This window comes from Streptomyces sp. NPDC004721, assembly GCF_053601495.1.
Genome location: NZ_JBSGBZ010000012.1, coordinates 56,555 through 169,807 on the forward strand (window position 1 = coordinate 56,555; position 113,253 = coordinate 169,807).

Sequence of the window (113,253 nt, forward strand, 5' to 3'; positions counted from 1 at the left end):
GCGGGTGGAGGCGGCGACGAGGAGGGCCTGGAGCAGTACGACGCCGGCGGTGATCACCCAGGCGTTCTGCGTGGTGCCGGCGTAGCGGAACAGTTCCGGAAGGATGGTGGAGGCGATCGTGTAGTCGACGGCGACCAGGACCACGCCCAGGAAGGCGAACGAGATCCATCCCATGATCCAGCCCCATACCGGGCCCACGATCCGTGACACCCACTGGTACGAGTAGCCGCTGATCGGGATGCGTGCGGCGAGGGCGCCGAAGACCAGGGCGATGGAGAGCTGGCCGATCACGGAGATCGGCCAGGCCCAGATGCCCCGCGGGCCGGAGGTCGCGAGCACCGAGCCGTAGGTGGTGAAGATGCCGGTGGCGATGGAGACGAACCCGAAGGCCACGGAGAACGAGGCGTACCAGCCGAGCTCCCGCGCCATCCGCGGCTTGGGCTCACCCTCGCCGGGGGCGCCTGTTCCTGATCTGTGGGGACCTGATTCTGCGTGTGCCATGACTCTTTTCCCTGCTTCAGAGTGCCCCGCCGTGGAGTGCGAGAGCCAGTGAACGTGAGCAACCGAACCCGGTCGGCTGTGCGGGCACGCCCCGCGCGGGGTCTGCCGGGGCCCGTCCGCCTGAGGAGCGGTGGGGCCCGTGATGGTGCACAGGTCCGTGGCCGAAGCGGTCTCGGCAACCCACGGGATGACTGTTTCTGTGGACGGTTGACCGCGCGTTACCGGAAGTGTGGACCTTTGCCCGTCGCCCGTCAAGGTTCGTTCACTGTGCGCGGCGACCGAGGGGGCCTACACGAAGACGAGGACGCCTGGCCCGGCACGGCAGCGGCCGACCGTAGAATGCAGTCACAGATCCACAGAAACGGTCACTCGCCCCAGGAGGTGGGATGTGCTCGCCGCCGAGCGCCACCGCAGAATCGTCGCCGAGATCGCCCGGCTGAAGTTCGTCACCACCGACGACCTGACCACGCTGCTCGGCGTCTCCCACGAAACGGTCCGCAGGGACCTCGCCCTGCTCGAGCGGCGCGGCGAGCTCTCCCGGGTGCACGGCGGCGCCACCAGCGCCCAGGCACCGGTCGGGGAGGAGGCGCCCTTCAGTGAACGCAGCGGCAGCCTCGCGGCGGAGAAGGAGACCATCGGCCGGGCGGCGGCGGCACTCATCGAGCCGAACCAGACCATCGTCATCGACGTCGGCACCACGGCTCTGGAGGTGGCCCGCGCACTGCCCGCCGACCACGCCGGGGTCATCGCCACCCCGTCCCTGCTCGTGGCCGCGGAGGTCAGCACACGCCCCCGGGTGGAGGTCCTGGTCAGCGGCGGACGGCTCAGGGCGGGCGACCTCGCCTGCTCCAACGCCCAGGCGGTGGAGTTCTTCGGCAACCTGCGCGCGGACGCCGTCTTCCTCGGGTCGGGCGGGATAGCCCCCTACGGCCTCACCGATTTCCACCTCGACGAGGTCGCCACCAAGCGGGCCATGCTCGCCAACGCCTCCCACCGCTATGTGCTGGCCGACTCGAGCAAGTTCGGCCGCACGGCCGCCCACCGCGTATGCGAGCTGGACGGCTTCGACACCCTCGTCACGGACCGGCCCTGCCCGGCCGATCTGCGCACCGCCCTCACCCGGGCCGGAGCGACGGTCGTCGTGGGGTGAGCCGCCCGGACTCCGGCCGGCCCGCGCGGCAGGGGCCGGCGAGCCCGGGCCGCCGCCACGGGCGCCAGGGGTGGGGCGCCCGGAGCGGAAGGCGGGGCCGGACTACTTGCAGAGTTCCAGGCCGCGGCTGATGACCGCGTCGAGGGAGATGTTCTTGCCGGGGTTGTTGGGGTCGCCGGCCCAGATGGGGTCGGGGCCGGGGTGCTTCTGCCGGGCGCGGCTGTTGAGGCCGTAGGTACCTTCGGCGGTGATGAAGGTGACGGCCTCGCCGGCGCAGGCAAGGTTGCCGGAGGCGACGGTGAACGGCCAGGGGGTGATGGTCCGTTCGGTGACGTAGCCCGTCGAGTCGCCGTCGCCCTGGGTGGTGGCGGGCTCGGCGTTTTCGGTGGTGTTGCGGTCGGCGGTGCCGGTGCCGCCGGTGCAACCGGTCAGGGCGAGACAACCGAAGACCGCGGCCGCAACGGCGGTGACACGGATGCGCATGATCCCCCTTGGACATGTCGTGGGGCTGAAAACAACATCATCTGGCTGGTTAACAACAACGGTGGAGGTGATGTCGGCTCTGTGATGGGATCGTGACGGTCAGTTGGGGCGGCGGCCTCGGACAAGGGTTCCGCGGTCCGGCCGGGCCGGGGGCAGCGGTCCCGCCGGACGGCGGAGACGGCGCAGGACGATTGGCGGCCAGGGACGCTCGGTGGCTCATCTTTTGCGGTGCCGCACGCACAAATACCCACGGGTTCGGCCCGTGACGACCCGCCCCGGCCCGCATCAGGCCGTTTCAGCCCGCCGTCGTGTTCCCGCGGGAACACCGCGTGGGAACCGCGAACGCGTAGTGCCCTGACCTGCTCGTACACGCTCGCGGGCTCCACGAGCCCGCGTCGGCCGCCGTGTTGACCGAAAGCTGTCGCGTACCCGCCTCACTCGTTTCCGGGTGGACGCAGCTGCGGCCCCGACCACGACCGGGCCCGCTGCCGCGTCCTGCGCCCCCGCTGGCTGATCTGCGACGAGGTGACCGCGATGCTCGATGCCTCCACAACGGCCGCCCTGGTAGCGGTCGTCGAGGACTACCGCGCCACCACAGGCGTGGGCCTCGCCGTCGGCCACGACCGCACCCTGCTGCACCGCTGGTGCGACCGCACCGTCCATGGGGACACCCTGACGGGTGGCGACCGGGCGCACTGATCGGAGACCGAGTTCACCGTGCCACACGCTGACGCTGGTTGAGTCGGCCCCGTTCGCCGGGCGGCGGTGCTCCGGACCACCACCGCCTGGTCCGGAGCCGGCGTAACTGACGCCGCTCAGAGGGACGACGCTGGCGCCGTCAGGCCGCTGCACTCACCGGTTCGGCTCCCTCGGCATCGTGCAGAGCCTGCATCAGTGAAGAGCGAGCCCGGGCCACGCGTGAACGGACAGTACCAATCGGGCAGTCGCTGAGCTCGGCCGCTTCGGCGTAGGGCAGGCCGAGGAGTTGCGTGAGGACGAATGCCTGTCGGCGCTCGTCGGGCAACGTGTCCAGCAGTTCGGTAAGAGCGATGCCGTCGTCGAAACCCGGCAGACCGCGTGGCTGGGCGCACTCGGCGACGGTCTGCCAGTCGTCAGTGTCGGACAGGCGGGGCCGGGCCGCGCTATGCCGGTAGCTGTCGATCACCGCCCGGCGGGCGATGGACAGCAGCCAGGTGCGGGCGGAGGAACGGCCCTCGAAACGGTGCAAGCTGCCGAGGGCCCGCAGGAAGGTGTCCTGGGCCAGGTCGTCGGCGGCCTGGGGGTCGGCGCTCAGGTAGGTGACGTAGTTCCGGACGTCTCTGTGCAGGGCGCGGACGAAGTTCTCGACGGCGTCGGGGTCACCGCCGCGGGCGGCGAGCGCCCAGGCCGTTATCGACTCGTCGGCAGCCGTCTTCTGGTCATGCGCCCTCGTCTTGGACGGCGTCTTGTCGCATGCGGCGGGCAGGGCAGGACTGATCACCTGATGTCCTTCTCGGGAATCCGGTATCCGAATCGGGCCGGTGCTGGGCACGGCGGATCCGGTGTCGGTGTGGGAGTGTGGCGGGCGTACGCGCGTATGGCTGCGTACGCCCGTTGCCCGGGCCGTCCGGGCGTGGCGCACACGGACGGCCCGCGGAACCGGCTGTCTCAGACGACAGCGGTCCCCACGGGCGGACCCCGAGAAGTGATCGCGTGAGCAACGAGCAGCCTGCGCGGCGTACGGGCGCGGCGGCTGCGGCGGGCGCGGATGTTCGGTCGCTGTGGTGGCGCGGGCAGGGCGATGGGCAGCCGCAGGGGTGCGGCCAGCCATCCGGCCACGGCGCGCAGAATGCGAAAGGCGGCGCGTTCGCCGAAGGCGAGCCACAGGCCGCACATCAACGCGGCCAGCAGGTGGGCGGCGAGCATTCCGGTGGTGGACATCCCGCCCATGACGTGACCTGTTCCCGTCATGGAAAGCTGGGCGCTCAACGACTCCGTGGAGGAGTCCACCTGGGTCATGTGGTCCATCGCGTGGCCCATATGAGCCATCGAGACCATGTAGTCCTTGAAGGGAGTGCCGTCACCCATGCCGTCCATAGCCATGGTGTCCATGGGCATCGACGGCATCGGGGGCATGGACGGTGTCGACAGTTCCTGCGCGTACGAGAACCACACATGCAGTGCCGCCTGGACAGTCACCGCGACGGAGAGGACGAGGAGGAGTCCGCGCTCCCGGCCGGCCAGGCACAACGCCGTACCGCTGGTCACCACCGCCGCGGCGGCAAGAGCCCACCAGGGCACTGCGGTGTCCGACATCAGGACGTGCCCCAAGGTGGCGAGCAGCACGCAGACGGCCGCGAACACCGCGGCCCGTATCGTGCGCGAACACCACCCGACCGCCATGGCGGCTCATCCTCGCATTCCTGCTGTGCCGTCACGGAGGAGTACGAGAACTCCCCCTGTCCCACGTTCAACACTCTCCCCGTAATACACGTCACAGTAAACGGCGGGAACTCGAGAAGAGTTGGGTTCGACTGCTGTCCCGGGAGGTGCGTCTGTGGCGACGGAACAGGCGGGACGGGCAGGACAGAGTGGGACCCAGCGGGCGGCAGGGGTGGCGGGGGCACGGGGACCAGGTGCCCTGACCGCGCTGCTGACGTCTGCCATGGCCTTTTCGATGATGCAGCTGTTCCTGCTCGGGGCGCTCGGCCCCCGGCTCGTGGCCGAGTTGGACGTCTCACCGGCCGCCCTGGGGCTGACGACCACCGTGGGGTTCAGTACGGCAGCCGTACTCTCCCCAGTCGGAGGGCGGGTAGTGGACCGGGTGGGACCGCGGCGTTGTCTGGTGGCCCTGCTGGCGGTGGCGGCGGTGGCACTGGCGCTGATCGGGTCGGCGCCGGGTGCCGGGTTCCTGCTGGCGGCCGTCGCGCTCGGCGGGCTGCCGCAGGCGCTGGCCAACCCCGCCACGAACAAGGCGATTCTCGCCGCGGTACCGCCCGCACGGCGCGGTTCGGTGACCGGAATGAAGCAGTCGGGGGTGCAACTCGGTGCGTTCGCGGCCGGGCTGCCGCTCGCGGCGCTGGCCGGATTCACCGGATGGCGGGGTGCCGTGTGGACGGCGGCAGGCGCCGCGGTAGTGGCGGCGGTGTGGGCGGCGCGGGCGTTGCCCCCTGATCCGCCGGCGAAGTCCACGCCGGCGGTCTGGATGCCGCGCGGCATGATCGCGTGGCTGTCGTGGTTCTCTCTGCTGCTCGGCTGCGGCATCGCGTCGGTGAACACCTACTTGTCGTTGTACGGCACCGAGCGGCTCGGCCTCGGTCCCACTGCGGGGGGTGCACTGGTCGCCGTGCTGGGTGTGGCCGGGATCGCGGGCCGGGTGGGCTGGTCGAAGGTCGCGGGGCGGCCAGATCGGGCGCCCTGGCTGCCGGGTTCTCTGGCCGTGGGCGCGGTGGTGGCGGCCCTGCTGCTGGCCTGTTCGTCGTCGTTCCGTCCGCTGGCGTGGGTGGCGGCCGTGGCGGTGGGCGTCTTCGCCGTGGCGGCGAACGCGGTGTCGATGGTCCTGGTGATGCAGCGAGCCGCGCCCGGCCGGGCGGGCCAGGACTCGGCGCTGGTCGCGGCGGGCTTCTTCGCCGGATTCGCGGTCGGACCGCCGCTGTTCGGGGTGCTGGCGGAGGCCGGGCGGTACGGGGGCGGGTGGCTCCTCGTGGCCGTCGAGTTCGCGGGAGCCGGGACGGTGGCGCTGCTGTGGGCCGTTCGGGAACGTCGGGCGGGCCTAGGGTCATGAGGGCACGCAGGGATGAGAGCACGCCCCCGCCGGAGGACCAGCAGGCGCCCCCCGGCCCGCGAACCGCCCCGGTCTGGGCCGCCCCGGCCCTCGCCTCCATCCTGGCCCGGGTCGCCGTCACCTGTGCCGAAGTCGGCGACCGGTTCCCGCTGTACGCGGACCCGGACACCAGCACGTGGCGGACGACCGCGCGCGGCTCCTGGACCGGTGGTTTCTGGGCGGGACTGCTGTGGCTGCGTGCCCGGTACACCGGCGCCGCCACCGACCGTGCGGCCGCGCGGGCCTGCACCGCCCGCCTGACCGACTGGACCGAGGCGGACACCGCCACCCGCGGACTCATCTTCTGGTATGGCACCGCCCTCGCGGACGACGACCTTGGCCTGCGGGACCGGGCCGCCCGGGCCTGCCTGGACGCCTTCACCCCGGAACAGGGTCTCGTGCCGTGGGGTTCGGCGTTCGGCGGGCCGCGGCTGATGGCCCGTGTGGACGGCGTGCCCGGCATGGTGCCGTTGCTGGCGACGGCGGACGCGGAGGCGGCTCACTCCCATCTGCGGCGTCATGTCGATCTGTGCCTCGGTGCACGACCGCCCCGCTGGTCGTGGCGGCACGACCCGGGTGCGGGCTGGACCGCGTGCGCCGATCCGCCCTCGGGCTGGAGTCGAGGGCCGGCGTGGCTGCTGCTCGCCCTCGCCGAGGCCACCCACCTGACAGGCGGCGACGAATTCTCCGACCACGTCGACACGTTGCTGACGAAACACCTCGTCCCGCCCGCCGACTCCACTCACCCCGGTGGCCCCCGCGACACCTCTGCCGCCGCCATCACCGCACTGGCACTGCTCGGCCTCGGCCACCGGGATCGTGCCGTCGCCGTGCTCGAGGCCCTGGTCGACAGCCACCTGACCGCCGACGGCCGCCTCCTGCACGGCTGTTACGACCTGGCCACCGGAACAGCCGTGCGGCATGAGCTGATCTGGGGCAACTTCTTCCTGGCGTACTCCCTCGCCGCGCTCACCGGCCTCACGGCCGTGGGCCCCGTGGCCGGCCCCCAGTAGTGCTGCGAACGGATCCGTCACAGCACTAGGCGGGATCCGTCCGCAGCACCCGCCGCGCCACCGACGTGATGTGCAGTTCGTCCGGGCCGTCGAGGAGGCGGGCCGCGCGGCCGGTTCGGAAGAGCGCGGGGAGCGCGGTGTCCGGGCCGAGCCCCGCCGCGCCGTGGACCTGGATGGCCGCGTCGGCCACCAGGTGCAGCGTGCGCGCTGCGGCGACCTTGGCCAGCCCCACCTCCACGTGGGCATCGCGACCCGCATCCAGCCGGGACACGGCCTCATGGACCAGAGGCCGTGTCGTCCGCAGGGCGAGCAAGGACTCGAAGACGTGGCGCTGGACGAGTTGCAGGTCACCGAGCGGGCCACGGGAGCGGGTGCGGGTGACGGCTCGTTCTCGCATGAGCTCGAAGGCACGGCCGGCCTGACCGATCCAGCGCAGGCTGCGTAGGGTGCGGCCGAGTTGGAGCCGTTCGGCGGCGACGGCGAGAGCCTTGCCACGTTCGCCGATCAGGTGGTCACCGTCCACTGCGACGTCGTCGAGTTCGATCTCCGCCTGTCCGGTCGCGCCGAGTACGGGCAGCTCGCGCACCACCCGGAAGCCGGGGGAAGCGGCGGGGATCATCAGCAGGGTCAGGCCTTCCCGGTCGGGGGCTCGGCCATCCGTGCGGGCGAGGACCGTGACGAGGTCGGCGTCGGAGGCCCCGCTGACGAACCATTTGCGTCCGGTCACGCGCCAGCCGCCGCCCTCACTCCCGTCGGCTCGGGTGGTGGTGAGGAAGGGGTCGGTGCCGGGGACGTCCGGCTCGGTCATCGCGTAGCAGGCCTTCAGGTCCCCGGCGACCAGCGAGGAGAGATAGCGCTCACGGACGCGTCGGCTGCTGTGCCGCCACAGCATGAGCGCGTCCAGCAGCGAGGCCGATCCGAGTGCCGCCGGGCCATGGTCACTTGCGCCCTCGGCCTCCGCGACATGGGCGTACGACCGCAACGGCAGCCCTTGGCCGCCCAGTTCCGTCGGGAGAGACAGCGCCCACAGGCCGTCGGCCTTGGCCTCCTTGCGCAGCTGGCGCAACGCGGCCGCCGCGGCGGGGCCGCCGCCGTCCAGGATCGGCTCGCAGGGCACGACCCGCGTGCGGACGAAGTCCGCTACTCGATCCCTCAACTCCATGATTTCCGGCGGACATTGCGGGTCGCCGAGCGTGACGTCCAGCACGTCTCCCCCACCCCTTCGGGAACTCTGGCCCCTGCCGGGCCGACCACCTCTTCATGGAACTGGTCGGGGGCGGCCGCTCCCGGGTTCCCGCGCGTCAGGAAAGGAGAGGCATGACATCACCAGCCACAACGGCCACCGCGCACTCGACGGCCCGGCCGCTCGACGGGCTGAGCCTGAGCGCCTCGGGTCCGCCGGGACCGGCGGACGGACTCGTCGCCGAGCACCTGCGGCTGCTCGGGGCGGAGGGGGACGGACACACTGGCGGCCGGATCAGGCTTTCCGGACCAGGGTTCAGCGGGATCACCGCCCACGCGAGGTGGGGCCACGGAGTCGTCGACGAGGCAACCGTGCAGGCGGCCACCGGCATCATGGCCGTACACGGCCGGCGCGACGGCACCCCGCGCAGCCTGGCCGTCGACTATGCCGCCACCGCCACTGGCGTCCTCACTGTGCAGGCTCTGCTGGCCGGGCTCCTCGCCCAGACTCGCGGCGGACAGGTCACGGGTGCGGAGGTCACCGCCGAACGGGCCGGGTTGCTCGCCGTCTCGCAGTACCTGGCCGCGGCAGGCGCGGAGGAGGGTGAGGCCGCCGAAGTCGCCCCGGGTGGGCCGCCGTTCACCTCCGCCGACGGGATCGTCTTCGAACTGGAGACGCTCGACCCGGGCACGTGGGCCGCCTTCTGGCGTGCCCTGGATGCTCCCGGGGACGCGGTACGACGCGGCTGGCGGCCCTTCCAGTTCCGGTACGCCACGGCCTGCGCGACCCTTCCTCAGCCACTGCACGACGCCGCCCGGGCCGCTGCCTGGAAGCTGATCCGGGAGGCGGCCCGTTCCTCCGGTGCCGAGGTGTGCCCGCTGCGTTCGCTCGCCGAGCGGGCCGCCGAGTACGACGGGGCCCCGCCGTGGGAACTGACCCCGCACGACGCGTCGTACTCCGGCCGGGCGGCGGGAGGGCCCGACGCTCCTCTGGCAGGCCTGACCGTCCTGGAGGCCGGCCGCCGGATCCAGGCACCGCTCACCGCGCATCTGCTGGGCCTGCTCGGCGCGGAGGTAGTGCGGATCGAGCCGCCCGGCGGGGATCCGCTGCGCGGCATGCCGCCCGCCTGCTCGGGGATCTCGGCACGCTGGCTCGCGCTCAACCGTGGCAAGAAGGCCGTCGAGGTGGACATCAAGTCACCGTCGGACCAGGAGCGGCTGCGCACGATGGCGGCGGAGGCCGATGTCTTCCTGCACAACTGGGCGCCGGGGAAGGCTGCCGAGCTCGGCCTGGACCACGAGCACCTGTCCGCCGCCAATCCCACGCTCGTCTACGCCTACACCAGCGGCTGGGCCGGCCGGCTGCCGGACGCCCCCATGGGCACCGACTTCATGGTGCAAGCCCGAACCGGGGTCGGCGAGGCCGCACGACCCGCCGACGAGCCGCCCGCGCCCTCCCTGATGACCCTGCTCGACGTGCTCGGCGGGCTCATCGGTGCCGAGGCCGTCCTCGCTGGGCTGCTGCTGCGGCAGCGCACGGGAGCCGGTGTGCGGGTGGACTCGTCCCTGCTGGGGGCCGCCGACGTACTCACCTCAGCCGCTCGGGCGCGTGCCGCGCAGGGTCTCGATCCGCGTCGGCCGGCGGGGTTCCGTCGGCCTCTGCCCACGGCCGACGGCTGGATCGCCCTGCCGGACCGCTCCGCGATCCCCTGCGACGTCCACGACCTGTCCACGGCGGCGGCGCTGAAGCGGCTGCGCGGGTGTGGTCTGTCCGCCGTCCCGGTCGTCACCGACCTCGCCGGCCTGCTCTCCTCCGGCTCGATCAGCCTCGACGCACACGGCGCCCCCGCCGTTCCCGCCCCCTGGAGGTTCGCATGACCGTCGCCCTGCACGACCTGCTGCCCGCCGAACTGCGCCGTACCTGGGCCGTGGACGGAACCTGCCCCGACCTGGACCTCTACAGCCTCTACCGCGCCCACCAGATCTCCGATCCGCACCGCACGGCCATCCTCGACGCCAAAGGCAAACTCTGTTACACCGCGCTGGACCGCAAGGTCCGATGTCTCGCCGCCGGGCTCGCCGGCCTCGGTATACGCACCGGCGATGTCGTCGGCGTCCAGCTTCCCAACGGACGCAACGCAGTCATCGTCGACTTGGCGCTGGCCGCCTTGGGCGCGGTCGCGCTGCCCTTCCCCGTCGGGCGTGGCGGGCGCGAGGGGGCCTCACTGCTGCGTAGATCGGAGGCGGTCGCGGTGATCGCGGTGGCCGAGTACCGGGGCAACCACCACGCGGCCGACCTGCTGGCGGTGGCCGATGAGTTGCCCGCGCTGCGGACGGTGATCGCCGCGGGGGCCGCCCCCGAAGGGACCACCGCACTCTCGGAGTTGCTGCGCACCGACCCGAAGACTTTGGTCCCGGCGCGCCCCGACCCCGACTCCGCCGCACGCATCCTGGTGTCATCCGGTTCCGAGGCCGAGCCGAAGATGGTGGCCTACTCGCACAACGCGCTGGCCGGCGGGCGCGGCAACTTCCTCGGCTCCCTCATTCCGGACGGGCGCCCACCACGGTGCTTGTTCCTCGTACCCCTGGCCTCCGCCTTCGGCAGCAACGGCACCGCCGTCACCCTCGCCCGGCACGGCGGAACCCTGGTCCTGCTCGACCAATTCACCCCCGAGGCGGCGCTGGAGGCCCTCGCCGAGCACGAGCCGACCCATGTCCTGGGCGTGCCGACCATGATCCGGATGATGCTGGACCGCATGGCGGAAGGCAGCCACCAGAAGTTCACCCCACCCACGGCCGTGATCGTCGGAGGCTCACCGCTGGACGAAGCCACGGCGGCGGAGGCACGCAAGGCCTTCGGCTGCCCGGTCGTGAACCTCTACGGCTCGGCGGACGGCGTCAACTGCCATACGGGGCTGTCGGACGACTCCCGCCACGATAGCGGGCAACCGGGCATTGCCGCAGGGCACCCCGATCCACGGGTAGCCGACATACGCATCGCTCTCCCCGGCACCCCCGAACTGCAGGAGGTGCCCCACAGCACGGTCGGCGAGATCGTCGCCCGCGGTCCGATGACCCCGCTGTGCTACGTCGCCGCGCCCGACCTCGACTCCCGCTACCGCACGGCGGACGGCTGGGTGCGAACCGGGGACCTGGGGCTCATCGACGAGGACGGGACGCTCAGGATCGTCGGGCGACTGAAGGACGTGGTGATCCGGGGCGGAGCCAATATCAGCCCTGCGGAAGTGGAGATCGAGCTCGGCACGCATCCTGGTGTTCGGGACGTGGTGTGCGTAGGGGTGCGCGACCCGCTCATGGGCGAGCGGCTCGCGGCCTGCGTCGTCCCCCGGGACGGCGAGCCACCCACGCTGGAAGAGCTGTGCGCCCACCTCGACACCCGTGGCCTGGAGCTGCGCAAGCACCCCGAACGACTCCTGGTCCTTGACGAGTTGCCGCTGACGCCGGCGGGCAAGCCGGACCGGGCAGCGCTGCGGGAACGGTGCACGGCACAGGCAGAGGAGCAGCAGCCTCTGGCATCGGCAGGCTGACCGACTGGACAGCGGAAGGGCCGCCCAGGAACACCCCGGGCGACCCTTCCCACGCGTGCTTGCCACTCCTACAGCTTCAGGAGGCGGCCATCGCCTTCTCCACCTCCGTCGCCGCGTTCTTGTACACGGCGAGCAGATCCAGGTCCCTGGCCGGATAGTTGACGATCTCCACCTGGCGCGCACCCGAGTCGGGAAGAACCTTGCCGGTCGTCATGTGCACGTTGTCCAGGACCAGTTGCGGCTTCTTCTTCGAGAGGTCGGACAGTTGCTTGGCCGTCACCGCCTCAGGACCGTACATACCGACCAGGTCCGCGCCCGCCATCTTCGCCGACCACGTCGCGAACACCTGGGCGACGGCGGTCGGCGCCTTGCCGTCCGGCCAGGCGGCCTTCAGGTCGTTCTGCAACGTGGCGTACTCGGTGTCGAAAGACTTGATCCACTTGTCGGCGGCGTCCTGGGTGCCGAACATCTTGCCCAGTCGGGTCACCTCGGCCTTGACCTTGTCGGCGTCGTTGTCGAGGTTGACCTCGACCAGCTTGGCGTCGGATCCGGCAGCCTCCTTGAACTTCGCGGCGTACGGCTCGAAGGGCGCGTACAGCACGAAGTCGGCGCCCGCCACGGCCGCCAGGTCGGACGGCTTCGGGTCGTAGTCCGGCGCGTGCTGCACCGACTCGGGCACGATGACCTTGACGTCCTTCGCTCCCGCGGCCTTGGCGAAGGCGCCCTCCCAGCTGGTGGTGGCGACGACGACCGGGGCGTCCTCGTTCTTTCCCACGGGCTTCGCACCGGACGAGGAGGGCGAGGAGGTGTTCTCGCTGCCGCAACCGGTGGCCGTAAGTGTGAGCGCCGTGCTCAAGGTCAGTGCGAGGACGGTAGTGATGCGGTCGCGGGTGCGCGCCATGAGCTGATTCTCCGTTCGGGGACGAGATGCACGGCGAGGACGACCACGCCGGCGGTGAGGACGAGGACGGGACCGGGCGGCCAGTCGAAGCGGAGCGCGACGAGGAACCCGGTCAGGTTCACGACGACACCGATACCGACCGCCCAGACGGTGATGGACAACAAGGAACGGCCCAACCGCCGTGCGGCCAGCGCCGGCAGAAGGGTGAGCGCGTCGACGAGCAGGGCGCCGGTGAGCTTGATGGCCCCGGCGACCGACACCGCGACCAGGACCAGCAGCAGGAGCGTGAGCCGCTCGACGCGTACGCCCGAGGACAAGGCGAGCTCACGGTCGTACAGGAGAAGCGCGATGTCCCTCCTGCGCCACCAGAACAGGCCCGGCACGACAACAGCCAGGGCGGCCAGCAGCCACAGGTCCGCGGTGCCGACCGAAAGGATGGACCCCCACAGCAGCGCGAAGGCGCCCGCCGCGTTGACGCCCGAGACGGCGAGCACGAGCAGCGCGGCCGCGATCGCCAGGCTCATCAGCAGGCCCATCGCGCCGGACAATCCGTCCGGGGTGCGGGCCAGCGGCGCGACCCCGGCCCCGGCGAGCGCGCACGCCACCAGCGCGCACAGCATCGGATCGAGTCCGGTCAGCAGACCGACCGCGATACCCAGCAGCGCTACATGCATCATCGCGAACCGCACCGGCATGATGTCGAGACCCACGATGACGACCCCGATCACAGGCAGCCCGAGTGCCGCCACCAGCAGGGCGACGCCCGCCCGCTGGACGGGCACGAGCTGAAGCAGCTGACCGACGTCGGCCGCGGCCAGCGTGCTCACCGGACCTCCCGCAAGCTGCCCGCGGCCATCTCCAGCACCCGGTCGCAGCGGTCGGCGAGGGCCCGGTCGTGCGTGACGACCACGACGGTCACCGGCAGGGACAGCAGGACGTCGGCCGCCTCCTCCTGGCCGGAGAAGTCGAGCGCGGCGGTGGGCTCGTCGGCGAGCAGCACCCCCGCGCCCGCGGCGACGCAACCCACCGCCCGCGCCAGGTACATGCGCTGGAGCTGGCCTCCGGACAGCGTGTGCAGCGGCCGGTCGGCGAGATGCCCGACGCCGAGCTTGTCCGCCGCCTCGGCCGCCTCGGCGCCAGAAGCGCTGCTCGCCAGCAGTTCCCGGCCCAGCAGCGGAAACCGGCCGGTCGCCGGCTTCTGCGGGATCCACGCGCACGCCCGGCGCCGCCACGCCCACTCGGCCGCGCTCCTGGTGTCCCGCCCGCCCACCAGGATCCGACCCGCGAAGTTCCGGTGCAGGCCAAGAACCGCACGCAGCAGCGTCGTCTTGCCCGACCCGTTGGTACCGGTCAGCGCCACCCGCTGCCCCACCGCGACGTCGAGGTACACCTCGCGCACCGCCTCAACCCGGCCGTGCCGGCACACGACGTCGGACATCCGGACGTCCAGACCCTCCATGCCACCTCCCTGCTTCCTCGTCACAGCAGTCGGATGGAGGGGCCGGTGGGTTCCCCGGGGATCCGCCAAGCAGTCCAGGAACGACGGCAGCAGTCTGGTCTCACGCTCTATCGTCCCGCGCCGCGAGGCCCATAGGCGGACGTCGCTAGCACGCGGAAGCTGTCTCGGTCGTGCGGCGTCTCGTCGACGAACACCAGCCCTTCCCCGCTCGGGTGGTGGGTGAGTCGTGGCGTGATGTTCTGCTCCCGGCTGTAGCCCGTGATGTACGGCAAGATCCCGGGCGGAGCGGGCGGCAGCATCGGGAAAGGGTCCCTGGTCTCGGGCAGCGCCCCGCGTACCCGTAGGCGGTCAGGCACGGTCGTCACGCGCTCCCCACCTCCGCCCACACTTGCTTGCCCCAGTTCAACGGGATGCCCCCCACCGGGTCGACATGGCGTCGACCAGCCGCAGGCCCCGCCCTGACTCCGCGAGCGGCTCCCCCTCCCGGAGCTGGGGAAGGTCCCTGCTCTTGTCCGTGACCGCCACACGCACCCGACTCCGAGCCCGTCCGCGTCACGGTGAGCCGGACGACCGCCCCAGGGGCGTGCCGAGCAGCGTTGGCCGCCAGCTCCGTCGCCACCAGGGTGGCGTCCTCCCGGAGCCGGTCGAGGTGCCAGACGACGAGCACCATGCCCACCATGGCCCGCGCGTCCCGCGCGGCCAGGTCGTCACGCTGCAACACCCCGCTGTGCTCCGGATCACCAGTTGCGGAAGCGACTGCCCGCCAGGTCGGCCGGAGCCGCGTCTCTGTTGCGCCTCCGTGGCCAGTGGCGACGGTCCATTGGGACGGCGCTGGACCGTACCCGGGTTCCGCGACCGCGCCGGGAGACAGGAGCAGCACAGGACGATTCGCGGCTCGGGGTACACGAAGGGGCATCTTTTGCGGTACCGGGCGGCGCCATACGGGATAAAAGTGTGTGATTTGGTGTCGTGTCAGGCCATGACCGACCATGGGGTCCGTCCCGGCAATCCCGGGCATCAGTTCGAAGAGAGGCGCACCACCCCATGCACGTCACCGGAACCGTCCCGTCGGCTCCGGCACCGCGGGAGACCCCCGCGGACCACACTCCCGCCGAAGACCCCACCGAAAACTCCGGCCGGCACGCCCGGCGCTTCGGGCTGCCCGTCGCCACCGCCCTGGTCATGGGCAACATCATCGGCGGCGGAATCTTCCTGCTCCCGGCCTCCGTAGCCCCGTACGGCACGGTCAGCCTGGTCGCCTTCGGTGTCCTGACCCTCGGCGCCATCGCCCTGGCGCTGGTCTTCGGCCGCCTCGCGGAGCGGAACCCGCGCACCGGCGGACCCTACGTCTACGCCCGCGAGGCCTTCGGCGACTTCGCCGGCTTCCTCGCCGCGTGGGCGTACTGGATCACCACCTGGGTGTCGAACGCGGCACTCGCCGTCGCCGCCGTCGGCTACCTCGACGTGCTGGTCCCGGTGGGCGGCCACCGCTGGACGGCGTGTCTGGCCGCGCTCGCCCTCCAGTGGCTGCCCGCGCTCGCCAACTTCGCGGGCACCCGGTACGTGGGCGCCGTACAGTTCGTCGCCACCGTGCTGAAGTTCGTGCCGCTACTGCTCGTCGCCGTCGGCGGGCTGTTCTTCTTCGACCCGCGCAACCTCGGACCGTTCCACGAGGGCGGCGGCAGCACGATCGGCGCGGTGTCCGCCGCCGCCGCGATCCTGCTCTTCTCCTACCTCGGCGTGGAGTCCGCGGCCGTCAGCGCGGGCGAGGTCAAGGACGCCCGGCGCAACGTGGGACGGGCCACCGTCATCGGCACCACGGGCGCGGCGCTCGTCTATCTGCTGGGCACGCTCTCGGTGTTCGGCACGGTGGCGCACGATCGCCTGGTGAAGTCCACCGCGCCCTTCTCGGACGCCGTGAACGCCATGTTCGGCGGCTCCTGGGGCGGATGGGCCGTCGCGCTCGCCGCGCTGGTGTCGATGACCGGCTGCCTCAACGGCTGGACCCTGCTGAGCGCGCAGACCCCGTACGCCGCGGCCCGGGACGGCCTGTTCCCCGCCGCGTTCGCGCGCCGGCGGCGCGGCGTCCCGACCTTCGGCGTCGCCGTCACCGTCGTCCTCGCCTCGCTGCTCACCGTCTACAACTACACTTCGGGTTCGGCCGAGGTCTTCGAGGTCCTGGTCCTCGTCACCACGTTCACCGCGACCGTGCCGTACCTGCTGGCCGCCGCCGCGCAGATCTTCCACCTCGTCTCGGGGCGGCGCGAACGGGTCAACCGGGCACGGCTGGTGCGCGACGCCGTGGTCGCGGGCGGCGCGGCCGCCTTCTCACTGTGGCTCGTCGCGGGCGCCGGGTACGCGGCGGTCTACCAGGGCGTGCTGTTCCTGTTCGCGGGCGTCCTCGTCTACGCGGTCATGGCCGCCCGCCGGAACAGGGCCGCAGAGGGCCCCTCGCATGCGTCCTGACCGGCGGTTTCCCTCCGACCTGCGCAAACTTCCACGCTTCAACCCGCATCAGCCCGTCCCGGCCCGCCTCAGGCCGCCACCGTGTTCCCGCGGGAACACCGCGTGGAAACCGCGACGCGTAGGGCCCTGACCAGCCCGTACCCGCTCCCCGGCTCCACGAGCCCGCGTCGGCCGCCAGGATGCCCGAAAGCGCGGCCGCGGCCTCGTCGAGGGTGACCTTGTCGTGGAGCAGTGCGGAGATCACTCCGGCGATCGGCATCTCGACGTCATGGGCGCGGGCGAGGGCGAGGATTGCCTCGGCGCTCTTGACGCCCTCGGTGGTCTGCCGCGTGGCAGCGGCGGCCTCGTCGACGGTCATGCCTTGTCCGAGGTGGGCGCCGAAGGTGCGGTTCCGGGAGAGCGGGGAGGTGCAGGTGGCCCACCATGTCCCCCACGCCGGACAGACCGGCGAGGGTGGCCGGGTGGGCGCCGATGGCGGCTGGCGGTCAGCCGGCCAGGATCGCCTCGCCCAACTCGGTCAGGCTGACCGGCGGGCTCCGGGGCGACGTCCTCGGCCGGGGCCTGGTCCTCGTCGATGTCCATGCCGTTGCCGGCGCGGCCTGGCACCGGCGGGCGGGGTGCCGGGCCGCTGTGGGCCGGGCGACCGTAGCAGCGGGGCGATCGGGGGCGCGCGGGCTGGCGGCGTTTTGTCGGGTTGCTGCCGTTTCCGGTGCACATCTGGACCATCAGGGTGATGCTGAAAAGAGAACGTCCGATTCGATATCAACAGGAGATCCAATGGTGGACGCAGCAAAGGTTGAGCTGTACGCAATGGACCTGACTGATGTGCACTGGGTCAGGAGCAGCTACACCAACAGGTGGACAAAGACGTGTGTGGAGGTCGCAGACCTCGGCGACGGAGCGGTTGCGGTTCGCGATTCAAACAACAGGGAACTGCCGCCGCTGCGATTCACCGCAGAGGAGTGGGCGGCGTTCCAACGGGGCGTGCGTGACGGCGAATTCGGCTAGAGGCCGCGGCAGCAGGTAACGGCGTGCGCACAGTGCCGTCCGGACACGTTGCTCGGCTTCCTGGAGTAGCGGCGACGGGTTTCCGGCCCGGCGCATTTTGATCAAGCGTCGGTCAGGCTGCCGACGGCTGCCTCGTTGGGGTGCTTACCGCCGGGTTCGGCGTTTACCGACCGGGTTCGGGCCGCTACGTTCTGCGGTCCGTAGGTTCATCAGGGGGAGGCACTCACAACATGCGTACGCGTATCTGGCTGGCGGCGGTGGCCGCTGCTGCGGCTGTACTGACGGGCTGCACCAGCACCGGCACCAGCTCGGGGGGCAGTGGCGACACCAAGGCAGAGTCGAAGCCGGCCGCGGAGTCGAAGCCGGCCGGGGTGCACAAGCCCGAGGACGACGTCAAGATCACGAAGTGTTCGTCTACCGACAATCTCGCCGGCTTCCCGCAGGCCGAGCTGACCATCGAGAATCACGACTCGCGTAGCCGCTCATACATGGTGCGGGTCGAGTTCGTCGACGGCTCCGGCACGCGCTCCAGCGAGGGCGTGGCGATGGTGAACAACCTGGCGGCGGGCCAGGAGGCCAACGAGAAGGCTGGAGGTCTCACCAAGGCACCCGATGGGCTGAAGTGCCGTATCACCAAGGTCAGTCGGCACTGACCTGACATCGGGTTGTGCGGCGCGAGGCCCCCGCCGAGGAGTTCGGCCGGGGGCCTCGTCGTGTGTCTGCGTTGTCGTCGCTACCGCCGCGGTACCTCGATCAGATCCATCACCCGGGCCATGGCGGCGGCGAGGGTAGCGATGCCCCACAGCTCCGCGTACAGGCTGGCCACGCGGAGAGCGGCGACGCCTGCGAGTGAGACGCTGTCCAGCACCTTTCGGCTGATCTTGGTGGTGAAGCGGGCGAGGGCCGCGGCAACCAGCACCGGGCCGCGCACAAAGACGACGATCAGCGAAAAGACCCCGGCAGACGGACAAGCCCTGGGGAGCGTTGAGGACGTCGAGGATCAGCTACGCAATCCGCGCCCTGCCGTTCGACCACCCTAGCGCTGCGCGGCTTGCGGGCCGGCTTCTTCGCCGCGGTCTTCTTCCCTGCTGTCTTTTTGGCCGGCTGCTTCTTCGCGGCCTTCTTCTTCGGCGCGGGCATCTCGTGCACGTCGGTCTCGCCTTCCCCGCGAGGGGCCTTCGCCCTCTGCACAGACGCGTTCAGTGCAGCCATCAGATCGAGGACCTGGCCCGGCTCGGCCTCCGGCTCCGGCTCCGGCTCCGGCAGCTAGCCCTCGCAGCAGTTCGCGGTACACCTCCGACACACTTGGCAGCCCGAGGACGCGGCCCCGGGCCGCACCCCGGATCGCGCCGCCGACCGAATCGGCCTTCAACCAAGAGCGGTGCTGCGTGCGTTATTCCATCGCCGCGTCCAACTCCACGTTCCCGGAGCAGTCCATGAACCAGTGCGCGCGGAAGTCCACCGGCATCGGGATCGGGTGCTGCGGGTCGGTGAGGTGACGGAACAGGTAGTCCGTGGCCGTGCAGTCGAACCGATGCCCTGCCTCCGGTTCGGCTCCGGTGACGTAGACGGGCCACCGGTCGGGGTCGGGGCCCTCAGTGATCCAGTGGAACCACTGCTCGTGCTCGTTGCTCATCCAGGGCACCAGCCCGCCCGGGGCCGGGGACGGCGGATGCGGCTCCCAGGGCGCCTGGCCCAGCCTCGCCGCCGACTCGGCGCTCTTGATCAGGTCGTCCGGCATGAACACGCAGTGGAAGCCATCGAACATGCCATCGCCGAAGGCCTCGACGAGCGCCTTGTAGTCGCTCGGCAGGGGCGTTCCCAGCCGGAACTCGACTGCCGCCCAGTCGATCTGGCCCGCAGTCCTCGGCACCCAACCGGTCACGGCGACGAGCCTTTCCAGCCAGGAGGCCTCCGCGGGCAACTGCTCCGCGACCGGCGCGCTGCGCAGGGCGATCATCAGCGCGGGTCCGGCACCCTCGCCTTGACCGGTCCGGCCGAAGGCGACCCACCGGTTACTGAACGGCCAGGCATACCTCCAGTCGACCTGCCCCGACAAGGGCAGTGGCGGCAGTCTGTCGGCGCCGGCGGATGGCTCGCCATACCGGCCAGAAAGCGTCTCGACGAGGTTGCCCAGGTCGGCACGAGCGGAGACGGGAAGGCAGACATGACCTGGCGCATGCCCGTGCTCACGGCAGGCTAGGTCACGGAGATCCGGCCACAGGATCTCGGCCACGGCGGTCAGAAGCTGTTCGTCGTCCATACCCGCGAGTCAAGCACTGGCCGCCGACAGCAGAGCTCAGCGAGGCAGCGTCGTACTCTCCGGCCAGCCGTCCCGCCACGTGACCTGCTCAAGCTGAGGTTGGAAAAGGCTCAAGCAGACGTCGGTGCGGACAGAAATCGGCGGGTCGAGTGGGGTTCAGGCGTAGGCGTCCTCGATAGCGACTCGTCGCACTGTGCGCAGCGTCGACTGGAGACGGTCCAGATCGGTCGAGCCCAGAGCGAGGCGGAGCGCCTGTGGTGTGTGCATCGAGGTGGTGAAGGGCTCCGCCGTGGTCACCGAGATGTGCTGACGCGCGAGGGTGGCGGTCAGCCGATCGGCGCGTGCGTCGTCGGGCAACGGCAGCCATGTGAAGTAGGACGAGGGGTGGCTGATGAGTGGTAGGCCTGCCAGCTCCTGTCTGGCGAGTACTTGGCGAGCCTTGGCGTCGGCTCGTTTCTGCGCTTCCAAGTGGTTCACCGTGCCGTCCTCGAGCCAGCGGCAGGCGATCGCGGCGGTGAGGGCCGGGGTGTTCCAGGTAGTCGCCCGAATCGCGCGTTCGAGCGACGGCACCGTGGACGGCGGGGCGACGACGAAGCCGACCCGGAGGCCGGTGGCGACGCTCTTGGACAGTCCCGAGACGTAGACGGTGATGTCCGGCGCCGTTGCAGCCAGAGGCGGTGGAGGGTCCTCGACCAGGTAGGCGTATGAGGCGTCTTCGATGATGAGCGGACCGTGCTGCCGAGCGATCTCGATCAGGCGGGTGCGCTCGGTTGCCGGCATGACCCACCCCAGAGGGTTGTGCAAGGTTGGCATGGTGTAGATCGCGCGCACAGGGCGGGTCGCGCACAGCTTCTCGAAGGCATCGAGATCCGGCCCGTCGGTGGTTGTGGGTATGGGCTCCAGGTCTAGATGAAAGGCATGCGCGAGCACCTTGAAACCCGGGTAGGTGAGTGCGTCGACCGCGACGACGTCGCCGGCGTTGAGCGCGGCCATGACGGTGATGGCCAGGCCATGCTGAGCCCCGTTGACAATGAGGATCTGATCTGCGTCAGGGGTGATTCCTCGGCGCCTCAAGTGCCGTGCGATCGAAGCTCTGTCCTGGGGACGCCCTCGATGTGGTTGGTAGCACAGCAGCGAGTCGAGATCACCAGAGGTGGCCACCTCTCGCAAGGCCTGCCGCAGGAGACCGGCTTGGCCGGGCAGCGACGGGTAGTTGAAGTTGAGGTCGACCGCATCCGTGGCGACGACCTGCTGATCGATGCCGTGACCGGCGGGAACCGCGATGTCACGCACGAACGTGCCGCGGCCCTGTTCCCGGCTCACCAGGCCCATCGCTTCCAGCTCGGCGTACACCCGGGTCGCGGTCACCACGGCGATGCCCTCGCGAGCGGCGAGACCGCGGTGTGTCGGCAGCCGCACGCCTGCGGCGAGCCGCCCGGTCCGGATGTCGGATGCGAGCGCGTCGACCAGCGCTTTGTACCGCGGGGCTGCCATGCACCGAATTGTATCCATGACAATTCTTTGACTGTCCTGTTCGCGGGTCCTTACCGTCAAGACCCACGCATCCGGAAGGACAGCCGCCGTGCACATCGCCATCCTCACCTTCGAGGGCTACAACGAGCTCGACTCCCTGATCGCGCTCGGTGTGCTCAACCGCATCAAGACCGACGACTGGCGCGTCACCATCGCCTCCCCCAGCCCCAAGGTGACGTCGATGAACGGGGTGATCATCGAACAGAAATCCACTCTTGAGGAGGCGTGCGCCGCTGACGCCGTCATCGTCGGCAGTGGCATCGCTACCCGCGAGGTCGTCGAAGACCAGGCGATCATGAACATCCTGCGCGGCCTGGACCCCTCGCGCCAACTCATCGCGGCACAGTGCTCCGGCGCGCTCGTGTTGGCCAAGCTCGGCCTGCTCAACGACATCCCCGCCTGCACCGACCTGATCACCAAGCCCTGGGTCATCGCCGCCGGCGTCGAGGTGCTCAACCAGCCCTTCTACGCCAAGGACAACATCGCCACTGCCGGCGGCTGCCTGGCCTCGCACTACCTCGCCGCATGGATCATCGCCCGCCTCGAGGGCAACGATGCCGCCGAAAGCGCGCTGCACTATGTCGCCCCGGTCGGCGAGAAGGAGGAATACATCGAGCGCGCCTGGCGCAACATCACCCCCTACCTGCCCGCTCCCACACCGGCGCTCGTCTGAAACGACCAGTCGCATGCAGCGACCGGCCAGGAGGCCACGGTCTTCGAGGCCCTGGTCCTCGTCACCAGGTTCACCGCGACCGTGCCGTACCTGCTGGCCGCCGCCGCGCAGATCTTCCACCTCGTCTCGGGGCGGCGCGAACGGGTCGACCGGGCACGGCTGGTGCGCGACGCCGTGGTAGCGGGAGGCGCGGCCGCCTTCTCACTGTGGCTCGTCGCGGGCGCCGGGTACGCGGCGGTGTACCAGGGCGCGCTGTTCCTGTTCGCGGGCGTCCTCGTCTACGCGGTGATGGCGGCCCGCCGGAACAGGGCGGCGGCCTGATCCCGCGATGCGGGCCGCCCTGTGGGGTGGGCGGCCCGCACCAGTGGGGGGGGCGGGACGTCAGTTCGTCTTGGCCAGCTCCTTCAGGGCCTTCGCGAGGCCGTTGGCCCACAACTGGTTGACGCGGGCGCGCTCGTTGGCGTCCGGGTAGCGGTTGGTGCAGGACGTGCCGGGACCGCCGCCCGACATCAGCTCGCTGCACGGGCCGCTGTAGTGGTCCGGCAGGCCCAGCACATGGCCGGTCTCGTGGGCGGTGACGCGGATCGAGTCGTACTGCCGGTTCTGCGCGTAGTCGAGGAAGATGTAGCCCTTGCCGTGGCCGTTCGTGGAGGCGTAGGAGCCCCGCGAGTCGTTGCCCTCGTAGTACGCGAAGTCGGCGCTGCCCGAGGTCGCCTGGAGCTTGACGTTGGACACCGAACTGTTCCAGATGGAAGTCGAGTTGGATATCTGCGAGGCGAAGCTCGGTGCCTGGGACGCGTTGTAGTAGACGGTCACCGCCTGGAGGGTCGGATGGGCGGCCTGCTTCTCGGCGACCGACTTCAGCACGGCGTCGAAGAACGCCTTGTTGTTGGCGGCGCTCTCCGCCGAACCGGCGTACTGGGCGTACGCGGCGGCGGAGGCGGACGGCGCGGAGTCGTCGGTCCGGGCGCTCGCCGGGCTCGCGGTGCCCAGGGCGGCGGAGGCCAGACCGAGGCCGAGCGCGAGGGCCAGCAGCCTCCTGGAGGTCTTCGCGGACGTGGAGGTCGTGCGGGACGCCTTCATGTGGGGGGCTCCTACTCGTTCGTGTGGGGTGGTGAACGATCGGTCACGCAGGAGTTTTGGGCACACCAACGGGCCTGCGGATGATGGCAACCGGGGATAGCGCCGAGCTATCGGGGCCGACTCGTACGATTCCGCTGGTTCCGTTGGGATTTGAACGTCTGGTGCGGCGCCACACGCGCCCCTACGCTCCCTCCCATGGAGCTCGAGGTGAGGCACCTGCGTGTGCTGTGCGCCATCGCCGACCACGGCAGTCTGCACCAGGCCGCACGGCAACTCGGCATGGCGCAGCCTTCGTTGAGCACCCAGCTGCGCCGCATCGAGCACGCGCTCGGCGGCCAGCTCTTCCTGCGCACCCGTGCGGGCTGCCGGCCCACACCGCTGGGACACGCGGTACTGAGCCGGGCCAGACCCCTCGTCGCCGAACTCGCCGCCATCGTCACCGAGGCGCGGGCGGCCGCGGCCCGGGCCGCCGGCGGCACGCGGCTGCGTATCGGCGCCACCGCGAGCCGGGCGCTTCCGGGCTGGCTACGCCGGCTGCGCACCCGCGTGCCCCGGACCGAACCCACCCTCCAGATGGACGCCTCCGCGAACTGCCTGCTGCGCCTGGTCGCCGTGGGGCGGCTGGACATGGCCTTCGTGCACGAGGTCGAGGGCAGCCCGCTGCGCTTCCCGCCCGGGCTCTGTCTGCGCGTACTGGTCGAGCGCGAACCGCAGTTCGTCTCCCTCGCCGCCGACCATCCGGCCGCCGCGCTGCCCGAGGTTCGGCTCGCCGACCTCGCGGGCGACCGCTGGATGGTGGACTCCACGGTGGACGGGGAATGGGACGCCCTGTGCCGCGTGCTGCGCGAGGCGGGGCTCGACGCCGACATGCTGCACGGCGACTACCTCACCGCGTACTCCCTGGCCGCCACCGGCGAGGTGGTGACGGTCAGTCAGCCCACCGCGCGCCCGCGCGCCGACCTCGCCATCCGGCCGCTGGAGGGTGACCCGATAGGGGTACGGCTCCTGCTCGCAGCCCGCTCCGAGGCCGAACTCGACCATGTCTACGTCGAGTTGGAGGAGGCCTACTGGGAGGCGGCCCATCAGGCGCCGGCCTACCAGGAGTGGCTCGCCCGTTCCGGCACCACCGCTCACCCGCACGGCACGCCACGTCCGCCCGCGTCGCGCAGCCGCCCAACACGGACGCCCACACGGACACCCTCCGGCACAAACGACCGGTAACGGTCGGCCCGTAGAAGATCCCGGCACGACGAACGACCGACGCGGACCCGGGTACACGGTCCGGGCGCTTGGTCCGGGCACGCGGGGGCTCAGCCACCCGCGCGACGCCGACAAGGCGCCGGTCCGGACGCCCGGTACTCAGCCACCCAGCGCCGATCCAGGCACATGGCACTCAGCCACCCACGCCCGCCACCGCCCGGCTCCGTCGGTGGCCTTCCGCTCGGGCTCGGGGCGTGGGAACCGGACGGCGCACCACCGGTAGGGCCGGTGGTGCGCCGTACCACGCCTGCCGCGGCGGATCGGATCAGCCGACCTCGACGAGCAGGTCGCCGCCCTCCACCTGCTGGATGCGGTTGATGGCCAGCCTGGTCACCCGGCCCGCCCTGGGGGCCGTGATCGCGGCCTCCATCTTCATCGCCTCGATGGTGGCGACGGTCGCACCGGCCGCCACCTCGTCGCCCTCGGCGACCGCGAGGGTCACCACACCGGCGAACGGTGCCGCCACATGACCGGGGTTGGCCCGGTCGGCCTTCTCGGTCACGGGAATGTCGGAGGCCGCCGCGGCGTCGCGCACCTGGATCGGGCGCAGTTGGCCGTTCAGCGTGGACATCACGGTGCGCATACCGCGTTCGTCCGCCTCGCCGATGGCCTGGAGCTCGATGAGGAGCCGTACGCCGGGCTCGAGGTCGACGGCGTACTCGTCGGCGGGGCGCAACCCGTAGAAGAAGTCCTTGCTGTCCAGCACGCTGGTGTCGCCGTAGGCCTGGCGGTGGGCCTCGAAGTCCCGTGTCGGACCGGGGAAGAGCAGCCGGTTGAGCGTGGCGCGGCGGGACTTCTCCAGGCCGGCGTGGTCCTCGGCGGTGAGTTCGGTGACGGGCCTGGCGTCCGCGCGGCCGTTGAGCGCCTTGGTGCGGAACGGCTCCGGCCAGCCGCCGGGCGGGGTGCCCAGCTCACCGCGCAGGAAGCCGATCACGGAGTCGGGGATGTCGAACCGGTCCGGTGCCGCCTCGAAGTCCTCCGGCGCCACACCCGCGCCGACCAGGTGCAGGGCGAGGTCGCCGACCACCTTGGACGAGGGGGTGACCTTGACCAGGCGGCCCAGGATGCGGTCGGCGGCGGCGTACATCGCCTCGATGTCCTCGAAGCGGTCGCCGAGGCCCAGCGCGACCGCCTGGGTGCGCAGGTTGGACAGCTGGCCGCCGGGGATCTCGTGGTGGTAGACGCGTCCGGTCGGCGAGGCCAGTCCCGCCTCGAACGGGGCGTAGATCTTGCGGACGCTCTCCCAGTACGGCTCCAGGTCGCCGACCGCCTTCAGGTCCAGGCCGGTGGGCCGGTCGGAGTGGTCGGTGGCGGCGACGATCGCCGACAACGACGGCTGGGAGGTGGTGCCGGCCATGGAGGCGACCGCGCCGTCCACGGCGTCGGCGCCCGCCTGGACGGCGGCGAGGTAGGTGGCGAGCTGACCGCCGGCGGTGTCGTGGGTGTGCAGGTGGACCGGCAGGTCGAACTCGCGGCGCAGCGCCGAGACGAGCCTGGCCGCGGCGGGCGCCCGCAGCAGCCCGGCCATGTCCTTCACGGCCAGGACGTGCGCTCCGGCGGCCACGATCTGCTCGGCCAGGCGCAGGTAGTAGTCCAGGGTGTACAGGCGCTCGGAGGGGTCGGACAGGTCCCCCGTGTAGCACAGGGCGACCTCGGCGACCGCCGTCCCGGTCTCGCGTACGGCGTCGATGGCCGGCCGCATCTGGCCGACGTCGTTCAGGGCGTCGAAGACGCGGAAGATGTCGATGCCGGTGGCGGCGGCCTCCTGGACGAAGGCGTCGGTCACCTCGGTCGGGTACGGGGTGTAGCCCACAGTGTTGCGGCCGCGCAGCAGCATCTGGAGGCAGATGTTGGGCACCGCCTCGCGCAGGGCGGCCAGGCGCTCCCAGGGGTCCTCGGCGAGGAAGCGCAGGGCGACGTCGTAGGTGGCGCCGCCCCAGCACTCCAGGGACAGCAACTGGGGCAGGCTCCGCGCCACGACCGGGGCGGCGGCGAGGAGGTCCTTGGTGCGCACCCGGGTGGCGAGCAGCGACTGGTGCGCGTCACGGAAGGTGGTGTCGGTGACGCCGATGGTCGGCGACTCGCGCAGGAGGCGTGCGAAGCCGTCCGGGCCAAGTTCAACGAGCTTCTGCCGGGAGCCGGCGGGCGGCTCGCCCGCGGGCAGCGGCGGCAGCTTGGTGACGGGGTCGATCACCTCGGGCCGTTCGCCGTGGGGCTTGTTCACGGTGACGTCGGCGAGGTAGGTGAGCAGCTTGGTGCCGCGGTCGGCGGAGGAGCGCGCGGTCAGCAGGTGCGGGCGCTGTTCGATGAACGACGTCGTGACCCGCCCGGCCTGGAAGTCGGGGTCGTCCAGTACGGCCTGGAGGAACGGGATGTTCGTGGCGACCCCGCGGATGCGGAACTCGGCCACGGCGCGCCGGGCCCGGCCGATCGCGGCCTTGAAGTCCCGTCCGCGGCAGGTGAGTTTGACGAGCATCGAGTCGAAGTGCGCGCTGATCTCGGTACCCGCGTGGGTGGTTCCGCCGTCGAGGCGGATGCCGGAGCCGCCCGGGGAGCGGTAGGCGCTGATGCGGCCGGTGTCCGGGCGGAAGCCGTTGGCCGGGTCCTCGGTGGTGATCCGGCACTGCAGGGCGGCGCCGCGCAGGGTGATGGTGTCCTGGGAGAGCCCGAGGTCGGCCAGGGTCTCGCCGGCGGCTATACGGAGCTGGGCCTGGACCAGGTCGACGTCGGTGACCTCCTCGGTCACCGTGTGCTCGACCTGGATGCGCGGGTTCATCTCGATGAAGACGTGGTTGCCGTCGCGGTCGAGCAGGAACTCCACGGTGCCCGCGTTGCGGTAGCCGATCTCCCGGGCGAAGCGGACCGCGTCGGCGCAGATGCGCTCGCGCAGCGCGGGGTCCAGGTTCGGTGCGGGGGCGAGCTCGATGACCTTCTGGTGGCGGCGCTGGAGCGAGCAGTCGCGCTCGAACAGGTGGATGACGTCGCCCTGGCCGTCGGCGAGGATCTGCACCTCGATGTGGCGGGGGTCGACGACGGCCTTCTCCAGGAAGACGGTGGAGTCGCCGAACGCGGACGCCGCCTCCCGGGACGCCGCCTCGATGGACTCGCGCAGCGCGGCGGGGTCCTCCACCCGGCGCATGCCGCGCCCTCCCCCGCCCGCGACCGCCTTGACGAAGAGGGGGAAGCCGATGTCCTCGGCGGCGCGGACCAGTTCGTCGACGTCGGTGGAGGGCGCGGAGGAACCGAGCACCGGCACGCCGGCGGCGCGGGCGGCCGCCACCGCGCGGGCCTTGTTCCCCGTCAGTTCCAGCGTGCCGGCGTCCGGTCCGACGAAGGTGATGCCCGACTCCTGGCAGGCGCGGGCGAGTTCGGGATTCTCGGACAGGAACCCGTAGCCGGGGTAGACGGCGTCCGCGCCCGCCCGGCGTGCCGCGCGGACGATCTCCTCGACGGAGAGGTAGGCGCGGACCGGGTGCCCCGGCTGGCCGATCTGGTAGGCCTCGTCGGCTTTCAGCCGGTGCAGCGAATTGCGGTCCTCGTACGGGAAGACGGCCACGGTTCGCGCGCCCAGTTCGTAGCCGGCGCGGAACGCGCGGATCGCGATCTCGCCGCGGTTGGCGACCAGCACCTTGCGGAACATGCTCTATCCCTTCGGCCTGCCGGTGAAAGGACCATGGTGTCGGGCATGCCCTCGTCATGCCATGTGAGCCGGGCCACTCATCCCGATTGTCTCCCGCGCTCCCGCCGCTGTCGTGGTGCCGTCGTCAACCGCCGAGTGCCGCGTGGACGACGCGTTCGGCCTCCTCCTGGACCTGGGAGAGGTGGTCGGGGCCGCGGAACGACTCGGCGTAGATCTTGTAGACGTCCTCGGTGCCCGAGGGGCGGGCCGCGAACCAGGCGTTCTCGGTGGTCACCTTGATGCCGCCGATGGGCGCGCCGTTGCCGGGCGCTTCGGTGAGGACGGCGGTGACCGGCTCCCCGGCGAGGGTGTCGGCGGTGACCTGGGCCGGGGACAGCTTGGCCAGGCGGGCCTTCTCCTCGCGGGAGGCCGGCGCGTCGACGCGGGCGTAGGCGGGTTCGCCGAAGCGGGCGGTGAGTTCCGCGTAGTGCTGGGACGGCGTCCGGTCGGTGACGGCGGTGATCTCGGAGGCGAGCAGGGCCAGGACGATGCCGTCCTTGTCGGTGGTCCACACCGAGCCGTCCCGGCGCAGGAACGACGCTCCGGCGGACTCCTCGCCGCCGAAGCCGAGCGAGGAGTCGATCAGCCCGTCCACGAACCACTTGAAGCCCACGGGCACTTCGACCAGCTGGCGGCCGAGGTCGGCGGCGACCCGGTCGATCATGCCGGAGGAGACCAGTGTCTTGCCCACGCCCGCCTCGCCGGGCCACCGGGTGCGGTGGGCGTAGAGGTAGGAGATGGCCACGGCGAGGTAGTGGTTGGGGTTCATCAGCCCGGCGTCCGGGGTGACGATGCCGTGCCGGTCGGCGTCGGCGTCGTTGCCCGTGGCGATCCGGAAGCGGTCGCGCTGCCCGATGAGCGAGGCCATCGCGTACGGCGAGGAGCAGTCCATACGGATCTTGCCGTCCCAGTCCAGCGTCATGAAGCGCCAGGTGGGGTCGGTGAGCGGATTGACGACGGTCAGGTCGAGGCGGTGCTGCTCGGCGATGCGGCCCCAGTAGGCGACGGAGGCTCCGCCCAGCGGGTCGGCGCCGATCCGCACGCCGGCGTCCCGGATCGCGTCGAGGTCGAGCACGCTCGGCAGATCGGTGACGTAGGCGGCGAGGAAGTCATGACGGCCGGTGCCGGGCGCGGCCAGCGCGCGCGTGTACGGGACGCGCCGTACGTCCTTGAGGCCGCCCGCGACGATCTCGTTGGCCCGGTCCTGGATCCAGGAGGTCGCCTCCGAGCCCGCCGGGCCGCCGCTGGGCGGGTTGTACTTGAAGCCGCCGTCGCCGGGCGGGTTGTGCGACGGGGTCACGACGACACCGTCGGCGAGGCCGGTGGTGCGGGAGCGGTTGTGCGCCAGGATCGCGTGGGAGACGGCCGGGGTGGGGGTGTAGCCGTCCGCCGTGTCGATGAGGACGGTGACGTCGTTGGCGGCGAAGACCTCCAGCGCGGTGATCCGCGCGGGCTCGGAGAGGGCGTGGGTGTCCGCGCCCAGGAAGAGGGGGCCGTCGGTGCCCTGCCGTGCGCGGTACTCGCAGATGGCCTGGCTGGTGGCGGCGATGTGGTCCTCGTTGAACGCGGTCGCCAGTGACGATCCGCGGTGCCCGGAGGTTCCGAAGGCCACGCGCTGTCCCGCCTCGGCCGGGTCGGGGTGCAGCGTGTAGTACGCCGTCACCAGCCGGGCGACGTCGATCAGGTCCTCGGGTCCGGCCGGCTTGCCCGCTCGCTCGTGCTGCATGGCACCCACGCTCCTCCGCGTCGCTCGTGCGTCCGCTGTCCGCTCGCGATGTCATCTTCCCCCGTGCGCGGGGCGCGACTCGGGCTCGCGCCGGTCCCGGATCACGGGCCGATGGCCGCAAGCGTGAAGAACGCAGTTCGGGGCAGCCGCTCCAACACGCACCCGGAGCCGATTCTCCGCAGAATGCCAATACCTCGCACATACGCACAAAAGGGCAAGGTGACGTGGTGGTGAACGTGACACCCGGCGGGCAGGCCGGTTCCTCCGGCCCGCCCGGGCCGCGGGAGGCCGCCGCGCGGCTGCCGCGGCAGGTCCGCCAGGAGCTGACCCGCCGGCTGCGGCGCGCCAAGCGCGCGCTGCGCGAGGAGGACGTGCAGATCGTCGAGCCGCCACTGCTCAGGCGTGCGGTCGGCGCCTCCGCCCTGGGCAACTGCATGGAGTGGTTCGACTTCGGCGTCTACAGCTACCTCGCCGCCACCATCGGGAAGGTCTTCTTCCCCGGTGCCTCGCCGGGCGCCCAGGTGATCTCCTCCTTCGCGACCTTCGCCGCGGCGTTCGTGGTGCGACCGCTGGGCGGCCTGGTGTTCGGTCCGCTCGGGGACCGGATCGGCCGGCAGAAGGTGCTCGCCACCACGATGATCATGATGGCGGTGGGCACGTTCGCCATCGGCCTGATCCCCGGCTACGGAACCATCGGCATCGCCGCCCCGGTCCTCCTGCTGCTCGCCCGCATGGTCCAGGGCTTCTCCACCGGCGGCGAGTACGGCGGCGCCACCACCTTCGTCGCCGAGTACTCCCCCGACCGCCGCCGCGGTTTCCTCTCCAGCTGGCTCGACTTCGGCACCTTCGTCGGCTACGCGCTGGGCTCCGCCCTGGTCACCGCGCTGCACCTGCTCCTCACCGACGCCCAGATGATCTCCTGGGGCTGGCGGGTCCCGTTCCTGATCGCCGGTCCCCTCGGCGTGATCGGCCTGTACATGCGGCTCCGGCTGGAGGAGTCGCCCGCCTTCCAGCAGCAGTTGGACGAGCACGAGCGGAGCCTGGCCCAGAAGTCGGCGGGCAGCGAGCTGCGGGCCATCGTCAAGAACCACTGGGGCGCCCTGCTGATCTGCATGGGCCTGGTGCTGCTCTACAACGTCACCAACTACATGGTCACCGGCTACCTGCCCACCTACCAGACCGAGACCCTGCACCGCTCCAGCAGTTCCGCCGACCTGCTGGTGCTGCTGGGCATGGTGTGGATCGTGCTGCTGATCACCTTCATCGGCCGGCTCAGCGACCACGTCGGGCGCCGCCCGGTCTACGGGGTCGCGGCCGCCGCGATGATCGTCCTCGCCGTCCCCTCGTTCCTGCTGATCAAGGCGGAGGGGACCTGGGCGCCGGTCTGCGGCGTACTGATCCTGTCCACCCTGCTGGCCTGCTTCGCCGCGCCGAGCGCCGCCACCCTGCCCGCGCTCTTCCCGACCGCGGTGCGCTACGCGGCCATGGGCATCGGCTTCAACTTCGCCGTGGCCGCGTTCGGCGGCACCACCCCGCTCGTGACCGCGGCCCTGGTCGACGTCACCGGCAACGACATGATGCCCGCCTTCTACCTCATGCTGGCCGGCGTGATCGGCCTGGTGACCGTGAGGTTCCTGCCGGAGAGCGCGCAGGTGCCGCTCAGCGGCTCCCGGCCGATGGTGGGCTCCGCGCGGGAACGGCGCGAACTGCTCACCACCACGCAGGCCCTGTACCAAGCCGCCCGGAACACGTCCGGAGCCTAGGACCCTTCCGTGCGTCGGGCCTCGTGCTCACCCGGGTCGTCCACCATGGGAGAGTGGTCCCCTACACAGGGCATGGCGGGAGGAAGAGCAGTGCCGGAAGGTCGCCCGAAGCGTTCGAGCAAGTCGCGTCTCGCGGTGATCGCGCTGATCGTCGGTCTGGGCACCTGGCTGGGCTTTGTGTGCTATTCGATCGCGACGGAAGCCCCGCCCGGCGCGCCGAGCACGGCCGCGCTGGCCGACAGGGTCCAGAAGGCCGCCGCCGACCGGGACGCGGACGGCTTCCAGACCCTGTTCGACGAGGACACCGTCTCCGACGGCTACGCCGCCGACTACCTGGACCGGCTGGGAGAGCACGCCCCCCGGCTACAGGCCCGGGTGGAGCACCGCGACGGCCACGACTTCCTGCTGCTGCGCTCCGCGCAGGGCGACTTGGTGTGCACGGCCTGGCACATCACCGAGCGGGACGGCCGCCGGCTGCTCGACGGCGTGCCACCGGCCGAGAACGTGTGCGCACGCTGACCCGGAACCGGCGTTTCCGCAGGTGATCCCCCCTTCCGTTTGCGGATGCAGTCCCTGTCGCCGTCGGCCATCCTGAGAGGAACCACGGCGTTAAGGAGTATGCGATGAGCATGCTGGACAAGCTCAAAGGACTGCTGAAAGGTCACGAGGAGCAGGCCGGCAAGGGCATCGACAAAGCCGGTGACTACGTCGACGAGCGGACCCAGGGAAAGTACCGGAGCCAGGTCGACACCGGTCAGGACAAGCTCAAGGAGCAGCTCGGCCGGCCGGACCCGGGCCAGGACCAGCCGCCGCAGTGACGCTCCGGTGATCACGGCCGCCGGCCCGGTGGGCCGGCTCAACGAGTTCGGGCCGCCCCCGTGAGGAGGGCGGCCCGAGTCGGTTGGGCGCAGGCCCGGCGGGACGGATCCGTGGTCTCAGGGCCGCACGAGGGCCAGGGCCAGGACCGCGGCCCCGGCGAGCATCGCGAGGGCGGTGAGGACGAACGCGAAGCACCGTGTCCGCAACTGACGGTAGCGCTCCTCGTACTCGCCGCGCAGCGCCCGGCACCGCTCGGCGACCCGCTGGAGGTCCGCCCGGGCCCGCAGCAGGCAGTCCGAGACGTAGTGCTCCTCGATCTCCTCGCGCTGCGCCGTGGTCAGCCACTGCATGGGCTCGGTGAAGGAACGGGCCCGCTCCTCGGCCTCGGCGACGCGGACCTGCCACAGCAGATAGCCCTCGACCTGCTCGACCAGTCCGGCGGGCCCGTCCGGGCGTTTTGCCGCGTCGGTCATCCGGGCAGGCCCAGGTTCTCCCGCTTGTCCGTGACCGAGACCTCCGGGTGGTGCAGGTCGAAGGCCGGGGACTCGCTGCGGATCACGGGCAGGGTGACGAAGTTGTGCCGCGGAGGCGGGCAGGAGGTCGCCCACTCCAGGGAGCGGCCGTAGCCCCAGGGGTCGTCGGTCTCGACCTTCTGGCCGTACTTGGCCGTCTTCCAGACGTTGTAGAAGAACGGCAGCATCGACAGCCCCAGCAGGAACGACCCGATGCTGGAGACCTCGTTGAGTGTCGTGAAGCCATCGGCGGCGAGATAGTCGGCGTACCGGCGCGGCATGCCCTCCGCGCCCAGCCAGTGCTGCACCAGGAACGTGGTGTGGAAGCCGACGAACAACGTCCAGAAGGTCATCTTCCCCAAGCGCTCGTCGAGCATCTTGCCGGTCCACTTGGGCCACCAGAAGTGGAAGCCGGCGAACATCGCGAAGACCACCGTGCCGAAGACGACGTAGTGGAAGTGCGCCACCACGAAGTAGCTGTCGGAGACCTCGAAGTCCAGTGGCGGCGAGGCCAGGATGACACCGGTCAGACCACCGAAGAGGAAGGTGACCAGGAAGCCGGTCGACCACAGCATCGGCGTCTCGAACGACAGCGAACCGTTCCACATGGTGCCGATCCAGTTGAAGAACTTCACACCGGTCGGGACCGCGATCAGGAAGGTCATGAAGGCGAAGAACGGCAGCAGCACACCACCGGTGACGAACATGTGGTGCGCCCACACTGTCACCGACAGGCCCGCGATCGAGATCGTCGCGCCGACCAGGCCCATGTAGCCGAAGATCGGCTTGCGGGAGAAGACCGGGATGATCTCACTGACGATGCCGAAGAACGGCAGCGCGATGATGTATACCTCGGGATGCCCGAAGAACCAGAACAGGTGCTGCCACAGCAGCGAACCGCCGTTGGCCGCCTCGAAGACGTGGGCACCCCACTTGCGGTCCACCTCCAGGCTGAGCAGCGCGGCCGCCAGGACCGGGAAGGCCAGCAGCACCAGGACGCTGGTGAGCAGCACGTTCCAGGTGAAGATCGGCATGCGGAACATGGTCATGCCCGGGGCGCGCATGCAGATGATCGTGGTGATGAAGTTGACCGAGCCGAGGATGGTACCGAAGCCGGACATGCCCAGGCCGAGGATCCACAGGTCCCCGCCCAGGCCCGGCGTGTGGATGACGTCGTTCAGCGGGGCGTAGGCGAACCAGCCGAAGTCGGCGGCGCCCTGCGGGGTGAGGAAGCCGGCCACCGCGATCAGCGAGCCGAACAGGTACAGCCAGTAGGCGAACATGTTCAGCCGCGGGAAGGCCACGTCCGGGGCGCCGATCTGCAGCGGCATGATCCAGTTCGTGAACCCGGCGAACAGCGGCGTCGCGAACATCAGCAGCATGATCGTGCCGTGCATCGTGAACATCTGGTTGAACTGTTCGTTCGACAGCAGTTGCAGGCCCGGCCGGGCCAGCTCGGCGCGCATCAGCAGCGCCATGATGCCGCCGATCAGGAAGAACATGAAGGAAGTGATCAGATACAGCGAACCGATCGTCTTGTGATCGGTCGTCGTCGCCCACTTCACCACCACGGCACCGGGCCGCAGGTGACGACGGGGAGCGGCGGTTTCCCGCGTGGTGTGCTGGACGTCTGTCATGCGGCCCGTGACACGCTTTCTCTCAGGAGATGGATACGTGAAGGTCCACGCGGTGTCCCGCAGGGCCCGGCCTCCATCCTTCCGCCTGCCGCCTCCGAAGCGGAGGCAGCCGTCGCTGAGACGGAGTAACACCCGGCGCATTGCACCCGGTTGGCCTACGCGCCTCACGCTGATGGCGGGCACGGCGCGCGGCGCGGCCTACGGCGCAGCGGATGGGGGCAGTTGGGCCGGGCTCACCCGCTCCCCCAGGACCTCGGACATGAACTGCACCAGCCACCGCTGGGAGGGGCTGCGCGAGGACTCGTGCCGGGCGTACAGCGCCACCTCGATCGGCTCGGTGTCGAACGGGAGCCGGACCATGCGCAGTTGGTGGGAGGAGGCGAAGACCTCGCCGACGTACTCGGGGACGATGGCGATCAGGTCGGTCTGCTCCAGCAGGTACGGCAGCATCGAGAAGCGGGTGGCGTCCACCACCACCCGGTCCAGCAGCCCGTGCGCGGCGAGCACGGCACGCGGGACGACGTGCCCGCTGGGGCCGAAGACGGTGGCGTGGGATTCGGCCGCGAGCTCGGCCAGGGTGACCGACTCACCCCGCACACGCGGGTGGTCGGCGGCGACCATGCCGACGTAGCGCTCGTGGAAGAGCGGGATCCGCACGGTCCGGTGGGAGGTCAGCACCGGGGTGGCCACGAACGCGTCGAGGTCGCCGCGACGCAGCTGGTGCTCCGCCTCGTCGACGTCCAGCGGCCGCACGGTGAAGGACACCCCGGTCGCCCGCTCGCGGGCCGCGGCCAGCAGACGCGGCAGCAGGGTCACCTCGCCCAGGTCGGACAGGGCCACAGTGAACCGCCCGGACATGGCCCCCGGATCGAAGACGTCGGCCTGGCGGACCGTGCTGTCGATGTCGGCCAGGGCCCGCTGCAACGGCTCGTACAGCCGTCGGGCGCCGGCGGTCGGCGTCAGTCCGCGCCCGGTGCGCCGGAACAGCTCGTCGCCGAAGTGCCGGCGCAGCTTGCCCAGGCTGTAGCTGACGGTGGGCTGGGTGACGTGGAGCGTGTCGGCGGTGACCGTGACGCTGCCGGTCTCGTACAGCAGCACGAAGACGCGGGCGAGGTTGAGGTCGAAGGTCCTCATATCGAAGGACTCTATATCGCGAAGGTAAAAGATTTATTGGTGCTCATGTCGGCGCTTCCCTAGCGTGGCGTGCGTCACTCCGAAAGGAACGTCTGTGCCTTCCGTACGCCGCCTCTCCCACGAGTTCCTGGAGCGCCAGGGCCTCACCACCGTGTTCGGCAACCCCGGCTCCAACGAGCTGCCCTTCCTCGCCGAACTCCCCGCCGGCTTCCGCTACGTCCTGGGCCTGCACGAGGGCGCCGTCGTCGGCATGGCCGAAGGGTACGCGCAGGCGACCGGCCGGCCCGTCCTGGTCAATCTGCACGCGGCATCCGGCTCCGGGAACGCGATGGGCGCGCTGACGAACGCCGTGGCCTCCCGCACCCCGCTCGTGATCGTCGCCGGCCAGCAGGTGCGCTCGGCCGTCGGTCCGGAGGCCAACCTGTCCAACGTGGACGCCCCGGCGCTGATGCGGCCGCTCGTCGGCTGGGCGGCCGAGCCGGCGTGCGCCCAGGACGTGCCGCGCGCCCTCGCGCAGGCCGTCTTCGAGGCGCAGCTCCAGCGGCGTCCGACGTACCTGTCCGTCCCCTACGACGACTGGGCGGCCGACGCCGGCGACAACGCCCTGGCGGTCCTCGACCGTCGGGTCGGCCGCGCTTCCGTCCCCGACGGGGAGCAGGGCCGCCGGCTGGCCGAGCAGGTCGCCTCCGCCCGGCGGCCCGCGCTGGTGCTGGGCGGGGACATCGACTCGGCCGGCCTGTTCGACGACGCCGTCCGGCTGGCCGAGCGCCTGGGCGGCCCGGTGTGGGCGGCCCCCTCGCAGTTCCGGCTGCCCTTCCCCAACCGGCACCCCCTCTTCCGCGGGGTACTGCCCGCCGGGATCGCGCCGGTCTGCGAGGCGTTCGAGGGCCACGACCTGGTCCTGGTGCTCGGCGCGCCGGTGTTCCGCTACCACGAGCACCTCCCCGGCCGGTACCTGCCCGAGGGCACCCGGCTGATCCAGGTGACCGAGGACGCCTCCGCCGCCGCGCGGGCGCCGATGGGCGAGGCGCTGGTCGCCGACCCCGGAGCGGTCATCGGCCTGCTCCTGAAGCTGCTCGACGGCCGCGAGGCACCCGCCGGCGCCTTCCGGCCCGCGCCCGAGCCGCCCACCGGCGAGGGTTCCCGGCTGCACCCCGAGCAGGTCTTCGCCGCGCTGCGCGACGAGCTGCCCGAGGACACCGCCTACGTGGTCGAGTCGACGTCGACGAACGCCTCCTGGTGGCGCCAGATGGACCTGCGCCGGCCTGGCTCCTACTACTTCCCGGCGGCCGGCGGACTCGGGTTCGGGCTGCCCGGCGCGGTCGGGGTCGCGATGGGGCAGCCCGGCCGGCCGGTGGTCGGCGTCATCGGGGACGGCTCGGCCAACTACGGCATCACCGCACTGTGGACGGCCGCCCACCACCGCATCCCACTGACCGTCGTACTGCTGCGCAACGGCACCTACGGGGCACTGCGCTGGTTCGGCGGCCTGCTGGGGGTACCGGACGCCCCCGGCCTGGACATCCCCGGCCTGGACTTCACCCGCATCGCCGAGGGATACGGCGTCCGGGCCCGGCACGTCGGCGACGCCGAGGAGCTACGGGCCGCCCTCGCCGAGCGCCCGGACCACCCGCGGCTGCTCCAGGTGGACACCGCGCTCACCACCCCGTCCTGATCCACCCCTGAGAAGAAGAGAGGAAACGCGATGGCACTCCTGGACAGCGACGTCTGGGGCAAGAAGTTCTTCAGCGACGGCTGGAGGGACGCCTCCGGCGAGCAGCCGGTCGTCGAACCCGCGACCGGCGAACAGCTCGCGACGGCGGGCCTGGCCACCGCCGAGGACGTACGGCGTGCGTCCGTCCGCGCGGCCGAGGCGCAGCGCGACTGGGCGGCGACCTCCCCGCAGCGGCGGGCCGCCGTACTGCGCCGGGCGGGCAAGCTGCTGGCCGAGCACGCCGCCGAGATCGAGGACTGGCTGGTGCGCGAGGCCGGGTCCGTACGGGCCAAGGCGGCCTTCGAGGCACATCTCGCCGTGGGCGAGTGCTTCGAGTGCGCGGGCCTGCCGACGCATCCGCAGGGCGAGGTGCTCACCTCCGAGGACGCCCGCTGGTCCCTCTCCCGCCGCCGCCCCGCCGGTGTCGTCAGTGTCATCGCGCCCTTCAACTTCCCGCTCATCCTGGGCCTGCGCTCGGTGGCACCGGCGCTCGCCCTGGGCAACGCGGTGCTGCTCAAGCCGGATCCGCGCACCGCGGTGAGCGGTGGTGTCGTCATCGCGCGCGTCTTCGAGGAGGCGGGCCTGCCGGCCGGGGTGCTGCACCTGCTGCCGGGCGACGGCTCGGTCGGCCGGGCGGTCGTCGAGGCGCCCGAGGTCCGGGTGGTCTCCTTCACCGGCTCGACCCCGGTCGGGCGGGCGATCGGCGAGCAGGCCGGACGCCTGCTCAAGCGGGCCCACCTGGAGCTGGGCGGGAACAACGCGCTGGTCGTGCTCCCCGGGGCGGACGTGCCGAAGGCGGCCTCCGCCGGCGCGTTCGGCTCCTATCTGCACCAGGGCCAGATCTGCATGACGACCGGCCGCCACATCGTCCACGAGTCGCTGCTGGAGGAGTACACCGCGGCGCTCGCCGCGAAGGCCGCGGCCCTGCCGGTCGGCGACCCGGCCCGCGAGGACGTCGCGCTCGGCCCGATCATCGACCGGCGCCAGCTCGAGCGGGTGCACGGCATCGTCACCGACAGCGTCGCCGCGGGCGCGTCCCTCGCCGCGGGCGGCGAGATCGTCGGCGCGGGCTACCGGGCCACCGTGCTGAGCGGCCTGACGACCGACATGCCGGCCTGGCGCGAGGAGATCTTCGGGCCCGTCGCGCCCGTCATCGGCTTCTCGACGCTGGAGGAGGCCGCGCGGATCGTCAACGACTGCGAGTACGGGCTGTCCGTGGGGATCCTCGGCGACGTGGGGACGGCGATGAAGCTCGCCGACCGGATCGACTCCGGCAAGGTCCACATCAACGAGCAGACCGTCAGCGACGAGCCCAACGCCCCCTTCGGCGGGGTCAAGGCCTCCGGCACCGGGTCCCGGTTCGGCGGCGCCGCCGCCAACGTCGAGGCCTTCACCGAGACCCAGTGGGTCACCGTCCGTCCCGACATCGCCGACTACCCGTTCTGACCCCGTCCGTCCCCGACCGTCCGCTCCCGTCCCCAGGGGGGAACGTCCTGATGACATCCGCCGTCTCGTCCCAGACCTCCGTGCAGTCCGGCACCGCCGGGCGCAGCACCTGGACCGTGGTCCTGTGCTGGATCACCGTCATGCTGGAGGGCTACGACCTCGTCGTCCTCGGCGCCATCATCCCGACCCTGCTCAAGACCCGCCACCTCGGCATGACCGCGGGCGACGCCACCATGATCGCGACGCTGTCGCTCGTCGGCGTCGCCATCGGCGCCGTCTGCGTCGGCCCGCTGGCCGACCGGCTGGGGCGCCGCCTGCTGCTCATCGCGTCGGTGGTGGTGTTCTCGGTGTTCACCATCGTGGTGCCGCTGGCCGGCTCCGTGACCATGTTCGCCGTCCTCCGGCTCATCGCCGGTCTGGGCCTCGGCGCCTGCATGCCGGTGTCGCTCACGATGATGGCCGAGCACATGCCGGCCAGCAGGCGGGCCCGGGCCAGCACCCTGACCATGACCGGTTACCACACCGGTGCCGTGATCACCTCCCTGCTGGCCCTCCAGGTGACCGACAACTGGCAGATCCTGTTCTACGTCCTCGGCGTGGCCGGCCTCGTCGTCGCCGCCATCCAGTGGTTCCGGCTGCCGGAGTCGGAGGCCTTCATACGGGCCAAGCAGGCGACCGGGGCGCGGCGGGTCCCGTTCACCGAGCTGCTCAACCCGGCCTACCTGCGCGCGGGCATCGGCATCTGGGTCGCCTCGTTCATGGGGCTGCTGCTGGTCTACGGTCTGAACACCTGGCTGCCCAAGCTGATGAACGACGCCGGCTACCCCGTCCCCACGGCCGTCACCCAGCTCCTGGTGCTCAACGTCGGCGGTGTCGTCGGCCTGATCGTCGGCGGCTTCGTGGCCGACCGGCGGGGCATCAAGGGGACCATACTCGGCTGGTTCGCGGTGTCCGTGGTCATGCTCGGCTGCCTGAGCGTCAAGATGAACAGCGACATCCTGCTCAACGTCGTCGTCTTCCTCACCGGCGTGTTCGTCTTCTCCGCCATGGTGCTCGTCTACGCCTACGTGACGCACTTCTACCCGGCCGCGGTGCGCGGGACCGCCCTCGGTTCGGCCTCCGGCATCGGCCGGATCGGCTCGATCGTCGGCCCGACGATCACCGGGGCCCTGGTGGCCTCCGGCATCGGCCACCCGTGGGGCTTCTACTTCTTCGCCGCGGTCGCGGTCCTCGGCTTCCTGGCCGTGCTGACCCTGCCGCGGCACGCTCCGCAGCCGGAGGCCGCCGCCTGACGCGTCCGTTCACCTTTTGCGACGGCGCGGGGCCGCCCACCGGGCGGGCCCGCGCCGTCACCGCTTCGAGGGCGACCGATCGACCGCGCCCGTGCGCCTTACGCAGTACACCGCGCGCCGGGGCGGGGATCTCCGGTCATCCGGCCCGGTCGCCCACCGTCTGGCCGGGGAGCACTGGTGTCCGTGGGACGGCGGCCCAGCCGTCGGCTGGGTGCGGGACCGTCCCGGACACGGTCGTACCCGGGTTCTCGACGCCCTCGGGCAGGGCGAACTCCGCCCAGATCACCTTCCCGTGCGGGGAGTAGCGGGTGCCCCAGTGCTCGGTCATCTGCGACACCAGGAACAGACCGCGGCCGCCCTCCTCGGTCGTCGCGGCGTACCGCAGGTGCGGCGAGGTGCTGGTGCCGTCGGAGACCTCGCAGATCAGCGTGCGGTCGCGGATCAGCCGGACGTGGATCGGCTCGCCGCCGTAGCGGATGGCGTTGGTGACGAGTTCGCTCAGCACGAGTTCCATGCTGAAGCCGAGCTCGGACAGGCCCCACTCGTCGAGTGTGCGGGCGGCCGCGACGCGGACCCGGGCGACCGCGGCCGGGTCGGGCGGCACGTCCCACTCGGCGACCCGGTCGCAGGGCAGCGCCCGGGTCCGGGCGATCAGCAGGGCCACGTCGTCCTTGGGACGCGCGGGCAGCAGCGCGTCCAGCACCGCCTGGCAGCTCTGCTCCGGCGAGCGGCCGGGGTGGCCCGCGAGGGCCTGGCGCAGCAGTTCCATACCGACGTCCAGGTCTCGCCTGCGGTCCTCGATGAGACCGTCGGTGTACAGGGCGAGCTGGGTGCCTTCGGGGAGCTCCAGCTCGGCCGTCCGGAACGGCATGCCGCCCAGGCCGAGCGGCGGTCCGTGCGGCAGATCCGGGAAGGTGACGCTGCCGTCCGGGCTGACCAGCGCGGGCGCGAGATGACCGGCGCGCGCCATGGCGCAGCGACGCGTCACGGGATCGTAGATCGCGTACAGGCAGGTGGCTCCGACGACGGCCGCGGCGGCATCGGTCGAGGCCTCGTCCTGGTCGATACGGCCGACGAGGTCGTCCAGGTGGCTCAGCAGTTCGTCGGGGGGCAGGTCGAGCGTGGAGAAGTTGTGCACCGCGGTCCGCAGCCGTCCCATGGTGGCGGCGGCGTGCAGGCCGTGCCCGACCACGTCCCCGACGACCAGGGCGACCCGCCCGCCGGGCAGCGGGATCACGTCGAACCAGTCACCGCTCACACCCGACTGCGCGGGCAGATAGCGGTAGCCGACCTCCAGCGCGCTCAGCTCGGGCAGGGCCCGCGGCAGCAGGCTGCGCTGGAGGGTGACCGCGAGCGCGTGCTCGCGGGCGTAGCGGCGGGCGTTGTCGATGCTGACCGCGGCCCGGGCCACCAGCTCCTCGGCCAGGGACAGCTCCTCCTCGTCGAACGGGCCGCGCTCCTTGCAGCGCCAGAAGTTGGCCATGCCCAGCACGACACCGCGGGCCTGGATGGGGGCCGAGATCAGCGAGTGGATGCCGTAGTCGACGATCGCCTCGGTGCGCTCCGGATCCTGCGCCCGCCAGCCGTACGCCGACGACAGGTCCGTCACCAGTTCCACGTGGCCGGTGTCGTAGCTGCGGGCCTGGGGCGTGGACGGCAGGAAGTCGATCAGTCGGCCCTTCTCGTAGAGCGGCGCGTCGTCCTGGATACCGCGTACGGCGATGCGGCGCAGGCCCGTCGCGGTGCCGGCGGGCTCCTCGCCCCGCAGTACGCCCTCGGCGAGGTCCACGGAGACGTAGTCGGCGAAGCGGGGGACGGCGACCTGGGCGAGTTCGTCGGCGGTGCGGGACACGTCGAGGGTGGTGCCGATGCCCAGGCCGGCGTCGTAGAGCAGTTCGAGCCGTTCCCGGGCGACCTGGGCGCGGCCGGAGATGGCCTGGAGTTCGGTGGAGTCGCGGAGCGTCACCACCGTTCGCCGCCCGCCTCCGTCGCTGTGCGTGGGCCGCTGGTTGACCGCCAGCAGCCGGGATCCGGCGAGGTGCACCTCGTCGGTGGCCATGCGGCCGGAGGTGAGGAGTTCGACCGTTTCGGGTTCCAGCGCCGGGAACTGCGTCACCTGCCTGCCCTCGGCGTCCGACGGCAGCTCCAGCAGCCGCTTGGCCTCGTCGTTCGCCAGCAGCAGCCGCCCGTCGTCACCGACGATGAGGACTCCTTCGCGTACGGAGTGCAGCACCGCGTCGTGGTGGTCGTACATGCGGGTCATCTCGTCCGGGGCGAGGCTGTGGGTCTGCCGCCGCAGCCGCCTGCCGACCAGCGCCGTCACGCCGGTGGCCAGGCCCAGTGCGGCCGCGCCGGCACCCAGGATGATCGGGATCTGCCGGTGCACCTGGCTGGTCACGTTCTTGACCTGGAGCCCGGCGGAGACCAGCGCCACCACGCGGTCGCCGTCCCTGACGGGAACGGTGGCCTGTACCTCTTCGCCGAGCGGCCCGTGGACGCTCTCGGTGTAGACCTTGCCGGCCAGCGACGGCTCGATGGCGCCGACGAAGCGGTGGCCGATGCGGTCCGGCAGGGGGTGGGTGTAGCGGATGCCGTTCGTGTCCATGACGACGATGAAGTCGACCCCCGCGGACCTGCGCGCCGCCTCCGTGAGGGGCTGGAGCACCTTCGACGGGCCGGGCGTCCGCAGCGCGGTCACGACGCCCGGGGAGTGCGCGAAGGTCTGCGCCACCGCCACGGAACGGCGCTTCGCCTCGTCGTTGACGTCCCGCTGCGACTGAAGGACGAGGGAGAAGACGGCGAAAGCCACAAGCAGCGCCACCAGCGCCACCTGCAGAACGAACACCTGTCCGGCGACGCTTCGCGGGCTCTTTCCCAGCAGCGAGCGCAGCGATATGCGTCGAAGACGGGTAAAACGGTCTGCCATCCGGCATTTGTAACATCCACCCTCCCCCATCGTCACGACTTCCACGATTGATCGTTCAGCGGGAGCCCTGCGCGAACCGTGCGGGGAACCCCCGGATCTCAGGGGTTGGGGCAGGTGAAAGCGCTGTCCACGACAGCGAGGACGAATTCGGAGAGAAGGTTGCCGAGGCGACGGTGGACCTCGGTGCGCGGGTGCGCACCGTCTCCGATCGGCGACGGAGCGTCGTGACCGCGCCTCCCTCGCCGACCGGACGGGCGGACGGCCGCCGTGAACGGCACCGGCCGCGCGGTCGACGTCGAACTCGCAGCAGACCATTGGCGAGGGGACACGCTGGCGCGGGGGCGGACGCAGAGGCCGGAGCCCGGCTCAGCCGGCGACACTCGGGACATCCGGGGCAAGCACCCGCCGCGCCTGCGCGCGGAGCAACCAGTAGGCGCACGTTCATCCGCACGGGGCCCGCGTGGACTCCATGTCCGGACAGTCGGCAGGGGCGTGGCCCCGCATGGTCGCGTGCAGGCGCATAGGCATGCGCGGGCCGCAGCCGTACAGGGGCGGGCTGACGCCCCACCCGCGCGGTAGCTACTGGACGCGCACCCACCCGCACGCGACCTGCGGACGCCATGGCCCGACAGGCAGCCCAGGCGGACATGGAGGCGCCGCAGGCATGCACGGGCAGGCCGACTCATCGCACCGCACCACCGGGCAGGCAGTACAGCGCGCAGCCCCACACGAGCCACGTGCCCGCACGACCGACGCAGAGGCGCCGCAGTCATGCAGGAGCAACAAGGGTGCACGGCCCGCCGCCGAACGCGCGCCATCCGCCAGCGACCCGATTCAACCGACGCGGAGGCCCCGCGGAGATGCGCGGCCCGCAGGCGTACGTCGGCCGCAGGCGCGGAAGCGCCGCAGGCGTACGCGGGCCTCAAGCACGGAACCGCCGCAGGCGTACGGCTCGCTGCCGGGCGCGTGGCGCCCACGCGCAAGTGGCCCGCGCGCGTCGCGGCGGGGACGTTCACTTCGGCGGCCAGGTGCGCAGCATCGTGTCGAGGCGGTCGAGGATCCAGGTCCAGGTTTCGTGCGGGGCTGGGGCGCTGTGGGCGAAGCCGCCGGCCAGTTCCAGGCTGACGTAGCCGTGGAAGACGCTGCCCAGGAGCCGAACGGCGTGGGTCTCGTCCGGCTCGGCCAGGTCGTAGCCGCGCAGGATCGCGCGGGTCATCTGCGCGTGCCTGCCCCCGGCGCTCACGGCGGCGGTCTCCGGGTCCAGCCGGAGCCGCGCCGCCGCGTAGCGGCCGGGATGCTCCCGGGCGTAGTCGCGGTAGACGTTCGCGAAGGCGGCGAGGGCGTCCTTGCCGGCCCGCCCGGCCAGCGCGTCGGCGGCCCGGTCCGCGAGTTCCTCCAGGGCCAGCAGGGCGATCCGCGTCTTGAGGTCCTGGGAGTTCTTCAGGTGCGAGTACAGGCTCGCGGCCTTGACGTCGAACCGCCGGGCGAGGGCCGAGACGGTCACGTGCTCGAAGCCGACCTCGTCCGCCAGCTCCGCCCCCGCCCTGACCAGGCGTTCCGTGGTCAACCCCGCACGCGCCATGCCGCTCCTCCCACCCGAGCCTCCAAGAACCTGAAGCCATTGAATATCTGCCTAAGCCCATTAGGCAAACGGGACGGCGGACGAGTCAGCGCGAATCCCAACATTGGCATGGACCTGATCACATGGTCCCGCTAAGCTGCTCCCCGACCCGGTTGAGAGCGCTCTCAGGTCGCGGTTGTTCCACCCCCACCTCGCTGGAACGACGAAGGGCACCCCTGTGAGACGCACCAGACTCCACCGCGTGGCCGTGGCCGCACTCTTACTGCTCGGCAGCTGGGCCGTGGCGGGCACCTCGCCGGCCGGTGCGGCGACCCCCGCCGCCGCACCCGCCCCCTCCCACGGCCTGCTCCAGGCGATGCAGCGGGACCTGGGACTCTCCGCGCAGCAGGCCGAGGCGCGGCTGGCGGCCGAGCGCACCGCCACGGCCGCGGAACCGAAGGCCCGCGCGGCCGCGGGATCCGCCTACGGCGGCTCGTGGTTCGACGACGAGACCGGCCGGCTCACCGTGGCCGTCACCTCCGGCGCCTCCGACTCGACCCTGCGCGCCGTCCGGACCACCGGCGCCACCGTCCGCACCGTCCAGCACAGCGCACGGCAGCTGGACACGGCCAAGGCCCGCCTCGACGGCACGTCGGCACCCCAGGGCGTGAGCGGCTGGCGGGTGGACCCGAAGGCCAACACGCTGGTCGTGGACGTCGTCAGCGCCGCGCGCTCCGACAACGATGTCCAACGCTTCCTCTCCCAGGCCCGCGCGGCCGGCCCCGTCACCGTCCACACGGTCTCCGCACCGCCGCAGACCTTCGCGGCGGGCACGGTCGGCGGCGACCCCTACTACACCGGCAACGTCCGCTGCTCCATCGGCTTCTCGGTGTACGGCGGCTTCGTCACCGCCGGACACTGCGGCCAGCCGGGTGCCGGGGTGAGCGGCTGGGACGGCTCCTACATCGGCACCTTCCAGGGGTCCTCGTTCCCCGACAACGACTACGCCTGGGTCAGCGTCGGCAGCGGCTGGTGGACGGTACCGGTGGTCCTCGGCTGGGGCACCGTCCCGGACCAGTTGGTGCGCGGCTCCGCCGTGGCACCCGTAGGCGCCTCGGTCTGCCGCTCCGGCTCGACGACGCACTGGCACTGCGGCACCGTGCTGGCGCACAACGAGACGGTCAACTACAGCCAGGGCGCCGTGCACCAGCTGACGAAGACCAGCGTGTGCGCCGAACCGGGCGACTCCGGCGGCTCGTTCATCAGCGGTGACCAGGCTCAGGGCGTCACCTCCGGAGGCTGGGGCAACTGCTCCGGCGGCGGGGAGACCTGGTTCCAGCCGGTCAACGAGATCCTCAACCGCTACGGACTGACCCTGCACACCGCCTGACCCGCACTGGCGAGGGGGTTCCGGCCGGGCTCGGCCGGAACCCCCTTCGCGGCGAGGCAACGGGCCGCGCACGCAGTCAGGGGACGGCGGCGGGCCGCGCACGCAGTCAGGGGACGGCGGCGGGCGCGGTCAACGGCCGGCGGGCACGGTCATCCGGCGTCGGCCACCTGGCGGACCCTGTCCCGGGCGACCCGGGCCGCGGCGTACCCGGTGCCGGCGACGAAGCGCATCATCGGCCCGAACATCGGGGCGGCGAGCGATCCGGTGAAGTACAGGCCCGGCACCGACGATTCGAACCCCGGGCTCAGCCGTGGTGCCCTCGAACCCGGCACCTGCCTGAGCGCACGGCGCACCGCCGGCGACAGGAACGGAACGGCGTCCAGGTCCAGACGGTAGCCGGTGGCGGCCAGCACATGGTCGACGTCGAGCGCCTCCGCCACACCGCCCGGCCCGGCGACGTCCAGCCGTACGACGGACCCGGCGGTCTCGGCCCGTACGACCCGGCTCGAGGTGCGCACCGGCACCACGCCCTCGACCCGGTCCCGCAGCCACCAGCCGCCCGACGGCCGCAACGCGCGCCGGAACAGCAGCAGTCGGGCCGCGGCCGGCAGATGCCGTACCGCGCCGGGGGCCCGGCAGACCGCGGCCAGGATCCAGCCCGTACCCAGGGGCGAGTCGGGCCTGCCGATCCGCCGCGCCCAGGACCTGGCCTGTTCCGGTACCGTCCCCCACAGCAGGCCGCTCTCCCGGACCAGCACCTGCGCCCGCGCACCGGACTCGTGGAGCAGCGCGGCGCTCTCCAGGGCGGACTGGCCCCCACCGACCACGGCGACCCGGCGGCCGGCGTACCGGGACAGGTCGGTGTGCTGGCTGGTGTGCGACACCGGCGCTTCGGGCCCCGGGCCTTCGGGCACGAGGCCTCGCAACTCCCCGGGTATGTGGGCCAGTCCGTTCAGGCCGGTGGCCACGACCACGGCGGCGGCGGCGAGTTCCTGTCCGTCGTCCAGCCCTACGGCGAACCCCGTACCGGACGCGGCCAGGTCGACGGCCGCCACCCGGGCCGGCTCCACCTCACCGACGTACTGCTTCTGGAACCACTGACCGTAGCGTACGAACACCTCGCACGGGATGGGCGTCAGTTCGGTCAGCTCCGGCTCGCCGTGCACCTGGAGGAAGTCCGCCAGCCGCCCGCCCGGCTCCGGTGCGGACAGATCGACGGCGTCCGGCGTCGACTTAAGGAACATCCCGGTCGCCATGGCGTGCCGCCAACTGCCCATGACCTCCCCGAAGACCCGCACCGGGACCCCCGCTCCGCGCAGGTGCGCGGCGACCGACAGACCGTACGGCCCCGCCCCGACCACCACGACCGGAAGCGCTCGGCGCCCCCGCTGCGCTCCCCCGTGGGCAGGCCGTTGCCCCGGAAGCGACTGCGTCATGCATCCCCCCGCTGGTCCCCTCGCCGCCTTCCCCAAGGCCGGCGTGACACTCCGGGATGTGCGCGCCGGCAGAGCACCGCCGCACGTCTCCCCCCTCCGCCGCTCAGTGTTACCCATCGACCGGTGCCGGAATGCGATATGGGGGCACGTTGCCAAAAATTGGGAGAAGCGTTGACCGGCCGCACCGCGCGGGCCTCGACGAGATGGAGAACGAACACCCGGCTCCCCTCCTCGCGGCGGAGGACGGGAGCCGGGTGTTCAGGACCTAGCGGTCCGTGGCGGCGGGAGAGCCGACCGCGGGTGGTGCGGTCATCAGCTTCCCGAACAACGCCATACAGGTGGAACAGTGTCCAGCCCGCTGTGCGCTCGCGCCGTCGACGTGCTGACCCAGTTTCTGGCCGCACAGGGTGGTGGTCCTGTGCTTGGCCATGACGTGCCAGACCAGAGCCCCACCGGGCTTCTCTACTCCTGCACACATCTCATACATGATCGGCTCCACTCCCTCGATGGACGCCTCTCTCACTCAAGGAGATACCGAGTGGGCCATCCGCACGCAGCCACGGACGGCCATTCAGGTGAAAAACGCGACGGGGGGCGGTGCCATCATGGAGCCCATGCGAAAAGGCGGAGCGTTGCGGACGGCGGCCGTGGTGGCGGCCGGTGGGGCGCTGGCGATGTCCCTGACGGCCTGCGGCGACCCGGGCCACCGGCGCGCGGCCGGCCACGGCGGGCAGGCGGAGCACGTGCCCGGACGCGACGCGTCCACGAGGCGGGTGCCGGGCATCGGTGGCAGGATGTGGCATCGGGTGCCGGCCGGGTCCCGCCAGGTGGTCGCGGTCTACGGCGCGGGCCAGGACTCCCCCGACTCGACGGTCGAGCTCTTCACCGAGCACGGCTCGCGCTGGGAGCGGACGGCTTCCTGGCCGGCCCACAACGGCAGGAAGGGCTGGACAACGGACCATCACGAGGGCGACCAGCGCACACCGGTGGGGGTGTTCACGCTGAGCGACGCCGGCGGCGTGCTCGAGGACCCCGGGGCCGGACTGCCGTACACCCGGTCCGCCGCGTTCCAGGCTCCCCGGTACTGGACGAAGAACGCCTGGCACGACTTCGACTACGTCATCGCCATCGACTTCAACCGCGTCAAGGGAACGCCGCCCAACGACCCCGCCCGGCCGGAAGGACAGTCCAGGGGCGGCGGCATCTGGCTGCACATGGACCACGGCAGCGGCACGTCCGCGTGCGTGACCCTGCCCAAGTCGGCGATGCGGTATCTACTGCGCTCCCTCGACCCGCGTCACCACCCGGTCGTGGTCATGGGGGACAAGGCGGAACTCGACGCCTGACGCCGCGGGGCCGCCGGCCGGTGCCACCTCAGGAGCGCGCGGCGTCGAGCAGGTTGACGCGGGCGATGACGCGTTTGCCCACCGGCTCGCGCCGCACCTCGAACCGCTCCACCACGGCCATCACGATCTCCAGACCGTGCTGGCCCACCCGCCCCGGATCCGCGGCCCGGGCCACGGGCAGCACCGGATCGCTGTCCCAGACCGCGATGTCCACGGCGTCACCGGCGATCCGCAGGTCCATCAGGATGGGGCCGGAGGCGTACTTGCGGGCGTTGGTGACCAGTTCGCTGACCACGAGCTGGGTCAGGTCCAGGGCCCGGTCCGAGACCGTCAGCCCGTGGCCGGTCCGCGCCCGGCCCAGGAACTCGGCTGCGAGATGGCGGGCCTCGGCGATGCACGCGCCGTCGCCGTCGAGGGCCGCCGCCACGCGTATCACGCCGGTGTCCGGCGTCGGCTCTTCGTCACCGAGGAGGACGGATTCCATCCCAACCGCCTTCACCACCCTCTTCACGGCGTGCACATACCCCTCTTCCTGCCGGGCACGCATGCGGCGTTCGTGTCGGCTTCGTCACAGGGGCGACCGCCCGGCGCGGCCCACCGGGCGGTGATCCGGCGGCGGCCTCGCCGCGTCCACGACCCGGACAGCTCGGCGACAAGGTGCCGGATGCACCTACCGTTCGTGGTGCCGGTCGAGCGACGGCCTCGACGCCGAGGGGAGCCCAGGATGGCCGAGGACACCGCAGAGCGGACGACGCGGGAGCCCGGTACCGTCGTCGCCCTCCGCGAGGTCGGCGTCCGCCGCTTCACGACCGGGCAGGTGATCCTCGACGGCGTCGACTGGACGGTGCGGGCGGGACAGCACTGGGCGCTGCTGGGCGCCAACGGCGCCGGGAAGACCACGCTGCTGCGGCTGCTCGGCGCCCTGATGCACCCCACGACCGGCAGCGTCGAGGTCCTCGGCGAGCTGCTGGGCCGCGTCGACGTACGGGAACTGCGCGCGCGTATCGGACACGTCACCACGGCGCAGCGCGTGCCCGCGGAACTCGACGCCCACACCGTCGTGCTGACCGGTCGCACGGGCACGGTGCAGCCGCTGTGGCGGATGTACGACGACGAGGTGCGGCAGCGCGCCCACGAACTGCTGGCCGAGTTGGAGATCAAGGACCTGGCCGACCGCCCGTACGGGGTCTGCTCGGGCGGGCAGCGGGCGCGCGTCCTCATCGCCCGGGCCCTCATGGCCGAACCGGCGCTGCTACTCCTCGACGAGCCGTTCAACGCCCTTGACCTGCCGTCCCGCGAGGATCTGGTCGAGGCCATGCACCGGCTCGCGCAGGGGCGGCCGCGGCTCGCCACCGTGACGGTCACCCACCACCTCGAGGAGCTGTCCCCCGCCGTCAGTCACGCCCTGCTGCTGCGCGAGGGCCGGCTCCTGTCCCAGGGTCCCGTCGAGGACGTGCTGACCGGGCCGTGGCTGACCGCGTGCTTCGGCCGCCCGATCGCGGTGAACCGGCACAAGGGCCGCTGGTGGGCCTATTCCGGGCGGCCGAGCCCCGGGAGCGCGTGAAGCGGGGAGCCCTCCGATCCGTCGTACCAGGTGGTCCGATGGCGCTTTCCCCTACCCGAAGTAACGTGATCAACTTTGGCTCCGGGCTTTTCTCTCCAGTCACATCGGGCGCACCGTGCCGCCCGACCCCCGTGTGAAGGATCCCCATGCCGTCTCCAGACGCTGCTCTGCAGCAAGCGCGTTCCGACTACCAACAGCACATGAAGACCTGTCGCCAATGTCATGCGCATGACATCTCCTGCGCCGTCGCCAAGCACCTGATGCGCATCTACAACAACGCCCGAAGAGGCCTCGCCCGCGCCGAGTGACACCAAGGGACGGTGGTGGGACCACGAGACCGGTCCCACCACCGCCCCTTCGCGGCCTGTGGCGCCGTCAGACGGTGCCGCGCCTGATCCGCCGCAGCAGCACGAGGCCCGCGGTCACGAGCACCGCCCCGGCGGCCACGGGCCACAACCGGGCACCGGTCTCGGCCAGGCTGCCCCGGACGGCCTGCGGTTCGGTCTGCGAGCCGGCCGCCTGGCCGTTTCCGCCGGGAGCCGGTGTGTAGGCGGGCGTGCCCACCTCGCCGCCGCTCGCGGCACCGGTCGCGCTCGTGGTCGCGCCACCCGTGGCACTCCGCTCGGCCGCGCCCGAGGTGTCGGCCTTCGGTTCCACCGCACCGCCCGCGGGCTCCGCGGACTTCTCACCCCCGGCGTCGCCCGTGTCCGTCCCGGTCGTGCCGCCGTCGTCGGTCCGGCCCGCGCCCGTATTCGCTCCCTTGTCGGCGCCCTTGTCGGCGCCGCCTCCGGGCCGCGCGCCCGAGGTCTGCGTCGGCTTCGCCTCGGGCTCCCGCGGCTTCTGCGACTCCTGCGGCTCCTGCGGTTTCTCCGGCTGCTCGCCGGACTCCGAGCCCTGGTCGGCGCCGGCGCCGCACTGGCGGCCGCTGTTGACGCAGTCGACCAGCCGGCGCATCAGGTCGTCGTCGAAGACGTTGATGAAGTCGCCGTGGTCCGTGCCCGGCTTGTGCAGTTGTTCGGGGAAGGAGTCCACGGCGAACAGCGGGGTGGTTGCGCCACCATCGTCCAGGCTCGGGGCGTCGACGCCGTAGACGATGCGCTGCACGAGCTGCGGGATCGCCCGGAATCCGTCCGGGCAGTTGCCGTCGGCGTCGGCGAACGCCACGTGCGTACGGTGGTTGGCGCTGTCGGTGTTCCGGCCGTCCCAGCAGCTCTGGAACCTGAAGGTGCGCACCACGTCGCTGCCCCCGGGGCAGAGCGGGTACTTGTCCTTCAGTTGCCGGTCCTCGAAACCGGTGCAGGACCAGGAGGCGTTGGCGTTGGCGGGGCCGTTGACGAACGCCTTGGCGTCTCCGGTGATGATGCGCAGGAAACGCGGCATCGCCGTCACCTTGCCGCGCGGACTGCCCTCGAAGGACAGCGTCACCTGCTTCGGCGTCACGATCCTGCCCGCGTTGCCCTCGGTCCCGCCGCCGGGGGCGTCGGCGTCCCGCTCCCGGGTTCCGTCCTGAAGGCGCAGCACGGGCCAGTAGTACGTGGACTTGTCGCCCTTGTCGGCGCAGCTCGTGTCACCGTTCGCCAGGTCCTGGTCACTGGCGAAGGCGCTGTTGGCCTGGTTGCCGATGTAGTCGTGGAAGTGGTGGGCGCCGTTGGTGACGCCGGGGGCGACGATCACGTTGTCCGAGTTGAACAGGCCGCCCTCGTTCACTCCGCAACTGGAGGCGAAGCTGCCGCGTGCGGCGTCCGCTTCCTCACGGGGCTTTCGCACGTCGGGCTGCACGGTGGTGATGTCCGCGTAGTCCGCGGCCACGGGGCCGTTGCCGGCCTGGCCTCCGCCGTCGGCGCCCTGCTGCGGTTCCTGCTGCCCCTCCCCCTGCGGGCTCTGCTCCTGACCGGCCTGCTCCTGACCCGCCTCCCCGCCGCCGTCCTGGGTGCCGGAGGTGCGCAGGGTGCAGGCCGCGAGGCCGTCGAGCCCCTCGGGGGGCTCCCCGGCCCGTTCGATCGCCTCGGCGATGGTCCCGATCGTCGCGGCCCTCTGCTCCTTGAGCGGACTGACAATCGTGTTCTCCACGGCGCCCACGTCGAGCCGCCCGTCCTGAACCGCGTCCTGCATCTGCTGGTACGCGCTCGCGATCTGCTGGTCCAGAAGCGCGAGTTGCTCGTCGACGGTCGCCTTCGCCTCCTGCGGCACCGCGGTCAGCCCGGCTCCGACGTCCGGGCAGTCGATCGTGGCACCTCCCGCCGCCGGGCTCTGGTCGCGGCCCGACTCCCCGGCGGACCGCACCGTCGACGCGTCCTCGGTGGCGGAGGCGTACACGTTGGCGACCATCAGCCCGCCTCCGCCCAGGATGAGCGCCATCGCGCCGAGCGTGGCGCGTCGCGGGCCCGTGGGGCGTCTGCGCGTGTTGCGTCTCACCGAACTTCTCCTACGCATCGTGGCCGGCCAGGAATGTGAATCCCCCCGCCCCATACGGAGTTCGGCCCGGGGATGTTCAAGCGCCCCGCGGATTCCCCGCATCGCACGGCCGGCGACGATCAGCGCCTCGCGGATCGGCGTGTGGTGCGAACGCCCGTTCGGCGGGCAAGACGAAAGCCCCACTCCCATCACGGGAGTGGGGCTTGTCCACGAGCGCCGGGCAGGCCTTGCACCTGCATCTCCCCGCAGGAAGCGGGGCGTCTTTCCTTGGACCACCAACGCACAGCCAACCACCGGGAGTTCCGGTGACTCGCTCAAGATCGAGCATAGCGCACATGCCCGGACCCGGCACGTCGCCGCGCGGGCCATGCCCCATATCGCCGCGCCGCCAAGGCAATGGTTGCCGAGATCACCAGACGCGCCGCGCCAGTTCTCCCACATATCGGCGCAAAACGTGTGTTATTCGAGTCATGCACACATATACGCGGCGCACCTTGCTCAGCGCCTCGGTCACGGCTGCCGCTTCGGGACTCCTGACCGCCTGCCACGGGGCCGACTCCGACTCGAGGTCCGCTCGGGGCTCTGGGCAGAGCTCGGGGTCCGCGCAGGGCCCCGGGACCATCGAAGGCTTCCGCCCGTTCGTTCCCAAGGGACCCAAGGGGTACGTGAACCCGTCAGACCCGGAGGTCCTGGCCGCCGAGCGCAAGCGCGGGGCCGGGCGGGTTCGCAAGTACAAGTTCACCACCCGGGAGACGTCGTTCGACGTGTCCGGCAAGACCGTCAAGACCTGGGCGTACAGCGACAGGATCCCGGGCGAGGCGGTCCGGGCCACCGCGGGTGACATCCTCGACCTCACGCTCGTCAACCGCCTGCCCGTGGGGACGACGGTGCACTCGCACGGTGTGCGCCTGCGCTGCGACATGGACGGCGTGCCGGGACTGACCCAGAGGACCATCAAGCCCGGTTCGGAGTTCAACTACCGTTTCGTCGTGTCCCACCCCGGCACGTACCTGCTGCATTCGCACGAGGGCATGCAGCTCGACCGCGGCCTCTACGCACCGCTGATCATCGACGACCCCAAGGAGCCCTTGTCGTACGACAAGGAGTGGGTGGTGGTCCTGGACGACTGGCTGGACGGCCTGGCCGGCTCCACTCCGGATGGCGTGCTCGCGCAGCTGCAGAAGGTCAAAGGCCCCATCCCCAAGGGCATGCATGGCATGGACATGGGCGGCGGCGGCCACGGCGGGCATTCGGCCCCGCAGGGCTCGTCCCACGGCCCCGACCGCATCCTGCGGCGCGGTCTCAGCCGCATCCTGCAAGGCATGGGCGGCAACGTCGACTACCCCTACTACCTGATCAACGGCCGTGTCCCGCACGCTCCGTCGGTCTTCCGGGCCCGTCCCGGCGACCGCATCCGGGTCCGGTTCATCAACGCGGGTGCCGACACCGCCTTCCGAGTGGCCCTGGGCGGTCACGAGATGACGGTGACGCACACGGACGGCTACCCGGTCGAGCACCGTACGACGGACGCGCTGGTGATCGGCATGGCCGAGCGCTACGACGTCGTCATCACCGCCAAGGACGGGGCGTTCCCCCTGGTCGCGCTGGCCGAGGGCAAGAACGCGCGCGCCCTCGCCGTACTGAACACCGGAAAGTCCAAGAACCTACCCGCGCCCTCCGTCCACCCCAACGAGCTGGACGGCCGCTTCCTGTCCGCCTACGAGCTGGCCCCCGCCGACTCGGTGGCGTTCTCCGACGACGAGCCGGACCGTGAGATCAAGATCAAACTGACCGGCAACATGAAGTGGTACAACTGGAGCTTCGACCGCAGGCCGTACTCGGTCGAGCAGCGCCATCCGATCCGCCGGGGCGAGCGGGTCCGGATCACCTTCCTCAACCACACCGGCATGTGGCACCCGCTGCACCTGCACGGCCACACCTTCGCCATCACGGGCCCGAAGGGCCGCGGAGCCCGCAAGGACACCGCGATCGTGTTGCCGCACGACAGGCTGGTGGTGGACTTCTACGCCGACAACCCGGGCCTGTGGATGCTCCACTGCCACAACCAGTACCACTCCGAATCCGGGATGATGACCATCCTCGGCTACCTCAAGTGACCGAAGCGCCGAGCGGCCGCTGCGGACGCCTCGCGCGGCCGGGCCGGCCGGGGTGCTGTTCGCGCTGCCGCTCGCGGCGGCGATCGTCCTGATCCGGCTGGGGATTCCCGAGGGCGCGGAAGCGGTCACCTTCCAGAGGTCCACCGGCTCCGCGCGGTGCGGTGCGGGCGGCACCGGCTCTCCTGCCGTTCGCCGCCATGTTCGGGGCGGCCGCGGCCGCCGACGCGGTGCTCACGGTCGCGCACCCGCCCGGCGCCTCCGACGGGCCCGCCGCCCGGGACTTCGGCCGCCGCTTCGCGTGCACACTGACGCCCGGCGGCCGCCGGGCGCCGCCCGGTGTCGCGCAGGCCGCTTGACTCGGCCCCGTGGCGCCGGCCCGTGCCGCGCCGCCCCGTCACTCCATCGGCGGGCCTTGACGCGCGGGGAGAGCCCCGGGGCTTCGATCCTGACGTGGGATGACCGCCGTCCGAGGGTGCCCGCCGAGCGGGTGGTTCCCGAGGACCTGGCCGCCGGAAGGGCGGGTCGCCATGAGGCTTGTCGTCGACCTCAACAAGTGCCAGGGGTACGCGCAGTGCGCGTTCCTCGCGTCGGGCGTGTTCACCATGCACGGCGAGGAGTCGCTGGTCTACAACCCGCGGCCCGGCACGGAGCACCGGGAGAGGGTCGCGCGCGCCGTCGCGGCGTGCCCGGTGCAGGCGATCACGGCAGAGGGGCTGGACGACGAGGAGCCCGTCGGGGCCGGGCGGGAGGCCTCCGATGCCCACTGAGGCGTTCCACGAGTGGCTCAGGCACGAGGGCCGGATCGTGATCGTGGGCGCCTCGCTGGCGGGCCTCAGAGCCGCCGAGACGCTGCGCGCCGAAGGATTCGCCGGACCGCTCACCATGATCGGTGACGAGCCCTACGAACCGTACGACCGCCCCCCGCTGTCCAAGGCGGTGCTGCTCGGCATGGCGTCCCCGGACCACACCGAGCTGCCCCGGCGCCGGGACATCGACGCGACCTGGCGGCTCGGGGTCGCGGCGGCCGGCCTGGACATGGCGGCCAAGCGGGTGCGGCTGGCCGACGGCGAGGATGTGCCCTACGACCGGCTGCTGATCGCGACCGGTGTGCACGCCCGGCCCTGGCCGAAGGAGGACGAGGCCCAGCTGGACGGGGTGTTCGTGCTGCGCACCCGGGACGACGCGGTCCGTCTGCACCGTCGGATGAAGCGCCCGCCGCGCCGGGTGCTGGTCATCGGGGCCGGCTTCACCGGTTCGGAGATCGCCTCGGCGTGCCGGGACCAGGGCATCGCGGTGACGGTCGCGGAGCGGGCCGGCGCTCCCCTGGTGGGCGCGCTCGGCGGGGTGATCGGCGCGGTGGCCGCGGAGCTGCACCGCGAGAACGGGGTGGACCTGCGCACCGGGGTCATGGTAACCGGTCTGGAGGGGGACGCGACGGGCCGGGTGCGGGCCGCGCACCTGTCCGACAGCAGTGTCGTCGAGACGGACGTGGTGGTGGTCTCGCTGGGCGCGACCCGCAACACCGACTGGCTGGTGGGCTCGGGGCTGGGCGCCGGCCCGCGCGGCATCGCCTGCGACGCGGGCTGCCGGGCCTTCGACTTCCGGGGCATCGTCACCGACGACATCTACGTCGCCGGCGACGTCGCCCGCTCCCCGCATCCGCTGTTCGGCTACCAGTTCCTGTCCCTGGAGCACTGGGGCAACGCCGTCGCCCAGGCCGAGGTGGCCGCGCACAACATGATCAGCGCCAGCGCCGACCGGCGCCCGCACATGTGGGTGCCCGCCTTCTGGTCCTCGCAGTTCGGCGTGAACATCAAGTCGGTCGGCGTACCGTCCATGGGCGAGGAGGTCATGATCACCCAGGGATCGCTGACCGAGCGGCGGTTCGTCGGGGTGTACGGCTACCAGGGCCGCGTGATCGCCGCCGTGAGCTTCGACAACACGCGGTGGCTGGAGTTCTACCAGCGGCTGATCGAGACGGGCGCGCCGTTCCCGGTGGAGTTCACGACGGTGGACCGCCGGCCCGAGGGCCGCAAGCCGGTGCCGGCCGACTTCCCCGACCCCTCGCTGCCGACGCACGGCCCGACCGTGACCCTCAGCGGTTACTCCCCGGCCGACCGGCAACTGGTCTTCACGCCGGCCCGCCACTGAACCGGCGCCCCGCCTCCCACCCCGGACCTCCGCGCCCCAAGGACCCGACATGACGCACGCCTCGCTCCTGCACCGGATCACCGACTACGCCAACCGCGCCGACCCGTATCCGCTCTACGAGGAGCTGCGCAAGACACCGGTGCTGCACGAGGAGGAGGACGGCCCCTACGTCGTGAGCTCGTACTACGACATCCTCGGGCTGCTCCACGACCCGAGGGTCAGCTCGGACGCCACCAACCTCACCGCCGCCGGCGCGGACGAGCTGTCGGGACCGGAGGCCACGGGGCTGCCGCCGAGCTTCATCAGGCTCGACCCGCCCGAGCACGACCGGCTGCGACGGATCGCCAACAGCTCCTTCGGCCCGCCGCACCGGCCCGACCGGATCGACTCCATGACCGGGGAACTCACCGGGATCATCACCGAGCTGATCGACGGCTTCGGCGACGCCCGGCAGATCGACGTCGTCGACCAGTTCGCCTACCCCTTCCCGGTGACGGTGATCTGCCGGCTGCTCGGAGTGCCGCGCGAGGACGAGCCGCGCTTCCGCGCCTGGGTGGACCCGATCGTCGCCGCCCTGGACCCGGAGACCCGGCAACGCACCGACGACGACTTCCAGCACGCCGCGCAGGAGGCCCGGATGCAGCTGGGCATGTACCTGGCCGGTCTGGTCGAGCAGCGCACCAAGGAGCCCCGCGACGACCTGCTGTCCGACCTGGCGGCCAGTCATGGCGCGGACGGGACCATGTCAATGATGGAGGTGCTCAGCACGGCGGTGCTGCTGCTGATCGCGGGCCACGAGACGACGGTCAACCTCATCGCCAACGGCATGCTCACCCTGCTGCGCCACCCGGAGTACCTGCACCGGCTGCGCGAGGATCCGGGACTGTCCGTCAGGATCGTGGAGGAGCTGCTGCGTTACGAGCCCCCCGTGCAGCTGGTGCCGCAGCGCACCTGTGTCGCCGACATCGAGTTGCGCGGGGTCACGATTCCCAGGGGTGCGCGGATCTGGCTGATGCTCGCCGCGGGCAACCGGGACCCGGAGCGGTTCCGGGATCCGGACCGGTTCGACCCCGACCGCGAGGACATCGAGCACCTCGGCTTCGGCAGCGGCATCCACATCTGCTTCGGCGCGCCGCTGGCCCGGCGGGAAGCGCAGATCGCACTGGCCGAGCTGACCCGCCGCCTGGACAACCCCCGCCTGGTGGAGGACCCGCCGCCCTACCGGCAGAACGCGGTGCTGCGCGGCCCGCGCCATCTGAACATCGCCATCGACTCGGTGCGCTCGTAGAGCCACCACGCCACGGCCGGCCCCGGGGTCAACCCCAAATCCAGCGCCCATTACGTCCTGTGCGGGCCCAAGCACGGGAAAAGAGTCTGGACAGATCTCAAAAATGGGACAAAATGGTGTGCATCCCCCCACCACCGCTTCGAGGAGCCGCCACCGTATGGCGTACGGAGCCCACCACAGCGCCAACCCCGCCCCTCCTCCCCACCCCGATCTGGGCCTGGCCCGCGACTGCGAGCAGTGCCTGGGCTGGGGAACCGTCGTCACCACCGACGGTCACCACGAACTGTGCGCCACCTGCCAGCAGGACGCGGACGACAACGACCCGCCACTCGACACGAACACGGCATCACCCCGCACAAGTGGTACGTCGCCCGACTCGGCCGTAGCGTCGTTAGGAAACCAGGACGTCGTCGGCCGGGAGCGGACATGGGCAGACACACAATGAGGACAGCGGTCGCGCTCTGCGCCGCGGGGCTGCTCACAGCAGGTGTGGGTACGGCCTCCGCCGCACCGGCGGCCTCCGACGGGAACGCGCGCTCGGCGCACGCCGTGCAGCGGACGGACGGGCGGCCGGTGCTGGTCGACTGCCTGTGGAAGCCGCGGCAGCGACCCGGCGCGTTCATTCTCGCCTGCGGCGACGGAAACAGCGTCCTGTCCGCGTTGCGGTGGTCGCAGTGGAACGACCGGTCCGCGACGGCCAGGGGCTACAACCTCGTCAACGACTGCAAGCCCTACTGCGCGGCCGGAAGGTTCCACGAGTACCCGGTGATCGTGCGGCTGGACAGCCCGGCACCCTGGAAGAAGCGCCCGGAGGTACAGCACTTCACCCGGCTGAGCCTGGAATTCCTCGCGGGGCGGCCGGAGGGCTACCCGCAGGTGCAGACCTACCCCCTCTGGGACTGATCCGTCCGCCCCGCGGGCGTGGTTCACAACGGCGGCTCGTTGAAGAGCTCCAGCAGCCAGCTCGCACTCTCCGCGCTGCCCGGAGTGTCGGCGCCGCCGCCGGACACCGACGGGAAGACACGGCCCCAGGAACAGGCCCGGGCCAGCGCGGCGAGCCGCCAGGCCAGGGTCACCGCGCGGGTGAGTTCCGCTCGGGTGCGGCCCGCGCCGGTCCACGGCTCCAGATAGGCGTCCCGCAGCCGGGGCAGTACCTCCGGACCGTGCCGGTTCCGGGCCGAGCGGGCGGGCACGAGCAGGCTGCAGAACGGGTGGGAGACCACGGCGTCGCCCCAGTCGAAGAAGGTGAACCGGCCCGGTTCCGGGTGGAAGAGCTGGCCCTCGTGCAGGTCCGCGTGGTCGAGGGAGTCCGGGACGCCGACGGCCGCCAGTTCCTCGCACCATGCGACAAGGCGCGGCCGGAGGCCGTCGAGCCTGCGCCGGTCGTCCGGCCGCAGCGCGGAACTCTCCGCGAGGACCCGGTCGAAGAGGTCGGGCAGGGCGCGGGTGCGGGCGCCGGGCACGCCCAGCAGTTCGATCCGCCCCGCATGGGGGACGAGGGTGTGCTGAAGGCCGGCGTACCGGCGCAGCAGGTCCTCCCAGACACGCGGACCGGCCCGCCCGTCGTCGAGGGCGGTGCGCAGCAGCTCTCCGCCGTCGGGCAGCAGTGTCCAGGCCCGGCCCGGGTCCACGGCGAGCGGCTCCAGCACGTACCGCGGTGCCCAGCGCGCCAGCGCCGCGGTGAGCGGTCCTTCGAAGGCACTGTCCGGCGGATTGGCCTTGAACCACACGGCGTCGCGCCCCTCGACCGGCACACGGACCAGGACGGACCACGGCCGCAGCCGCACTCTCAACTCCCCCGCCGCGCGCAGTCCCCGCTCGGCGAGCCGGCCGTCCACCCACTCCAGGGCGGCGCCCCGCCAGGCCGCTTCCTCCCACGGTGTCACCGCGTCCTGGTACCCGCCCCGGTCCACGGTCCTCGACGTCTGGTCTCGCATCAGGTCATCCCAGCATCGCGCCCGCCGGTCCGCCACGGATTTTCCTTCTGCGGGCCCGGCCCCACCTCCCCGGCGCCGCCCCGAACGGGGGCGCGGGGCACGCGGTCGGCCGAGGGCCGTGCGACATCGGAGGCGGCCCGGAGGCTTGTGAAGGTCCCGGCCTGGGCACTCGGGGGTCCCGGAGCCGCAGTGGTCCCCCGTGGGACCCGGACGCGACGGCCGGATGATCACCCAGGCAAGGGGAGAACGTGACGTGACGCTGCGCATCGGGGCAGAGGAAGAGTTCCACGTGCTGGACGTGGAGAGCGGCCGGCTGGTGCCACGCGCCCGTGCCGTACTGGACCGGCTACGCAGGCCTGGATTCACCACCGAGCTCCAGCAGTCCGTGGTCGAGGCCAACAGCGCGGTGCACGACACCCTCGACGCCCTCCTCGCGGACCTGGCCCGTTCACGGCGGCTGCTGGACACGGCTGCCTCCTCGCTCGGCCTCGTCACGGTGGCCGCCGGCACCGTGCCACTGGCCCGCGTGAGTTCCGGCAACGTCACCGCCGGACGCCGCTTCCGGCACATGGCCGACGAGTACCGCAGGGTCGCCGACGAACAGCTCATCTGCAGCGCGCAGGTGCACGTCGACATACCGGACCGGGACACCGCCGTACGCGCCATGTGCCTGGTCGCGCCGTGGCTGCCGCCACTGCTCGCGCTGTCGGCCAGTTCGCCGTTCTGGCTCGGCGCGGACACCGGCTACGCGAGTTGGCGGACAATGCTGTGGCAGCGCTGGCCCACCGCCGGGCCACCCGGCTGCTACGCCGACGCCGCAGCGTACGACGCGGCGCTGGAGGAGCTGATCCGCTCGGGCGTCATCGGCGACGCCGGCATGATCTACCACGACGTACGACCCTCCGCGCACCAGCGCACGCTGGAGCTGCGGATCTGCGACGCCTGTCCGCGCGTGGAGACGGTCGTGCTGGTCGCGGGGCTCTTCCGGGCGCTGGTCCGGGACGCGTGCGACCGGCTGGCCCGCGGGGACGGCGGCCGGTGCGACGGCCACCACGAGTGGCTGCGGGCCGCCACCTGGCGAGCCGCCCGCTCGGGCCTGGAGGGCGCGCTGGTCGACCCGGTCACCCGGCGCGCGGCCCCCGCCCCCGAGGTGCTGCGCGGTATGGCGGCCCGGCTCCGGCCCGCGCTGGAGGCGTCCGGCGACTGGGAGGCCGTGCACGAACTGCTCACCCGGGCTCTGGCCGGCGGCAGTGCCGCGCACCGGCTGCGGCGGGTGGCCGGGGACGAGGACCTGCTCGCCAGCATCGACCTGTTGGTCGCCGAGACCCGCGGCGCCGCAGGCCCGCGCCCGGTTGCGCCGGCCCGCCCCGTCCGTGCCCCCCGTCCCAGCCCGATCGCCGGAGGTGCCGGAGCCTGAGGGACCGTCCCCATTCCCGGCCCGACCCGCGTGCCGCCATCATCGGCGGTGCCCGACGACCGTCCCAGGAGAGTGGTCGCCATGTCCTCCGTCCCCCTCCCCGCCCCCGCAGCCACCGCCGACCACCCGGCCGTCCCGGCCTCCGTCCGGGTCCCGCACGCGTCCGTCCCCGGCGGCAGACCCCCCGCGGCCGCCGAGATGGAGGCCGCGGAAGGGAGGACCGTCTGATGTGCGGGCTCAGCGGCGAGATCCGGTTCGACGGCCGGCAGCCGGATCTGGCCGCGGTGGAACGCATGACCGACCGGCTCGCGCCCCGCGGGCCCGACGGCCGCGGGCTGTGGTCGCAGGGGCCCGTAGCCCTGGGGCACCGGCGGCTGAAGATCATCGACCTGACGGACAGCGGCGCGCAGCCGATGGCCGACCCCCGGGCACGGGTCGTCGGCGTGTTCAACGGGTGCGTCTACAACTACCGCGAGCTGCGCCGCGAACTGGCCTCGCGGGGCCATCAGTTCTTCTCGGAGTCCGACACCGAGGTGGTCCTCAAGGCGTACCTGGAGTGGGGCGCGTCCTGCGTCGACCACTTCCTCGGCATGTTCGCCTTCGTGATCGTCGAGCAGGACAGCGGGCGGGTGGTCCTGGCCCGCGACCGGCTGGGCATCAAGCCGCTGTACCTCGCGGAGTCGCCCGGACGGCTCCGGTTCGCCTCCTCGCTGCCCGCGCTGCTGGCGGCGGGCGGGATGGACACCTCCATCGACCCCGTCGCGCTGCACCAGTACCTCAGCTGGCACGCGACCGTGCCCGCGCCCCGCACCGTCCTGAGCGGCGTGCGCAAGCTGCCGCCCGCCACCATCCGGATCGTCGAGCCGGACGGCACGTACCGCGACCACCGCTACTGGCAACCTGCCTACACGCGCCGCCCCGAGTACGCCGGTCTGAGTGCGCAGGACTGGACGGACGCGGTCCTGGAGGCGCTGCGCACGGCCGTCCGGCGCCGGATGGTCGCCGATGTACCGGTGGGTGTGCTGCTGTCGGGCGGCCTGGACTCCAGCCTCATCGTGGCGCTGCTGGCCGACGAGGGGCAGTGCGACCTGGCCACGTTCAGCGTCGGCTTCGAGTCCGAAGGGGGCGAGGAGGGCGACGAGTTCCACTACTCCGACCTGGTGGCACGGGGCTTCGGCACCGACCACCATCAGCTGATGGTCCCCTCCGACCGGGTCTCGCGGGCCCTGGAGGGTGCCGTCCTGGCCATGAGCGAGCCCATGACCAGCCACGACGTGGTCGCCTTCCACCTGCTGTCCGAGCAGGTGGCCAAGGAGGTCAAGGTCGTGCAGAGCGGTCAGGGGGCCGACGAGGTCTTCGCCGGCTACCACTGGTATCCGGCGATGGCCCGCGTGCCCCGGCACCGGGCGGCCGCCGCGTACGCCGAGACGTACTTCGACCGGCCGCACACCGATCTCGCGCGCATGCTGGACCCCTCGGTGCTGCCCGGCCACGACGTCTGCGGCGACTTCGTGCGGGAGCACATGGCCGTGCCGGGCGCCGAGACCGCGCTGGACGCGGATCTGCGCCTGGACACCCACGTGATGATGGTCGACGACCCGGTCAAGCGGGTCGACAACATGACCATGGACTGGGGGCTTGAGGCCCGCGTGCCGTTCCTCGACCACGAACTGGTCGAGCTGGCCGCCGCCTGCCCGCCCGGGCTCAAGCTCGCGGACGGCGGGAAGGGCATCCTGAAGGCGGCGGGCCGCAAGGTCCTGCCGCGGGAGGTCGTCGACCGGCCCAAGGGCTACTTCCCCGTCCCGGCGATCAAGCACATGGCCGCACCGGTGCTGCTACGCGTCCGCGAGGCCCTCTACGCCCCCGAGGCGCGGGCCCGCGGGCTGTTCCGCCAAAGTTACGTCGACGAGCTGCTCGCCGCGCCCGACGTCCACCGCACCAAGCGCGGGGCGAACGCGCTGTGGCAGGTTGCATTGCTGGAGATATGGCTGCAGACCCACGGAATCCGCTGACCGGCCCACCCTCGCCACCGCTCCCGGCCGGGGACGCGGGGGGTACGCGGGCTGCCCCGCCGAGTGACGCGCGGGGGTGTCCACCTCCCGAACGAACCGGGCCGGACCGCTCCGGAACCGACCCGGCTGGAGGCCGCGCGAGCCCCGAGCGGGGTGATCGGACCGGAAGCGGGGCAGGCCCGGAGCGGGAAGACCCGACCGGAAGCGAGGCGGGTCCCCCGCCGGCCGACCGGGCCGGGATCACCACTGACCGCGACCAGCCCCGCCAGACGGACCACACGCCCGACCCCGAGCACGAACACCGAGCCGGCAACGCGCCGGACGACCCTCCACCGACCGCCCAGAATCGGAGCGAGACCGGCCTGGAACCCTCGCGGGCAGAGCGGGCCGGCGCGAGCGAGGCGGACTTCCCGTGGAGCGATCGGGCGGGGGAGGCAGCGGACCCCGCATGGAGCCGCCAGGCCGTGACGGCAGCGGACGGGGGGCAAGCCGTCCGGGCAGCGGGCGCGGCGAACCAGCCGCGTACGAAACCGGCGGGGCACGGAAGGGACCGGCCCCGCACCGCCGGGGAGGGAAACACGGCGGAGCACGACGCGGATCCCGTCCGCACCCCCTCGGCAGGACAGGCGGGGAGCCGGCCGTACTCGGTGGGGGGCGTCACGGACCGGCCGCACCCGTCGGAGGGCGGCGTGGCCGAGCAGTGGCCGGCAAGGCCGTCGGACACGGGCCTTGAGCGCGCGGTTCCCGGCCGCGTGGGGAGCGGCGCGGCGCAGGCCGCCCCCGAGGTCGTACCGGTGCCGGACACCGCCCTGCCGCTCGACGCCGTGCCGAGGGTGCTCGTCTCGCACGGATGCTGGTACCCCTCGGCCGACCCCGGGGGGCGGTATGTCGCGTTCATCTGCGACCGGGGCGGGGTGCCCCAGTTGTGGGCGGGGCCGGTCGACGGCGACGACGTACATCTGCTGGACACCGAGCTGGATCCGGTCACCGAGGTCGCCTGGTCGCCCGACGGACGGTGGATCGCGTACACCACCGCACCCGGCGGCAGCGAGCACACCCGCGTGCTGTGCGTACGCCCCGACGGCACGGGGCGGCGGGTCCTGGCGGGCGGCGAGCCGGGGAGTTCGGCATACCTCGGCTGCTGGACGCACGACGGTTCGGCGCTCGCCGTGACGGTCGCCGAGGCCCCCGCGCACCTTCCCCCGGCCGGTGCGGAGGCCGGCGCCGGACGCGTCGGGCTGAGCGGAGTGCTCGGTCCCGGCGCGGGGGCCGCCTCCCCGGTCTCGCTCGCCTCCGACGCCGCCGCGACGGTCCACCCGGAAGGCTGGACCGTGCGGGACGGCCGCGCCACCCTCCTGGGCACACCGTCCCGCCCCACGCCGCCGACGACCCGCGTCACCGGCGTCCCCACCGCCGCGGACCCCGGTACGGCCTCGGCGGAACCCACGCCCAGGACCCTGTCGGCGTACCTGGTCGACCCCGACGGTTCGGCCGCTCCCGTACTGCTGGCGAGCGAACGGGAGGCCGCCACCCTGCGCGTGTGCGACATCAGCCGGGACGGGCGGCTGGCGCTGGTGCGCCGGGGACCGCGGGCACGCCGGGAGGCCCTGGTGGTGCGCACCCGGGACCTGCGCGTGACCTGCGCCGTGCCGGTCGCCGACGGCGACCCGTGGATCGGCACGTTCGCGCCGGACGGCCGCACGCTGTGGCTGCGCAGCGACCACGACCGTGAGCACGCCGCCCTGTACGCGGTCGCACTCGACCGGCGGGGGCGGCGGCTCAGGCTGACGGTGGCAGCCCAACGCGACGGAAGCGGGCTGGAGTTGCTGGCCGTGGACCGTGACGGCCGCGGCGCCGTGCTGTCCTGGAACGTGCGCGGGGTCAGCGAGCTGGAGGTGGCCCCGCTGGTCCCGGTGCCCGGGGAGGCCCTCGGTCCGTCCCGCTCCGTGCGGCTCCCGCACGAGGTCGTCACCCGGGTGGCCGTCACCGCGGACCCGGACGCACCCGTCGTGGCGCTGTCGGGATCGCTGCGCCGGCCCGGTGTGTGGTGGCTCCCCCAGGGCGCCCTGCTGCGCACCCCGTGGTCCTCGCGCGACGAGGACGTCGTCGCCCCCGGAGTCCACCGTCCGGTACGGCCGGTGCCGGTGCGCCCCGTCGCCCGGGACGGACTGGGCCTCGGCGGCTGGTACTACCGTGCGCCGGGCCGCTCGCCGAGGGAGCCCGCCCCCTGCGTCCTGCATCTGCACGGCGGCCCGGAGGAGCAGGAACGCCCGGTGTTCGACCCGCTCTACCACGAGTTGCTGGGCCGGGGCCTGGACGTCTTCGCCCCCGATGTGCGCGGCTCCTCCGGCTACGGCCGTTCCTTCGTCGACGCGGACCTGGGCCGGGGCAGGTTCGCCGCGATCGACGACGTCGCCGACTGCGCGGCGCACGTCCTCCTGGAGGGCCTGGCCGACCCGCTCCGGCTGGCCGTGATGGGCCACTCCTACGGCGGCTATCTGGCGATGGCGTCCCTCGTGTGGCATCCGGAGCTGTTCCGCACCGGTGTCCCGGTGTGCGGGATGTCGGACCTCACGACGTTCTTCGCGGGCACCGAGCCGTGGCTGGCGCAGTCGGCCGCGCACAAGTACGGGCATCCGGAACACGACCGTGAGCTGCTGCACGCGCTGTCGCCGATGAGCCGCGTCGACGCGCTGCGCGTGCCGGTGCTGGCCGTGCACGGCGAGCACGACACCAACGTGCCGCCGGGCGAGTCCGAGCAGTTCGTGCGGGCTGCCCGGGAGCGCGGCGTGGAGGCGGAACTCCTCGTCCTGCGCGACGAGGGTCACGACTTCCGGCGCGCGGACAACCGCCGTGCCTTCCGCAGGGCCACGGCCGACTGGATCCAGCGTCACCTGACCGGCTGACACACGGGCGTTCCTCTTCCGGACCCTCCGGCACGTCCCGTGCCCTCGGGCGCGCGGTTTCGGGCGCGCGCCCTCCGGGCACCCGTGCCAGGCTTGAGAGCGGCTGTGAACGGTGCGGTCGGGACGCGGCGGAAGGGCGAGCGAGGAGGTCCGGACATGACCGAAGCCGGTACGGCGGCGACCGGTTCGGGCGGAACCGCCCGCTGGGAGAACCAGTGGTACGGGCCGCAGCCGAACGTGGCCCAGGCAGCCGGATACACCGACGCCCCGCCCCGGATGGGCTTCTTCACCGACACCTCCGTGTGCATCGGCTGCAAGGCCTGCGAGGTGGCGTGCAAGGAGTGGAACTCGGTGCCGGAGGACGGCCTCGAGCTGACCGGCATGTCGTACGACAACACCCAGGGGCTCGGCGCCGACACCTGGCGGCACGTGGCCTTCATCGAGCAGCGCAAGCCGCTGGGCGGTCAGGAGCCGGGGGTGGACCACGGTTTCGACGCGTTCGAGGCCGCCCGGCAGCTCGGCTCCCCTCCCTCCCCACCCTCCCCCGGTCCGGGGGCCGCCGTCCCCCCGCCGGAGTCGTCCCCCGCGGGCGCGCCGGCCGGCTCGATCTCCCCCGTGTCGCCCGACGGGCGGACCGAACTGCGCTGGCTGATGTCCTCCGACGTGTGCAAGCACTGCACCCATGCGGCCTGCCTCGACGTCTGTCCCACCGGCGCACTGTTCCGCACCGAGTTCGGCACCGTCGTGGTCCAGCAGGACGTGTGCAACGGCTGCGGCTACTGCGTGCCCGCCTGCCCGTACGGGGTCATCGACCAGCGCAAGGAAGACGGCCGGGTCTGGAAGTGCACCCTGTGCTACGACCGGCTCGGCGTCGGCATGGAACCGGCCTGCGCCAAGTCGTGCCCCACCGAGTCCATCCAGTTCGGCCCGCTGGACGAACTGCGCGAACGGGCGGCCGCCCGGGTGGCGCGGCTCCACGCGGCCGGCGTCACCGACGCCCGGCTGTACGGCGAGAGCCCGGACGACGGGGTCGGCGGCGACGGCGCGTTCTTCCTGCTGCTCGACGAGCCCGAGGTGTACGGCCTGCCGCCCGACCCGGTGGTCACCACCCGGGATCTGCCCGCGATGTGGAAGCACGCGGCGGCCGCCGCCGTGTCGCTCACCGCGCTGGCCGTCGCCACTTTCGTCAGGAGGCCCCGATGACCGGACCGGACGCCCCTCGTGACGGCGTCGAGGGGGCGCGGCCCGGCCGGGACGCCCCGATCGGCGCCGTAGCCGGGCGCGGACGGCACCGGCGTCGCCGCGGACGCGGCGAGCAGTCGATGGTGCCCGAGGCCCAGTTCTCCTCCTACTACGGCCGGCCGGTCCTGAAGAGGCCGACCTGGAAGTCCGTCGACATCGCCGGCTACCTCTACCTCGGCGGCCTCGCCGGGGCATCGTCGCTGCTGGCGGCCGGGGCGCAGGCCACGGGGCGGCCCGCGCTGGCCCGGACGGCCAAGCTGGGCGCGGCGGGCGCGATCTCCGGGTCGCTGGTCGCGCTCGTGCACGACCTCGGCCGGCCCGCCCGCTTCGTCAACATGCTGCGCGTCTTCAAGCCCACCTCGCCCATGAGCGTGGGTTCCTGGCTGCTGGCCGGGTACGCGCCGCTGACGGTGGCCGCGGCGGCCACCGACGTCGCGGGCCGCTACCGCGCCGTGGCCGCCGCCGCCACCGCGGGCGCCGCCGTCCTCGGCCCGGCGGTCGCCACCTACACCGCCGTACTGATCTCGGACACGGCGGTGCCCTCGTGGCACGAGGGCTACCGGGAGATGCCCTTCGTGTTCGCCGGTTCCGGCGCCACTGCGGCCGCCGGGCTGGCGCTGGCCTGTGTGCCGGCGGCGCAGGCGGGACCGGCCCGCCGTATGGCGCTGCTCGGCGCCGCACTGGAGATGGTCGGATTCCGGCTGATGAAGAGCCGGATGGGCCTGGCGGCCGAGCCATTCGAGCGGGGCACGGCGAACCGGCTGCTGCGGGCGGCGGAGTCGCTCACGGCGGGCGGCGCGGCGCTGGCGGCGGTCACGGGGCGGCTGCGTGGCCGGGGTCCGACCGTGGCGGCCGGGGTGGCCCTGCTGGCCGGCTCCGCCGCGCTCAGGTTCGGCGTGTTCCACGCCGGGGTGGCCTCCGCGGAGGAACCCAGGTACACCCTCGTACCGCAGAGGGAGCGACTGCGGGCCCGAGCCGGATGACTGGACGGGCCCCGAACCGGATGACTGGACGGAAGGAGACCAGGCCCATGCCCCACCGTCGGCGGGATCGGGGATGCCGTCCCCGCCCAGCTGCGCGAGGATGTGTCGCAGGAGCACTCGCGACACCGTGCCGCGCCGGCTGAGGCGCCCGCGGCGAACGCGCGGCGGACAGGACCGCGCGGACGACCGGAGGACACCGAGCAGCAGTACCGAAAGGGCTCCATCTCATGGGTGTACGCACATGGATCGACTCCTGGCCGGTCTACCGTCAGCTCAAGGGCACCGATCCCCTGGGCCGCGGGGCCGCCGCCAAGAGCGGGCCCAGCGCGCGGCTCACCCCCCGGGTCGCCTCCGCGGACCGGGTGGTGAAGTCGATCTGCCCGTACTGCGCGGTGGGCTGCGGCCAGAACGTCTACGTCCAGGACGAGCGGGTCACGCAGATCGAGGGCGACCCGGACTCCCCCATCTCCCGCGGCCGGCTGTGTCCCAAGGGCGCGGCCAGTCTTCAGCTGACCACCGGCGGCGCGCGTGAGCACCACGTGCTGTACCGGCGCCCGTACGGCACCCGGTGGGAGCGGCTCGACCTCGACACGGCGATGGACATGATCGCCGACCGGGTGATCGAGGCCCGCCGCGCCGGCTGGGAGTGGGAGGTCGACGGCATCCGCACCCGGCGCACGATGGGCATCGCGAGCCTGGGCGGGGCGACGCTGGACAACGAGGAGAACTATCTGATCAAGAAGCTCTTCACGGCGCTGGGCGCGATCCAGATCGAGAACCAGGCGCGTATTTGACACTCCTCCACCGTTCCCGGTCTGGGAACCTCGTTCGGCCGCGGCGGCGCGACCACCTTCCAGCAGGACCTCCAGAACTCCGACTGCATCGTCATCCAGGGCTCGAACATGGCCGAGTGCCATCCGGTCGGGTTCCAGTGGGTGATGGAGGCCAAGGCCCGTGGCGCCAAGCTGGTCCACGTCGACCCGCGGTTCACCCGGACCAGCGCGCTGGCCGACGTGCACGTGCCGCTGCGCGCGGGCTCGGACATCGCCTTCCTCGGCGGGATCATCAACTACGTCCTGAGCAACGACAAGTACTTCCGCGAGTACGTCGTGGCCTACACCAACGGGCCCGTGGTGCTGCGGGAGGACTTCCAGGACGCCGAGGACCTCGACGGCGTGTTCTCCGGCCTCGACCCCGACGGCCGCAGGTACGACAACACCAGCTGGCAGTACGAGGGCATGGAGATGCAGGCGGCCTCCGGCCAGCGCGACCAGGACTACGAGAGGCGCGCCGGCCGCCGCAGTCTGGTGAGCGAGTCGGCGCGCGGCGAGGCCCACGGGGCGGGCGGCCCCGACATCGGCGAGGGCCGGCCCGAACGCGACGAGACGATGACCCACCCGCGGTGCGTGTTCCAGGTGCTCAAGCGGCACTACGCCCGCTACACCCCGGAGATGGTCGAGCGGATCTGCGGGGTGCCGCAGGACCTGTTCCGCGAGGTGTGCGAGCTCGTGACCGAGAACTCCGGGCGCGAGCGGACCACCGCGTTCGCCTACGCGGTGGGCTGGACCCAGCACACCGTGGGGGTGCAGTACATCCGCGCCGCCGCCGTGCTCCAGACCCTGCTCGGCAACATCGGGCGGCCGGGCGGCGGCATCATGGCGCTGCGCGGGCACGCCTCCATCCAGGGGTCGACGGACATCCCCACCCTGTTCGACCTGCTGCCCGGCTACATCCCGATGCCGCACGCGCACCACGACGACGATCTGGACTCCTTCGTCCGGGGCGAGGCGGCGACCAAGGGCTACTGGGGCAACATGCGCGCGTACCTGGTGAGCCTGCTCAAGGCGTACTGGGGTGACGCGGCGACGCCCGAGAACGACTTCTGCTTCGACTACCTGCCGCGGCTGACGGGCTCCCACTCCACCTACGAGACGGTGACGGCCCAGATGGAAGGCGTCTGCAAGGGCTACTTCCTGCTGGGCGAGAACCCCGCGGTGGGCTCCGCCAACGCCAAGATGCAGCGCCTGGGCATGGCCAACCTGGACTGGCTGGTCGTGCGCGACTTCTCGCTCATCGAGTCGGCCACCTGGTGGAAGGACGGCCCGGAGATCGAGACCGGGGAGCTGCGCACGCAGGACATCCGCACCGAGGTGTTCTTCCTGCCGGCCGCCGCGCACACCGAGAAGGACGGCAGCTTCACCAACACGCAGCGGCTGCTGCAGTGGCACCACCAGGCCGTCGAACCGCCCGGCGAGGCGCGCAGCGACCTGTGGTTCACCTTCCACCTCGGCCGGCTGGTCCGGCAGAAGCTCGCGGAGTCCACCGACCCCGTGGACCGGCCGGTCCTCGACCTGACCTGGGACTACCCCACCAGGGGCGCGCAGGCCGAGCCGGACGCGGAGAGCGTCCTCGCCGAGATCAACGGCCGCGACGCCACGGGCGACGCGCTGGCCTCCTACGAGCAGCTCGCACCGGACGGATCCACCACGTGCGGCTGCTGGATCTACTGCGGTGTGTACGCTGACGGCGTCAACCAGGCCGCCCGCCGCAAGCCGGGCCGGGAGCAGGACTGGGTCGCCAACCAGTGGGGCTGGGCCTGGCCCGCCAACCGCCGGGTCCTGTACAACCGGGCCTCGGCCGACCCCGACGGCAGGCCGTGGAGCGAGCGCAAGGCGCTGGTGTGGTGGGACGAGGACGAGGGGCAGTGGACCGGCCACGACATCGCCGACTTCGCCAAGGACAAGGCCCCGTCCTACCAGGCGCCGCCGGAGGCCACCGGCGGTCGGGCGCTGTCGGGCAGCGACCCGTTCGTGATGCAGTCCGACGGCAAGGCGTGGCTGTACGCGCCGGCCGGGCTCACCGACGGCCCGCTGCCCACCCACTACGAGCCGCAGGAGTCGCCGTTCCCGAACCTGCTGTACGGGCAGCAGCGCAATCCGGTGCGGTTCGTGACGCGGTCGCGCCCGGAGAACCGCTACGGGCCCAGCGCCGGTGAGCCGGGTTCGGAGGTGTTCCCGTTCGTGGCCACCACCTACCGGCTCACCGAGCACCACACGGCGGGCGGCATGTCGCGCTGGCTGCCGTATCTGGCGGAGCTGCAACCGGAGTTCTTCTGCGAGGTGTCGCCGGAACTGGCCGCCGTGCGCGGTCTGGAGCACACCGGCTGGGCGACGATCGTCAGTGCCCGGGCCGTCATCGAGGCACGGGTGCTGGTCACCGACCGGGTGCCGCCGCTGACCGTGCACGGCCGCACCCTGCATCAGGTGGGCCTGCCCTACCACTGGGGCCCGAACGGCTACAGCACCGGCGACGCGGCCAACGAACTGCTCCACCTCTCCCTCGACCCCAACGTCCACATCCAGGAGGCCAAGGCGTTCGGCGTCGACATCCGCCCGGGCCGCCGCCCCAGGGGCCCGGCCGCCGTGCAACTGGTCCGCTCCTACCAGGCGCGGGCCGGCATCGACGAGCACACCGGAACCGAGCCCTGACCGGTGGCCGGCGCGCAGCTCACCTCAGCACGACGGAGTGGGTCCCGCGCGGGACCAGTTCGCCGATCACCGGATGGCCGGGGATCTCCCCTGCGATGAGGAGACCGCCGGAGGTCTGGGCGTCGGCCAGCAGCAGGCGGGTGTCGGCGTCGGTGCCGCCGAAGTCGGTGAACGGCTCCACCCAGGCCAGGTTGCGCCGGGTGCCGCCGCTGACGTAGCCGTCGCGTACGGCCTCGCGGGCGCCGTCCAGGTAGGACACGGCCGCCGTGTCGATCACCGCGGTCACGTCCGAGGCGCGGGCGAGTTTGTGCAGGTGGCCCAGAAGGCCGAAGCCCGTCACGTCGGTGGCGCAGGAGGCCCCGGCGGCCAGGGCGGCGGCGCAGGCGTCCCGGTTGAGGGCCACCATGGTGGCCACGGCCTGCTCGAACCGCTCGCCGGTGGCCTTGTGGCGGTTGTTCAGCACGCCCAGGCCGAGCGGTTTGGTCAGGGTCAGGGGCAGTCCGGGCCGGCCGGCGTCGTTGCGCAGCAGCCGGGCGGGGTCGGCCAGGCCGGTGACGGCCATGCCGTACTTGGGTTCGGGGTCGTCGACGCTGTGCCCGCCGCCGACGTGGCAGCCGGCCTCGGCGGCGACCTCCAGCCCGCCGCGCAGCACCTCGCGGGCCAGCTCGAAGGGCAGCACGTCACGCGGCCAGGCCAGCAGGTTGACCGCCAGGACGGGGCGGCCGCCCATCGCGTAGACGTCCGACAGGGCGTTGGCCGCGGCGATGCGCCCCCAGTCGCAGGGGTCGTCGACGACGGGGGTGAAGAAGTCGGCGGTGGACACCACCGCCTGCGCGGCGCCGCCCCGATCGGGCAGCGCAACGACGGCCGCGTCGTCGCCGGTGGCCAGGCCGACCAGCAGCGGGGTGTCCCCGGCGGCCGGCGGCACCGTCGGCAGTCCGCCGAGCACGTCCTCCAGCTCGCCCGGCGGGATCTTGCAGGCGCAGCCGCCACCGTGGGCGAACTGGGTGAGCCGTACGGGGGTTTCATGGGTGGCGGTCACGCTGGGTCTCCTGGTCTCGGTGGTCTGGGAGGCTCCTGGTCCCGGTGTTCGGGCCGGCGCGCCGGTCACCGCCGTACGGCGGCCCCGGACACGCGTCGCGCCCGCGCCGTCCCCGCCGGCCTTCCGGTAGCGTGGCGGCCGGTGGAGGCGTGTGGGTGCCTGGTGGCCCTCCCGGTCTTCAAAACCGAGGTGTCCGAGGATCTCGGGCAGGCGGGTTCGATTCCCGTCCGCCTCCGTCTTCTACCTGCACAAACAAAATGCCCGGCCCATCGCGGGCGTAACGCGTCTGCTTGCACTCCCCCACCCTTCGCTCCTGGCGAGCATCCGGAAGCGGGAACGCAAGGACGCGCCTACCTCCGCCAGCCGCACGACGCGCACTCGTGGGAGCCGCCGGCATGGACCCCATCCACTGCGACGGCTACGGCGAACCGACTGGCGAGACGGGCCATCCCGAGTCGGCGCCCGACGGGCCCGCCCCGCCCGTCTGGGGCGTGAGCCGGCTGAGGCCATGCGCACACCGCATCCCATGCGACAGTCGACGAGGTCGGGCCGGCCGCGCAGGGCATCGCCTCCGGGCTGAAGATCGCCACCGCCCACGCGGTCACTGTGTTCGAAGGGCACGCCGCGCGCGACGCGTGGCCGGCCGGCCTGTCCGCCGAAACCGGGCCGACGGTGCTCGAGCGGAACGCTCCACCGACGACCGCGCGCACCAGGGCGGCGAGAAAACGGGGGGGAGCGACTTCAGTCCGAGCCGGGCAACGGCAACTCCCCACCGTCGTCCGGCTCCGCGGGTGCCGGACGCGGCCCCTCCTCGAACGGCTTCCGCCGCGGCGGTCTCTCCCCCTTCGCCACCCCAGCAGCAGCCCGAGCCAACTGCGCTCGCAGCTGATCGAACGCTGCCGGCCCTGACAGCTCCCGCAATCTGCGACTCCTGCTCATACCGGCCTAACGCCCTGGCGCGCCGCACGTAACCGCCCTACACCCGAACGGAGCACCGCATGAAGCAATCAAGGCATCAGGCCGGCCGCCCGCTTGGCCGGGGCCAAACCGAGTGCGACTGGGCGAGTCCAGCGTCATCCAGCGACACCGAAAGAGATCTATGTGTTCTCCATACCCGGGCGGCAGCGTCTGTGCTGGTTGTCCACGCGTTCCGTGTGTCCGTGGGCGTCGAGGAACTCCAGGAGCGGCACGGCGACTCTGCGGGTGGTGTCGAGGGCCTTGCGGGCCTCGCTGAGCGTGAAGGGCTGCGGCAGGCGGCGGAGCACCGCGGCGGCCTCGGCGTCGGCTCCCGGCAGCAGCACGATCCCGTCGCCGACCCTCAGCAGCGCGCCGGCGGAGACCGCCGCGGCCACGGCCTTGCGGTCGAGCCCGAGTGCGGTGAGGCGATCGGCCTCGGGGGCACGGAACGGTGCCGTCTCCAGGTCGCGCCGCACCGAGTCGACGGCCGCCCGGACCGGGGGCGGCAGGGTGGGACCGGCGCTGTCGGGCCGGTAGAGGCGGCCTTCGCGTCGCAGCAGGCGGGGCTCGCCCGGTGCCGCGGCGAGGGCGTCCACGAGCGCCCGGTCGGGCAGGTCCAGCAGGTGCCGGGCCGCCTCGGTCGGCAGCCCCGGCTCCATGGGGTGCAGGCGTGCGTGCTCCGCGACCTCGGCGGCCAGCCGCTCGCGCAGCCGGGCCCAGTGGGCCTCGTCCGCCAGCCAGTCCCCGGTGACCGGCCCGGTGGGCGGGGGGATGCCCATGGCCAGCAGCCGGGAGCGGCGGACGAGTCCGCGTCGCCGCAGCTCCGCCGCTGCGTCGGGGCGGTCCGTCATCGCGGCCAGTACGGCGGCCCTGGCCCGTCCGGCGCCCCGCCGGGTCAGGTCCGGCGGGCACACGTCGAGCACGGTCACACCGCAGGGTCGCCGCCCGCCGCCGGGTTCGCGCAGGACGGCCCGGTCCCCGACGCGCAGGGGCAGTGCGGGGCGCAGGGTCAGCCGGGCGGTGTCCTCGCCGAGGGGGCGGACGGTCACCGCGACGGCCGCCGTGCCGATGTGCAGGGCGACGCTCCGGGGCAGCTCGCCGACCGGCTCGCCGGTGACGCGGACGTCGATCCGGTCGGTGAACAGCCAGCGGTCCGGCGCCAGCAGCACCTTCCCCCGCCGCAGTCGCCCGGCGAGGGGGCCGTGCACGTTGACCGCGACCCGCGCCACCCCGCTGACGTCGCTCCGGTCCTGTTGCAGGCACTGGAGCCCGCGCACCCTCAGCGTGTGCGCGCCGACCCCGCTCACCAGCCGGTCACCGACGCGCAGGGTGCCCGCGCCGAGCGTGCCGGTCACGACGGTGCCGTGGCCCCGCACGGTGAAGGCACGGTCCAGCCACAGCCGTACGTCCGCGTCGGCGGGCGGCACGGGCAGTGCGCGGGCCATCCGGGCCAGTTCGGCGCGCAGTTCGTCCAGTCCGGCGCCGGTCACCGCGCTCACCGCGACGGACGGCACGGTCCCGAGCGAGGTCCGGGCCAGCCGCTTGACGGCCTCGGCGCGCACCGGCTCGGGGTCGGCCAGGTCGCTGCGGGTCACGGCGAGTACCGCGTGCTGCACACCGAGCGCGTCGAGGATCGCGAGGTGTTCCTCGGACTGCGGCTGCCATCCCTGGTCGGCGGCGACCACGAACAGCACGGCGGGCACCGGGCCGACTCCGGCCAGCATGGTGGCCACGAACCGCTCGTGGCCGGGTACGTCGACGAAGGCGAGGCGTTGGCCCTCGGCGTCCGGTGGCGTCCACACGAAGCCGAGGTCGAGGGTGAGTCCGCGGCGCCGCTCCTCCTCGTAGCGGTCGGGTTCCATCCCGGTCAGGGCCCGTACCAGGGCGGACTTGCCGTGGTCGACGTGCCCCGCGGTGGCCAGCACTCGCATGGCCCCTACCTCTCCGCCGCCGACCGCACCGCCTCGGCGACGCGTACGTCGTCCCGCGGCGGCACGGCGCGCAGGTCAAGCAGGCACCGTCCGGCCTCCAGGCGTCCCACCACAGGTACCTCCCCGGTGCGCAGGACGGCGGCGTACGGCTCCGGCAGGGACAGCGCGGCGCTGGGCAGCGTCACGCCCGGTGCCCCGCCGCCGCCGACGGTGGCGGTCCCGGCGACGGCCCGGACGTCCTCGACCCCGGCGGCGGCCAGTTCGGCGGCGAGGTGTTCGGCCCGCCGCATGAGCCCTGCGGCGTCGGCGGTGAGGTATGCGGCCGTCGGGGTCCGGGGGCCCGTCAGGGTCGCCTCCAGCGCGGCCAGAGTGAGCTTGTCCACCCGCAGGGCGCGGGCCAGGGGGTGCCGGGTGAGGGTGCGCAGGAGTTCCGCGTCGCCGAGGAGCAGCCCGCACTGGGGGCCGCCGAGCAGTTTGTCGCCGCTCGCCGTCACCAGGGCCGCGCCGGACGCCAACTGGGTCTCGGCGTCGGGCTCGTCGGGCAGCAGCGGATGGGGGGCGAGCAGTCCGGAGCCGATGTCGGCCACCACCGGAACGCCCAGCGCCGACAGATCGCGGACTCCGGCGGCCCGAGTGAAGCCCGTGATGAGGAAGTTGGAGGGGTGGACCTTCAGGACGAACGCCGTGTCGGGGCCGATCGCGTCGGCGTAGTCCTGGACGGTCGTACGGTTCGTGGTGCCGACCTCGCGGAGCCGGGCCCCGGTGGAGACCAGCAGGTCCGGCAGCCGGAAGCCGTCCCCGATCTCCACCATCTCGCCGCGGCTGATGACGATTTCCCTGCCCGCGGCGAGCGCGGTGGCGGCGAGGACGAGCGCGGCGGCGCCGTTGTTGACGACATGGGCCGCGGCGGCGGACGGCACCCGGCCGCGCAGCGCGTCCAGGGCCGTACGGCCCCGGCGGGCGCGGACGCCGGTGCGCAGATCGAGTTCGACGTCCGTGGGCCCGGCTGCGTCCTGCACCGCCTGGCGGGCCGCCGCGGACAGGGACGCGCGGCCGAGGTTGGTGTGCAGCAGGACCCCGGTCGCGTTGATCACCGGACGCAGCCCGCCGACCGCCCGCGGCAGCAGCGCCACGGCGGTGTCCGCCACCTGCTCGGGGGCGATGTCGCCCTGGCGTGCCCGCTCCTGGGCCCGCCGGACCGCGGCCTTCACCGGGCCCGGTCCGAGCCGCGCCGCCGCGTCCACCAGGCGCGCGTCGCGCAGGACGGCGTCGGTGCGGGGGATCCGCCGGCGGGCATCGCTCACCGCACGGTGATGACCGGTCGGACCGTGACGGGTCGGGCCGGAACTACGGGCGTCCGCATCGGGCTCCTGGCCCGCTCGCCGCCCCGTGACCTGCTGCTCCACCTGGCCTCTCCGTCCACAGACCGACCTCGCGGGGGTGTCAACGCCCGCCCATGGTCTCCCAGTGCCCGCAGCCGTCCGCACGACACGCCGTACGACAGGTCGGGCTTCCGCGCACCCGCTGCCCGGCCGCACTGCCGGGCAGCCGCTCGGGTACCCGGCCGGGACCGGACGACCCGCCCCGGCCTGTCTTCGCGTCACCACCGTCCGTCCACGTGGCCTCTCGGGATGCCGACTCGCGAACCGGCGTCCAGCGTCTGCCACTGGAAGGCGCCACAGGGCGTGATCCCGGCGCGCGGGGCGAGCCGCCAACGGTGGGCGGTGCGTGACGGTACGTCAATCCCGTGGGAGGACAGCCGGGAAGACAGCCGTGGGGCGTGGCCCGGTCGGGGCGTCAGCCGCCGGTGTGCTCGGTGCGGAGCCGTACCTGCTCCTCCAGGCGGCTCAGGCTGCTGTCGAGGGCGTCGCAGGCGGCGCGCTCGCCCGGATCGTGGCGGTCGTCGAAGAACGACAGGTGGACGGTCACCTCGCTGGCGCCGCTGCCGATGCCCGCGACCTGGAGCCAGCCCGCGTAGCCGCCCTGCTCGCGGGTACCCCACTCGATCCGCATCTGGTCGCGTTCGGCGCGCAGCTGGGCGGCGGTGTCCCGGTCCTCGTGGTCCTCGTGCACCGTGACGGCGGGGGGCTCCTCCACGTGCACGTGCAGTTCACCGGGCAGCCAGGCCTCGAACCGGCCGACGTCGGCAGCCTGGTCGAAGACCTGCTCGGGCTGAGCGGGCATCGTGCGTGAACGTTCGTACTCGGCCATGACGGCACCGTTCCTCCGCTCGGGGGGTCGTACGACGAACGCGTGCCCCTTCTGCCACGGCCGAAAAGCGCCGGCGCCGGAAACCGCCCACAGGCGGGACGTCAGGGCGGGGCGCGCCGTAGTGCGCGCAGCACCGCCCAGGAGACAGAGACGAACGGGACGGCGACCACGGCGCCGATCACGCCCGCGACGATGCCGCCCGCGATGACGGAGACGGCGACGACGAGCGGGTGCAGGCGCACCGCCCAGCTCATCACCACGGGGTGCAGCACATGTCCTTCGAGCTGGCCGATGACGACAATGAGGACGAGCACGGCCACCGCGGTGAGCGGGCCGCGCCCCGCGAGGGCGACCACCGTGGCCACGCCGAGCGCGACCGGTGAGCCGATCAGCGGCACGAACGAGGCGAAGAACTCCAGCAGCGTCAGCGGCAGCGCGAGCGGTACGCGCAGCACCAGCAGGACGACGCCGACGAGTACGGCGTTGGTGGCCGCCACGATGATGATGCCGCGCGTGTATCCGGCGAACGTCCGCCAGGCGGCCTGCCCGGCCCGGTCCCACACCGGCCGGGCCTCGCTGGGCAGCAGCTGGTCGCGCGCCCACCGCCAGAGGTTCTCGCCGGAGTGGATGAAGAAGACGGAGGAGAAGACCGCGAGGGCGCCCCCGGTGACCAGTTCGACGAGCCTGCCGAAGCCGCTGAGCGCGCTGCTGAGGAGCCCGGCGCGGTGGGCGGACAGGTAGGCCAGGACCTGCTTCTGAAGGTCGGCCAGTTTGCCCTGGCTGAGCCGGAACGGCGGGCGCTGGAGCCACTGCTCGATCCTGTGGATGCCGCCGCCGAACTCGCCCGCGAGCTTCGCCGACTCCCCCGCCACCGCGTTGCCCACGAGCGCCAGCAGGGCGAGCAGGAGCAGCAGGCTGCCGACCAGGGCGACGGCCACGCACAGTGCTCGGGGCAGAAAGCGGTTCAGCAGGTCGGTCGGGGGACGCAGGATCGAGGTGATGACCAGGCCCAGGAACAGGGCCACGGCGATGAGCTGGAAGCGGCCGAGGACGGTGAAGACGCCGTAGACGACGATGCCGACGAGGGTGAGGCGCCAGGCGTAGGCGGCGGCGACCCGCAGCCACGGCACGGTGCTCTCGGCCTTCGGGACCAAGGGAGCGGTGCGGGCGCGCGGCGGGAGGCGTACGGAGTGCGCCGGGCGGCTGCCGGGCAGCCGGCCCGCTGCCCGGCGCCCGCGGCCCGGCCCGCCCGCCGGAGCGCCCGCACCAGCCACCGCGCCTCCCCTTCCGGACCGGCCGTCCCGTCCGGGCCGTCACACCCGGACCGCCGGACCGCGCCGCCTTCGACACCGCCTGTCGAGCGCTGGTGAGCACCCTTGAGGCGTCTCGAGCCCTCTTGGGCCCTCTTGAGCACCGTAAGGGCTGGTCGGGCGGGGCCATGGGTGCAGTTCGCCCGGGTGGGCGGTCATCGGGGGCATCAGGGGGAACGGATGCCCGTCCGGCGCACGGCGCGGTGCGGGTGGGCCGGGGCGGTCCGGCCGGTCACGGCGGTGTCTCCGCCAGCAGTTCGGGGCCGTTGTTGCGGACGTTGTTGACAGCCGGGGAGACGGGCCGGGCGCCGAGCCTGCCGTCCGCCGGGGGGCTCAGCAGCGCCCGCAGTTCGCCGGGGTCCTGATGACGGGGGTCGAGCCAGGCGTCGTAATGGTCCGGGGTAAGGGCCAGCGGCATCCGGGGGTGGACGCGGCCGGCCTCGTCGGTGGCCTCAGTGGTGATGATGGTGCACGTGGTCAGCCAGGCGGCGGGGTCGTCGTCCCGCGCCACGTGCGGGTCGCGCCAGTACGCGTACAGGCCGGCGAGCGCCATCAGCGCGCCGTCCTCGGGGCTGATGTAGTAGGGCTGCTTGCGGGTCCTGCCGGTGTCGGCGGACTTGATCTGCTGCCATTCGTAGAAGCCGTCGGCGGGCAGCAGGCAGCGGTGCCGGACGAAGGCGCGGCGGAAGGCCGGCTTCTCGTGCACGGTCTCCACCCGGGCGTTGATCATCCGGGTGCCGGCCTTCACGTCCTTCGCCCAGGACGGGACCAGTCCCCAGCGCAGCGGCCGCAGCTCCCTGCGTACGGCGGCCGCGGTGCGGTCCTCGCGCGGGGCGCGTTCGAGAACGGCCCACACCTCGTCGGTCGGGGCGACGTTCCAGCTCGGCGCCAGCGCCTCCGCCGGGCGCCACTCGGTGACCCGGAAGTGCCGGACCAGATCTTCCGGACCGCGGGTGGAGACGTAGCGACCGCACATGGGGCCAGGGTGCCACGGCGGCACGGCCGCGGTCGGGAGCGCCTCACGGGGCGGGGAGGCGGCGGGCGGGGCTCCCTCCTCACGGGCGCTGATGGGGGCTGGTGAGGTTGGTGGGCTCACGCCTCCCGTGCCGGCAGGGTCACCTCGAAGCGGCAGCCGCTCGGGATGTTGCGTACGGCGGCCCGGCCCTGGTGGGCCTCGACGATGCCGCGGACGATGGCCAGGCCCAGGCCGGCTCCCGCGGGGGGTGTGCGGGCGTGGGTGCCGCGCCAGCCGGTGTCGAAGACGCGCGGGAGGTCCTCCTCGGGGATGCCGCCGCAGCCGTCCGTGACGGACAGGACGACCCCGCCCGGGGACCGTGCGGCGGCGACCGCGACCGTGCCGTCGGCGGGGGTGCGACGGATCGCGTTCACCAGCAGATTGCCCAGCACGCGGCTCATCTCCTTGCCGTCCACCTCGACCGGCACCGGATCGACGTGGTCGGCCACGAGGTGGACGCCGAGTTCCTTCGCCAGCGGGTCCGCCCCGGCGAGCGCGTCGCCGACCAGGTCGTACACGGAGATCCGGGAGCGGGTCAGGGCCAGGGAGCCGGCGTGGATGCGGGACAGCTCGAACAGGTCGCCCACCATGTCGTTGAGGCGCTCCACCTCGGTGCGGATCTGCCGGAGGTAGCGGTCCGGATCGGCGGCCACCCCGTCCTCCAGTGCCTCGGACATGGCGCGCAGTCCGGCGAGCGGGGTGCGCAGGTCGTGGGAGATCCAGGCGACGAGTTCCCGGCGGGAGGTCTCCAGGGCGCGCTCACGCTCCCGGGACTCGGCGAGCCGGGCGCTGGTGGCCGCCAACTCGCGGCTCAGAGACTCCAGTTCGGCGGTCGCCGGACCGTGGGGCGCGGCGAAGCCGCCGCCGTCGCCGAGTGAGCGGGCCGCGCGGGCGAGCTCGCGGCTGCGGGCGACGACCCAGCGGCCCAGGAGCAGCGCGGTGGCCAGGGACACCACCGCCGCCATCGCCACGACGGTGGTGACGACGGACAGGTCGTGCGCGGACAGGAACATCGCCTGGGCCACGGCCAGGGTGCCGGTCAGCATCGCACCCACCGCCACGGCGGCGACCACGGCGAGCGAGGCCGTCAGCGAGCGCCGCCGGATCAGCCGCAGCGCGCCCGCGCCGAAAAGACCCGCCACGGCGGCGCCGAGGAAGGCGTACAGGGCGATGTACAGGGTGTCGCGCACCGTCAGCTCCCCTCGTGTCCGGTGGGGTCGAACCGGTAACCGACGCCCCACACGGTCTGGATGAGGCGGGGCCGGGCCGGGTCGTCCTCGACCTTGCCGCGCAGCCGCCGGACGTGGACGGTGACCGTGGAGAGGTCGCCGAAGTCCCACCCCCACACCTCGCGCATCAGGTCCTCACGGCTGAACACCCGGCCGGGGTGGCGCAGGAAGAAGGAGAGCAGGTCGAACTCGCGGAGGGTGAGCGCGAGTTCGGCGCCGTCCTTGGTGGCGCGGCGGCCGGGCGGGTCCACGGCGAGTCCGGCGGCGGCGAGCGGCCGCGGCGCGGTGGCGGGCCGGGTGCGGCGCAGCACCGAATCCACCCGCAGGACGAGCTCGCGGGGGCTGAACGGCTTGGTGACGTAGTCGTCGGCGCCGACCTCCAGACCCAGGATGCGGTCGTCCTCGTCGCCGCGGGCGGTGAGCATGATGACCGGCACCGGGCCGCGCCCGCGCATCCGGCGGCACACCTCGAGGCCGTCCATGCCCGGCAGCATCAGGTCGAGCACGACCAGGTCCGGCCAGTGGGCGGCGGCCCGGGCGAGCGCGGTCGGCCCGTCCCCGGCGCGGTCGACGACATGGCCCGCGCGGCCCAGGTAGCCGGAGACGATCTCGGCGACCGTGGCATCGTCCTCGACGACCAGCACCCGCGCCGCCCCGGGCGGCCGCCGCTCGCCGGACCCGGCACCCGTGGGCTCGTACGACTCCTGCATGCCCCCAGCCTGACACCATCCCCACACCCACGCCGCCCTCGAGCCCTCCCCGCCCTCGGACGTCCGCATTCCGTAAGGAACCCGGGCCGGACGAGCGTGAGGCACCTCACGGGAAGGTCACGAATACGTATCGGACATTCCACGCTTCAATCTTCACACCAGGCACACATGTTCGCTAAGTTGACGACCAGGCCGCACGATTGCCTCCGGCGAGTCACGTCGGATCGTGCGACCTCCGCCGAGTCCGGTACGCCCCCACAGCGGCCGGAGCCGGGGAACCGACCAACCTCGGGGTGAAGCGGCTCAACTGTCCCTCCGGACAAGGGCCGTAGGGCACGCCTTCCACAGAACGTCCGCCCGATGCCGAGAGCAGAACCGGTAGGCGGCCCACGGGAGGAGTGCGTCCTTCTTGACGCGGGAACGACCGAGCGACGACAGGCCCAGCCGCGCCGAGGTCCAGCAGCGGATCAGCAGCCTCTACGACCAGGCGGAAAACGCCACGGGGAATTTCAACGCCACCCGCGCGATGAGCAAGAGCGCACGTACGCGGCGCGGTTCGGCTGCCTGGAGCGGTTCCGGGGGATCCGATCCGGCGCTCGACCGGGTGGCCAGGAAGTGGTTCGACGTGGGGCGCGCCCAGTTGGGTCCGACCATGCCCGCGGTCCTGCCGTCGGACCGTATGCCCAACCCGGCCAACTCCCCTGCCGCCGCGCCGAGTAGGCGTCCAACGGATGTCCGCGAGGGACTGGGCCTCGATGCGGGCAGGGCACCTCGGCCGGAGCTGACCGCCGGCCCGGCAGGCCCGGTACCCGAACTGCCGGCGGCGGTACGGGACGTCGCACCCCCACCGGAGTTGCCGGCCGCACCCACCGCGGCCGCCTCCCCCGTGGCGGAACTGACCGCCCGCTCCATGGAACCGCCGTCCACCGGGACGGCGGGACCGGTGCCCACCGGCACCATGGAAGTACTCCCCAACAGGACCATGCAGCCCCCGCCCACCGGCACCATGGACCCGCTGCCGAACGGGACCACAGGGGCCCTCCCGACGGGAACCATGGAAGCGCCGCCCACCGGCACCATGGGAGTCCTCCCCGCCGGCATCATGCAGCCGTCGTCCACCGGCAGCATGGGAGTCCTCCCCGCCGACATCATGCAGGCGCCACCCATCAGCACCATGGAGGCGCTATCCGCCGGGGCATTGGAGGAGTCGGCTACCGAGGCCATGGAGGTGCTCAGCACCGGAAGCCCGAGCACTGCGACCCCGGCCGCGGGCCCCGTCGCGGGGTTTGCGGGCATGGCCGAGGCGGGGCGTGAGGCGGTTGGCGGGACGGGTGTCCCGGTCGCCCGCCACCGGCAGGCCGCGGTGCAGCGGCCCGCCAAGGAGCGGATGCGGAACAAGCTCGCCCGGGCCGGCGAGATGCTGTCCCGGCACGCCGAGCAGCAGAGCGCGCCATCGCCCGCCGCCGTGGGGCCGCGCCCGGCCGAGGAGCCCCGGCCCGCGCCTCAGCCGGAGGCGGCCCAGTGGCAGCAGCACGCCACGGGACTGTTCGACACGACCCCGCCGCTGGACGGCAACTCGCTCTTCGACGCCAGCCAGGCCGGCGGCCCGGGAGCGGCAGGCGAGGCGGGAGCCACCACCGGCCCCGACCCCGCCACCAGACCCGGCGCCGGCGTCGGCGACAGCCCGGTCTCGGCCTACGAGCGGAAGGCCGCCAAAGCGCTGGCCTTCGCCCGCGCCCAGATCGGCAAGCCGTGCGTGTGGGGAGCCACCGGTCCGGGCTCCTACGACTGCTCGAGTCTCACCCAGGTCGCCTGGCGGGCCGCCGGGGTGGCCCTGCCTCGTACCACCCACGAACAAGTCGGCTCCGGCGCGGCGGTCCAGCTCGCCGAACTGGAGCCGGGGGACCTGATCTTCTTCTACGGCGAGGTCAGCCACGTGGGCCTGTACGCGGGCAACGGCACCATGGTTCACGCCCCGAGTCCGGGCGCGTCGATACGCGAGGAGTCGATCTTCTTCGCGGGCCCGCGGGCCATCCACAGCGCGATACGGCCGGCCTGAGCCGCCGCGGCCGCCACGGATGGGGAGGTCCGGGGAGCCGGAGCCTCCCCACCCGCCGTTCACGCGTCCTTGCGGCCCACCCCGGCGTACACCCAGAACTGCTCAGCCCGGCCGAGCTCATGGACCGGCTGGACGCCGTCGCCGGCACGACGCCCGGCGCCTCCTTCGCCACCTGCATCTACGCGGAGTGGGACGCGGAACTGCACACCTGCACGTTCGTCGGCGCCGGCCATCCACCGCCCCTGATCCGTGGTCCCGGCCGCCCGGTGGCGCCGGTCGCCCTCGCCTCCGCCGGTCTCCCGCTGGGGCTGGCCACGAGCCCCTACGAGCCGACCGTGCTGCACCTGTCCGAGCCGACCCTGCTGCTGCTCTACAGCGACGGTCTGGTCGAGTCCCGCACCCATGACATCGACCAGGGCGTCTCGCGTCTCGCCGGCGCCCTGGACGCCGGGACCGACGACGTACCGGACGCCGCGCACCCGGACGCCCTGCCGTCGCTGTGCCGGCGGCTGCTGGCCGACTCCGGTCACGACGGCGCCGACGACGTCACGGACGACCGGACACTGCTGCTGGCCGAGCTGACCCCCGGGAAGAACTGACGGGGGCCGGGGAGGCCCCTCGGGCTGCCGCCCTGGGCTGCTTGTCGCATGAGCGGAAGCGGCCGTTCGAGCGGTGTCCTCACCTGATGTGGTGAGGGGTTGCGGCAGGAGGCGTACGCAGGCGGCGCAAGCACCGTTGGCTCCGGCATGGAGAGCACTTCTCGGGCCGTGCCGCGCTCGCCCGGCCACCTCCCCGCGGAACAGCCCTACGCGGAACCGGCCGACGGGCCGTCGAACCAGTCACCGGTCCACTCGCCACCCCGCACCGTGGACCTGGCACCACCGCGGGCCACCGGGCAGCACGCACCCGAACCGTCCGGAGTGCAGTGGGCGTCCTTCGCGGACGCCGGCGCGCCGCCACCGGCCGGGGCGTCCACGGGGCGGGAGCCTGTCACGCCGTTGCTGCGGCCTTGGGGCGTCGGTTCCGAGGAGCCGCCGCCGGAAGGGGCGGCGCGGGTCGTGCCCGCGGTCCCCGCGGTGCCGGTGCCGCGCGGGCTCCCGGGCCTGTGAGTCCGGACGAGGAAGGGGCCGGGCCGTTCCCCGGGGCCCGGCCCGGACTGCCCGGGGCACCGCTTGCTCACGGCTCGGTGACGGCGGCATCACGATGGTGGGCGTGGGCGTTGCCCGGCCCCGGGGGTGTCGTTGAGCGCGGCATGGAAGCGTGGGAGGACGGCGAATGCCCCTGGTGCCGCTCGCTGCTCGGCTCCGGCCGGGCCTTCACCGTTCCGGACGCCGGGCTCCGCGTCGATCGCCCCTGGCACTGGAGCGGTGTCGGCTGGCCGGCCTGGTGGGAACGCGCACGCCTGGTCATGCTGCCGGTGGCGGCCCTCACCGTGGCAGCCGCACTCATGCTGGCACTGTCCTGACCGGCCGGCCGCCGCGAGCGCGACGGCCGAGGGACCGCGCTCACGGCGGCGGCAGGTTGATCGGCCCAGCTCAGGTCTTGCTCAGAAAGGAGACGGAAGACTGGTGGTGCGCCTTCAGCGCTGACATGGTCTCGACAGCCGCCGGCCGGACAGCGAAGCAACGTCATCATCCACACGCCGCATTACGACGGCTGGGCTGACTCGGAGAGCTGATATGTCTTGCCGAACCCGTGCGGTGGTGAGCATCGCGTGTGCCGCGGTGCTCCTGTCCGTCTCCGCGTGCACCACGGATCATTCGGACGCCGGGCAGCCCACGCGGCTCCAGGCCTCCACGACACCGGGCCCGGCAACGGCCGGCACCGTGGCCGACACCACGCAGTCCTCCCTGCGGAAGCCGCCAGCCACCCCTCCGGCCTCAGCCGGCCGCCGCGCCGGGCCCGCCCTGGACAGAAACCGGCGGGCACCCCCGCACGACGGAAGTACGGTGGCGTCCCCCGCCAGCCGCCGAGCCGACGACGGCGCGCCCCGGGCATCGCGCCGGGTCCCGCCGGCCATCAGGCGGGTCCGGCCGGCCTCACCGGAGACACCGTCACCATGGCCACGGCCGGGCTTCTCACGGGCGAGGGCGCAAGCGGGCCGCGAGCACCGCGACGTCGTCGTCCGTCTGGCCGGAGCCCGGGGCGCACAGGAATTCGCCGAGGATGCCGTCCAGGAGTTCGCCGGCTTCCGTACCGGGCCCCGTCCGCAGGCCCGAGAGCCGGGCGAGCGAGGTGTCGATGTCCTCGCCGCGCCGCTCGATCAGCCCGTAGGTGAACATGACCAGGGTGTCGTCCGGCGCGAGGGGCAGCCGCGTCGCTTCGTGGGCGGCGAGCCCGGTGCCGGGTCCGGTGCCGATCGGGGGGCCCACCCGCAGCGGGACCGGAGCGGCCGTACCGTCGTGGTGGAAGAGGACCGGCGGCAGGTGCCCCGCGCTCGCGAACTGGGCCGTGCCGTCCGCCGGGTCCAGCAGGGCCAGCAGACAGGTCGCCGGGCGGCGGCCGCTCTCCGCGGACATCATGGCGTCCAGCCGGCGAAGGATGCCGTGCGGCGCGAGGTCGGTGGAGGCGACGCACCGCAGCGTCGAGCGGTAGGCGTTCATGTCGACCGCCGCGTCCAGGCCGTGGCCCATGACGTCACCGACGACCAGCAGGACGCGGCCGGAATGCAGGTGCAGCGTCTCGTGCCAGTCGCCGCCCACGCGCCCGCCCGTGCCGCAGGGCACGTGACGGGCCGCCAGCTCCACGTCGGGGTGCGTACGCTCCGGGTCGGCCGGCAGCACTTTCCGCAGGTCCCACACCCTCGGGCCTGCCTCGCGCTGCTCCTCCGCGTGCCGCATGTGCGCGGCGGCCAGCCGTGCCGCGTAGTGGACTGCCGCCGTCTCGTGGTCGTCGAAGGACCGGCCGGCCCGCAGGACGAGCACGACCCCGTAGACCCGGTCCCAGGCCAGCAGCGGCACCGAGAGCGTCACCAGGGCCGCGCCACCGTGGGTGGACGAGGCCGTGATCGGGTGGCCCGCGTCCAGGGCGCGGACGGAGACCTGATCGCGCGGGGCCTTCTCCAGGCTGTCGAGGAGGTCGCGCCGCCCGGCCACGGCGGCGGAGCGCAGGGACTCGCCCGGTTCACGGTGGCCCTCCTGCGGGCCGTAGAGATCGACGGTCGCGGAGTCGCACAGCTCGTCGACCAGGAAGGCGGCGAGTTCGGCCGCCGTCCTGCGGTCGTCGAGGGTCGTGCCGATCGCGGCGACCGCCCGCCGTGCCAGTGCGAAGCGGTCCGTCGCGGCACTCCCGGGGCCCGACACCAACTCGCCTTCCACCACGACCCCTTTCTCGCGTTCTGCCGGATTCATCCCAGCATCGAGGGCAGACATCGACGGGTAGCGACCCGCGGCGCCGGGACTGCCGGAGCGGATTCTTTACCGAGGTGAGGGGTGGTGCACCGGGTCGGGGAGGGTCAATGCTCGCCGGACTCCCCGAACGTCCACTCACCACGGGCTTCACAAAGCCCTAACATCATGGTCAACACCCCCCTGACCATGGCCAGATGTTCACGAGAAGCGAGGGCAGAGTGGCAGAGACCGAGGGACCAGCGGTGCCCGAGCGGCTGCTGATCACGCGTACCACGGCCGACGACGGGAGCTGTGTCGTGGCCCTCGCCGGAGAGGTCGACCTCGACTGCAGCGCACGGCTCCGCGACGCCCTGCTGTCCTGCCCCGCGACCGCGCCCGGCACGGTGGTCGACCTCCGTGACGTGACCTTCATGGACTCCAGCGGCATCAACGCCCTCATCGCCGCCCACCAGGCCGCACAGGCGGGCGGCACCCGGCTGCGCCTGGCCGCACCGCAGGAGGCGGTCCTGCGCGTGCTCCAACTCGTCGGCTTGGACACGCTCATACCCTGCTACCCCACCCTGGAGGCGGCCCTGGCGGCCCACTGACCCGTACCGCCGGAAAAGCCGGATCACCCCGGCGTCCCGTACACCTGCCGCGTGTTGGGGCGGGGTGCCGGCCGGTGCCGGGCCGCGGGGCCCTCGGCGAAGGCGCGCAGCAGGTTCTCCGTGGTACGGGTGACGAAGGTCCGGGTGCGGGCGTCCAGGCCGTGGTCGCGGCCCCCTTCGGGGGTACCGGCCATCAGCGCCTCCACCCAGCGCATGGTGCCGGTGGCGAAGACGCCCGCCCCGCTGGGCACCGTGTAGTACGCCGAGTCGCTGTGGCTGCGGGCGCCGGCGCACACCAGCGGCGAGTGCGCGGTGATCTCCAGCGGTTCGGGCACGGGCGAGCCGGGAGTGACCCGGTCGTACTCCACTCCGACCAGATGGTCGAAGCTCTCGCCGGGGCGGGCTCCCGTTCCCCCGTACAGCCAGTGGTCCGCCGCGTGCACGACGTAGGGGGCGTCCACCGGATAGCCCTCGTACAGGACCCCGGTGAGGGACGACTCGGGGTCGGCGCCCGGGGCCTGCCGGAAGTCTGTGGTGACCAGGGCCGGACGGGACGGATAGCAGGGGTCGTCCCGGTAGGCGGACTTGTAGCAGACCACGGTGCGTCCGGCCTCCGCCCCGCCCCCTTCCAGGCGGACCCGGCGGAAGCAGGTGTTGGCGCCCAGGAACGCCACGTTGGTGCCCGCGTCGCGGGCCTCGGCGACGTGCCGGCGCTGCTCGGGCGTCCAGTATTCGTCGTGGCCCAGGCAGACGACCGCGGTGGCGCCGCGCAGCACGCCGGGGTCGTGGTGCAGATCGGTTCCGGTGGTGTACGCGAGGGGTATGCCGAGGCGTTCGGCGAGGACCACGGCCGCCCATTCGTACACCAGGAACTTCTCGGCGCCGTTCGCGTCGTAGGGCCGGTCGAAGGTCACGGCCAGGGAGCGGGTCGCGTACGCGCCGGAGGCCCCGGAGTACAGGCTGGAGCCGCCCCAGCGGTTGTACGCCTGCCAGGTCGCCGGGGCGTGCAGGAGTACGGTGCGGCCGGCGCCCTGCGTGGAGCGCACGATGAGCGGGACGTACCGCTGGTGGCCGTGGTCCGCGTCGAGGCGCAGCAGGTAGGCGCCTTCGGGCCAGCCCTCGGTGCCGAAGGCCAGGGTGCGCGGCCAGTCGGCGCGGACGGTGCGGGTGGCCGACAGCGTCCGGGCGGCCGGCTGTGCGCGTCCGCGCACCGGACCGGAGCGCCACACGAGCCGGGCGTGGCTGCCGCCGTACCAGCCGACGCGGAAGGCGGAGACGCGGAAGGATGACGCCGTGGTCGACACGTGCAGGCCGCACTCCTGGCCCGGGGTGACGCTGATCCGGTCGGTGTAGCCGGCCACCGCGTCCGGCGGGCCGAGGGAGCCGATCCGCCAGTCCCGGGTCCCCGGGCGGTCCCGGTCCGCCTCCGGGCGGCGGCTGTCCGCCGCGGGGGACGGCCTGTTCGCGGACGTGTGGTCGCAGGCGACGGCCGCCGCGCCCAGTCCGGCCCCGGCGCACAGGCCTAGGAACTGCCTGCGCGCCGGGCCACCGTGCCCGGAGCCCTTTCCCGTGCGCTCCGCCCCCGCGTGTCCCGTGTCCTCCGTATCCCCCGTGTGCTCCAGTGCGTGGTGCGGGCTCACATCGCCTCCCTGGGGGTGAACGGGCCCTCCCCGCGGATTCCGACGCGCCTTCGTCGAAGGTAGCGGCTGCGGCGGGGGTCCGCACGGCCCGCGCACACCGGGCGCGACGACCGCGGGCGCGGCGGACCTGGACTGCCGGGTACGGACCTCGGGTACGGGCCGTGGCTATGGCCACCGAGTGCGCCCGTGGCACAGGCGCGCGTACGGGCACGACCGCGGGGCCGTCGGCCGGTGACGGTCCTGACGGCCCCGCGAGCGAGGTGGTCCGCGCGTTGCCGGTCGGTCTGCGCGCTGTCGGCCCGGCGCCTGTCCTCAGTCGGTCTTGCCGCGTCCGGTGACGGAGTCCCGGATCCGGTCGACCAGTCCCGCGCCGGGCGCGAGGAGCTTGTTCACGGGCGGCCTGTCCGGAGCGGCGGGGTGCGGCCGGGTCGGTGCGGTCTTCTTCGCCGAGCGCACCTTCTCGCCGAGCTGTTCCAGGTCCTCGGGCCCGGTGGCCTCCCTCAGCAGGGGGAAGAGGTTCTGTTCCTCGTCGGTGACGTGCTCGCGGATCTCCCGCATCAGACGGCCGACGAGCTCGTCGAACCGCGGGTCGTCCGCGCCGAGGCCCTCCAGGTCCTTCATGGTCCGCTCGGCCTCCGCGTGGTCCTCGATCTCCCGGTCCGCGATCGCGTCGCCGTCCCGGACTTGGTGACGCACCGCCGGGTACAGGTACATCTCCTCGGCCACGGAGTGGCGGACCAGTTCGATGGTGGCCTGGTCGGCGAGGTCCTTGCGCCGCGCGTTCCCCGCCGGGAGGGCCTCCATCTGCGCGAAGATCTCCTCCACTTCGCGGTGGTCGGTGGTCAGTTCACGAATGACGTCTCCGCCGTGTCCCATGGCGGGGCTCCTTGCTGCTGGGCATTGCGGGTCTTACCGCTGGACCGCCGCCGGGTTCCCGCGTCGGGCGCCGGCACACCGCCGAGCGGGCGCGGGTCACGCCCGGCCCGATTGTCCTCGCGTGGCCCGGGAACCCGGGCTGACGCCGCACACACCTGTCACACCCCTCACCCCCTCACCCCCTCACCCCCTCACCCCTGGGAGAGGATCATGAGTCTGCTGCGCGTGGCCGGTCGTCCTCTGCTCGCCTCCATGTTCGTCGCCGGAGGCATGAACTCCCTGTCCAGTCCCGAGGCGGTGGCGACGGCCGCCGAACCCGTCGTACGGCCGATCACCGAGCGGGTGGCGGTGCTGCCGGACCGCACCGAGCAGGTCGTGCGGCTCAGCGGCGGCGTCCAGGTCGTGGCGGGCGTGCTGCTCGGCCTGGGGCGGTTTCCGCGGCTGTCGGCGGTGGCCCTGGCCGCGACGCTGGTGCCCACCACCCTGGCCGGACACCGCTTCTGGGAGGCGGAGGACGACGCCGGGCGCGTCCAGCAGCGCATCCACTTCCTGAAGAACCTGTCCATGCTGGGCGGTCTGCTGATCGCGGCCGACGACACCGGCGGCGCGCCGTCCCTGCTGTGGCGCGGCCGTCACACGGCCCACGAACTGCGGCGCGAGGCGCGGCTGGTGCGCCGCTCGGTACGGGCCACCGCGCGCCCGGCCGCCGCGGTCGGCGGCCTGCGCGCCAAGCTGCCCGCCCGGAACGGCGCATGAACGGCGAGGGCCGCGGCTGAACGGCGAGGTGCGAGGCTCCCGCGACGAGGAGGACACGCGATGAACGAGAACGCCCGCTCCGGGGGCCGCCTTCCGGTGTTCACCGGGCAGTCCGGTCACGACCTGCTCGGGATCTATCTCAACGACCACCTGGCGGGCGCCACAGCGGGTACGGACCGCTCCCGCCACCTCGCCGTGGCGTACCGGGGCTCGGAGATCGGCGACGCGATGGGCCCGATCGCGGCCGAGATCGCCGAGGACCGCAGGAGCCTGCTGGAGATCATGCGCCGGCTCCGGATCCCCGTACGGCGCTACAAGGTGTACGCCGGCCGCCTCGGCGAACGGGCCGCGCGGCTGAAGAGCAACGGCGGCCTGATCCGGCGTTCTCCGCTGACCTCCCTGCTGGAGCTGGAGCTGCTGCAGATGGGCGTGCAGGGCAAGGCCTGCGTGTGGGAGGTCCTGCGCGGGCTCGCCGACCGCGACACGCGCCTGGACCAGCAGCAGCTCGACGACCTGCTCGAACGGGCCCGGCGGCAGCGGCGCGTCGTCGAGGAACTGCGCAGGCTCCAGGCCGCGGAGGTCTTCCGGGACCGCTGATCCGCACCCGCGGTGCCACTCGGGGGACAAGGGACCCGCGGGGCCGCCGACCGCGGCCCATGTGCGTGCATGGCCCAACGATTACCGACGCTTGGTTCAACAGTCCAGACTGATAAACCTATTGTTACTACGTGGACGTCGAACAGGCCGGTGCCGGCACGGCGGCCGGCCCCCCGGAGAGCACCGAAGGCACAGCAAGCCCCGAAGGCACGGAAGGCTCGGCTCCCCTCGCCTCCGATCTGCGCGTGGTCGTCGCCCGGATCACACGGCGGCTGCGGCAGGCGCACGCGGTGGGTGACGTGTCGCTGTCCGGCATGTCGGTGTTGGCCCGGCTCGCCGCCGACGGCCCGGACTCGCCGGGCTCGCTGGCCGAACTGGAACGCGTCAGGCCGCAGGCGATGGCGGCGACCCTCGCCTCGCTCGAACAGCGCGAACTGGTCCTGCGCTCCCCCCACGCCGTCGACCGGCGCCGTTGCGTGGTGGCCGTCACCGCCGCCGGGCGCGACATGCTGGCCGAGCGGCGCACCGAGTCCGTACGCCGGCTCGCCGACGTCATCGCGGAGTTCACACCGCGGGAACAGCGCAAGCTCGCCGCCGCGCTGCCCCTGCTCGACCGGCTGGCGGAACGGCTGTGACCCCCCGTTCGCCTGCCGCCGTGGGCCCCGGCTACAAGTGGGTCGCCCTGTCGAACACCACACTCGGCGTGCTGATCGCCACGATGGACGCCTCGATCGTGATCATCTCGCTGCCGGCGATCTTCCGCGGCATCGGGCTCGATCCGCTCGCGCCGGGCAACATCAGCTATCTGCTGTGGATGATCCTGGGCTATCTGCTGGTCTCGGCCGTGCTGGTGGTCGTACTCGGCCGGCTCGGCGACATGTTCGGCCGGGTGCGCATCTACAACCTGGGGTTCCTGGTCTTCGCGTGCGCGTCCGTCGCACTGTCCCTCGACCCGTTCAGGGCCGGGGCCGGGGCGCTGTGGCTGATCCTGTGGCGGGTGGTGCAGGCCTTCGGCGGCTCGATGCTCACCGCGAACTCGGCCGCCATCCTCACCGACGCCTTCCCCGCCAAGCAGCGCGGGATGGCCCTCGGCGTCAACCAGATCACCGCGCTGGCCGGCCAGTTCCTCGGGCTGCTCGCGGGCGGGCTGCTCGCCACCGTCGACTGGCGTGCCGTGTTCTGGGTGAGCGTCCCGATCAGCGTGGGCGGCACCATCTGGTCCTACCTGAGCCTGCGGGAGACGGCGCCGGGGCGGCGCGGCCGCATGGACTGGCCGGGCAACCTCACCTTCGCCGCGGGTGCCGGGAGCCTGCTCGCCGCGATCACCTACGGCATCCAGCCCTACGGCGGGAACGCCACCGGCTGGGGCAACCCGTGGGTCCTCGCCGGGCTGGTGGGCGGCTGCTTCCTGCTGATCCTGTTCTGCTTCATCGAGACACGCCCCCAAGTTCTCGGCTTCGCTCGAGCAGGGGGGACCCCCATCCCTGAGCCCATGTTCCACCTCGCGCTGTTCCGGGTGCGGGCGTTCGCCGCGGGCAATCTGGCCGTGCTGCTGACCGCGATCGCGCGCGGCGGGCTCCAGTTCATGCTCATCATCTGGCTCCAGGGCATCTGGCTGCCCCTGCACGGCTACGACTTCGAGGACACCCCGCTGTGGGCGGGCATGTTCATGCTCCCGCTGACCCTGGGGTTCCTGCTCGCCGGTCCCGTCTCCGGCTATCTCTCCGACCGGTTCGGGGCCCGGCTGTTCTCCACGACCGGCCTGCTGCTGGTGACCGCGTCCTTCCTCGGACTGCTGGCCCTGCCGGTGGACTTCGCCTACGGGCCGTTCGCGGCGCTGCTGCTGGTCAGCGGGTTCGGCCAGGGCATGTTCTCGGCGCCCAACACATCGTCGATCATGGGCAGCGTGCCGCCGGAGTACCGGGGCGTGGCCTCGGGCATGCGCTCCACCTTCCAGAACTCCGGCACCGCGCTGTCCATCGGCGTGTTCTTCTCACTGATGATCTCGGGGCTCGCGTCCTCCCTGCCGTCGGCGCTGGGCGACGGGCTGCGGGCGCACGGCGTCCCGGCGGCCGCCGCCGAGCACGCCGCCTCGCTGCCGCCGGTGAGCACGCTGTTCGCCACGTTCCTCGGCGACAACCCCGTACAGCACCTGCTCGGACCGAGCGGAACACTCGATCGGCTGCCCGCGGCGCAGCAGCAGGCCCTGACCGGGCACACGTTCTTCCCGCAGCTGGTCTCCGGGCCCTTCCACCACGGTCTGACCATCGTCTTCGGCGCCGCCGCCGCGATGGCCCTCGTCTCCGCGGTGGCCTCGGCACTCCGCGGCCGTCACCGGCTGCCCGACGAAGGGTCCCTGCGACCGGCCCCACTGCCCGGGAAGACGCCGGCGGGACCCTCGCTCGACGAGCAGGGGTCCCGCTGAGGACGCTTGGGTCGTCGCCCTCGTCGGTCGGGGGTCAACCCTTGAAGACGTCCTTCGTCTTCTCCTTGGCCTGGCGGGCGTTGCCCTTGGCCTTCTCGGCCTGTCCCTCGGCGGTCATCTTCTCGTTGCCCACCGCGCGGCCGACCGTCTCCTTGGCCTTGCCCTTCATCTGTTCCTTCTTGGCCTTGCCCTTCTGGTCACCAGCCACTGTCGCTCACTCCAAGCACATCGCTGTCGGTGTCACCCTCCGGGTGCTCGGCGGGGCGGCGGGCAAACCTCCCGATCACGCTCCCGATCACGACGAGTGACCGGCTTGGGTCAGCCGTGGCCCGCACGGGTGTGCTCGGCGCGGACTCCGCGCGCATCGCGCCGGCCGCGGGGGTGCCGGTCGCGGCGGAGGTCGAGGACGGCGAGCGCCAGGGCTCCCAGCAGGGCCACGAGGGCGCAGCCCACGGCGAGGGCGACGGCATCGTGGTAGTCCTTGCCGTTCGCCGCGAGCACCATGTAGAAGAGGCCCGGCAGGGCCGCCGTGCCCACCGCGCCCCCGAGCCGCTGCCCGGTCTGCAGGGCGCCGCCCGCGGCCCCGGCCATCCGCACCGGCACGTCACTCAGCGTCATGGTCACGTTCGGGGAGATGACGCAGCCGCTGCCCACGCCGCCCACGAACAGGGCGGGCGCTGCCCACCAGGCCTCCGCGCCCGGCGGAGCCGACCGCAGGATCAGCGCGGTGGCCCCCAGCCCGACGACGACGGTGACCAGCCCCCAGAGGGTCAGCAGCCGCCCGAACCGCTCCACCAGCCGGCCCGAGACCACCGCCGCGGCCGCCGAACCGATGGCGAACGGGGTCACCGCGAGACCGGAGTCCAGCGGCTCGTAGCCGAGGCCGTCCTGGAAGAACAGGGCGAACACCAGCCACACCCCGCTGAACCCCACGAAGTACAGCGCGCCCAGCGCCGTGCCCGCCGCGTAGCCGCGCGTGCAGGTCAGCAGCCGTGGGTCCAGCAGCGGCCGGCCGTCGCGCGCCGCGACCCACCCCTCCCAGCGGGCGAAGGCCGCCAGGAGTGCCAGCCCCACCGGGAACAGCCACCACAGCCAGCGCAGTCCCCCGCTGTCGGCGAACACCAGGGGCAGCATCAGGCCCAGCACCCCGGCGCCCAGCAGGACCACGCCCGGCAGGTCCAGGCTCTCGCGGCGGCCGCGCGCCACGCGGGGCAGCAGCCGAAGGCCCAGCAGCAGCGCGACCGCGCCGATCGGCACGTTGACGTAGAAGATCCAGCGCCATCCCTGGGTGCCGTGCGCCAGTGCCAGAATCAGGCCTCCGGTGACGGGTCCCACCGCGCTGGAGATGCCGACCGTGGCGCCGAAGAGGCCGAAGGCGCGGCCTCGCTCGGCCCCGCGGAACATCTGCTGGATCAGCGCCGAGTTCTGCGGGGCGAGGCAGCCCGCGCAGGCGCCCTGCGCGATCCGGGCCACGACGAGCCAGGCGATCGTGGGCGCGGCGCCCGCTCCGGCGCTGCAGACCACGAAGCCGGCCAGCGACCACAGGAAGATCCTGCGCCGCCCCATGGCGTCGCCGAGCCGGCCGGCCGGGACCAGGACGAGGGCGAACGACAGGGCGTAGCCGGAGACGACCCACTGCACAGCGGCCGGCGAAGCGCTCAGGTCCCGCTGCATCGACGGCAGCGCCACGGCCACGATCGTCACGTCGAGCAGGCTCATGAATCCGGTGGCGAGCGTGACCCACAGGGCCTTCCAGCGCCTCGGATCGCGTCCGGCCGTATCGCCGGTGCGTCCGCCTGCCCGCGCGTCACTGGTCACGAAGGCTCCTCGTTCACGAAGGCTCCTCCCGCTTGACGCCGAAGCACGCACGGCGGTCGGAATCCGCGCGGTCGAGCCGCGTTCCCCGCCGCTCACGTTTGCGGCGCGGGCCCGACCGCGGGGAGCGGCCCCGCATCTCCGACGGCTGCCGTTCGCGTACCCCGGCCGCCTCCCGTTCCCACGGCCGGCCCATACAGTCCCCGTTGACGCGATCCGCGGGCTCAAAACCCGTCGCCGGCCTGCGGCTGTACGTCCCGGACGACACGCACCTGTTCGACGGTCCGGAGGAGATCGCCCGGCGCTTCCCGTGAGCCGACCCGGCCGTGCCGCACCCGGGCGGCACCACCCGCCGGAAGGCCTCTCCCACCGCGGCTCGGCAGGCGCGTCGGCGCGAGAGGGGGAAATATGTGGGTGTGAGGTTTACGCACTGGGGTAGGCGCTGACGCGTCCGCCTTGATCAACATGGTGGACGCGTACTGAGGATGTTCCGGCTGAGAGGGAGGGCCGCACGATGGCGGTGACCACGGAGGCGAAGGCGACTCGGGCTCGTACGGAGCTGCCGGAGGTGGCCGACCCCTCAAAGGTCGCACCCACCGACGCACGGGCCCTGTCACGCCTGTTCTTCGAACGGCTGGCGAGGCTGGAGGAGGGCACGCCCGAGCACCAGTACGCCCGCAACACGCTGATCGAGATGAACATGTCCCTGGTCCGCTACGCGGCCGGCCGCTTCCGCAGCCGGGGCCCGCAGGAGATGGAGGACATCGCGCAGGTCGGCATGATCGGGCTGATCAAGGCGATCGACCGGTTCGAGCTCGCCCGCGAGGTGGAGTTCACGTCCTTCGCCGTGCCGTACATCGTCGGTGAGATCAAGCGTTTCTTCCGCGACACCTCCTGGGCCGTGCACGTCCCGCGCCGGTTGCAGGAGGCCCGCGTCGAGCTGGCCAAGGCCACCGAGGAGCTCGGCAGCCGGCTGGGCCGCAAGCCCACGACCGCGGAGCTCGCGGAGCTGATGAACCTGCCCGAGCAGGAGGTCCTCGACGCGATGGTGGCCTCCAACGGCTACACCTCCTCCTCCCTCGACGCCGCCGTCAGCGGCAGCGAGGAGGGCGAGAACGTCCTCGCCGACTTCATCGGCACCGAGGACACCGGCATGGAACTCGTGGAGGACATCCACAGCCTGGCTCCGCTGCTCGCGGAACTCGAGGAACGGGACCGGCTGATCATCCACATGCGGTTCGTCGAGGAACTCACCCAGGCACAGATCGGGGAGCGCCTGGGCATCTCCCAGATGCATGTGTCCCGCCTGCTCAACCGCCTGCTGGGCCGGCTGCGGCAGGGCCTGCTGACCACCCGCTGAACCACGTCCGGGCCCTAGTGCTGCGGGCAAACCTCTCCGGTCACAGCACTGTCGGGGCACTAGCTCCCGGACGCGCGCTCGGGTGGGGCGGGGCTGCCGGTCGCGCGGCCGTCGCCGACCAGGGTCTGCTGGGCGTGCGGGACCACGTGGATGAGGCGTAGGACGCCCCAAAGGATCAGCCCGGCACCGACCAGTTCCGGCAGGAGCCACCAGCCCGTACGGATCTGCTCGTCGAAGAGCGTGACGCCCAGCAGCAGGCTCACCGTCGCGTCGCCGAGCGTCAGCGCCGGCTGGGAGGCGGCCAGCGAGCCGGCTTGGAGGGAGTTCTCCAGCAGCAACAGGGCACCGATCCCGGTGAGGGCGAAACCGTATGTCTGCCAGGTGGTGAGGAAGACCGCGAAGCCGGAGCTGTCCAGGGTGCCGGCAGCCGACTTCAGCAGGGCGGCGGTCAGGGCGTTGCCGATGGCGGCGGCCGCGGCCAGCACGGCGGCGCGGAACAGGGAGGGGCGTCCCTGCCGGGCGAGGACCACCGCCGCCGCCATCGCTCCCAGACACACCATCAGGGCCGGGACCCACCGGACCATGGACGCCTGGTCCCGGGCCCCGGAGGGCGCGGCCGAGACCAGGACCAGCGTGAGGCCGCCGACCATGCCCGCCACACCCCACCAGCCCGCAAGGGGCAGCCTGCGGTGCATCAAGGGAGCGGCGATGAGCAGGGCGAAGGGCAGTTCCAGGATGAACAGGGGCTGCACCAGCGCCATCGGACCGTTCACCAGCGCGAGGGCCTGGAACAGGGCGGCCCCCATCACCCCGCCGATGCCCGCCAGCCAGGCGGGGCGGCGCGCCAGGGCGAGCAGCAGGCGCAGTCCGCCGCCGCGCGCGACGGTGGAGGCCGCCTTGCGCTGGAAGGCCGTGCCCATGGCGTTGCTGGCGGCCCCCATGACGGCGAAGCACGCAGCCAACTCGATCACAGGTCCACCATGCCCGACCGGCACCGTGCCGTCCTGCCGTCGAGCAAGCCATAAATCGACTTTATGGGTCCATAGACGGGACCCGCGTACCAACTTAGGTTTGCCTTAGTTTAAGGTTGCCGACGAGTCGACCATCCTCGCTCGAAGGGAACCTGATCATGCCCCGCCCCCTGCGGGTAGCCATCGTCGGAGCCGGCCCCGCCGGGATCTACGCCGCCGATGCCCTCCTCAAGTCCGACGTGGCCACCGAGCCGGGCGTGTCCATCGACCTCTTCGAGCGCATGCCGGCCCCGTTCGGCCTGATCCGCTACGGGGTCGCCCCCGACCACCCCCGCATCAAGGGCATCGTCACGGCCCTCCACCAGGTGCTCGACAAGCCGCAGATCCGGCTCTTCGGCAACGTCGACTACCCGGGCGACATCAACCTGGACGACCTGCGCGCGTTCTACGACGCCGTGATCTTCTCCACCGGCGCGACGGCCGACCGGGCACTGTCCATACCCGGCATCGAGCTGGACGGCTCGTACGGCGCCGCGGACTTCGTCTCCTGGTACGACGGGCACCCGGACGTGCCGCGCACCTGGCCGCTGACGGCGCGGAAGGTCGCCGTGCTCGGGGTCGGCAACGTCGCCCTCGACGTGGCCCGCGTCCTGGCCAAGACGGCCGACGAGCTGCTGCCGACCGAGATCCCGCCGAACGTGCACGAGGGTCTGAAGGCCAACGAGGCGGTGGAGATCCACGTGTTCGGCCGCCGGGGCCCGGCGCAGGCGAAGTTCAGCCCGATGGAGCTGCGGGAACTGGACCACTCCCCGTCGATCGAGGTCATCGTCGACCCCGAGGACATCGACTACGACGAGGGCTCCATCGCGACCCGGCGCGGCAACAAGCAGGCCGACATGGTCGCCAAGACGCTGGAGAACTGGGCCATCCGCGACGTCGGCGACCGGCCGCACAAGCTGTTCCTGCACTTCTTCGAGTCCCCGGCCGAGGTCCTCGGCGAGGACGGCAGGGTCGTCGGCCTGCGCACCGAGCGCACCGCGCTCGACGGCACCGGCAACGTCAAGGGCACCGGCGTCTTCAAGGACTGGGACGTCACGGCCGTGTACCGCGCCGTGGGCTACCTCTCCGACAAGCTGCCCAAGCTGCCCTGGGACCTGGAGTCGGGCACGGTCCCGGACAAGGGCGGCCGGATCGTCGCCGAGTCCGGCGAGCACGTGCAGTCCCTGTACGTCACCGGGTGGATCCGGCGCGGCCCCGTGGGCCTCATCGGCCACACCAAGGGCGACGCCAACGAGACGGTCTCCAACCTGCTGGACGACTTCGCGAACGAGCGCCTGCACACCCCCGCCTCGCCCGCCCCGGAGGCCGTCGACGCCTTCCTCGCCGAGCGGAACGTCCGCTTCACCACGTGGGAGGGCTGGTACCGGCTGGACGCCGCCGAGAAGGCCCTGGGCGAGCCGCAGGGCCGCGAGCGCGTGAAGATCGTCGAACGCGAGGACATGCTCCGCGCGAGCGGCGCGTAGTCCGGGACACCCAGTCGGCCGCCGGCGGACGGCGAGCCCTGTCCGGGGCCCAAGCGGAACGAGCCGTGCCCCTGGCCGGGCACGGCTCGTTCCGCTTCACGGGAAGCGGTGCGCCGGACGCGCACCGCCCCGCCAGGGGTCGCCCTAGCTGTTCGCGCACGCGTTCCCGGCGGTGGGGTTGAGCAGGCCGATCAGGTTGACCGAGTTGCCGCACAGGTTGAGGCCGAGGTCGAGGGGGACCTGGATGACGTTGCCGGAGAGCACCCCGGGGCTGTTGCTGGCGGTACCGGTCGCGCCGGCGTCGGCCGCGGCGGTTCCCGCGCACGTCATCAGGGCCGCACCGGCCAGGGCCGCGGCAGCCGTCATTCTGATCCTCATGGAGAACTCCTGTCGCTCGAAGAACACGGGCGCTCCCACGGTGAGGGTCCCGGGCGCCGCAGAACATCGTTTCACCGCCGAATGCAGTAGGACTGTCAGCCTCACAGGGCGTGACATGCTCCGAATGGGGAAGGCGGCACGGGGTAACGCGTCGCAGGGGGAGGTGACGGACCGTGGCCGGACGAACGGGGCCCCGCGGCAGGAGGGCGTCGGCCCTGCCGGAGTTCCTGGCTTCAGCGCCCGCGTCAACGCCGTGCCGCCGCCCTCCGGGGACTCGCCGTGGACGTCACCGACCGGCCGACCGGGGCCGGCCGGGCCTCCGCCCGGACCGGCTGACCACGGAGAACGTCCCGCCACGGCACGCGCACGGCCGTGGGTGCCCGGCGCCGCCGCCGTGGCGGGACGGACACCGACCCCGCGCGACCCGGCATGATCCGGCTTGGCGATACTGAACGCAACCGCCGTCCCCGCTCTCAGATTGGCTCATGTCGAACTCTCCCTCCCCCCGCCCCGCGAGCCCGCCCACCGTGTGGCCGGCCCGCGGCCGCCACACCGGACCCGCCGCGGAGGACGTCGTGCGGCGCCGCCTGAAGCAGCTCAAGGCCGACGGCGTCATCCACGACCACCTCGAACCGGAGCACACCGGCCCCGGCGGCGAGAAGGTCTTCGAGGCCCGCTGGCTGGTGCCCGGCGAGGTGACCGTACGGGCCCGGCTCGCCCTGTCGCCCCTCGCCGGCTCCGGTTCCGGTTCCGGACAGGGGCGCGAGTGGGTGCTGATGGCGGAGGCGGAGCAGCCGTGGGACCCGCGATGGCCCTCCCCCGCGACCATGTTCTGGCCGCAGGGGCCCGGCGCCGACTGGGAGTACGAGGCCGTCACCGGGCTGCGGCTCGGGGAGGTCACTCCCCTCCCGGACGACGACAAGGACCTCAGGCGGGTCCTGCGGCACGCGGCGCGGGACACCTGGACCCTGCACGTCGTCGTCCACGAGGCCATGACGCCCGACGAGCGCGGCCGGGCGGCGGTGGTGCGGGTCCTGCCCGAGGGCCTGCGGCACCGGGTGGTGGAGCACCGGGCCGCGCCGCACCGGTTCAGGGCCGTGAACTGGGTGCTGGACGACTTCGACGTCCGGTTGCCCCGCGGCGGCGCCCTGGTCCTGCCGGGCAGTCCGGCGCCACCCGGCTACGACGTGCGGGACTTCTCGGTGCGCAGCGTCTTCCTGGACGGCACGGAACCCACCGAAGTCATCGACGCCGTCAACCGTTTCGCCGCGCTGCCCAGGCCCCTGCCGAACGGCGCCGACCGGGCCCTCACCGCGCTGCGCGAGGAGTGGCAGCTACTGACCCTCGAAGAAGAACTCGCCCGGGCGCGCGAGCTCGTGACCATGTACTCCGAGGCCCTGGAGGCGATGACGAAGTCCCGGGACCTGTACCGGGAGGCCGCCGAACGCGCCCACGAGGCCCTCGCCGTGTACCGGGAGTCGGAGGCCGAGGGCACGCTGCCCGCCAGGAGGCAGGCCCGTACGGCCGCGGGGTCCCCCTTCCAGCAGCTGGCACGCGGACTGGAACGCCTGAAGGGCACCGCCCTGTCGCTGCGCCCGGGCACGTCCGCGCGGCGGCCGATGGACGGTGCGGCCTCCGACGACGAGGGCGGATCTCCGGCCGGTGGGGACGCCGGCACGTCCCCACCGGCCGGAGGCTCGAAGCCGCGGACCGGGGACTGAGCCCGGTTCACGGCGGCACGGGTGCCCGGACAGCCGGGCGCCGCGGCGCGGACACGCGGTCCGCGCGGCAGCACGTCCGGGAGGCCGCCCGGACGCGCCGCGGCCAGGCGACTCCCTCGCGGGCGGCGCCGTCCGCGAGGCCACGGGTGTTCGTTTCCGAACGAGCCCTCCCGGCACCGGGCAACCGGTTCACGGAACAGGCGGGTTGACGGCCCGTGAGCTCAGTCCGGCCGACCGGGGCGGCGGATGTCGCTCGGCCGCCTGCACCATGAGCAGCAGCGAGAGCGCGGCCAGACTGGCCAGCGACGCGCAGACCGCGGTGAGTCCGGCGCTCAGCGGTGGTGCCACGGTGATCGCCAGGGCACGGGAGACCTGCACCGGGGCGAACCTGCCTTCGACGTAGCCGACTCCGGCCAGCGCCGCCGGGACGATCGCTCCCGCCACCAGGGCCGCCACCCCGGCGCGCAGGGCCAGCAGCAGGGCCAGCAGTCCGCACAGCCCCGACACGGTGAGGGCGAGGAGGCACACGATCAGGGGAACGCCCTGCCAGCGCAGCGGGAAGTAGGCCGCGCCGCACACCACGAGGGCCGCCGCGGCGATCCAACTGGGCCAGAAGACGGGCCGTACGAGCCGCTCGCCGGACTCGCCCTCGGCCTTCTGCTCCTGGCCCGCGGCCACGCCGGGCGTCGCACCAGGTTCGTCGTACGGCTCCTCGTACCGCTCCCGGGCCAGCCGCCCGATCAGCTCCACGAGGTCCTCGACCGTACGGCCCGCGGCGGCCGCGCGGATCGCCGCCCGGCCGCAGTGCGGCAGTTGCGGCGGCCGGTGCAGCAGCACCATCAGCCGGGTGACGTCCGCGACGCAACGGCCGCCGACCGCGGCACGGATCGTGTCGTCGGCGCTGTCGGCCGGCCGCGGCGGCCGGGTCAACTCGGCGACCAGTCGGGCGACGTCCTCCACGGGTCGGTCCAGGGCGACGGCTCGCAGAGCGTGCCGGACCGCCTCGGCGTGCTCGGGCGATCCCTCCAGCAGGGTGACGAGCCGGAGGACCTCCTCCAGGGGCCGGTCGTCGACCGCGGCACGGACGAGGCCGCCGACCGGATCGCCGACCGCGCACTCGCCGTCGCCGCGTCCCGCCATGCCGCCGGGCGGCCCGGACCAGTGGAACTCGTCGGTGAAGTCGATGACGGCCTGGTTCGTCTGGGATGGTGAAGAGCGGGTGGTCATGCTGGGCTCCATGGCAGGGGTGCGGCCGCTCCTGCACCCCCGAAGCGCGACACGCCTTTACCCCGCCATTACAAGCGGGGTGCCGCGCGGCGCGCCACCGGGACGACGCAGCGGGGTGACATCCGGTCATGGAAGCGCCGCAACCGGGCATCAGACAGGGAGATGCGCCGGTGAGCGGCACGACGAGGAAGGGCACGAACCGTGGACTCCACCGCGAAGGTGCTGCTCATGGCCGCCGTCATCGCGGCCGTCGCGCTGGCCTTGGCCGCCGTGCTGGCCATGGCCGTCGTACTACTCAGGCGTCTGGTGCGCACCCGGCGGGAGCTGCGCCGCGCCGGCCTTCCGACGGGGCCGCGCTGGGTCTTCTGGGGTGCCGTCCTCTATCTCGTCCTGCCCACGGACCTGTTGCCCGACCCGGTCTACCTCGACGACATCGGCGTCCTGCTCCTGGCCCTGCGCTCACTGCACGCCGCCGGCGGGGACCAGCTGCCCGCCCTGGTGCGGCGACCCGGACTTTTCGGGCGTCGTGGACAGCCGGACGCCAAGGACTACGCTCCGTAAGGAAACCATTCACTCGTTCGATTCGTATAAGTCTCGGGAACCCGAAACGAAGTCAGCGGGCCAGGCGACGCCACAAGCAGCACCACCGCTTGGTCGCGGCTGCACCGACAGGGGAGAGACGATGCAACCGTTCGCGCTCAACTACGCTCGTCCGGCAGTGGAACGGGACGCCGCCACGCCGTACGCCTACGACTCCGGGCTGCAGTTGAACGTTCTCATGGACGGGCGGATCGCCGCATCCGACCACGCGCTGCTGAGAGAGCTGGGCACCACGACCTCCACGGCGGGCTCCAAGACGCACTTCGACGACTGAACACGGCCGCGGAGATGACCGTACTGATCCTCACCGGCGAGGAGGACGTGACGGCGGACATGGTGGTGATGCACCTGAACGCCTCCTCGACTCCGGTGGTCCGGATGGATCCGGCCGATCTGACCGCGGGCGCCGCCCTGTCGGGCGAGTACGTCCACGACTCCTTCACCGGCCATCTGTCGACGGGCGGACGGCTGGTGAGCGTGAGCCGCCTGTGCTCGGTCTGGGTGCGCAGACCCGGAGCTCCGGCGGCCCGGGCGACCCAGCCGTCCGCGTGGCTCACCGAGGAGGCGGCACAGGCGCTGTACGGAATGCTGCGCGGCTGCGGAGCCCGCTGGATGAACCATCCGGACGCGGCCGAGCGGGCCCGGCACAAGCCCTGGCAGCTGCGGCTCGCCCAGCGCAGCGGCCTGCCGGTGCCGGCCACGCTCATCACCACCTTCCCGCACGCAGCCCGGGAGTTCGCCGAGCGGTTCCCGGACCTGGTGGTCAAGCCGGTCTCCGGCGCGCATCCGCAGGAGCCGCCGAGGGCGGTGCCGACCAGCCGCGTCGCCCCGGACGCGGACTTCGGCGCGGTGGCCTACGGCCCGACCCTGCTGCAACACAGGATCGCCAAGCGCGCCGACATCCGGCTGACCGCGGTCGGCGACACGCTGCTGGCCGCCCGCAAGGCGACCCCGGCGGACGCCGACCCCCAGGAGGTGGACGTCCGGTTCGCCACGTCCGGGACACAGTGGCGGCCGGCCGAGGTCCCGCCGCGCGTGGCCGCGGCAGTGCGCGCCTATCTGCGGCAGGCCGAACTGGCCTACGGTGCCTTCGACTTCGCTGAGGACGCCGACGGCACGTGGTGGTTCCTCGAGTGCAACCAGTCCGGCCAGTTCGGGTTCGTCGAGGTGGAGACCGGCCAGCCGATCGCCCGGACCATCGCCGAGTGGCTGGCCTGCCCCGGCCCACGGGAGCGCGAACACGCCAACGGCAGGCGTACGGCAGCTCCTTGAGCGCGGCACGCCGTGCCAGGGGAGCGCCCGTACGTCTGCCACGGGATCAGACCGCCAGGGGCAGGGCGCCGTCCCCGTCGGGGTCGGTGCTCACGTCCGTGTCCGCCGCTCGCCCGGGGGCGAGCAGCAGGGCGTCCGCCTTGCCGATGGCCTCGTGGATGCCGGTGGCCCCCATCATGACGCACAAGGTGTAGCTGACGTCCTCCAGCTCCCGGGCCGTCTCGGCCCGCTCCCTCTCCGCCTGAGCGATCTTCAGCGATGCGTACCGAGTCAGCAACGTCCTGACGACCTTCGGGTCCGGAACCAGCACGGAGCGCCCCTCTCTCGATTTTTGCTCCGTATGCCCGCGGCACGCCGTGCCATGCACGGCGAGCGACTCGCGGGCATAAGTTTGACCGAATTCAGTCGGTTTCCGGTGGCACGGCCACCGCTCGCCCACCAGGGCGCCGCCGGCTCTACCGGCCGCGGTCCCCGGACCTGCGTCGCGCCGCGGCGCGACGCTCCCCGGCGGTCATGCCTCCCCAGACACCGTCGTACTCGCTGTTGCGCAAAGCCCAGGCCCGGCACTCGCGCAGCACCGGACACCGGTGGCACACAGCGCGGGCCTGTTCTATCTGACGCATGGACGGACCACTTTCCCCGAGCGGGAAGAACAGCTCGGGATCCTCGAAGCGGCACGCCCCGCGCTCGCGCCAGTTCTCGATCGTTCGGACAACGCTCACCGGAACCTCCGCTGAACACTCGGCCGCACATTTCCCGGGCAGCTCCCGTCTGCGGCAGCAGGGCGCCGCACGACCCGGCAGAGGTATCCGCAATATAGGTGCTTTTCGGCCCCACGGCCATGACTGGGTGAGCGCCACGCAGGAGGCGAACAGGAGAACACGCCGCTATGAGCCCCTCGGGGCGGACGACCTGCGGCCACGGGCCCACCCAGCGAGTGATTCTTCGCGCTGGTGGCCGAATCCGCGCAGTGGGTCCAGGCGGTCGGGGCCGCCCGGAGGTCCCGGGGTCGGCGCTCAGTCGGAGAGCGCGTCGGCGAGCTCCGCCGTGGCCGCGGCGAGCTCGCGATCGCGGTCGGCCAGCAGCGCCGGCAGCGCGCCGCGCCGGGAGCGCACAGCCTGCCGCGCCCTGCGCTCCCAGACCACCGGGTTCTCCCGGTGGTTGAGGAGCTTGGGGTAGACCGCGGCGACGCTCTCCCACTGCCGGGCACCGGCGATGCTCCGGAGCAGCTGGATGATCTGCGGACGGCAGGTCACGCCCCGGAGTTGGGCGAGCTCCCAGAGGAAGGGGACCGCGGCGGCGGTGGCCTGCTCGACCACGAAGCCGTACTGGCAGATCCGTCCGCGCAGATCGTCCAGCGCGGCACGGGCGGTGCGGGCGTCGCGCGAGGCCACCTTGTAAAGCAGCAGGGGGACGGCGGCCGCGGAGCCGGTGGAGTCCCTGATGTCGCTCCAGGGCACCTGCCCCAGGGCCGACAACGGGGTCGCGCGGTCGGCGCGCCGAGTGCCGGGCTGCTCCGTCGGTACGGTGCGCATGGCGTCGTCCTTTCCGGCGGCGGTCCTATGGGGAACGGCGGTTCAGCGGGGCGGACGCGTCGACAGCTTCACCCAGACCGACTTGCCCGCCGGGGGCCTCGGGGTCCAGCCCCATTCCTCGGCCAGAGCGTCGACGATGCACAGGCCCCGGCCGTGCTCCAGCAGGCTGAAGCCCTCCGGACTGCGGCGTATGGGCCGGCCGGCGCAGGGGTCGGAGACCGTGATGATCAACTGTGCGGCGTCGACGGCGAGTCCGAGCCACACGGCCCTGTCGCCGGGCGGGGCGTACGGCACCGCGTGCGTCGCCGCGTTGGCCGCGAGTTCGGTGACGATGACGGCGGCGTCGTCGGCGCGGTGGTCGACCGACCATCTGCCCAAGGTCTCGCGCGTGAAGGCGCGGGCCAGGGCGAATCCCTCCCGTCCGCAGTCGATTCGCAGCGCTGCGGCCGCGAGCGCGCCGTGGGTCCCCTCCGCCCACGGCGCGATCACGGCGGCCGCGCCCGGCACTTCGAGCTCTCGACTCACTGGTGAGGGCACGGCATCTCCCTGATGCGACGTCACCGAACGGCGTCCACAAGGGGTTGACGCCCCGGCTATTATCCACGCTGAAAGCGTCCGCGTGCAATTGCACGCGAAATTTCTCGTGAAAGTGCGTGCGGACGTGCGAACGTGAACAGCAAGGAGACCGCGGTGCCACCAGTGCGGAACGGAGTGCGGGCCAGTTCGTTGGACGCCCGCTGGATGAAGAGCCGGCACAGCAACGCCGAAGGCAACTGCGTGGAAGTCGCCACTCTGGTCGGCGGTGACATCGCGCTGCGCAACTCCCGTGACCCCGATGGCCCCGCGCTGGTCTACACCCCCGCGGAGGTGGCGGCGTTCCTGGCCGGCGCCAAGGAGGGCGAGTTCGACCATCTGCTGTGAAGCGGAACGAACTTGCCGACTTCCCCCGGCGAGTGCGCTCCGCAGCCGGACGGTGCGGTACGGTGACTTTTCAGTCTGCCCGGTCTACTGGGAGTCAGGATGTCCGCCGAGCCACATCGCATCTCCCGCCTCGAACCCTATCTGGACCGGCCCGAGCCGGCCCCGACTCTGCTGAAGATGCTGGTCGGTGTCCAGCTGGCGGGCTTCCGCGAGGACGCGGGCCTGTCCCAGGAGCAGTCGGCGCGCGAACTCGGGTTCAGCGCCGCGAAGCTCTCGCGCATCGAATCGGGCAAGGGACGCCGCCCTCCGGCCGAGGGCGACGTCCGCGCCCTGCTGAAGCTGTACGGCACCGACGAGTACGAGTCCTCGGTCCTGCTCAGGCTGCTGCGACGGGCGGGCGAGCCCGGCTGGTGGCAGCGCTACGACAAGCGGCTGATGCCCGAGTGGTTCGACCGGCTGGTCGGCCTCCAGGAGGCGGCCGCCGCGATCCGCACCTTCGAGATCCAGTACGTTCCCGGTCTGCTCCAGACCGCGGCGTACACCCGGGCCGTGGTGGAGCGGGGCCTGCCGACCGCCTCGGCGAACGAGGTGCAGAGACGCGTCGAACTGCGCATGCGACGAGCCCAGTTGCTGCTGCGGCAGGACGCGCCGCAGGTGTGGGCGGTCCTTGACGAATCGGTCCTGCTGCGTGTTCTGGGCAGCCGCGAGGTCATGCGCGAGCAGCTCGACCAGCTCGTCACCATGGCGCAGCGCCCCAACGTGACCGTGCAGATCGTTCCGTTGGACGTGACGAACGCGTCCGCGCCCGCCATCCCGATCACGTATCTGCGGTTCGGCGGCCTCGACCTGCCCGACGTCGTCTACCTCGAGCACATCAGAAGCGCCAACTTCCTCGAGGACCGCGACGAGACGGAGGAGTACCGGATCGCCCTGGACCGGCTGGCCGACGAGGCGCTCACGCCGCAGGAGTCCCTGGCACTACTGCGCAAGACGGCCAACGACCGTTACGCGTCCGCCTCCTAGCCCGAAGGCGATCCGCCCGAGGCGAGACCCGGTCAAGGCGAACGCCCCGTCCACAACCCGGTGTCCGGGTCCTGGACGGGGCGTCGTCGTTCGTGTCGGTGCCGCCGTACGCCCGTCCGCTAGCGGATCAGGCCTAGGCCGCCGAACTCCACCCACTCATGGGTGAGTTGACGGGGAGCCACCTCGGTGTCCGGCCGCCAGGTGGACACCTCCACCAGACCCGGCTCGAGAAGCTCCAGGCCCTCGAACCATTCGGCGACGTCCTTCTCCTGGCGCACCCGGCCCCAGTGGCCCTGCGTGACCTTGTCCATGAAGTCGGTGACGAAGGCCCGCACCTCGGGATCCTCGCTGACCAGCTGGCACATGAGCATGATGCTGCCGGGCGCGAGCCGTTCCCGTACGCGCTCCACCACGGCGTTCGGGCCGTCGGTGTCACTGTCCGGGATGCAGTGGAAGACCGAGTTGAACAGCACGGCCACCGGCTGCGAGAAGTCGATCAGGCGCTGGGTCTCGGCGTGCGAGAAGATCTCGTCGGTCTGCCGCAGGTCTGCGTGGATGACCGCGGTGCGCTCGTCCTGCTGCAACAGGGCCCGGCCGTGGACCAGCACCATCGGGTCGTTGTCCACGTACACCACGTGCGACTCGGGGTCGACGCGCTGGGCGACCTGGTGCACGTTGTCCTGGGTGGGCAGACCGGAGCCGTGGTCGAGGAACTGCCGGATCCCGTGCTCCTCGGCGAGCGTGCGGACGGCCCGTTGCAGGAAGCGCCTGTTGTTCAGGGCGAGCCGACGGGTGCTGGGGACGACCTTGTCGAGTTCCTCGCACGCGGACCGGTCGGCCGCGTAGTTGTCCTTGCCACCCAGGTAGTGGTCGTACATACGCGCAGCCGTCGGCACGTTCTCGTCGATGTTCGTGGACAGCTGGTTCTCCGCAGGCATCAGTCCCCCAGATTCGCCGTTTCCACCGCGCCAACTGGGCCGGTCCGACTGAGAGTACATCCTAGGGAGGCCACGTCTTCCCAAACCAGCCCGGGGACGAACGACGGCCCGTGACGGCATCACGGTCTGTCCCGATCCTCACGAATTCTTCACCGGGCGGCACTCATCATCCGCGCGGTACGGAGCACCCGGATCCTCTGTCGGACAAGGGGGTGTCATGGTCTTCGTCGCTGTTCTGCTGCTGCCGCTCGTGTCCGTGCTGCTGGCGGTCATGGCCCGGGTGGAGGAGCGGATGCTGGATCCGGCTCCGGCCCGGGGCCGCCATGCCGGGCGCCGCGCACATCTGCGGCTGCTCCCGGGTGGCCGCCGCCGCACCGGGGCCGCTGCCGGCCCGGCCGCGCCCGCACCGGGCCCGGCCGCCGCCGAGCGACGCCGGGCCGCCTGAGCCGGCGTGCGCCCCGGCCCGGCGAGCGTACGCCGGGCCGCGTCCGCCGGGCCCGATCCGTGCCCGCTTTCGTCCGCGGGCTTGCTCCGGCACCCGGGTCCTGTGACACGCTCGGTGACGACCGGCCCGTACGGCCGGCGGTCACCCTGTCCGGCACAGTGGAGAGGCACCGGTATGCGCATCGGACTGCTCGGCACCGGCCCCTGGGCACGGATGGTCCACGCTCCCGCCCTGAGCGGACACGGCGAGCTGGACTTCGCCGGCGTATGGGGGCGACGCACGGCCGCCGCCAAGGATCTTGCCGAACGACACGGTACGCACGCCTACGACGACCTGGACGCCCTGCTGGCTGAGGTGGACGCGGTCGCCGTCGCGCTGCCCCCGCACGTGCAGGCCGGCCTCGCGGTGCGGGCCGCGCGGGCCCACTGCCATCTGCTGCTCGACAAGCCGCTCGCCGCGACGGTGGAGCAGGGCCGCGCGGTGGTCGGGGCCGTCCGGGAGACCGGCGTGGCCTCGGTGGTCTTCTTCACCGCCCGCTTCCAGCCCGAACCGGAGGCCTGGATCGCCGAGCAGGCGGCCCGGGGGGACTGGTTCACGGCACGCGCGCAGTGGCTGAGCGCCGTGTTCACCGGCGACAGCCCGTTCGCCGCCTCGCCGTGGCGGCGGGAGAAGGGCGCGCTGTGGGACGTCGGCCCGCACGCGCTGTCGGTGCTGCTGCCGGTCCTCGGCGACGTACAGCGCGTGACGGCCGCCGCGCACGGCCCCGGGGACACGGTGCACGCGGTCCTCGACCACGTGGGCGGCGCGTCCAGCACCCTCACCCTGAGCCTGACCGCTCCCCCGGCGGCGGCCGGGGCCACCGTGGAGCTACGGGGCGAGGCCGGAGTGACCCTGCTCCCGGAGAGCTCCGAGGACGCCGTCGCCGCCTACGGCCGGGCGACGGACGCGCTGCTCGCCGCCGCACGCACCGGGCGCCCGCATCCGTGCGACGCCGCGTTCGGCCTGCGGGTCACCGAGATACTCGCGGCGGCGGAGGCCGAGTTGGCGCGCGATCCCGACTGATCCCCTGGCGGGCCGGGGTTTCCGACGTGCGGTACCGGATCCGGCGTAGCAGCGTGGTCATGTGGTGAAGCTGCCTGCCCCGGTCCGGCGTCGGGACCCGCACCGGCGCGGCTGGCTGCGCGGCGCCCCGCCGCCCCGCTGGGTACGTGCGCTGCCGGTCGTCCTGGTCGTCTTCGTGTGCGCGGTCACGCTGCTGAGTCCGAACCCGCTCGACATCGGCTTCCTCCTGGGCGCGATACCGCCGCTGGCCGTGCTGTCGTACGGGCCGGTGGCGACCGCGCTGCTGGGCTCCACGGTGGTGACCCTGCTGAGCGTGCCGGCCTTCCATCTGAACCGGCCGGGCAACACCGACCTGGAGACCGTCACCTTCGTCGCCGTGCTGAGCGTGTTCCTGTCCTATGTGCGCAGCCGCCGGGACGCGCAGCTGGATCTGGAGCGCACGGTCGCGGAGGCCGCGCAGCGTGCGGTCGTCCCGCCGCTTCCCGAGCAGGTCGGTCCGGTGCGGTGCGCTGGCCTGTACCGGGCCGCGCAGCGCGGCACGCTGGTCGGCGGGGACTTCTTCGACGTGCGCCGGGGGCCTGAGGGGGTGCGGGCGGTCATGGGGGATGTGCAGGGGCACGGCCTGGCCGCCGTGTCCACCGTCGCCGCGCTGCTCGGCAGCTTCCGGGAGGCGGTGCTCGACCGGACGGATCTGCCGGGGGTGGCCGCCGCCCTGGACCGCCGGCTTGTGGTGGATTCGCAGGAGGTGCGGCACGCGGAGCTGTTCGCGACGGCCGTGCTGCTGGAGTTCGACGGGGACGCGCGGTCGGTGCGGCTGGTGACCTGCGGCCATCCCCCGCCGGTGCTGCTGCGCGACGGGCACGCCGAGGAGGTCGGCCTCGTGCCGTGGACACCCCTGGGTCTCGGCCTGCCCGACGGCGTCCCGCGGCGCGGCGGGCATGTCCTGCCTCTGCGCCGCGGTGATGTGCTGTTCCTCGCCTCCGACGGTGTCACCGAGGCCAGGGACGCGGCCGGTGAGTTCTACCCCCTGCTGGACCGGCTGCCCCGGCTGGCCGCCGTCGACCCGGCCGAACTCGCCGACCACGTCATGGCCGACCTCCTCGCGCACTGCGGCACCCTCAGCGACGACGTGACGATGCTCGTGCTCGCGCCCCATCCGCCGGAGGGTCGCTGACCCCGGCCGGGGGCGGGCCGGTCAGCCCACGTCCCACAGGAACCGGTGGGTGTGGATGCCGAAGTACGGGAACGACTGCACCTGCCGGACGCCCTCGATGGGACGGACCACGTCGTTGACGAAGTCCAGCAGGTCCCTCGGGCCGGGCGCGACCACCTCGGCGAACAGGTCGAAGCCGCCGGAGGTCAGCACCGAGTAGACCACCTCGGGGCGCCCGGCCAGTTCGTCGGCGACCGCCCGCGGGTCGCCGTCCACGCCGATGCCGAGCAGCGCCATGGCCTGTCCGCCCATGGCCATCGGATCGGTCACGCCGACCACCTGGACGGTCTTGGAGTCCAGCAGCCGCTGGAGCCGCTGGCGGGCGGCC

At 72.5% G+C, this 113,253-nt stretch carries 98 protein-coding genes, 1 tRNA gene and 4 pseudogenes (2 of these 103 only partly in view); 56 read left to right on the plus strand and 47 right to left on the minus strand.

What is annotated here, in order from left to right; translation table 11 throughout:
- On the minus strand, nt 1-501 hold the start of the coding sequence (locus ACWEK3_RS13650) for an APC family permease (RefSeq protein ID WP_450537856.1). The gene continues 1,035 nt to the left of window position 1, outside the view; the window shows 501 of its 1,536 coding nt (coding positions 1-501); it begins with the start codon at nt 499-501; its stop codon lies off the left edge, out of view.
- Between the two features lie 388 nt (nt 502-889).
- Here ACWEK3_RS13650 and ACWEK3_RS13655 point away from each other — a divergent pair, with 388 nt between their 5' ends.
- Nucleotides 890-1,651: a DeoR/GlpR family DNA-binding transcription regulator gene (locus ACWEK3_RS13655; RefSeq protein ID WP_361413885.1), complete on the plus strand. Its 762-nt coding sequence runs from the start codon at nt 890-892 to the stop codon at nt 1,649-1,651.
- Nucleotides 1,652-1,753: 102 nt separating this feature from the next.
- Here the strand turns inward: ACWEK3_RS13655 and ACWEK3_RS13660 are convergent, their stop codons facing one another.
- Complete coding sequence (locus ACWEK3_RS13660; RefSeq protein ID WP_388726117.1) at nt 1,754-2,134, minus strand: DUF2511 domain-containing protein; 381 nt, start codon at nt 2,132-2,134, stop codon at nt 1,754-1,756.
- A 480-nt stretch (nt 2,135-2,614) separates the two neighbouring features.
- Here ACWEK3_RS13660 and ACWEK3_RS13665 point away from each other — a divergent pair.
- Nucleotides 2,615-2,833 (plus strand): annotated as a pseudogene (locus ACWEK3_RS13665) (ABC transporter ATP-binding protein); the annotation flags it as partial.
- A 139-nt stretch (nt 2,834-2,972) separates the two neighbouring features.
- On the opposite strand, the gene ACWEK3_RS13670 reads toward ACWEK3_RS13665, so the two are convergent.
- Together ACWEK3_RS13670 and ACWEK3_RS13675 are read right to left on the minus strand one after the other, a co-directional pair.
- Entirely contained in the window at nt 2,973-3,614 is a 642-nt protein-coding gene (locus ACWEK3_RS13670) for a sigma-70 family RNA polymerase sigma factor (RefSeq protein ID WP_376603675.1), read from the minus strand.
- A 167-nt stretch (nt 3,615-3,781) separates the two neighbouring features.
- Complete coding sequence (locus tag ACWEK3_RS13675; RefSeq protein WP_453249728.1) at nt 3,782-4,516, minus strand: hypothetical protein; 735 nt, start codon at nt 4,514-4,516, stop codon at nt 3,782-3,784.
- A 274-nt stretch (nt 4,517-4,790) separates the two neighbouring features.
- Here ACWEK3_RS13675 and ACWEK3_RS13680 point away from each other — a divergent pair, with 274 nt between their 5' ends.
- Nucleotides 4,791-5,897, plus strand: coding sequence for an MFS transporter (locus tag ACWEK3_RS13680; protein WP_453249729.1), 1,107 nt, complete (start codon nt 4,791-4,793; stop codon nt 5,895-5,897).
- A complete protein-coding gene (locus ACWEK3_RS13685) occupies nt 5,894-6,949 on the plus strand; it encodes a sugar ABC transporter permease (RefSeq protein WP_450537852.1) in 1,056 nt (351 codons plus the stop codon). Before ACWEK3_RS13680 ends, ACWEK3_RS13685 begins: the two co-directional genes overlap by 4 nt.
- A 25-nt stretch (nt 6,950-6,974) precedes the next feature.
- On the opposite strand, the gene ACWEK3_RS13690 is transcribed toward ACWEK3_RS13685, so the two are convergent.
- Nucleotides 6,975-8,111, minus strand: a complete 1,137-nt coding sequence (locus ACWEK3_RS13690; protein ID WP_450537896.1) for an acyl-CoA dehydrogenase family protein — start codon at nt 8,109-8,111, stop codon at nt 6,975-6,977.
- A 155-nt stretch (nt 8,112-8,266) separates the two neighbouring features.
- Here ACWEK3_RS13690 and ACWEK3_RS13695 point away from each other — a divergent pair, with 155 nt between their 5' ends.
- Together ACWEK3_RS13695 and ACWEK3_RS13700 are read left to right on the plus strand one after the other, a co-directional pair.
- Entirely contained in the window at nt 8,267-10,009 is a 1,743-nt protein-coding gene (locus ACWEK3_RS13695) for a CoA transferase (protein ID WP_453249730.1), read from the plus strand.
- Nucleotides 10,006-11,679, plus strand: a complete 1,674-nt coding sequence (locus ACWEK3_RS13700; RefSeq protein ID WP_453249731.1) for a class I adenylate-forming enzyme family protein — start codon at nt 10,006-10,008, stop codon at nt 11,677-11,679. Before ACWEK3_RS13695 ends, ACWEK3_RS13700 begins: the two co-directional genes overlap by 4 nt.
- Nucleotides 11,680-11,755: 76 nt before the next feature.
- Here ACWEK3_RS13700 and ACWEK3_RS13705 read toward each other — a convergent pair whose 3' ends face one another.
- From ACWEK3_RS13705 to ACWEK3_RS13720, 4 genes are all read right to left on the minus strand, one after another.
- Nucleotides 11,756-12,580 (minus strand): metal ABC transporter solute-binding protein, Zn/Mn family, encoded by an 825-nt coding sequence (locus ACWEK3_RS13705; protein WP_453249732.1) that lies wholly within the window; start codon nt 12,578-12,580, stop codon nt 11,756-11,758.
- On the minus strand, nt 12,538-13,407 hold the full coding sequence (locus tag ACWEK3_RS13710; protein WP_390874322.1) for a metal ABC transporter permease: 870 nt from the start codon (nt 13,405-13,407) through the stop codon (nt 12,538-12,540). Before ACWEK3_RS13710 ends, ACWEK3_RS13705 begins: the two co-directional genes overlap by 43 nt.
- Entirely contained in the window at nt 13,404-14,039 is a 636-nt protein-coding gene (locus ACWEK3_RS13715) for an ATP-binding cassette domain-containing protein (protein ID WP_450537848.1), read from the minus strand. Before ACWEK3_RS13715 ends, ACWEK3_RS13710 begins: the two co-directional genes overlap by 4 nt.
- A gap of 107 nt (nt 14,040-14,146) precedes the next feature.
- Nucleotides 14,147-14,404, minus strand: a complete 258-nt coding sequence (locus ACWEK3_RS13720) for a hypothetical protein (protein WP_453249733.1) — start codon at nt 14,402-14,404, stop codon at nt 14,147-14,149.
- 679 nt (nt 14,405-15,083) lie between these two features.
- Between ACWEK3_RS13720 and ACWEK3_RS13725 the strand changes: the two genes are divergently transcribed.
- Nucleotides 15,084-16,505, plus strand: a complete 1,422-nt coding sequence (locus tag ACWEK3_RS13725) for an amino acid permease (RefSeq protein ID WP_453249734.1) — start codon at nt 15,084-15,086, stop codon at nt 16,503-16,505.
- Nucleotides 16,506-16,692: 187 nt separating this feature from the next.
- On the opposite strand, the pseudogene ACWEK3_RS13730 reads toward ACWEK3_RS13725, so the two are convergent.
- Nucleotides 16,693-16,981, minus strand: a pseudogene (locus ACWEK3_RS13730) (NAD(P)H-dependent glycerol-3-phosphate dehydrogenase); the annotation flags it as partial.
- A 301-nt stretch (nt 16,982-17,282) separates the two neighbouring features.
- Between ACWEK3_RS13730 and ACWEK3_RS13735 the strand changes: the two are divergent.
- Together ACWEK3_RS13735 and ACWEK3_RS13740 are read left to right on the plus strand one after the other, a co-directional pair.
- Nucleotides 17,283-17,513 carry a DUF397 domain-containing protein gene (locus ACWEK3_RS13735; protein WP_390724781.1) on the plus strand — a complete coding sequence of 77 codons (231 nt, stop codon included), beginning with the start codon at nt 17,283-17,285 and terminating at the stop codon, nt 17,511-17,513.
- Nucleotides 17,514-17,743: 230 nt separating this feature from the next.
- Nucleotides 17,744-18,166 carry a hypothetical protein gene (locus ACWEK3_RS13740; protein WP_450537846.1) on the plus strand — a complete coding sequence of 141 codons (423 nt, stop codon included), beginning with the start codon at nt 17,744-17,746 and terminating at the stop codon, nt 18,164-18,166.
- A gap of 80 nt (nt 18,167-18,246) precedes the next feature.
- On the opposite strand, the gene ACWEK3_RS13745 is transcribed toward ACWEK3_RS13740, so the two are convergent.
- From ACWEK3_RS13745 to ACWEK3_RS13755, 3 genes are all read right to left on the minus strand, one after another.
- Nucleotides 18,247-18,444 carry a hypothetical protein gene (locus ACWEK3_RS13745; protein WP_450537845.1) on the minus strand — a complete coding sequence of 66 codons (198 nt, stop codon included), beginning with the start codon at nt 18,442-18,444 and terminating at the stop codon, nt 18,247-18,249.
- Nucleotides 18,445-18,906: 462 nt separating this feature from the next.
- Entirely contained in the window at nt 18,907-19,776 is an 870-nt protein-coding gene (locus tag ACWEK3_RS13750; RefSeq protein ID WP_450537844.1) for a hypothetical protein, read from the minus strand.
- Nucleotides 19,777-19,932: 156 nt separating this feature from the next.
- Nucleotides 19,933-21,270 (minus strand): aminotransferase-like domain-containing protein, encoded by a 1,338-nt coding sequence (locus ACWEK3_RS13755; RefSeq protein ID WP_450537843.1) that lies wholly within the window; start codon nt 21,268-21,270, stop codon nt 19,933-19,935.
- Between the two features lie 88 nt (nt 21,271-21,358).
- Here ACWEK3_RS13755 and ACWEK3_RS13760 point away from each other — a divergent pair, with 88 nt between their 5' ends.
- Together ACWEK3_RS13760 and ACWEK3_RS13765 are read left to right on the plus strand one after the other, a co-directional pair.
- Entirely contained in the window at nt 21,359-21,982 is a 624-nt protein-coding gene (locus ACWEK3_RS13760) for a DJ-1/PfpI family protein (RefSeq protein ID WP_450537842.1), read from the plus strand.
- Between the two features lie 21 nt (nt 21,983-22,003).
- Nucleotides 22,004-22,303, plus strand: a pseudogene (locus tag ACWEK3_RS13765) (amino acid permease); the annotation flags it as partial.
- Nucleotides 22,304-22,363: 60 nt separating this feature from the next.
- Here ACWEK3_RS13765 and snpA read toward each other — a convergent pair.
- Nucleotides 22,364-23,065, minus strand: coding sequence for a snapalysin (gene snpA, locus ACWEK3_RS13770; protein ID WP_390724783.1), 702 nt, complete (start codon nt 23,063-23,065; stop codon nt 22,364-22,366).
- Nucleotides 23,066-23,260: 195 nt separating this feature from the next.
- Here snpA and ACWEK3_RS13775 point away from each other — a divergent pair, with 195 nt between their 5' ends.
- The gene (locus tag ACWEK3_RS13775) at nt 23,261-24,286 is read left to right on the plus strand and encodes a LysR family transcriptional regulator (protein WP_453249735.1); all 1,026 of its coding nucleotides are present in this window, start codon (nt 23,261-23,263) and stop codon (nt 24,284-24,286) included.
- Between the two features lie 304 nt (nt 24,287-24,590).
- On the opposite strand, the gene ACWEK3_RS13780 is transcribed toward ACWEK3_RS13775, so the two are convergent.
- Complete coding sequence (locus ACWEK3_RS13780) at nt 24,591-27,965, minus strand: pyruvate carboxylase (RefSeq protein ID WP_450537840.1); 3,375 nt, start codon at nt 27,963-27,965, stop codon at nt 24,591-24,593.
- A 124-nt stretch (nt 27,966-28,089) separates the two neighbouring features.
- The gene (gene pgm / locus ACWEK3_RS13785; RefSeq protein WP_453249736.1) at nt 28,090-29,730 is read right to left on the minus strand and encodes a phosphoglucomutase (alpha-D-glucose-1,6-bisphosphate-dependent); all 1,641 of its coding nucleotides are present in this window, start codon (nt 29,728-29,730) and stop codon (nt 28,090-28,092) included.
- A 227-nt stretch (nt 29,731-29,957) separates the two neighbouring features.
- On the opposite strand from pgm, the gene ACWEK3_RS13790 reads away from it, so the two are divergent.
- The 3 genes from ACWEK3_RS13790 (at nt 29,958) to ACWEK3_RS13800 (ending at nt 32,311) form a co-directional block, all read left to right on the plus strand.
- Nucleotides 29,958-31,493 (plus strand): MFS transporter, encoded by a 1,536-nt coding sequence (locus tag ACWEK3_RS13790; protein WP_450537895.1) that lies wholly within the window; start codon nt 29,958-29,960, stop codon nt 31,491-31,493.
- 90 nt (nt 31,494-31,583) lie between these two features.
- A complete protein-coding gene (locus ACWEK3_RS13795) occupies nt 31,584-32,012 on the plus strand; it encodes a hypothetical protein (protein WP_450537838.1) in 429 nt (142 codons plus the stop codon).
- Nucleotides 32,013-32,116: 104 nt separating this feature from the next.
- Entirely contained in the window at nt 32,117-32,311 is a 195-nt protein-coding gene (locus ACWEK3_RS13800) for an antitoxin (protein WP_365437215.1), read from the plus strand.
- A 117-nt stretch (nt 32,312-32,428) separates the two neighbouring features.
- Here the strand turns inward: ACWEK3_RS13800 and ACWEK3_RS13805 are convergent, their stop codons facing one another.
- The 3 genes from ACWEK3_RS13805 to ACWEK3_RS13815 form a co-directional block, all read right to left on the minus strand.
- Nucleotides 32,429-32,785: a cytochrome C oxidase subunit I gene (locus ACWEK3_RS13805; protein ID WP_450537837.1), complete on the minus strand. Its 357-nt coding sequence runs from the start codon at nt 32,783-32,785 to the stop codon at nt 32,429-32,431.
- Nucleotides 32,782-34,461, minus strand: a complete 1,680-nt coding sequence (gene ctaD, locus ACWEK3_RS13810; protein WP_450537836.1) for an aa3-type cytochrome oxidase subunit I — start codon at nt 34,459-34,461, stop codon at nt 32,782-32,784. The genes ACWEK3_RS13805 and ctaD overlap by 4 nt, the downstream gene beginning before the upstream one ends.
- A 198-nt stretch (nt 34,462-34,659) precedes the next feature.
- Nucleotides 34,660-35,595 (minus strand): LysR family transcriptional regulator, encoded by a 936-nt coding sequence (locus ACWEK3_RS13815; RefSeq protein WP_453249737.1) that lies wholly within the window; start codon nt 35,593-35,595, stop codon nt 34,660-34,662.
- 94 nt (nt 35,596-35,689) lie between these two features.
- Between ACWEK3_RS13815 and mdlC the strand changes: the two genes are divergently transcribed.
- The 3 genes from mdlC to ACWEK3_RS13830 are packed head-to-tail and all read left to right on the plus strand — an operon-like array spanning nt 35,690 to nt 40,047.
- Nucleotides 35,690-37,270, plus strand: coding sequence for a benzoylformate decarboxylase (gene mdlC, locus ACWEK3_RS13820; RefSeq protein WP_453249738.1), 1,581 nt, complete (start codon nt 35,690-35,692; stop codon nt 37,268-37,270).
- 30 nt (nt 37,271-37,300) lie between these two features.
- Complete coding sequence (locus ACWEK3_RS13825) at nt 37,301-38,755, plus strand: benzaldehyde dehydrogenase (protein WP_450537833.1); 1,455 nt, start codon at nt 37,301-37,303, stop codon at nt 38,753-38,755.
- Between the two features lie 50 nt (nt 38,756-38,805).
- The gene (locus ACWEK3_RS13830; protein ID WP_450537832.1) at nt 38,806-40,047 is read left to right on the plus strand and encodes an MFS transporter; all 1,242 of its coding nucleotides are present in this window, start codon (nt 38,806-38,808) and stop codon (nt 40,045-40,047) included.
- Nucleotides 40,048-40,183: 136 nt separating this feature from the next.
- On the opposite strand, the gene ACWEK3_RS13835 is transcribed toward ACWEK3_RS13830, so the two are convergent.
- Both ACWEK3_RS13835 and ACWEK3_RS13840 read right to left on the minus strand, forming a co-directional pair.
- Nucleotides 40,184-42,973 carry a SpoIIE family protein phosphatase gene (locus ACWEK3_RS13835; protein WP_450537831.1) on the minus strand — a complete coding sequence of 930 codons (2,790 nt, stop codon included), beginning with the start codon at nt 42,971-42,973 and terminating at the stop codon, nt 40,184-40,186.
- 1,012 nt (nt 42,974-43,985) lie between these two features.
- A complete protein-coding gene (locus tag ACWEK3_RS13840; protein ID WP_450537830.1) occupies nt 43,986-44,555 on the minus strand; it encodes a TetR/AcrR family transcriptional regulator in 570 nt (189 codons plus the stop codon).
- 217 nt (nt 44,556-44,772) lie between these two features.
- Between ACWEK3_RS13840 and ACWEK3_RS13845 the strand changes: the two genes are divergently transcribed.
- Nucleotides 44,773-45,924, plus strand: coding sequence for a S1 family peptidase (locus ACWEK3_RS13845; protein ID WP_450537829.1), 1,152 nt, complete (start codon nt 44,773-44,775; stop codon nt 45,922-45,924).
- A gap of 149 nt (nt 45,925-46,073) precedes the next feature.
- Here ACWEK3_RS13845 and ACWEK3_RS13850 read toward each other — a convergent pair whose 3' ends face one another.
- Nucleotides 46,074-47,285, minus strand: a complete 1,212-nt coding sequence (locus ACWEK3_RS13850) for an FAD-dependent oxidoreductase (protein WP_450537894.1) — start codon at nt 47,283-47,285, stop codon at nt 46,074-46,076.
- Nucleotides 47,286-47,974: 689 nt separating this feature from the next.
- Here ACWEK3_RS13850 and ACWEK3_RS13855 point away from each other — a divergent pair.
- On the plus strand, nt 47,975-48,706 hold the full coding sequence (locus ACWEK3_RS13855; RefSeq protein ID WP_450537828.1) for a L,D-transpeptidase family protein: 732 nt from the start codon (nt 47,975-47,977) through the stop codon (nt 48,704-48,706).
- A 28-nt stretch (nt 48,707-48,734) separates the two neighbouring features.
- Here ACWEK3_RS13855 and ACWEK3_RS13860 read toward each other — a convergent pair whose 3' ends face one another.
- The gene (locus ACWEK3_RS13860) at nt 48,735-49,190 is read right to left on the minus strand and encodes an ATP-binding protein (protein WP_390724798.1); all 456 of its coding nucleotides are present in this window, start codon (nt 49,188-49,190) and stop codon (nt 48,735-48,737) included.
- Nucleotides 49,191-49,430: 240 nt separating this feature from the next.
- On the opposite strand from ACWEK3_RS13860, the gene ACWEK3_RS13865 reads away from it, so the two are divergent.
- Nucleotides 49,431-50,270, plus strand: coding sequence for an ABC transporter ATP-binding protein (locus tag ACWEK3_RS13865; protein WP_450537827.1), 840 nt, complete (start codon nt 49,431-49,433; stop codon nt 50,268-50,270).
- 375 nt (nt 50,271-50,645) lie between these two features.
- Here the strand turns inward: ACWEK3_RS13865 and ACWEK3_RS13870 are convergent, their stop codons facing one another.
- Nucleotides 50,646-52,598 (minus strand): DUF1996 domain-containing protein, encoded by a 1,953-nt coding sequence (locus ACWEK3_RS13870; RefSeq protein ID WP_453249770.1) that lies wholly within the window; start codon nt 52,596-52,598, stop codon nt 50,646-50,648.
- 557 nt (nt 52,599-53,155) lie between these two features.
- On the opposite strand from ACWEK3_RS13870, the gene ACWEK3_RS13875 reads away from it, so the two are divergent.
- The 7 genes from ACWEK3_RS13875 to ACWEK3_RS13905 all read left to right on the plus strand — a co-directional run bounded on the left by ACWEK3_RS13875 (nt 53,156) and on the right by ACWEK3_RS13905 (nt 59,144).
- Nucleotides 53,156-54,802 (plus strand): multicopper oxidase family protein, encoded by a 1,647-nt coding sequence (locus ACWEK3_RS13875; RefSeq protein ID WP_450537825.1) that lies wholly within the window; start codon nt 53,156-53,158, stop codon nt 54,800-54,802.
- 161 nt (nt 54,803-54,963) lie between these two features.
- On the plus strand, nt 54,964-55,158 hold the full coding sequence (locus ACWEK3_RS13880) for a hypothetical protein (RefSeq protein WP_450537824.1): 195 nt from the start codon (nt 54,964-54,966) through the stop codon (nt 55,156-55,158).
- Nucleotides 55,159-55,329: 171 nt separating this feature from the next.
- On the plus strand, nt 55,330-55,569 hold the full coding sequence (locus tag ACWEK3_RS13885) for a ferredoxin (RefSeq protein WP_453249739.1): 240 nt from the start codon (nt 55,330-55,332) through the stop codon (nt 55,567-55,569).
- Nucleotides 55,559-56,953: an NAD(P)/FAD-dependent oxidoreductase gene (locus ACWEK3_RS13890; RefSeq protein WP_453249740.1), complete on the plus strand. Its 1,395-nt coding sequence runs from the start codon at nt 55,559-55,561 to the stop codon at nt 56,951-56,953. Before ACWEK3_RS13885 ends, ACWEK3_RS13890 begins: the two co-directional genes overlap by 11 nt.
- A 49-nt stretch (nt 56,954-57,002) precedes the next feature.
- Complete coding sequence (locus ACWEK3_RS13895; RefSeq protein WP_453249741.1) at nt 57,003-58,241, plus strand: cytochrome P450; 1,239 nt, start codon at nt 57,003-57,005, stop codon at nt 58,239-58,241.
- A gap of 157 nt (nt 58,242-58,398) precedes the next feature.
- The gene (locus tag ACWEK3_RS13900; RefSeq protein ID WP_388726085.1) at nt 58,399-58,686 is read left to right on the plus strand and encodes a hypothetical protein; all 288 of its coding nucleotides are present in this window, start codon (nt 58,399-58,401) and stop codon (nt 58,684-58,686) included.
- A complete protein-coding gene (locus ACWEK3_RS13905; protein WP_450537820.1) occupies nt 58,668-59,144 on the plus strand; it encodes a hypothetical protein in 477 nt (158 codons plus the stop codon). The genes ACWEK3_RS13900 and ACWEK3_RS13905 overlap by 19 nt, the downstream gene beginning before the upstream one ends.
- Before the next feature lie 23 nt (nt 59,145-59,167).
- Here ACWEK3_RS13905 and ACWEK3_RS13910 read toward each other — a convergent pair whose 3' ends face one another.
- Nucleotides 59,168-60,178 carry an aminoglycoside phosphotransferase family protein gene (locus tag ACWEK3_RS13910; RefSeq protein WP_450537819.1) on the minus strand — a complete coding sequence of 337 codons (1,011 nt, stop codon included), beginning with the start codon at nt 60,176-60,178 and terminating at the stop codon, nt 59,168-59,170.
- A gap of 253 nt (nt 60,179-60,431) precedes the next feature.
- Between ACWEK3_RS13910 and ACWEK3_RS13915 the strand changes: the two genes are divergently transcribed.
- From ACWEK3_RS13915 to fdh, 7 genes are all read left to right on the plus strand, one after another.
- On the plus strand, nt 60,432-61,595 hold the full coding sequence (locus ACWEK3_RS13915) for a carboxylate-amine ligase (protein ID WP_450537818.1): 1,164 nt from the start codon (nt 60,432-60,434) through the stop codon (nt 61,593-61,595).
- Between the two features lie 81 nt (nt 61,596-61,676).
- The gene (locus ACWEK3_RS13920; RefSeq protein ID WP_453249742.1) at nt 61,677-61,823 is read left to right on the plus strand and encodes a hypothetical protein; all 147 of its coding nucleotides are present in this window, start codon (nt 61,677-61,679) and stop codon (nt 61,821-61,823) included.
- The gene (locus ACWEK3_RS13925) at nt 61,823-63,607 is read left to right on the plus strand and encodes an N-acetylglutaminylglutamine amidotransferase (RefSeq protein ID WP_453249743.1); all 1,785 of its coding nucleotides are present in this window, start codon (nt 61,823-61,825) and stop codon (nt 63,605-63,607) included. Before ACWEK3_RS13920 ends, ACWEK3_RS13925 begins: the two co-directional genes overlap by 1 nt.
- A gap of 752 nt (nt 63,608-64,359) precedes the next feature.
- A complete protein-coding gene (locus ACWEK3_RS13930; RefSeq protein ID WP_453249771.1) occupies nt 64,360-66,513 on the plus strand; it encodes a S9 family peptidase in 2,154 nt (717 codons plus the stop codon).
- 156 nt (nt 66,514-66,669) lie between these two features.
- On the plus strand, nt 66,670-67,716 hold the full coding sequence (locus tag ACWEK3_RS13935; protein WP_453249744.1) for a 4Fe-4S dicluster domain-containing protein: 1,047 nt from the start codon (nt 66,670-66,672) through the stop codon (nt 67,714-67,716).
- Nucleotides 67,713-68,738, plus strand: a complete 1,026-nt coding sequence (gene nrfD, locus ACWEK3_RS13940) for an NrfD/PsrC family molybdoenzyme membrane anchor subunit (protein WP_453249745.1) — start codon at nt 67,713-67,715, stop codon at nt 68,736-68,738. The genes ACWEK3_RS13935 and nrfD overlap by 4 nt, the downstream gene beginning before the upstream one ends.
- 227 nt (nt 68,739-68,965) lie before the next feature.
- On the plus strand, nt 68,966-72,226 hold the full coding sequence (fdh, locus tag ACWEK3_RS13945) for a formate dehydrogenase (protein ID WP_453249746.1): 3,261 nt from the start codon (nt 68,966-68,968) through the stop codon (nt 72,224-72,226).
- Between the two features lie 19 nt (nt 72,227-72,245).
- On the opposite strand, the gene selD is transcribed toward fdh, so the two are convergent.
- Nucleotides 72,246-73,268 (minus strand): selenide, water dikinase SelD, encoded by a 1,023-nt coding sequence (gene selD, locus ACWEK3_RS13950; RefSeq protein WP_453249747.1) that lies wholly within the window; start codon nt 73,266-73,268, stop codon nt 72,246-72,248.
- Nucleotides 73,269-73,411: 143 nt separating this feature from the next.
- Here selD and ACWEK3_RS13955 point away from each other — a divergent pair.
- Nucleotides 73,412-73,504 (plus strand) — tRNA-Sec (locus ACWEK3_RS13955).
- Nucleotides 73,505-74,365: 861 nt separating this feature from the next.
- Here ACWEK3_RS13955 and ACWEK3_RS13960 read toward each other — a convergent pair.
- The 7 genes from ACWEK3_RS13960 to ACWEK3_RS13990 form a co-directional block, all read right to left on the minus strand.
- The gene (locus ACWEK3_RS13960) at nt 74,366-76,156 is read right to left on the minus strand and encodes a SelB domain-containing protein (RefSeq protein ID WP_453249748.1); all 1,791 of its coding nucleotides are present in this window, start codon (nt 76,154-76,156) and stop codon (nt 74,366-74,368) included.
- Nucleotides 76,157-76,161: 5 nt separating this feature from the next.
- Nucleotides 76,162-77,460: an L-seryl-tRNA(Sec) selenium transferase gene (selA, locus tag ACWEK3_RS13965; RefSeq protein ID WP_450537809.1), complete on the minus strand. Its 1,299-nt coding sequence runs from the start codon at nt 77,458-77,460 to the stop codon at nt 76,162-76,164.
- A gap of 493 nt (nt 77,461-77,953) precedes the next feature.
- Nucleotides 77,954-78,367 (minus strand): SRPBCC family protein, encoded by a 414-nt coding sequence (locus ACWEK3_RS13970; protein ID WP_384083258.1) that lies wholly within the window; start codon nt 78,365-78,367, stop codon nt 77,954-77,956.
- A 101-nt stretch (nt 78,368-78,468) separates the two neighbouring features.
- The gene (locus ACWEK3_RS13975) at nt 78,469-79,641 is read right to left on the minus strand and encodes an AI-2E family transporter (RefSeq protein WP_450537808.1); all 1,173 of its coding nucleotides are present in this window, start codon (nt 79,639-79,641) and stop codon (nt 78,469-78,471) included.
- 268 nt (nt 79,642-79,909) lie between these two features.
- On the minus strand, nt 79,910-80,653 hold the full coding sequence (locus ACWEK3_RS13980; protein WP_453249749.1) for an SOS response-associated peptidase: 744 nt from the start codon (nt 80,651-80,653) through the stop codon (nt 79,910-79,912).
- Between the two features lie 116 nt (nt 80,654-80,769).
- Entirely contained in the window at nt 80,770-81,882 is a 1,113-nt protein-coding gene (locus tag ACWEK3_RS13985; protein WP_453249750.1) for a sensor histidine kinase, read from the minus strand.
- A 2-nt stretch (nt 81,883-81,884) separates the two neighbouring features.
- Nucleotides 81,885-82,631: a response regulator transcription factor gene (locus ACWEK3_RS13990; RefSeq protein ID WP_450537805.1), complete on the minus strand. Its 747-nt coding sequence runs from the start codon at nt 82,629-82,631 to the stop codon at nt 81,885-81,887.
- A 409-nt stretch (nt 82,632-83,040) separates the two neighbouring features.
- Here ACWEK3_RS13990 and ACWEK3_RS13995 point away from each other — a divergent pair, with 409 nt between their 5' ends.
- The 4 genes and pseudogenes from ACWEK3_RS13995 (at nt 83,041) to ACWEK3_RS14010 (ending at nt 86,155) form a co-directional block, all read left to right on the plus strand.
- The gene (locus tag ACWEK3_RS13995) at nt 83,041-84,690 is read left to right on the plus strand and encodes an NlpC/P60 family protein (RefSeq protein ID WP_453249751.1); all 1,650 of its coding nucleotides are present in this window, start codon (nt 83,041-83,043) and stop codon (nt 84,688-84,690) included.
- Nucleotides 84,691-84,797: 107 nt separating this feature from the next.
- Nucleotides 84,798-85,289 (plus strand): annotated as a pseudogene (locus tag ACWEK3_RS14000) (PP2C family protein-serine/threonine phosphatase); the annotation flags it as partial.
- Between the two features lie 147 nt (nt 85,290-85,436).
- Nucleotides 85,437-85,799 (plus strand): hypothetical protein, encoded by a 363-nt coding sequence (locus ACWEK3_RS14005; RefSeq protein ID WP_453249752.1) that lies wholly within the window; start codon nt 85,437-85,439, stop codon nt 85,797-85,799.
- Nucleotides 85,800-85,942: 143 nt separating this feature from the next.
- The gene (locus ACWEK3_RS14010; RefSeq protein WP_453249753.1) at nt 85,943-86,155 is read left to right on the plus strand and encodes a hypothetical protein; all 213 of its coding nucleotides are present in this window, start codon (nt 85,943-85,945) and stop codon (nt 86,153-86,155) included.
- Between the two features lie 613 nt (nt 86,156-86,768).
- Here ACWEK3_RS14010 and ACWEK3_RS14015 read toward each other — a convergent pair.
- Nucleotides 86,769-88,040, minus strand: a complete 1,272-nt coding sequence (locus ACWEK3_RS14015) for a PP2C family protein-serine/threonine phosphatase (protein WP_453249754.1) — start codon at nt 88,038-88,040, stop codon at nt 86,769-86,771.
- Between the two features lie 218 nt (nt 88,041-88,258).
- Here ACWEK3_RS14015 and ACWEK3_RS14020 point away from each other — a divergent pair, with 218 nt between their 5' ends.
- The gene (locus ACWEK3_RS14020) at nt 88,259-88,627 is read left to right on the plus strand and encodes an STAS domain-containing protein (RefSeq protein ID WP_390874374.1); all 369 of its coding nucleotides are present in this window, start codon (nt 88,259-88,261) and stop codon (nt 88,625-88,627) included.
- A 23-nt stretch (nt 88,628-88,650) separates the two neighbouring features.
- On the opposite strand, the gene ACWEK3_RS14025 is transcribed toward ACWEK3_RS14020, so the two are convergent.
- Nucleotides 88,651-90,267 (minus strand): N,N-dimethylformamidase beta subunit family domain-containing protein, encoded by a 1,617-nt coding sequence (locus ACWEK3_RS14025; RefSeq protein WP_453249755.1) that lies wholly within the window; start codon nt 90,265-90,267, stop codon nt 88,651-88,653.
- 312 nt (nt 90,268-90,579) lie between these two features.
- Nucleotides 90,580-91,143, minus strand: a complete 564-nt coding sequence (locus ACWEK3_RS14030; RefSeq protein ID WP_453249756.1) for a hemerythrin domain-containing protein — start codon at nt 91,141-91,143, stop codon at nt 90,580-90,582.
- 210 nt (nt 91,144-91,353) lie between these two features.
- On the opposite strand from ACWEK3_RS14030, the gene ACWEK3_RS14035 reads away from it, so the two are divergent.
- The 4 genes from ACWEK3_RS14035 to ACWEK3_RS14050 all read left to right on the plus strand — a co-directional run bounded on the left by ACWEK3_RS14035 (nt 91,354) and on the right by ACWEK3_RS14050 (nt 94,921).
- Entirely contained in the window at nt 91,354-91,899 is a 546-nt protein-coding gene (locus tag ACWEK3_RS14035) for a DoxX family protein (RefSeq protein WP_450537798.1), read from the plus strand.
- A 60-nt stretch (nt 91,900-91,959) separates the two neighbouring features.
- Nucleotides 91,960-92,496 (plus strand): hypothetical protein, encoded by a 537-nt coding sequence (locus ACWEK3_RS14040; protein ID WP_453249757.1) that lies wholly within the window; start codon nt 91,960-91,962, stop codon nt 92,494-92,496.
- A 131-nt stretch (nt 92,497-92,627) separates the two neighbouring features.
- Nucleotides 92,628-93,131: a MarR family winged helix-turn-helix transcriptional regulator gene (locus tag ACWEK3_RS14045; RefSeq protein WP_450537797.1), complete on the plus strand. Its 504-nt coding sequence runs from the start codon at nt 92,628-92,630 to the stop codon at nt 93,129-93,131.
- An 83-nt stretch (nt 93,132-93,214) separates the two neighbouring features.
- The gene (locus tag ACWEK3_RS14050; protein WP_453249772.1) at nt 93,215-94,921 is read left to right on the plus strand and encodes an MFS transporter; all 1,707 of its coding nucleotides are present in this window, start codon (nt 93,215-93,217) and stop codon (nt 94,919-94,921) included.
- A 34-nt stretch (nt 94,922-94,955) separates the two neighbouring features.
- On the opposite strand, the gene ACWEK3_RS14055 is transcribed toward ACWEK3_RS14050, so the two are convergent.
- Both ACWEK3_RS14055 and ACWEK3_RS14060 read right to left on the minus strand, forming a co-directional pair.
- Complete coding sequence (locus ACWEK3_RS14055) at nt 94,956-95,129, minus strand: CsbD family protein (RefSeq protein ID WP_361413733.1); 174 nt, start codon at nt 95,127-95,129, stop codon at nt 94,956-94,958.
- Nucleotides 95,130-95,239: 110 nt separating this feature from the next.
- Nucleotides 95,240-96,739 (minus strand): MFS transporter, encoded by a 1,500-nt coding sequence (locus tag ACWEK3_RS14060; protein ID WP_453249758.1) that lies wholly within the window; start codon nt 96,737-96,739, stop codon nt 95,240-95,242.
- A 511-nt stretch (nt 96,740-97,250) separates the two neighbouring features.
- On the opposite strand from ACWEK3_RS14060, the gene ACWEK3_RS14065 reads away from it, so the two are divergent.
- On the plus strand, nt 97,251-98,096 hold the full coding sequence (locus tag ACWEK3_RS14065; protein WP_361413727.1) for a SigB/SigF/SigG family RNA polymerase sigma factor: 846 nt from the start codon (nt 97,251-97,253) through the stop codon (nt 98,094-98,096).
- A 59-nt stretch (nt 98,097-98,155) separates the two neighbouring features.
- Here the strand turns inward: ACWEK3_RS14065 and ACWEK3_RS14070 are convergent, their stop codons facing one another.
- Nucleotides 98,156-99,067: a DMT family transporter gene (locus ACWEK3_RS14070; RefSeq protein ID WP_450537795.1), complete on the minus strand. Its 912-nt coding sequence runs from the start codon at nt 99,065-99,067 to the stop codon at nt 98,156-98,158.
- 158 nt (nt 99,068-99,225) lie between these two features.
- On the opposite strand from ACWEK3_RS14070, the gene ACWEK3_RS14075 reads away from it, so the two are divergent.
- On the plus strand, nt 99,226-100,590 hold the full coding sequence (locus ACWEK3_RS14075; RefSeq protein ID WP_453249759.1) for an FAD-dependent oxidoreductase: 1,365 nt from the start codon (nt 99,226-99,228) through the stop codon (nt 100,588-100,590).
- 144 nt (nt 100,591-100,734) lie between these two features.
- Here the strand turns inward: ACWEK3_RS14075 and ACWEK3_RS14080 are convergent, their stop codons facing one another.
- On the minus strand, nt 100,735-100,968 hold the full coding sequence (locus tag ACWEK3_RS14080; RefSeq protein ID WP_376404398.1) for a chaplin: 234 nt from the start codon (nt 100,966-100,968) through the stop codon (nt 100,735-100,737).
- Between the two features lie 485 nt (nt 100,969-101,453).
- Between ACWEK3_RS14080 and ACWEK3_RS14085 the strand changes: the two genes are divergently transcribed.
- Complete coding sequence (locus ACWEK3_RS14085; RefSeq protein ID WP_453249760.1) at nt 101,454-102,689, plus strand: hypothetical protein; 1,236 nt, start codon at nt 101,454-101,456, stop codon at nt 102,687-102,689.
- 189 nt (nt 102,690-102,878) lie between these two features.
- Here the strand turns inward: ACWEK3_RS14085 and ACWEK3_RS14090 are convergent, their stop codons facing one another.
- A complete protein-coding gene (locus tag ACWEK3_RS14090; protein WP_450537792.1) occupies nt 102,879-103,916 on the minus strand; it encodes a hypothetical protein in 1,038 nt (345 codons plus the stop codon).
- A gap of 201 nt (nt 103,917-104,117) precedes the next feature.
- Between ACWEK3_RS14090 and ACWEK3_RS14095 the strand changes: the two genes are divergently transcribed.
- From ACWEK3_RS14095 to tgmB, 3 genes are all read left to right on the plus strand, one after another.
- Nucleotides 104,118-104,477: a YkvA family protein gene (locus tag ACWEK3_RS14095; RefSeq protein ID WP_361413711.1), complete on the plus strand. Its 360-nt coding sequence runs from the start codon at nt 104,118-104,120 to the stop codon at nt 104,475-104,477.
- A 121-nt stretch (nt 104,478-104,598) separates the two neighbouring features.
- On the plus strand, nt 104,599-104,790 hold the full coding sequence (gene tgmA / locus ACWEK3_RS14100; protein ID WP_141364557.1) for a putative ATP-grasp-modified RiPP: 192 nt from the start codon (nt 104,599-104,601) through the stop codon (nt 104,788-104,790).
- Between the two features lie 14 nt (nt 104,791-104,804).
- Nucleotides 104,805-105,788: an ATP-grasp ribosomal peptide maturase gene (tgmB, locus tag ACWEK3_RS14105; RefSeq protein ID WP_450537791.1), complete on the plus strand. Its 984-nt coding sequence runs from the start codon at nt 104,805-104,807 to the stop codon at nt 105,786-105,788.
- 46 nt (nt 105,789-105,834) lie between these two features.
- Here the strand turns inward: tgmB and ACWEK3_RS14110 are convergent, their stop codons facing one another.
- From ACWEK3_RS14110 to ACWEK3_RS14125, 4 genes are all read right to left on the minus strand, one after another.
- Nucleotides 105,835-106,098, minus strand: coding sequence for a DUF5133 domain-containing protein (locus ACWEK3_RS14110; protein WP_376404406.1), 264 nt, complete (start codon nt 106,096-106,098; stop codon nt 105,835-105,837).
- A 145-nt stretch (nt 106,099-106,243) separates the two neighbouring features.
- The gene (locus ACWEK3_RS14115; protein ID WP_450537892.1) at nt 106,244-106,492 is read right to left on the minus strand and encodes a WhiB family transcriptional regulator; all 249 of its coding nucleotides are present in this window, start codon (nt 106,490-106,492) and stop codon (nt 106,244-106,246) included.
- A 312-nt stretch (nt 106,493-106,804) separates the two neighbouring features.
- Complete coding sequence (locus ACWEK3_RS14120; RefSeq protein WP_450537790.1) at nt 106,805-107,323, minus strand: hypothetical protein; 519 nt, start codon at nt 107,321-107,323, stop codon at nt 106,805-106,807.
- Nucleotides 107,324-107,365: 42 nt separating this feature from the next.
- The gene (locus ACWEK3_RS14125) at nt 107,366-107,860 is read right to left on the minus strand and encodes an ATP-binding protein (protein ID WP_450537789.1); all 495 of its coding nucleotides are present in this window, start codon (nt 107,858-107,860) and stop codon (nt 107,366-107,368) included.
- Between the two features lie 153 nt (nt 107,861-108,013).
- On the opposite strand from ACWEK3_RS14125, the gene ACWEK3_RS14130 reads away from it, so the two are divergent.
- Together ACWEK3_RS14130 and ACWEK3_RS14135 are read left to right on the plus strand one after the other, a co-directional pair.
- Nucleotides 108,014-108,244: a DUF397 domain-containing protein gene (locus tag ACWEK3_RS14130; protein ID WP_141364546.1), complete on the plus strand. Its 231-nt coding sequence runs from the start codon at nt 108,014-108,016 to the stop codon at nt 108,242-108,244.
- A gap of 99 nt (nt 108,245-108,343) precedes the next feature.
- On the plus strand, nt 108,344-109,267 hold the full coding sequence (locus ACWEK3_RS14135) for a helix-turn-helix domain-containing protein (RefSeq protein ID WP_450537788.1): 924 nt from the start codon (nt 108,344-108,346) through the stop codon (nt 109,265-109,267).
- A 119-nt stretch (nt 109,268-109,386) separates the two neighbouring features.
- Here the strand turns inward: ACWEK3_RS14135 and ACWEK3_RS14140 are convergent, their stop codons facing one another.
- Complete coding sequence (locus tag ACWEK3_RS14140; RefSeq protein WP_453249761.1) at nt 109,387-110,205, minus strand: SAM-dependent methyltransferase; 819 nt, start codon at nt 110,203-110,205, stop codon at nt 109,387-109,389.
- Between the two features lie 217 nt (nt 110,206-110,422).
- Between ACWEK3_RS14140 and ACWEK3_RS14145 the strand changes: the two genes are divergently transcribed.
- The 3 genes from ACWEK3_RS14145 (at nt 110,423) to ACWEK3_RS14155 (ending at nt 112,886) form a co-directional block, all read left to right on the plus strand.
- On the plus strand, nt 110,423-110,650 hold the full coding sequence (locus ACWEK3_RS14145; protein WP_453068165.1) for a hypothetical protein: 228 nt from the start codon (nt 110,423-110,425) through the stop codon (nt 110,648-110,650).
- A 174-nt stretch (nt 110,651-110,824) separates the two neighbouring features.
- Nucleotides 110,825-111,712, plus strand: a complete 888-nt coding sequence (locus ACWEK3_RS14150) for a Gfo/Idh/MocA family protein (protein WP_450537785.1) — start codon at nt 110,825-110,827, stop codon at nt 111,710-111,712.
- Nucleotides 111,713-111,773: 61 nt separating this feature from the next.
- Nucleotides 111,774-112,886: a PP2C family protein-serine/threonine phosphatase gene (locus tag ACWEK3_RS14155; RefSeq protein WP_453249762.1), complete on the plus strand. Its 1,113-nt coding sequence runs from the start codon at nt 111,774-111,776 to the stop codon at nt 112,884-112,886.
- Between the two features lie 21 nt (nt 112,887-112,907).
- Here ACWEK3_RS14155 and ACWEK3_RS14160 read toward each other — a convergent pair whose 3' ends face one another.
- On the minus strand, nt 112,908-113,253 hold the 3' portion of the coding sequence (locus ACWEK3_RS14160) for an Lrp/AsnC family transcriptional regulator (RefSeq protein WP_361413686.1). The gene runs 95 nt beyond the window's last position; only the last 346 of its 441 coding nucleotides appear in the window; the start codon falls outside the window, past its right edge — the gene reads right to left on this strand; the stop codon is at nt 112,908-112,910.

Coding starts and splice junctions, on each gene's coding strand:
- ACWEK3_RS13660 (WP_388726117.1), bottom strand. CDS start 2,134: ATGCGCATCCGTGTCACCGCCGTTGCGGCCGCGGTCTTCGGTTGTCTC.
- ACWEK3_RS13675 (WP_453249728.1), bottom strand. CDS start 4,516: ATGGCGGTCGGGTGGTGTTCGCGCACGATACGGGCCGCGGTGTTCGCG.
- ACWEK3_RS13680 (WP_453249729.1), top strand. CDS start 4,791: ATGATGCAGCTGTTCCTGCTCGGGGCGCTCGGCCCCCGGCTCGTGGCC.
- ACWEK3_RS13685 (WP_450537852.1), top strand. CDS start 5,894: ATGAGGGCACGCAGGGATGAGAGCACGCCCCCGCCGGAGGACCAGCAG.
- ACWEK3_RS13690 (WP_450537896.1), bottom strand. CDS start 8,111: ATGGAGTTGAGGGATCGAGTAGCGGACTTCGTCCGCACGCGGGTCGTG.
- ACWEK3_RS13695 (WP_453249730.1), top strand. CDS start 8,267: ATGACATCACCAGCCACAACGGCCACCGCGCACTCGACGGCCCGGCCG.
- ACWEK3_RS13700 (WP_453249731.1), top strand. CDS start 10,006: ATGACCGTCGCCCTGCACGACCTGCTGCCCGCCGAACTGCGCCGTACC.
- ACWEK3_RS13705 (WP_453249732.1), bottom strand. CDS start 12,580: ATGGCGCGCACCCGCGACCGCATCACTACCGTCCTCGCACTGACCTTG.
- ACWEK3_RS13715 (WP_450537848.1), bottom strand. CDS start 14,039: ATGGAGGGTCTGGACGTCCGGATGTCCGACGTCGTGTGCCGGCACGGC.
- ACWEK3_RS13725 (WP_453249734.1), top strand. CDS start 15,084: ATGCACGTCACCGGAACCGTCCCGTCGGCTCCGGCACCGCGGGAGACC.
- ACWEK3_RS13735 (WP_390724781.1), top strand. CDS start 17,283: ATGGTGGACGCAGCAAAGGTTGAGCTGTACGCAATGGACCTGACTGAT.
- ACWEK3_RS13740 (WP_450537846.1), top strand. CDS start 17,744: ATGCGTACGCGTATCTGGCTGGCGGCGGTGGCCGCTGCTGCGGCTGTA.
- ACWEK3_RS13750 (WP_450537844.1), bottom strand. CDS start 19,776: ATGGACGACGAACAGCTTCTGACCGCCGTGGCCGAGATCCTGTGGCCG.
- ACWEK3_RS13755 (WP_450537843.1), bottom strand. CDS start 21,270: ATGGCAGCCCCGCGGTACAAAGCGCTGGTCGACGCGCTCGCATCCGAC.
- snpA (WP_390724783.1), bottom strand. CDS start 23,065: ATGAAGGCGTCCCGCACGACCTCCACGTCCGCGAAGACCTCCAGGAGG.
- ACWEK3_RS13775 (WP_453249735.1), top strand. CDS start 23,261: ATGGAGCTCGAGGTGAGGCACCTGCGTGTGCTGTGCGCCATCGCCGAC.
- ACWEK3_RS13780 (WP_450537840.1), bottom strand. CDS start 27,965: ATGTTCCGCAAGGTGCTGGTCGCCAACCGCGGCGAGATCGCGATCCGC.
- pgm (WP_453249736.1), bottom strand. CDS start 29,730: ATGCAGCACGAGCGAGCGGGCAAGCCGGCCGGACCCGAGGACCTGATC.
- ACWEK3_RS13800 (WP_365437215.1), top strand. CDS start 32,117: ATGAGCATGCTGGACAAGCTCAAAGGACTGCTGAAAGGTCACGAGGAG.
- ACWEK3_RS13805 (WP_450537837.1), bottom strand. CDS start 32,785: ATGACCGACGCGGCAAAACGCCCGGACGGGCCCGCCGGACTGGTCGAG.
- ctaD (WP_450537836.1), bottom strand. CDS start 34,461: ATGACAGACGTCCAGCACACCACGCGGGAAACCGCCGCTCCCCGTCGT.
- ACWEK3_RS13815 (WP_453249737.1), bottom strand. CDS start 35,595: ATGAGGACCTTCGACCTCAACCTCGCCCGCGTCTTCGTGCTGCTGTAC.
- ACWEK3_RS13825 (WP_450537833.1), top strand. CDS start 37,301: ATGGCACTCCTGGACAGCGACGTCTGGGGCAAGAAGTTCTTCAGCGAC.
- ACWEK3_RS13830 (WP_450537832.1), top strand. CDS start 38,806: ATGACATCCGCCGTCTCGTCCCAGACCTCCGTGCAGTCCGGCACCGCC.
- ACWEK3_RS13835 (WP_450537831.1), bottom strand. CDS start 42,973: ATGGCAGACCGTTTTACCCGTCTTCGACGCATATCGCTGCGCTCGCTG.
- ACWEK3_RS13840 (WP_450537830.1), bottom strand. CDS start 44,555: ATGGCGCGTGCGGGGTTGACCACGGAACGCCTGGTCAGGGCGGGGGCG.
- ACWEK3_RS13855 (WP_450537828.1), top strand. CDS start 47,975: ATGCGAAAAGGCGGAGCGTTGCGGACGGCGGCCGTGGTGGCGGCCGGT.
- ACWEK3_RS13860 (WP_390724798.1), bottom strand. CDS start 49,190: ATGGAATCCGTCCTCCTCGGTGACGAAGAGCCGACGCCGGACACCGGC.
- ACWEK3_RS13865 (WP_450537827.1), top strand. CDS start 49,431: ATGGCCGAGGACACCGCAGAGCGGACGACGCGGGAGCCCGGTACCGTC.
- ACWEK3_RS13870 (WP_453249770.1), bottom strand. CDS start 52,598: ATGGTCGCCAACGTGTACGCCTCCGCCACCGAGGACGCGTCGACGGTG.
- ACWEK3_RS13875 (WP_450537825.1), top strand. CDS start 53,156: ATGCACACATATACGCGGCGCACCTTGCTCAGCGCCTCGGTCACGGCT.
- ACWEK3_RS13885 (WP_453249739.1), top strand. CDS start 55,330: ATGAGGCTTGTCGTCGACCTCAACAAGTGCCAGGGGTACGCGCAGTGC.
- ACWEK3_RS13890 (WP_453249740.1), top strand. CDS start 55,559: ATGCCCACTGAGGCGTTCCACGAGTGGCTCAGGCACGAGGGCCGGATC.
- ACWEK3_RS13895 (WP_453249741.1), top strand. CDS start 57,003: ATGACGCACGCCTCGCTCCTGCACCGGATCACCGACTACGCCAACCGC.
- ACWEK3_RS13900 (WP_388726085.1), top strand. CDS start 58,399: ATGGCGTACGGAGCCCACCACAGCGCCAACCCCGCCCCTCCTCCCCAC.
- ACWEK3_RS13905 (WP_450537820.1), top strand. CDS start 58,668: ATGGGCAGACACACAATGAGGACAGCGGTCGCGCTCTGCGCCGCGGGG.
- ACWEK3_RS13910 (WP_450537819.1), bottom strand. CDS start 60,178: ATGCGAGACCAGACGTCGAGGACCGTGGACCGGGGCGGGTACCAGGAC.
- ACWEK3_RS13920 (WP_453249742.1), top strand. CDS start 61,677: ATGTCCTCCGTCCCCCTCCCCGCCCCCGCAGCCACCGCCGACCACCCG.
- ACWEK3_RS13925 (WP_453249743.1), top strand. CDS start 61,823: ATGTGCGGGCTCAGCGGCGAGATCCGGTTCGACGGCCGGCAGCCGGAT.
- ACWEK3_RS13935 (WP_453249744.1), top strand. CDS start 66,670: ATGACCGAAGCCGGTACGGCGGCGACCGGTTCGGGCGGAACCGCCCGC.
- nrfD (WP_453249745.1), top strand. CDS start 67,713: ATGACCGGACCGGACGCCCCTCGTGACGGCGTCGAGGGGGCGCGGCCC.
- ACWEK3_RS13960 (WP_453249748.1), bottom strand. CDS start 76,156: ATGCGAGTGCTGGCCACCGCGGGGCACGTCGACCACGGCAAGTCCGCC.
- ACWEK3_RS13970 (WP_384083258.1), bottom strand. CDS start 78,367: ATGGCCGAGTACGAACGTTCACGCACGATGCCCGCTCAGCCCGAGCAG.
- ACWEK3_RS13980 (WP_453249749.1), bottom strand. CDS start 80,653: ATGTGCGGTCGCTACGTCTCCACCCGCGGTCCGGAAGATCTGGTCCGG.
- ACWEK3_RS13990 (WP_450537805.1), bottom strand. CDS start 82,631: ATGCAGGAGTCGTACGAGCCCACGGGTGCCGGGTCCGGCGAGCGGCGG.
- ACWEK3_RS14005 (WP_453249752.1), top strand. CDS start 85,437: ATGGAGAGCACTTCTCGGGCCGTGCCGCGCTCGCCCGGCCACCTCCCC.
- ACWEK3_RS14010 (WP_453249753.1), top strand. CDS start 85,943: ATGGAAGCGTGGGAGGACGGCGAATGCCCCTGGTGCCGCTCGCTGCTC.
- ACWEK3_RS14015 (WP_453249754.1), bottom strand. CDS start 88,040: ATGAATCCGGCAGAACGCGAGAAAGGGGTCGTGGTGGAAGGCGAGTTG.
- ACWEK3_RS14030 (WP_453249756.1), bottom strand. CDS start 91,143: ATGGGACACGGCGGAGACGTCATTCGTGAACTGACCACCGACCACCGC.
- ACWEK3_RS14035 (WP_450537798.1), top strand. CDS start 91,354: ATGAGTCTGCTGCGCGTGGCCGGTCGTCCTCTGCTCGCCTCCATGTTC.
- ACWEK3_RS14040 (WP_453249757.1), top strand. CDS start 91,960: ATGAACGAGAACGCCCGCTCCGGGGGCCGCCTTCCGGTGTTCACCGGG.
- ACWEK3_RS14050 (WP_453249772.1), top strand. CDS start 93,215: ATGGACGCCTCGATCGTGATCATCTCGCTGCCGGCGATCTTCCGCGGC.
- ACWEK3_RS14065 (WP_361413727.1), top strand. CDS start 97,251: ATGGCGGTGACCACGGAGGCGAAGGCGACTCGGGCTCGTACGGAGCTG.
- ACWEK3_RS14075 (WP_453249759.1), top strand. CDS start 99,226: ATGCCCCGCCCCCTGCGGGTAGCCATCGTCGGAGCCGGCCCCGCCGGG.
- ACWEK3_RS14080 (WP_376404398.1), bottom strand. CDS start 100,968: ATGAGGATCAGAATGACGGCTGCCGCGGCCCTGGCCGGTGCGGCCCTG.
- ACWEK3_RS14085 (WP_453249760.1), top strand. CDS start 101,454: ATGTCGAACTCTCCCTCCCCCCGCCCCGCGAGCCCGCCCACCGTGTGG.
- ACWEK3_RS14090 (WP_450537792.1), bottom strand. CDS start 103,916: ATGACCACCCGCTCTTCACCATCCCAGACGAACCAGGCCGTCATCGAC.
- tgmA (WP_141364557.1), top strand. CDS start 104,599: ATGCAACCGTTCGCGCTCAACTACGCTCGTCCGGCAGTGGAACGGGAC.
- tgmB (WP_450537791.1), top strand. CDS start 104,805: ATGACCGTACTGATCCTCACCGGCGAGGAGGACGTGACGGCGGACATG.
- ACWEK3_RS14120 (WP_450537790.1), bottom strand. CDS start 107,323: ATGCGCACCGTACCGACGGAGCAGCCCGGCACTCGGCGCGCCGACCGC.
- ACWEK3_RS14135 (WP_450537788.1), top strand. CDS start 108,344: ATGTCCGCCGAGCCACATCGCATCTCCCGCCTCGAACCCTATCTGGAC.
- ACWEK3_RS14140 (WP_453249761.1), bottom strand. CDS start 110,205: ATGCCTGCGGAGAACCAGCTGTCCACGAACATCGACGAGAACGTGCCG.
- ACWEK3_RS14145 (WP_453068165.1), top strand. CDS start 110,423: ATGGTCTTCGTCGCTGTTCTGCTGCTGCCGCTCGTGTCCGTGCTGCTG.
- ACWEK3_RS14150 (WP_450537785.1), top strand. CDS start 110,825: ATGCGCATCGGACTGCTCGGCACCGGCCCCTGGGCACGGATGGTCCAC.